This window comes from Microbacterium sp. R1, assembly GCF_015159725.1.
GTDB classification, from domain to species: domain Bacteria; phylum Actinomycetota; class Actinomycetes; order Actinomycetales; family Microbacteriaceae; genus Microbacterium; species Microbacterium oxydans.
In genome coordinates, this window is record NZ_JADDUD010000001.1 from 57,672 (window position 1) to 170,351 (window position 112,680).

A 112,680-nucleotide genomic window follows, 5' to 3' on the forward strand; every position below is an offset into this window, starting at 1 on the left:
CGCGGGCTGCGGCGCCGGCACCACCGCCACCCCCGACGAGAGCGCGGCCGCGAGCGAGATCGACCCGGACGCCATCATCGAGGCGGGGATCTCGTACACGCTGAACGGCAGCTTCGACCCGATGGTCGCCTCCGGCGCCGTCACGGTCTCGGCGAACTGGCACGTCTTCGAAGGTCTCGTCGACCTCGACCCGGTCACACAGAAGCCGGCCCCTGCGCTCGCCGCCGACCTCCCGACGAAGATCGACGACACGACCTACGAGATCGACATCCGCGAAGGCGCGACCTTCCAGAACGGCGACCCGGTCACGGCGGACGACGTCGTCTTCAGCTACGACCGCGTGCTCAATCCGGACAACAACTCGCTCTTCCTGTCGTTCGTCGACTTCATCGACACCGTCACCGCGGTCGACGAAGACACCGTGCGCATCACGACGGACTACCCCTTCTCGCTGATCAACGACCGCCTCGGCGTCGTCAAGATCGTCCCGAAGGCGGTCGTCGAGGCCGACCCCGAGGACTTCGCCGCCAACCCGGTCGGTTCCGGCCCGTACTCGTTGGTCTCCGCGGTCCCCGAGGACAAGCTCGTCTTCGAGCGCTACGACGACTACAACGGCCCGCGCCCCGCGCTCGCCGCCGGCATGAACTGGAACCTGCTCGCCGACGCCTCGGCCCGCGTCACCGCGATGTCCACCGGCACCGTGCAGGCGATCGAAGACGTGCCGTACATCGACGTCGACACCCTCGCCTCGTCGGCCGACGTCGAGAGCGTGCAGTCGTTCGGCCTGCTGTTCATGATGTTCAACACCAAGGCGGCGCCGTTCGACGACGTGCGCGTGCGGCAGGCACTGCACTACGCCCTCGACATGGACAAGATCATCGGCACGGGCATGCTCGGCAACGCCACGCCTGCGACCTCGTTCCTGCCCGAGACGTACCCGAACTACCACGAGGCCTCGACGGTCTACACCTACGACCCCGAGAAGGCGAAGGAGCTGCTGGCGGATGCCGGCGTCTCCGACCTGTCGATCACGCTGCTGACGACCGACACCGGATGGGTCAAGGAGGTCGCCCCGCTGATCAAGGAGTCGCTCGACGCGATCGGCATCGACACCACGCTCGACATCGGACAGTCCGCGTCGATGTACGAGAAGGTCGACTCCGGCGACTACACGGTGGCCGTCGCCCCCGGTGACCCCTCGGTCTTCGGCGTCGACCCCGACCTGCTCATGAACTGGTGGTACGGCGAGAACGTCTGGACCCAGACCCGCACCAACTGGGCTGACTCTCCCGAGTACGCCGAGCTGCGCACGCTCCTCGACACCGCCGTCCAGCAGGAAGGCGACGAGCAGCAGAAGACCTGGGACCAGGCGTTCGACCTGCTCTCCGATCAGGCCGTGCTCTACCCGCTGTTCCACCGCAAGCTGCCGACCGCCTGGAGCAGCCAGGAGCTCGTCGGGTTCCAGCCCGTCCCCACCACCGGACTGTCGTTCCTCGACGTCGGCGTGGCCGCGAAGTAGCACCCGCACGGAAGCAGCACCCGAACAGGGGGGCGCGCTCACCCGACGAGCGCGCCCCCTGCACCTCCCTCACCCTCGGAAGGAGCGGCACGTGTCCCACACGCTCCGCCTCATCGGCCGGCGACTGCTGCAGTTGCCGCTGATGATCCTCGGCATCACGTTCCTCGTGTTCTTCGTGATGTCCTTCTCGCCCGTCGACCCGGCCCGCACGGCGCTCGGCGAGACGGCGTCGCCCGCAGCCCTCGAGGCCTACCGTGAGGACCACGGCCTCAACCTCCCCCTGCTCGTCCGCTACGTGAACTTCCTGTTCGGACTCGTGCAGGGCGACCTCGGCACCTACTCCGCGCGCAGCCTTCCCGTGATCGATGAGGTCGCCCGTGCCTTCCCGGTCACCCTGGCGCTCACCTTCCTCGGGCTCATCATCGCCGTGATCGTGGCCTTCGTGATCGGCGTCCTCGCCGCCGTCTACCGCGACCGCTGGCCCGACCAGGTGATCCGCGTCTTCGGCGTCGCGGCGCTCTCCACCCCGTCGTTCTGGCTCGCCATCCTGCTCATCCAGGTCTTCACCCTCGGGCTCGGACTGCTCCCCGCCTCCGGCCCGCTCCCCGACTTCTGGACCGACCCCTCCGGATGGCTCGCCCGGATGACCCTCCCTGCGATCGCGCTCGCGGTGCCGGTGATCGGTCAGCTGTCGCGCGTCGTGCGCACCTCGATGGTCGAGGAGCTCGACCGCGACTACGTGCGCACCGCCCTCGGCGCCGGCATCCCGCGGGTGATCGTCGTCGGCCGCAACGTGCTGCGCAACGCACTCATCACCCCCGTCACGGTGCTGGGGCTGCGCATCGGCTACCTGCTCGGCGGCGCCGTGGTGATCGAGATCATCTTCGCCATCCCCGGGATGGGAACCCTCATCCTCAACGGCGTCACCAACAACGAACCCAACCTCGTGCAGGGAGTGACGCTCGCGGTGGCGCTCGCCTTCGTCGTGATCAACATCATCGTCGACCTCCTGTACGTGCTCATCAATCCTCGAATCCGGGCGGTGTGACATGCGACGCAAACTCACGGAACGGCTTTCCGTCCCGGGCCTCCGCTGGGGCCGCCTGTCCCTCGGGTCGATCATCTGCATCGCTGTGCTGGCGATCATCGCCCTGGCCGCGATCTTCGCGCCTCTCATCGCGCCGTTCGACCCGCTGGCCTCCGGGACTCCCGTGCAGCCGCCGGGAGCGGAGCACTGGTTCGGCACCGACCGTCAGGGCCGCGACATCTTCTCGCGCCTCGTCTACGGCGCCCGCTACTCGCTCGTGATCGGTATCGGGGCGACCCTCGTCGCCCTGGTCGCCGCATGCGTGCTCGGCACGATCGCCGCCACCGCCCCGAAGTGGATCTCCGAGACCCTCATGCGCGTCATGGACGTCGTGATGTCGTTCCCCGGCATCGCGCTCGCCGCGGTGTTCGTGGCGGTGTTCGGCAAGTCGCTGCCCGTGCTGGTGCTGACCATCGCGTTCCTCTACGTGCCGCAGCTCACCCGCATCGTCCGTGCGAACATCCTCGACCAGTACGGGGAGGACTACGTCTCGGCCGTGCGTGTGATGGGAGCGGGCACCCCGCGCATCATCGTGCGACACGTGGCGCGCAACGCGATGGCACCGGTCCTCGTCTTCGCGACCGTGCTCGTCGCCGACGCGATCGTGTTCGAGGCCTCGCTGTCGTTCCTGCAGGCCGGCGTGCCCGATCCCGAGCCGTCGTGGGGAAACGTCATCGCCGCGGGCCGCAACCTGCTCATGAGCGGAGCGTGGTGGGCGACCTTCTTCCCCGGCATCCTCATCATGATCACGGTGCTGTGCCTCAACATCCTCTCCGAGGGGATGACCGACGCCATGGTGTCGCCGCGGGCGCGCAAGATCACGGCCGACGCCGCGAACACCGAGGAGTCCACGCACGAGCTCGAGGTCGCAGCGATCCCGGACGACACGCACGTGATCCCCACCGTCGACACCGCGGTGAACCTCTCCGTGCCGAGCGGCGTCCCCGACACCCTGGTGCCGCGCGCGGAAGTCGTCCCCCTCGCCGAACGACTCGCCGAGCTGCGACGGCGCGAACTCTCCCGCACGGATCGCCTCGAGTACACGGGCGACGAGAAGCCGCTGCTCGAGGTGCAGGACCTGTGCATCTCGTTCCCCCGGCACGGCGACGTCGACGTGGTCGACCACGTCAGCTTCACGGTGCGCCCCGGCGAGACCATGTCGCTGGTGGGAGAGTCCGGATGCGGCAAGTCGATCACCTCGCTCGCGATCATGGGCCTGCTCGACCCGAAGGCCGACATCCGCGGACGCATCCTGTTCGACGGCAAGGACCTGCTGCAGATGGCGCCGAAGGAGCGCAACGCGCTGCGCGGACACGACATCGCGATGATCTATCAGGACGCGCTGAGCTCGCTCAACCCGGCGATGCTCATCCGCTCGCAGATGAAGCAGCTCACCTCGCGCGGCGGCGCCCGCACTGCCGAGGAGCTGCTGACGCTCGTCGGTCTCGATCCGAAGCGCACACTCTCCTCGTATCCGCACGAGCTCTCGGGAGGGCAGCGGCAGCGCGTGCTCATCGCGATGGCCCTGACCCGGGATCCGCGGCTGGTGATCGCCGACGAGCCGACCACCGCGCTCGATGTCACGGTGCAGGCCCAGGTCGTGGAGCTGCTCATGCGGCTGCAGCAGGAGCTCGGCTTCGCGCTCCTGTTCGTCTCGCACGACCTCGCCCTGGTGGCCGAGCTCACCCACCGGATCACGGTGATGTACGCGGGCCAGGTCGTGGAGCAGGGCACCACCCGCGAGGTGCTCACCCAACCTGTGCACGAGTACACCCAGGGCCTCCTGGGCGCGGTGCTCTCGATCGAGGCCGGCTCCGACCGTCTGCATCAGGTCTCGGGAGTCGTGCCCTCACCGCGCGACTTCCCGGCGGGCGACCGCTTCGCCCCGCGGTCCAGCGACCCCTCGCGGTATGCCGGCACCACCCCGGTGCGCCGACACATCGAGGGGACAGAGCACTACTACTCCGCGCATCCGGACGATGCGCCCGTCGAGGCGATCGGAGCAGGACGATGAGCGAATCCGTCATCGAGCTGAAGGACGTGCACGTCCGCTACAAGACCCGTGCGTCCTCACTCTTCCGTCCCGAGTACGTCGATGCGCTCGCGGGCGTCTCGCTCACGGTGAAGCGCGGGCAGACCCTCGGCATCGTCGGCGAGTCCGGTTCGGGCAAGTCGACCTCGGCCAAGGTGCTGATCGGCCTCGAGAAGCCCACGAGCGGGCAGGTCGTGTTCGGCGGCGAGCCGGTGCGATCGTTCACGCCCGCCGTGCGCAAGCGGCTCGGGCGCATCCTGTCCGTCGTCTTCCAGGACCCGGCGACCGCGCTGAACGCCCGGATGACGGTGCGCGATGCGCTCCTCGATCCGCTGCAGGTGCACCGCCTCGGCAGCGCGGCGACCCGGAGCCGCAAGGTGCGCGACCTGGTGGGTCTCGTCGGGCTGCCGCCCTCGGCCCTGGACGCGCTGCCCAGCCAGCTCTCCGGAGGGCAGCGCCAACGTGTCGCCATCGCCAGGGCGCTCGTGCTCGACCCGCAGGTGATCGTCGCCGACGAGCCCACCTCGGCGCTCGACGTCTCGGTGCGGGCGCAGATCCTGAACCTGCTGACCGACCTGAAGGAGCAGCTCGGCCTCGGCATGGTCTTCATCTCCCACGACATCCAGACCGTCCGCTACCTCTCCGACGAGATCGCCGTGATGAACAAGGGGCGGGTCGTCGAGTTCGGCGACGCGGCCCGTGTGTTCGACGCTCCCTCCGACGACTACACCAGAACGCTGCTGGGCGCTGCGCCCTCGCTGCTCGAATCCCACCACTGAAACGACCGGAACACACATGTCTGCTGCCCCCTCCGCCCCCGTCTTCGCGGGCGTCGTCCCGCCCGTCGCCACCCCGTTGCTCGAGGACGGCTCGATCGACCACGCCTCACTCTCCCGTCTCGTCGACCGTCTCGTCGACGAAGGTGTCTGCGGACTCTTCGCTCTCGGCTCCACGGGCGAGACCGCGTACTTCACCGACGACCAGCGCGTGGAGCTGCTCCGCACGATCGTCGCGGCGAATGCCGGCCGGGTGCCGATCATCGCCGGCGCGATCGAGCTCACGGCTCCCCGCATCATCGAGACCGCCCGCCGTCTGGTCGACGCCGGCGCGCAGGCGATCGTCACGACGGCTCCGCTGTACACGCTGAACTCCGCCGCCGAGGTCGCCGACCACTTCCGCACCATCGCCGCGGCCATCGACGCCCCGCTGTGGGCCTACGACGTCCCGGTGCGCGTGCACTCCAAGCTCGGCATCGACCTGCTCGTGCAGCTCGGCAGCGAGGGCGTGATCCAGGGCGTGAAGGACTCCTCGGGCGACGATGTCTCGTTCCGGCGTCTGATCGCGGCGAACCGGGCGGCGGGGAGTCCGCTGCAGCTGCTCACCGGTCACGAGGTCGTCGTCGACGCCATGGCGCTCGCGGGTGCCGACGGCGTGGTCCCCGGACTCGCGAATGTGGAGGCCGCGGGATACGTGCGGCTGTGGGGGGCGGCCAAGAGCGGCGACTGGGTGACCGCCCGGGCCGAACAGGAACGCATCAACCGTCTGTTCGACATCGTGTTCCAGCCGCAGGGGCTGTCGGGGGATGCGACCGGTGTCGGCGCGTTCAAGGCCGCCATGCACGCCCGCGGCATCATCGATCACGCCACCATGGCTCGCACCGTGCAGGCGCTCGACGACGATGCGGTCTCCAAGATCCGCGACATCCTCGACGAGCTGCACCTGCTCCCTGTCGCCGTCGCCTGATGGGCGAGGTCGTCCTCGCCGTCGACATCGGCGGCACCAAGACGGCCGCAGCGCTCGCCGACCGCCACGACACGCTGCTGCGCACCGAGGTTGCCACGACTCCCGCCGCGGAGGGGCCGACGGCCGTCGTGGCCACCGTCGTCGTCCTCGCCGAGCGGCTGCTCTCCGGCACCGGGCTGCGCCTGTCGGGAGTCGGCATCGGCGCCGCCGGGGTCGTCGATGCCGGGAGCGGGACGATCGTCTCGGCCACCGACACCTTCGCGGACTGGCCGGGCACCCCTCTTGCCGCCCTCGTGCGCGCCGGGCTGGGGGCGCACCTGATCACGGATGCTCCCGTGCGGGTGCAGAACGACGTCGATGCGCACGCGGCGGGGGAGTACCGGCACGGGGCGGCGGCCGGGGCGGCGAATGCGCTCATCGTCGCGGTCGGCACCGGTGTCGGCGCCGGACTGATCCTGGGCGACGATGCCGTGCGCGGAGCGCATCACGTCGCGGGGGAGATCGCGCACCTCCCGGTGCCGGGAGCCGCGCACCTGCGCTGCCCCTGCGGCAGACCCGGACACCTCGAGGCGATCGGCTCCGGCATCGGCATGCACCGGCACTTCCTCTCGCTCGGAGGAGACCCCGGGATCACCGATGCCCGGGGGATCGCGGCGGAATCCGTTGCCGGTGACCCCATCGCCCGCCGCGCCATCGGCGAGTCAGCCGCAGCGGTCGGACGCGCCATCGCGGGAGCGGCCACGATCCTCGATCCCGAGCGCATCGTGGTCACCGGCGGCGTGCCGAACATCGGTGAGGACTGGTGGCGCCCGATGCGCGACGCCTTCCACGCCGAGGCGATCGATGCGCTGCAGAGCACGCCCATCCTGCCGGGTACTCTCGGCGACGACGCCCCGCTGCGGGGAGCTGCGGCATCCGTCTGGAGGAGCCCATGAGACTCGCCGACCCCCTCGAGCAGCTGCGTGGCGGCCTGATCGTCTCGTGCCAGGCCTACCCCGGTGAGGCGATGCGCGACCCGCGGACGATGGCCCAGGTGGCCGCGGCTGCCCTCGTCGGGGGTGCCGCGGGCATCCGGGTGCAGGGGATCGGCGACATCCGTGCGACGGCCCACCTCCCCGTGCCCGTCGTGGGTCTGTGGAAGGACGGCGATCGCGACGTGTTCATCACTCCGACGCTCGACCATGCCAGGGCCGTCGCCGACGCGGGAGCCGACATCATCGCGGTCGACGGCACCCGTCGCGATCGTCCGGACGGGTTGACTCTCGGGGAGACGATCCAGGGTCTTCGCACGCACACCGACGCCCTGATCATGGCCGATTGCGGTTCGCTCGACGATGCGCTCGCCGCAGAAGAGGCGGGCGCCGACATCCTCGGCACCACCCTGTCCGGCTACACGGGCGAGCGCCCGAAGAGCACCGGCCCCGATCTCGAGCTCATCGAGCTGATGGCGGCCCGCTGCCGTCGTCCGATCGTCGCCGAGGGGCGCATCCACACGCCGGCGCAGGCCGCGGACGCGATCGCCACTGGTGCCTTCGCCGTCTGTGTCGGCACCGCCATCACGCATCCCTCGACGATCACGACGTGGTTCGCCGATGCGGTCGCGCGAGCGCGCGCATGACTGCGCCCGTCCTCGTCAGCGCCTATCCGGCCTCTCCGGCGCACGCGCGCTGGGACCCGGAGCTCGAAGGGGAGCTGCTGCCCGCGCTGTGTGCGCTTCCCGGGGTCGCCGGGCTCGAAGTGCCGTGGATGGGAGGCATCCACCCGCACGACGAGGCCTGGTTCCTCGCGAACGTGCCCGCCGTGCCGCTCGCCGTGACGCCGATCCCCTTCGTGATGGGGCGCCTGGGGAGCGACTCGCGATATGGTCTGGCGTCGACCGATGAAACGGGTCGCGCGGCAGCCGTCGACGACCTGCGCCGCGTCGCCGCCGACATCGCGCGCATCGACCGCGAGAGCGGCGCGACCGTGGCCGTGGTGACCCTGCACACCGCCCCGCGGGTGGCGGGAGCCGTGGAACCGTTCGTGCGTTCGCTGCAGGAAGCCGCCGCCCTCGACTGGTCGGGAGCGCGCCTGGTCGTCGAGCACTGCGATGCGTCGGTGCCAGGGCAGATCCCGGAGAAGGGTTTCCTCTCCCTCGACGACGAGATCGCCGCGATCCGGTCAGCGGGAGCGCCGGTCGGGCTCTGGCTCAACTGGGGTCGCTCGGCGATCGAGCTGCGCGATGCGGACGCCGTGACCGCGCAGATCGCCGCAGCCGCAGCCTCCGGGTTCCTCGTCGGCCTCGCCTTCTCCGGCGCTGCGGCCGTGCAGAGTCCGTACGGTCCTCCGTGGGTGGATGCGCATCTGCCGATCGCCTCGACGCATCCGGAATCGGCCTCGCTCCTCGATGATGCACACGTCGCTGCGGCACTCGCGGCAGCGGGCGACGTCGCCTGGCTGGGGCTGAAGACGGCCCGACGCCCTGACGACGCCAGTGCCCGGGACGCCCTGCGCACCGTCGCGCGGAACCTCGAGGTGCTGCGCCGACCCTTGTTCGACGTCTGACCTCTCGCTAGAGTGACTTGAAATCAGACATCAGACGTCTGATTTCCGCACGAACAGAAAGGTCTGTCCATGCACGTTCCTCTCCCGCCCGCCTCTCGGAATGGCCGTGGCCGCCGTCGCCCGCTGCTGCGATACGGCACTATCGCGGCGCTCGTCCTCGCCCTCACCCTCCCCGCCACCGCAGCTTCGGCGGCCCCCGCCCCCGGGTACCTGACCGATCCGAACGCCGATCCGGGCGACTACCTCGAGCTGAACATCGGTGCCGACCGTACCGCCGCGAACTACTTCTACCGCATCCCCGCGCTCGCCCACCTCGGCGACGGCGTGGTCCTCGCGTCGTGGGATGCCCGACCGGGGAGCGCGGCCGACGCCCCCAACCCGAACTCGATCATCCAGCGCCGTTCGACCGACAACGGTCGCACCTGGGGCCCGCTGCAGATCATCGCGGCAGGGAAGACCGGAAGCGGCCAGTACGGCTACTCCGACCCGAGCTACGTCGTCGACCGGGAGAGCGGCCGCGTCTTCGCGTTCTTCGTGCACTCCAAGGACCAGGGATTCCAGGGGAGCGCCTACGGAGACGACGACGCGAACCGGCAGGTCATGGGCGCCGCGGTGATCCACTCGGACGACGGCGGTGCGACATGGAGCGCCCCGCGGCTGATCACCGACGTCGCCAAGACCTCGAACGGCACCACCAGCGCAGGCGTGTACACGCCCGTGGCGGGGGACGTGAAGGGCACGTTCGCGACGTCGGGCGAGGGCATCCAACTGCGTTACGGCGCCCACGCGGGCCGACTCATCCAGCAGTACGCCGGCACGGTGCGGCAGTCGAACGGATCGACGGCGATCCAGGCGTACTCGGTGTACTCCGACGACGGCGGTGTCACCTGGGAGCGCGGCGAGTATGTCGGCACCGGCATGGACGAGAACAAGGTCGTCGAGCTCTCCGACGGCCGCGTCATGCTCAACTCGCGCGACAGCTCCAACGGCCGTCTGCGCAAGGTGGCGATCTCGACGGACGGCGGCCACAGCTACGGGCCGGTCACCCGTGACCCCGAGCTGCCCGACCCCACGAACAACGCCTCGATCACGCGCCTGCACCCGGACGCCCCTGCGGCCAGCGTCGACGCGAGGAAACTGGTCTTCACGAACGCCAACAACGGCGCCGACGGCAACCGCGTGAACGGGGCGGTGCGGCTCTCGTGCGACGACGGCGAGACCTGGCCGGGCCTGCGCACGCTCGAGACCGGCACGTTCGCCTACTCCAGCGCCACGGCGATCGACGACGGCAGGGTGGGGGTGCTGTGGGAGGCCGGATACACGAACACCATGCAGTTCTCCTCGTTCGACGAGGCGTGGATGAACGCGGTGTGCGCCCCGCTGTCGGTGCCGCAGACCGCTCTCACCGCCGGTGCGGCCACCACGGTTCCGGTCACCGTCACGAACCAGGAATCGACAGCGCTCAGCGGTGCCGTCACCTTCCACACTCCGACCGGCTGGACGGCGACCACGGCGCAGGTCACCGGCCTCGCACCGGGCGCGAGCGCCACCGTGAACGTGCAGGTCACCGCACCGCAGGGAGCCGCCGGCGCCCAGCGTCTGCAGGCCGCCTTCACCGCGGCCGACGGACGGCTGAGCCAGACGACCGCGACGCTCACGCTGCCGCAGTCGTCGGTGCTCGGCGCGACGCTCACAGCGACCCACACGTCGGCGGCGCGGAACGTTGTGACGAATCCGTACACCGTCGGCGAGCAGCTGAGCTTCCAGGTGCGGGTCGTGAGCACGGCGGGCATGAACACGGTCGTGACCCCGGCGGCGAACACCTTCACCACCGGCTTCGCCCCCACCGCGTGCCGGTGGCTGAACCTGCCGGCGTACGACGCCTACGACTGCAGCACCCCGCGGCGTACGCTCACGCAGGCCGACATCGACCGCGGCTGGTACACGCCGGAGTTCAGCTTCACCGTCGCGCCGGTCGACGGCTCGGCCCCCGCTGTCACCGTGACCCACGCGGCCGCGCCCGTGGTGCTGCGCGACGGCGTGCTCGCGGCGACGATCACGGGAGCGCGGGCGGATGCCGGGCGAGACCTGGCGGCGACCCCCTACGCGGTGGGTGAACAGGTGCCCTACGGCTTCCGGGTCGACAACCGCAGTCCGGTCACGGTCTCGGTGGTTCCCGCATCCGGCGACTTCTCGCCCTTCCTCCCGCCGGGGGCAGGAAACTGTCGGTATCGGGACCTGCCGGTCGGCGCGGGGTACGACTGCGGGACCGCGCGCCACACGGTGACCCAGGCCGACATCGACCGCGGCTTCTTCGTCGCCGACACGACGTGGACGGTCGAGGCGGCAGGGCAGTCGACGAAACGCATCGCCGTGGCGGGCGGCGAGGTCGATGTGATCGCGCGCACCCCCGGGGTGTCCGGCGCAGCAGTGGGTGAGTGGGCGGACGGGAACGGGAACGGCGTGGCCGATGCCTCCGACACCGTGACGTGGACCCGCATCGTCGAGAACACCGGCAACGTCGCGCTCGATGCCGTGACCGCTGCCGGAGCGGACGTGGGGGTGCTCGCCCCCGGTGAGAGGACGACCCTCGATCCGATCGTCGTCCGGCTCACGACCGACGACATCGCGCGCGGGTCGATCGATTCGGCCCCCTTCGATGCGGCGGCGGTGAACGGGGCGCTCGAGGTCTCCGCTTCGATCGACGCCTCGCCGCTCGTGCTTCCCATCGCCGCCGCATGGAGCACCGGGACCGTGTATGCCGAGGGGCAGCTCGTCTCGCTCGACGGGCGCCTGTGGCAGGCGTCGTGGTGGACGCGCGACCAGCGCCCAGGCGACCCCGTCGGTCCGTGGCAGGAGCTCGTATCCGACGCGGAGGGAGCGACCGTGTGGACGGCCACCCGCGTGTTCACCGCCGGCGATGCTGTCGTGCACGACGGCATGCGTTTCGAGGCGAAGTGGTGGACGCGCAACCAGCAGCCGGAAGCTGCGAGGACCGGCGGCCCGTGGCGGACGCTCGACTGACGCTCCTCCGCAGAGGGGGCAGCCGACGAGCGTCCTGAAAACTCACAGCCCGTTCCCAGGGCTGCGGGACCAAATCGGGCCGCTCGTCGGTTCTTCTCTGAGACGGCGCAGCCAGCGACGTCGGAGAAGGAGCCAGATCATGTCGAACGACTACGGCAAGACCCCCGAGGCCGTCAGCGGCCTCACCCACCTGCAGTACGAGGTGACGCAGCAGGACGCCACAGAGCCGCCGTTCCGCAACGCCTACTGGAACAACCACGACGACGGCATCTACGTCGATGTCGTGTCCGGCGAGCCCCTGTTCTCGTCGACCGACAAGTTCGACAGCGGTACCGGCTGGCCGAGCTTCACGAAGCCCATCGACGCCGACGCGGTGACCACGCGCACCGACCGGTCGCTGTGGATGAAGCGCACCGAGGCCCGTTCCGCCGGTGCGGACAGCCATCTCGGACACGTCTTCGACGACGGACCCCGCGCCGAGGGCGGTCTGCGCTACTGCATGAACTCCGCGGCCCTTCGCTTCATCCCGGCGGACAGCCTGGAGGAAGAGGGGTACGGTCGCTACAGCGTCCTCTTCGCACGCCCCACCACCACCGACACCCCCGACACCGCTGAGGAGCAGTCATGACCGACGACGGAAACATCACCCGCACCCCTGGAACCGAGACGGCCGTGCTCGCCGGCGGCTGTTTCTGGGGCATGGAAGACCTGATCCGCCGTCAGCCCGGCGTGCTCGACACCCGCGTCGGTTACACCGGCGGCTCGAACGACCACGCGACCTATCGCAACCACCCCGGCCATGCCGAGGCGGTCGAGATCGTGTTCGACCCGACGAAGACGACGTACCGCGACATCCTCGCGTTCTTCTTCCAGATCCATGACCCGTCGACCAAGGACCGTCAGGGCAACGACATCGGATCGAGCTATCGTTCCGCGATCTTCCCGCTCACACCGGAGCAGGAGACGGTCGCGCGCGACACGATCGCCGACGTCGACGCGTCCGGTCTCTGGCCCGCGAAGGCCGTCACCACGATCGAGCCGGCCGGTCCCTTCTGGCAGGCCGAGGAGGAGCACCAGGACTACCTGATCAAGTACCCGAACGGCTACACCTGCCACTTCCCGCGTGCGGGATGGGTGCTGCCGAAGCGCGACGAGGCCGCCGCCGTCTGAGCGCATCCCGACGTGTGGCCCGGTCGCCTGTCGACCGGGTCACACGTGTGTCGGATGGGTCTCTGCGGGCGAGGACTCTGCGGGCTAGGACTCGGCGGGCTGGGACTCTGCGAGGAACGCCACGGCCGCTTCCTTGAAGTCGCGGGAACCGGGGGCATTGAAGTGGTTCCGGTTCGGGATCTCGAAGAACCGACCGTCGGGGGCGGCCGCGGCCAGAGCCCGCGAGCCCTCGATGATCGCGTCCTTCGACCCGGTGGCGAAGAGGATCGGTCGAGTCGGCGCATCCGAGGGATCGGGGTCGATCATGCCCGATGCCCGCATGCCCTCGGCGAGTGCGACGAGCGCCTGCAGGTCGTTGCCGGGCACCCGCTCGGTCAGCGCGATGTAGTTCTGTGTCGTCCGGTCGGCCACCGGCGTGCCATCGGCGATGTAGGCCCGCACCTGATCGAGGTCGAGCCGCGCGAGAGGGATGCCGTCCGGCACGCCTCCGAGCACCGCCCGTCCGATGCGATGCGGCAGCTCGCGGACGACCTCCCAGCCCACCCGCGCGCCGAGGGAGTACCCGACGTAGAACGCGTCGTCGACGAGGTACGTGTCCATCACGGTCTCGACGTCGGTGACCAGGGTGCGGATGCGATAGCCGTCGGGGTCGTGCGGCTTCTCGCTGAGGCCGTGCCCCCGCTGGTCGAGCGCCAGCACCCGATAGCCCGCACGCGTGAGCTCACGCACCCAGCCCGTGAGCACCCAGTTGTCGCGCGCGTTCGATGCGAAGCCGTGCACGATGACCACGACCGGGGCGTCGAGCTCACCCCAGGTGTAGGTCGCCAGCCGGGTGCCGTCGGCGGCGTACACGTGTTGGGGTGCGGGCATGCTGGTCAGGTCGGAGAGAGGGACGGCCACCTCTCCATCTTGGCCCTGTTCGCGGACGCGGGGCTCAGACGCCTTCGCGGGTCTGGGCGATGGGGCGGGCATCACCGGGCCACGGGGCACTGCGAGAAACGGCCCCCGGGGACCGAAGTCCCCGGGGGCCGTTTCTCGTTCCGGCGATCGCGAGGATCAGACCCGATCGCGCAGGGCGGCACCGAGCTCGGCGTCGACGTTCGTCCAGTACTGGAAGAAGCGCTCGCGGATGGCGTCGACCGTGATCGAACGCCCCTGACCGGTCAGGGTCTCCAGGAAGCGCGCGCGCTGCTCACCGTCGAACACGTCGCGGTAGAGCGTGCCCGGCTGGCCGAAGTCGTCGTCCTCGGCGTGCAGGGTCGCGGCGGAGCGCTGGATCTCGCCGTCGGCTTCCCAGTTCACCTCGATGCCCTTCGACGGGTCGGCCTCCGGTCCGCCTGCCGCTCCGTAGGAGTTCGGCTGGTAGGTGCGGTGCGCGGCATCGTTGAACTGGTAGCGCATCGAGCCCTCGTGCTGGTAGTTGCGCGCCTCGCTCGCGTGCGGCTGGTTCACCGGCAGCTGGTTGTAGTTCGGGCCGATGCGGTGACGCTGGGCATCCGGGTAGGCGAAGATGCGCCCCATCAGCATCTTGTCCGGGGAGATGCCGGTGCCGGGCACCTGGTTCGATGGCGAGAAGGCGGCCTGCTCGATCTGCGCGAAGAAGTTCTCCGGGTTGCGGTTCAGGGTCAGGGTGCCGACCTTGATGCGCGGGTAGTCCTTCTTGGAGATGGTCTTGGTGAGGTCGAACGGGTTGAACCGGTAGTCCTTGGCCTCGTCGTACGGCATGATCTGCACGTAGAGGTCCCACTTCGGGAACTCGCCGTCGGCGATCGAGCGGAACAGGTCGCGACGGTAGTGGTCGGCGTCCGACCCGGCGAGCTGCTCGGCCTCTTCGTTGCTCATCGCCTCGACGCCCTGCTGCGAGATGAAGTGGTACTTCACCCAGAAGACCTCGCCCGCGGCGTTGATCCACGAGTAGGTGTGCGAGCCGTAGCCGTTCATGTGGCGCCAGCTGAGGGGGAGACCGCGGTCTCCCATGAGATACGTGACCTGGTGAGCGCTCTCCGGCGACAGGGTCCAGAAGTCCCACTGCATGTCGGGGTCGCGCAGGCCCGAGTCGGCCAGTCGCTTCTGCGAGTGGATGAAGTCCGGAAACTTGATCGCGTCGCGCAGGAAGAACGTCGGAGTGTTGTTGCCGACGATGTCGAGGTTGCCCTCCTCGGAGTACATGCGGAGCGAGAAGCCGCGCACATCGCGCCAGGTGTCGGGCGAACCCTGCTCGCCGGCGACCGAGGAGAAGCGGATCAGGGTCTCGCTCGTCGCTCCCGGCTGGAAGACGGCTGCCCGCGTGTAGGCGGACACGTCTTCGGTGACGACGAACTCGCCGAACGCGCCGCCTCCCTTCGCGTGCGGGTTGCGCTCCGGCACCCGCTCGCGGTTGAAGGCCGCGATCTTCTCGACCAGGTAGTGGTCGTGCAGGACGGTGGGGCCGTCGGCACCGACGGTGAGCGAATGCGTGTCGCTCGCGATCGGGGCTCCGGCCTGCGTGGTGGTGGCAGGTTTCGTCATGGTGTTCTCCTTCTCCGCGTGGGCGCGACGATCACCCCCATCCGGGGACGGGCGATCGGCGGCCCTGCTACTGCGCGGCGTTCTGGCAACTGGGGCACAGGCCCCAGAAGGTGACTTCGGCTGTCTGGACGGTGAATCCCCCCGTCGAGGACGGGGTGAGACACGGAGCTTCACCGACGACGCAGTCCACATCGCCGATCGCACCGCAGGAGGTGCAGACGACGTGGTGGTGGTTGTCATCGATGCGCCGCTCGTAGAGCGCTGCGGAACCTGCCGGTTCGATCCGGCGGATGAGACCCGCCGTCGTCAGGTCCGCGAGGATGTTGTGCACCGACTGGATCGACGTGGTCGGCAGCACTTCGGACACGGCGCGGTAGACCCGCTCCGCATCCGTATGGGCCATGGAGTCGAGAGCCTCGAGAACGGCGACGCGGCCCGCGGTCGCCCGAAGCCCAGCGCCGCGAAGCGCCGAGTCGAGTTCTGTCTCCATCCCCCGAGGCTACCTTGTTTTTTGAATAACTCAAAAGAAAGAATTCCGGCATGCCGCGTCCGGCTGCGGGGAGAACCGGAGATCTAACCCAGGTGAGGTCCCCAAAAAGACCTGGGATTCCGGCGAGCCCTCCGTTACTCTGGGCAAAATCACAGCTTGGGCGGCGTGGTGGTCGCGCGAGCGAAGCCGAGGGAGCCTCGATGCCGTCTCAGACCAGCCAGCCCGGTGTCCTGTCCTCTGCGCGAGAAAAGCAGCGCAGATCGTTTCTGGCTCGTCTTCCTGTCTCCCGTGCGCGTCGCAAGCCTTTCGCCGTCGTCGCACTGCTGACTCTCGTGCTGGCAGGGCTCGTCGTCCCTGCGACGACGGCGAGCGCCGCCCCCGGTGACGCCGCACAGCTGTACCTGGGCCCGTCCTACGAGGGCCCGATCGTCGGATCGGACAAAGACCTGACCGCGCCGACCGAGTGTCCGTCGAACTCCGTCCTCACCGGGGTGCAGACCGAGAACCGTCAGCAGACCTCTCCGGTCAGCCCCAATGCGAACTCGATCCTGGTGCGCTTCGCTCTTCAGTGCTCGACGATCACGGTGAGCAATGCCGGCGTCGTCACGGGCACCGTGAACCCCACCTGGATCAACGGACCGGTCTACGACCAGAGCCGTGGAAACCTGCAGACCGGCACCTGCCCGGCCAACACGTTCGTGCACCGCATCACGGGCACGACCTATGTCGGCGACAACGGGGCGCGCTGGCCGTCGTCGGTGCAGATCACCTGCCGACCGATGATCCTCACTGGGGCCGGGGAGCTCCGCGTCGACCTCGCCGCCACCCCGACGGTCCTGACCATCGGGCAGGACTTCAACACCAACGGCGGACTCCAGACACCGACCCCGCGCTGCGGCCCCGGAGACACGACCGGCACCAGCGACATCCTGGTCCGCGGCTACCGCGCGCAGAGCGGCGGGGAGGGCATCGACGGGTTCAACCCCTCGTGCGCCACGGTCCCCGACGACTTCGGCGACGCGCCAGCCAGCTACGGTTCCGTCTCCCATGAGCTGAACGCCGCGACCTACCTCGGCTGGTCGGCCGATGCCGAGACCGCGATGCAGTACAGCGCGAACGCCACCGGCGACAACCAGGTGGGCGGCACGGCCCCGAACCAGTTCATCAACGACGAGAACGGCGTCTCCACGTTCGGCCCCATCACGGCAGGCATCACCGGCAGCTACTCGGTCTCGGTGCTGGTCGCGAACAAGGCGCCCGGCACGACCGCCACTCTCGTCGGCTGGGTCGACTTCAACCGGAACGGCGTCTTCGACGCGAACGAAGGGGTCTCGGCGCCCGTGCCGGCGGGAACCCCGGACGGCTCGTCCGTGACGCTCACCTGGCCGGGGATCATCTCCCAGACGGTCGCGGGCCCCACTTTCGCCCGGTTCCGGATCGCCAACGGCACCGGCTTGACCACGTCTACGCCCACGGGTACCGGAGGCCCCGGTGAGGTGGAGGACTATGCCCTCACCATCGCTGCGGCGAACCCCGGAATCTCGCTGTTCAAGTCCGCGTCGCCGTCCGGTCCGGATGACTTCACGGTCGGACAGGTCATCGACTACACGTTCGTGGTCACGAACACGGGCGATGTGCCCCTCACCGACATCAGCGTCGACGAGACCGCCTTCACCGGCTCCGGCACTATGTCGACCCCGGTCTGCCCGACGACGCCTCTGGCGCCTGGGGCACAGGCGACCTGTACTGCGAGCTATACGCTCACACAGGCCGACATCGACAGCGGTTCCCTCTCCAACACCGCGACCGCGACGGGCGTCCCGCCGGGCATCCTCGTGCCCCCGGTCTCCCCACCCTCGACCGTGAACGTGCCGGCGACATCCACGGCCGCGCTCACCCTCGTGAAGAGCGCTGACACCGCAGAGATCACCGCAGCGGGGCAGGCCATCGCCTACTCGTTCCAGGTGGCCAACTCCGGCAACGTGACGCTCACGAACGTCACCGTGGATGAGACGGCGTTCTCCGGCACCGGAACGCCCCCGGTGATCACCTGCCCGGCGGGAGCCGCCTCGATGATCCCTGGCGCGCAGATCACGTGCACGGCGACCTATACGACGACCGTCGCCGACTACAACTCCGACTCCCTCGACAACACGGCCACCGCGACCGGCACCCCGCCCTCGGGCACGCCGCCGGTGTCGCCGCCGTCGAGCGTCGAGATCCCCGTCGCCTCGGCACCGGGGCTGACCGTGGCGAAGACGGCCGATCGCACGCAGCTCACGGCGGCGGGCGAGACGATCAACTATTCGTTCCTGGTGACGAACACCGGCAACGTCACGCTCACGGGCGTGACGGTGAACGAGACGGCGTTCTCCGGGACGGGGACGCCTCCGGTGGTCACGTGTCCCGCCGGCGCGGCGTCGCTCGCGGCAGGGGCGACCGTGACCTGCACGGCGTCGTACGTCGTGACACAGGCCGACATCGACTCGGGCGGCGTGACGAACACGGCGACGACCACCGGTACCCCGCCTACGGGTGAGCCTCCGGTGTCGCCGCCGTCGACCGTCGTCGTCCCCCCTAACCCCGTGCCCGGCATCAGCGTCGTCAAGTCGGCGAGCCCGAACACCCCTGACGCCTATCAGGTGGGACAGGAGATCACCTACTCGTTCGTCGTGACCAACACCGGCAACGTCACTCTCACCAACGTGACCGTGAACGAGGAGGACTTCTCCGGTTCGGGAACGCTGTCTCCTATCCAATGCCCGGCAGGCGCGGCTTCCCTCGCTCCGAGCGTTCAGATCGTCTGCACCGCCACGTACGTGCTGACCCAGGCGGATGTGAATGCGGGGCAGGTCACGAACAGCGCGACGGCGACAGGGGTTCCGCCCGGTGGTCTCGTTCCTCCGGTCTCGCCGCCTTCTGAGACCGAAGTCCCCATCGTCCCGGCTCCTGCGATCAGCATCGTGAAGTCGGCGACTCCTGCGACGATGACGGCCGTGGGCCAGACGCTCGCGTACTCGTTCGTGGTGACCAACACCGGAAACGTCACCCTCACCGACGTGACGGTCGACGAGACGGCGTTCTCCGGCTCCGGTTCACTGTCCGCGATCGTGTGCCCGGCGGAGGCTGCGAGCATGCTGCCCGGTCAGATCGTCACGTGCACGGCGGAGTATCAGACGACGCAGGCCGACGTGGACTCGGGGCTCCTGACGAACACCGCCATCGCCACGGGCACCCCGCCGTCGGGGCAGCCACCGGTCTCGCCGCCTTCGACGGTCGAGGTCCCGTTCGACGGGACCAACTCGCTCGCCCTCGAGAAGCGAGCGAACCCGGTCGACGTCAACGGCAACGGTGTCATAGACCCCGGCGACCGTATCGAGTGGACGATCATCGTCACGAACACCGGCGCGCAGACCATCGACGACATCGTCGTCAGCGACCCCACGGCTGGTCCGGTCACCTGTCCCGCCACGAGCCTCGGCTCGGGAGCGCAGATGACCTGCACGGTGCCTCCACACACCGTCACCACCGCCGACGTCGGCCGCGGCCAGGTGCGCAACGTCGCCACCGCGACGGGTGTCCCGCCCGGCGGCGGAACGATCGTGCCGCCGCCGTCGGAGACGACCACGCGGGTGTTCCCGCCGCCGCCGCCCACGCTGGCGGTCACGGGAGGCACTCTCTCGGCCGCTCTCATGGTCGGGGGACTGATGCTCTTCCTCGGGGCCGCTCTCCTGCGACGTCGGCGCACGACGTGACGTCGGCTCGTCGGTGCGGACGGTTCAGCGGCCGTCTGCACCGTCGAGCACGCGCGTGCCGATGAGGGTGAGCCATCGCGACGGCGCTCCCTCCTCGGCATCGACCGGGAACCAGGTGCGCCCGGGGAGCGCAGCGCCCTGCAGCCAGGTGCCGTCGTCCTGACGTGACCGCCTCACGAGATCGAGCGCATCGGTGATCCGCGGATCGGACGCGCCTCCCTCGTGCAAGCGGGCGTCGCGGAAGTGGTCGAGTGCGGTCAGCGCGCTGTACTGGTGCCGACTCGGGTAGACGAAGTGCGAGACGAACGGGCCCACGAGCTTGCCCGTCGACTCGCGGTACAGCAGTCGGCGGCGCAGCAGGTACTCCTCGCCCCGGTGCCTCGCCTCGCGCAGGGAATCGTCGCCGGTGAGACGTTCATACGACAGCATGCCGCGCAACGCATTGAGGGTCGAGTGGAACGAGGAGCGCACGGAATCGCCCTCCTCCGCCTCGCAGTTCCATCCGCCGTCGTCGAGCTGGTGCGCCGGGAACCAGCGGGCGAGTTCGGAGACATCGACTCCCAACCAGGCGCCGTTCGCCAGCGTGAAGGCGTTGATGCACACGTCGACCTCACCGCCCCAGAACGGCAGATCCTCGTACTCCCATCGGCAGTTGCGCGCAAGGCGCTCGGCGGTGTCTCCGAGCGCCGCGGCCTCGACGCCCCATTCCCGAAGCTGATTCAACGACCAGCTCGTGGCCGTCCAGGGCTGTATCGGCTGACGCGCCTCCTCGGTCTCGAAGTAGCCGCCGGGGAAGTGCGCTCCGCCGGCCCACTGCCCGTCGGCGTCCTGATGCGCGAGCAGTGCCGCACCCAGTCCCTCGGTCGCCACGCGTCGCCGGGTCGCCTGCCACACCCGTTCCGGTTCTCCCAGGAGGTCGCGTTCCACCTGCCAGCGGAGCGCCGGATCGGAATCGAGCAGCCAGTCCTTGGTCCGAGCCGTGATCGCCATGGGGGCACGCTACCCGTCGACCTGCGCCCCCCGGAAGGGGGGGTCTAGCTGCGCGTGACAGTGAACCCGGCTCCGCGGACGCGCACCCTTCCCCCACCGACAGCCTGCCCGCGCTGCGCGCCATCGGCCTCGTAGGCGCGTCCCGACCCCGCAGCCAGGGGAGCGACGCGCTGGTCCCGCCCCGTTCCGTCAGCGTAGAGCACGGCGGTCCCGCTCGTGGTCGCGTACACGGCGGAAGCGACGGCAGGCTGGACCACGAGCGCGTCAAGACGCACGTCTCCGCGGCTCGTGCAGCGCACGGTCACGGCCTCGCCCGGCAGATCTCCTCCCAGTCGCTCAGGCACGAGCATCCCGTCGGCCTCGGTCAACCCTCGCTCTCCCGTGCCGCCGGCGGGCGTGGTGGAGCGCCACAGCCGCTTCCGGCCACGGAACACCTCCCACACCGCGTCGCCGACCTCGGCGGACTGCCGCCAGATCAGGCCGTGCAGGATCCCGCCCGCCTCGGTCACGTCGAACTCGACCCACTCGCCGCGAGGGATGCGCACGTATGCGCCGCCGGAGAGGTTGCCTTCACCGATCCAGGCGCCGCCCTCCGGCCGCTCGACCGTTGAGCCGGGGGAGAGTCGTGCGGTCTCCGCCTCCAGCACCCGCAACCCCGAGAACGACCGCAGTCCGGTGATCGATGTCGCGAGGTCGGCCGCATCCCGGTTCGCGTCGAGCAGCTGCATCGTCAGCAGCCCGTGGATCGTCGACTCGGCACCCGAGTTGCGGTTCACCCGCCCGTCGGTCTCGACGCCATCGAAGGTGACCCCGGTCGCTGTGTCGTACACCGGAACGCCTGCCGTGTTCGCGCCGAAGAACCATCCGGCGGCGAGTCCTGCGAGCACGCGGAGTCCTTCCCCTCCGACCGCGGACGCCTGGAGCGCGCCGGCCACGCGACCGTGCGCGCCGTAGGCGATCTGCGCCTCGGCCGGAAGCGGTGCCCACGCATTGTGCGGCCCGCCCGATGCGAGCACCTGCGGGGTGAAGCGTCCGGCATCGGACAGCGCGGCCTCCGACCAGGCTCGTCGACGCAGCAGCGCCCCTCCTCGGGCCAGAGCCTCGGGGGCCGCGGCGCCCCACGCGTGCCAGAACCCGAGCGATCCGGTCCACGGCAGAACGGCGCCGAACGGCCAGCCCTGCGAAGGGTCGCTCGCCATCGCCGCGACACCGTCGCCGTAGGTCTGCAACGCAGCGCGACTGCGTGAGTCACCGGCCTCGGTCGCGGCGACCAGACCGAGCATGGCCTCGGCCGTGGCATCCGCTCCTCCGGCGATCAGCCACCCCGGCAGCCGGCGTCCGTCGCTGTGCACCCACTGCCCGGCGCGCGAGAGCGACTCCTGCCCGAGCGCGTCGAGGCACAGGTGCAGGCGGGCGAGGAGGAATGCTGCGAACTCCGGATCGTCGCGACGGAAGGCCGCGTAGCCCTCGCCGAAGGCCCAGACCGAACGGGCGAGCCAGTACGACTCCGCCGAGTCGGAGGGGTCGGGCAGTTCGACAGGGACGGCGCTGGGGGTCAGGGTGCCGTCCTCCTGCTGCCACAGCACCACACGCCCGGCATTCGGACCGGAGGCGGTCTGCAGGAAGGCGAGTGAGCGGAGCACGTCGCGGGCCTCGTCACGGCTCTGCGCGTCGCCCGCTGCCTTCCATTCGCGCAGGAACACGATGGCCGCGCGGGCGATGTCGTCGGCGTTGTACGCGCCCTGCGACCAGTGTCCCGTCACCGCATCCCGTGTGCCACCGCCGACCGGGCGATAGCCGCCTGCGCCGTCGGTGTCGGCGTAGGTCCAGGGCGCGCGGACCGCCGGTTGCGTCTCGATTCCGAACGTGGTGTGGGTCGCGCTCGCGACGACGGGAACATCGGCGAGGAGGAATCGCAGGTGGGCGAGGTTCGTCAGCCGTGGTCGACGCGCAGTCTCGGACGTCAGCACTGCCGTGCCGGTCGCAGTGTTCGTCGCGCCCCTGGCGGCGTCGACGGGGAGGAGGGCGAGCGCGGAGGCCGCCGCCGTGAACGTCAGGAAGGTGCGTCGAGAGGCATCCATGTCCTCACGCCTCTCCGCCGTCGCGCAGCGCGCGACCCCACGACTCGGCCGGATCGTGGATCGCGACCGCCAGAGTCGTGTCGGACTGCCCGTAGTACGCGAACCACTTTCCGTGGAACTTCACGAGCCCCTCCACGAAGGTCACGTTCGAGACGAGCCCGTGCATGTCCTCGAAGGTCTGCGGGCGCAGCCACGGTTCCTGCAGGCGGGCGATGACCTTCGTCGGCTCGTCCGGGTCGATGGCGATCTGCCCGCAGCGGTAGTCGACGTCGACGGTGCCGTCGTCGTGCACCACACGGGTGGCACCGTTGGTGAGGAACAGCAGCAGGCCGTTGTCGGTGACCACAGGGGAGGTGCCGATCTCGACGAGCGCCTCGTCCCAGGTGCCGGGCGTCGGCGAGTACATCGGCTCGGTGTCGGCGGTGCCGGGAGTCCAGTGGATCAGGTCGTCGCTGGTCGCCCAGTAGATCGCGCCCTCGCCGAAGTACATCCACCACTTGCCGTGCATCCGCTGCGGAACGATGACCCCGGCCTTGGACCAGTTGAAGCCGCGCGGGTCCATGGTCTTGAAGGTGTCGAAGTCGTCGAAGAGCGGGCCGTGCTTGGTCCAGGTGCGCAGGTCGGTCGAGGTCGCCAGGCACAGCTGTGCGCTCCGGCGGTCCCAGCCCGTGTAGGTGAGGTAGTACGTGCCGTCGATCAGCGCGATGCGCGGGTCTTCGCACCCGTAGGTCTCGTAGTCCTCGGAGGGGGAGAGGATCGGCGCATCCTCTCGGGTGAACGTCACCCCGTCCGTCGAGCGGGCGATACCGATGTGGGAGACGATGTCGTCGGCGTGCGTCCGGTAGAGCAGCACGACCTCGTCGCCGTCGACGATGGCCGCCGGGTTGTAGAGGTTGGCCGACTCCCAGCTGTCGCCGCGCGGACGCAGGATCGGGTTGCCCTCATAGGGCGTGAACGGACCGAGGGGGAAGGAGGCTCCGGAGAACATGGGGGCCCTTTCTTGCTGGGGGATGGAGGCTAGCCTTTGACGGCCGCGCCGAGATCAGTGGCCTTGAAGAAGCGCTGGAAGACGACGAACAGGATGACGACGGGGAACGCGAGCGCCGTGGCGCCGGCGAGGATCGCACCGTTCGGGTTGGCCGTGGACTGCGCCACGTTGGAGATGTAGTTCGCCAGTGACACGGCCAGCGGCTGCAGGCTCGCATCCTTCGTGATGAGGAATGGCCAGAGGAACTCGTTCCAGGGGCCGATGAAGGTGACCAGCACGACCGTGACCAGCACGGGGCGGATGAGCGGGATCGCGACGGATGTCAGCAGACGGATCTCGCCCGCACCGTCGATCCGCGCCGCTTCGAAGATCTCCACCGGCAGCGCCTTGAAGAACTGCACGAAGATGAACACCGCCGTGGTGTTGATCAGGAACGGCAGGATCATGCCCATGTACGAGTCGCCGAGGCCGTAATTGCGCGTGATCTGCACGTAGAGCGGGATCATCAGCAGCTGGAACGGCACCATCTGCACGAGCAGCATCAGCACCCAGATCACGCCGCGCCCACGGAAGTCGAGACGGGCGATCGCGTAGCCGGCGAGCAGGCCGAACACGACGGTCCCCAGCAGCACGCCGGCTGTGAAGATCAGCGAGTTCAGCAGCGAGCCGACCAGGTCGATGCGCGAGTCGATCGCGACGAAGTTGTCGACCGTCCACCCGCTCGTCGGGAACAGCTCGCTGGGGGAGTTCGTCGGACTCTCCTGGAACGCCCCCACGATCATGAAGTAGAACGGGAAGGCGAAGCCGATGGCCGCGATCGTGAGCAGGATGATGCTCAGGATGCGGGGGGCTGAACGCGTGCGTTTCATCATCGCTCCCTGGTCGCTCGGTTGGCCGCCAGCGAGAGCATGCCGACGAGGATCACGAGGATCATGCCGATGGCCGCTGCGGTGTCGGGGTTCTGCTGCTGGATGCCCAGCTGATAGATCAACAGCACCGGGGTGGTCGATGCGCCGTCAGGGCCGCCCCCGTTGGTGAGCAGATACGGCTCGGTGAAGAGGTTGGCTCCGGTGATGATCGACAGGATCAGCACGAGGGTCGTGGCGCTGCGCACCCCGGGGATCGTGACGTGTCGGAAGCGCGAGAGCACCCCGGCGCCATCGGTCTCCGCCGACTCGTACAGCTCCTTCGGCACGTTCTGCAGCGCCGCCAGATACAGCAGGATGTAGAACCCGAGCTGCTTCCAGGTCACGTAGAACGCGATCATCGGCATCGCGAGTCCGCTGTTGACGAGCCACGACGGGTCGGGGGCGAGCGGGCCGAGGATCGTGTTGATCAGCCCGTTGCCCGAGAACAGCAGCATCCACACGCCCACCAGCGAGACGCTCGCCGTGAGATACGGCACATAGAACGCGACTCGGTACGCCGCGACCCACCGGATGCCGGTGTTCAGGGCCGCGGCGAGCACCAGGGCGAGCACGGCCGTGAGGGGCACGTTGATGACCAGGAAGATCAGGGTGTTGCGGAACGAGCCGAGCACTCGCGGGTCGGTGAGCACCGTGACGAAGTTGTCGAAGCCCACGAACGGGCGGTCGACCTCGGTGCCGGGAGCGGTGAAGAAGTAGTCGTGGAAGGCGATGTAGACCGCGAACGCGAGGGGGTAGGCGAAGATCGCGATCACGAACACGAAGTACGGCAGCGCGAACAGTCCACCGATCGGTTGCGCACCCAGCCATCGGGTGCGCAACCTCTTCTTGTCGGTCACGGCGTCACTCGGCGACGAGCGCGTCGATCTTCTTCGCCGCGTTCCCGAGGAAGTCGTCGATCGACTCCTTGTCGAAGATCACGGCCGAGGAGTACTCGTCGCGGAATGCCTGCCACGCCTCGACGGAGTTCGGGATGCTGGGCACGTCGGCGGTCTTCTCTGCCTGCTCGGCGAACGCCACGTAGTTCGGGTTCGCGGCGAAGTAGTCGCCGTAGGTGTCGGTGAGGCCGGTGCGCATCGGCATCTGCCCCGTGGCCTCGAGCAGCTGGCCGTCGCTGTCCTCGCTGGTGGAGAACTTCAGGAACTCCCACGCCGTGCCCTGGTTCTTGCACGCCGTGAACATCGACACGCTCTTCGAGTCGGCGAACGTCGTGGGGGCCTCGCGGCCGTCGCTGGTCGGCACCGGCATGAAGCCGACGTCGACCGTGTCGGCGTAGGAGGGGATCGCCCAGGGGCCGGCGAGCTGCATGGCGGTGGTGCCGGCCGACATTGCGTCATCGGTCGAGGCCTCGTTCGGCGACAGCTTCTCGTCGTAGAAGGTCTTCCAGAACTCGGAGACGGTGCGCCCGGCATCCGAGTCGAAGGTGGACTTGCCGTCTTCGACGAGCATCGTGCCGTCGGTCTCGGCCAGGTACAGCGGATAGAAGTCGAACCACGGCTGGTAGAACTCACTCGTCGGTGCCGGCCAGATCGCACTCTGCACGCCCGAGGCGACGATCGCGCGCGACCCCTCGAGGAACGCGTCGTACGTGTTCATCTGCGGTTCTTCGGGGTCGATCCCCGCGGCCTGGAAGAGCGCCTTGTTGTACATGACCATCACGGGGTTCGACTTCCACGGGAGCTGGTAGAAGCTGCCATCGCTCGCGTAGGCGTCGACCTCTCCGCCGCGCTCGGTGATGTAGTCGCTGCCGCCGTCGATCTTGCTGAGGTCGACGAGTCCGCCCTGCTTGACCCAGCCCGAGACCGCGGCCGGCGCCACGTTGTAGACGAGGCAGGGAGCCGTGCCCGCGGTGATCGCGGCGGTGATCGCCTCTTCCGACGACGAGCCGGCGGGGATCTCCTGCGCCTTGACCTTCTCGTCGGGGTGCTCGGCGTTCCATGCCTCGACCACTGCGGTGCCCCAGGCGAGTTCCTGTTCGTTGTTGGAGAGCCAGATGCTGATGGGCCCGGTGCCGTCGGCGGATCCTTCGCCGCCGCCCCCTCCGGCCGAGCATCCGGTGGCGATGAGAGCGGTGGCGCCGATCAGGGCGATTGCGCGGAGCTTCTTCATGGTGTCCTCCTTGACACTGCGGGTGATGACGCTGCGGGTGGTGATGCTGTGGTGATGCGGATATCGACTAGCTCGTGCTCTCCCGGAAGTGCACGACGTTGCAGTCGACGATCTCGGTGCGCGGCTGCGCCCCGAGGATGTCTGCCCGCAGGAGGCGGGCGGCGGCGCGGCCCCGGGCCGCGGGGTCGGACGAGACGCTGGTCAGCGCCGGAGACAGGTGGGCGGAGAGGTGGTCGTCATCGAAGCCCGAGATCGCGAGGTCCTGCGGGATCGAGAGGCCCTGGGAGCGCGCGTAGGAGAGGCCGGCGATGGCCATGGTGTCGTTCGAGTAGAGGACCGCGGTCGGGCGGTCGGGCAGGGCGAGGAGCTCGGCGGTGCGGGTGCGCCCGCTCGCGGCGGTGAAATCGCCCTCGCGGAGCAGCTCGTCGTCGCCGATCGCCGCGACGTACGCGTCGGCGCGCGCCTTCGAGTGCACGTAGTCGAGCGGACCCGAGACGTGGGCGATGCGCTCGTGCCCGGCGGCCCGGAGGTGCGCGATGATCTCGCGGACCGGGGCGGTGTCGTCGGTGCGCACGCACGAGAACCCGGTCGGCTGGTCGTAGGCGCCCACCAGCACGGTGGGCAGTCCGAGGTCGTCGAGGAAGGGCACGCGCCAGTCGTCGGTGCGCAGGTCGAGCAGGAGGGCACCGTCGGCCCTGCCGTGGGTGAGCGTGCGGTAGGCGCGCTCTTCGGCATCGCGGCCGGAGACGACCTGGAGCAGGAGTGCCGTCTCGGTCTCGGCGAGCACCGACTCGACGCCGGCGATGAACGCGGGGAAGAAGGAGTCGTTCGCGATGACCTGGGGATCGCGAGCGAGCACCACGGCGACGGCGTTGGCCCGACGGGTGGCGAGGGCTCGCGCGCTCTGGCTCGGTGCCCAGTTCAGCTTCTCGGCCGCAGCGAGCACCTTCGCCTTCGTCTCGTCGGAGATCGGGCGGTTGCCGCTGAGGGCGTGCGAGACGGTGGCCTTCGTGACGCCTGCTTCGCGAGCGACATCGGCGATGGTCGTGCGGCTCATGCCACCTCCTCGTGGATTCCGGACGCTCCGATGCGCTCATCGGTGAACCGGTTTGACGAGTGTAAACCGGTTTGATCGCGGAAGTCAACGATGCCATCCGATTCCTCCGGAGGTATGGCGAGAGGCGGGATCAGACGAAGCGGACGGTCTGCTGCAGCCGCGTGCGCACGTCGAACAGCTCGTTGCCGCCGATCGCCCGCGCCTGCGGGACGCCCTGGCGCAGCACCATGGCGAGGGCGCTGCGTCGTACCACGACGACCGGAACTCCGCGGCTCGTGCCCAGCGGCGTGACGGCCTGGGCGAGGTCGTCATCAGGCAGCACGATGATCATGCCGCCGAAGCGCACGCGCGCAGCCTTGGCGATCGTGCGCATCCTGCTGAGCGCGGCGGTGACGGGCGCGCGGGTGCCGAGGCTCGGGCCGGTGATCTCGCCGCGGCGGAAGCCGACGACCCCTCCGAAGTCCTCCGACATCACGCCGTACAGGCCGGATGGGCCGAGCACCACGTGATCGAGCTTGTCGTCGGCATCCGCTCCCACCGCGACGTCGTGCCACACCGTGAAGCCCATGCCGAGGTCGGACACCGTGCGGGCCGTGGCCTCTTCTGCCAGGGCGTCGGCGAGGAGTCGACGCAGATCGCGCGGAGCCGAGCGCACGAGGGCGGGGTCGTAGGGATCGGGCACCTCGACGCCGCGGCCGGCCCATTCGCGGATGAGTGCGAGGTAGCGCTCACGACGCCATCCGCCGGGGTGGCCGTAGGAGCGGGCGCGGGGGCGGGTGTCGGTGCGGGCTGCGGGCGGGCGCCATCCGCTCCACTCCGCCGCGGGGTCGGCTGCTGCGCCGGGCGTCGTGGTCGGTACGCCGGTGCGGCGGTCGTAGGCGGCGCGGCTCTCGACGGTGCCGACCAGCTCCCACGCGCGCTGCACCTGGATGAAGACCGCGGCGTCGCCGCCGGTGTCCGGATGCGTCTGGCGCAACCTCAGACGATAGGCACGGCGCAGCTCGACGTCATCGACGGTGGGGTCGACTTCGAGGATCTCGTAGGCCGAAGCCGAGAGCGGACTGTCGAACATCGCTCTCCCTCCGCGACCGCGGCATCCAGGATATCCGCCGCTCCTTGTGGGTTGGCCGATCCGACAAGCCTCAGGCGGGCACGTCGACGATGCGCTCCACCCCGAGGACCGGGGTGATCGAGCCGGCGGATGCCGCGGCCAGGTCATCGGCCAGGCGGGGGAGCTCTTCTTCGGGCGCCCACAGTTCGAGCGTGGCCATCGCCGCGTATGCGGGGTCGCCGAGCGTCGCGCCGTGATGCGTCGCCCACTCGCGCAGCAGATTGTCGTAGCGCCCCGCCTCGGCGTGCGGCACCTCGAGCGTGACCTGGCGGAGGGCCGCTCGCCGCACGAGCGAGGCCAGATCGAGCGACTCGGACACGGCGGAGGAGTAGGCACGCACCAGACCGCCCGCGCCGAGTTTCACGCCGCCGAAGTAGCGGGTCACCACTGCGACCACATCGGTCAGGTCGCGCCGACGCAGCACTTCGAGCATCGGGATGCCCGCGGTCCCCGACGGCTCACCGTCATCAGAGGACCGCGCCTGATCGCCGAGCAGTCCGGTCACCATCGCGGTGCAGTTGTGGTTGGCGTCCCACGCCCGCTTGCGGATGCCGGCGATCACGGCCTCGGCCTGCTCGACAGAAGCCACGGGCTCGATGCGGGTCAGGAAGCGCGACTTGCGGATGACGATCTCGTGCTCGACAGCGGCCGCGATGGTCGCGGGGTAGCTGCGGGCCGAGGTCACCCGCCTCACGATACCGAGGCCGCACGTCGGTCAACGGTCGACGAACGCCATCTGCTGCGGGTTGTAGCGGTCGCCACTCACCCCGATGCGCGTCGCGAGGGTCGAGAGGTCGGCGACCTCGTCGGCCGAGAGCGCGACGGCCGTGCTCCCGGCGTTCTCCGCGATACGCGCGGTGCGCCGTGTGCCGGGGATCGGCACGATCCACGGCTGCTGGGCGAGCAGCCAGGCCAGCGCGATCTGCCCGGGGGTGGCCTCCTTCGCCGCGGCCAGCTCGGCCACGTGCGCCACGAGCGCCTGGTTCGCCGCCCGGTTCTCGGCCGTGAACCGCGGGATCGTGGCGCGGATGTCCCCGGCGGCGAAGTCGGCCGCGGTGTCGACGGTGCCGGTCAGGAATCCCTTGCCGAGCGGGCTGAAGGGTACGAAACCGATGCCCAGTTCGGCGAGCACCGGCAGGATCTCGGCCTCGGGGTCACGGGTCCACAGCGAGTATTCGCTCTGCAGCGCGGTGACCGGGTGCACGGCGTGCGCGCGACGGATGGTGTCGGCCGAGGCCTCTGAGAGCCCGAAGTGGTGCACCTTGCCTTCCGCGATCAGCTCGCCGACGGTCCCGGCCACGTCCTCGATCGGCACCTCGGGGTCGACGCGGTGCTGGTAGAACAGATCGATCACATCGGTGCGCAGACTCCGCAGCGAGGCCTCGGCCACCCGCCGTATCTGCTCAGGGCGGCTGTTCAGCCCCACGCTCCTGCCGTCTACGATGTCCCACCCGAACTTGGTCGCGAGCACGACCCGGTCGCGGAGGGGTTCGAGAGCCTCGCCGACGAGCTCCTCGTTCACGTACGGGCCGTACACCTCGGCCGTATCGAAGAAGTCGACGCCGTGATCGAGTGCCGACCGCAGCACGGCGATCATGTCGTCGCGGCTGCCCGGGTTGGGTCCGTAGCTCTGCGACATGCCCATGCAGCCGAGGCCGACCGCCGAGACCTGCAGGCCCTGTCCGAGAGTGCGTGTGTGCATGGGGTGGTCCTTTCCTCGTGGTCGCAGACGGATCGGCGGCGCTGGACCCGACGTTACGCGCGGGCACGATCACGAGGGAGTCCCTGACAGAACCCCGCTGACCGGAACCCCCTTCCAGGTGTGGGCGGATCCATCGAACGGTGGAGAGGGGTGTCAGCCCCCTGTCCGATCCCCGCGACGGGGGCGGCGGCTGGACTGGATGCATGCTCCGCACCCTCCGTTCCCTTCCCCTGTGGCTCACCTCGCGGCGCGGCGGGTGGATCTCCCTGCTCGTCGCGCTCGTCGCGTTCACCGCTCTGCTCGGCGCGCTGGGTCGGGCATCGCTCCCCGCGGGAAACGATGTGGCTCCGCCGGACTCCGAATCCGCGCGGGCGGCCGTGCTCGCCGCGGGCTTCGATGATGCGGACGAGGGCACGGTGCTCCTGGTCGCGACCAGAGACGACGGTGCGCAGCTCGGCGATGCCGACCTCGACGCTCTCTCCGATCTCGCGGCGGACGTCCGAGCCGAGACCGGGCGCGAGCCGCACGGACCGATCGTCAGCGACGACGGAGAGGCCGCGGCGATCCAGGCGACGCTGACCCTGGAAGACGACGATGCCGCCGCGGACGCCGTGCGCGATCTGCGCGGCACCGTGACGCAGCATCCGATCGACGGGGTGAGCGTACAGGTCACCGGCGGACCGGCGTTCGGTGTGGACGTCGCCTCGGCGTTCGACGGAGCCGACTTCACGCTGTTGATGGTGACCCTCGGGATCGTGGCGCTGCTGCTCATCGTCACGTACCGCTCGCCTGTGCTGTGGATGGTCCCCCTGGTGGTGGTCGCGCTCGCCGATCAGCTGGCGAACAAGGCGACGGCGGCGATCGGGGCGGGTCTCGGACTGCAGTTCGACTCCGGCATCGTGAGTGTTCTCGTCTTCGGCGCCGGCACGAACTACGCCCTCCTGCTGATCTCGCGCTATCGCGAGGAGCTCGCGCGCGAGACCGACCACCGCCGTGCCCTCGTGGGCGCATGGCGGGCCACTGCACCGGCGATCGTCGCCTCGAACGTGACCGTGGTCCTCGCTCTGTCGACCCTGACCCTTGCGGTGATCCCCGGTACACGCGGGCTCGGTATCGCGTCGGCCGTGGGACTCCTGATCGCGCTCGCCGCCGTGCTGCTGGTGCTGCCACCCGCGCTCGCCGTATGCGGGCGGCGCCTCTTCTGGCCGTTCGCGCCGCGGGTGGGCGACGCCGCCGTGACGGGTCGTGTGTGGGGTGCGGTGGCGCAGCGCGTCTCCCTGCGCCCGTGGGTGCCCCTGGTCGGTGCGCTCGCGTTGCTCGGCGCCTTCGCGGGTGGTCTCGCGGGGGCCTCGGTCGGGCTCACGCAAGTCGAGAAGTTCCGTGTTGCTTCCGAGTCGGCGGCGGGTCTCACAGCGCTCGGCGAGCACTTCCCCGCGGGAGAGGCCCAGCCGATGATCGTGATCGGCGATGTGTCGGACACCGATGCGCTGACCGCGGCGATCGGCGATGTGCCCGGGGTGCTCCGGGTGTCGACGACGGGGGAGAGCACCGACGGCGCGCTCGTCCGGCTGCTCGTCGTGGGACATCCCGCGCCGGGAACGCCCGAGAGCCTCGACCTGGTCGGGGCAGTGCGAGAGGCCGCGCACGCCGTGCCCGGTGACGCCGTGGTCGGTGGCCCGGTGGCGGCCGACCTCAACGCCCGCGAGGGCAACCAGCGCGACCTGCTCCTGATCGTTCCCCTCGTGCTCGCGGTCAGTCTGCTCGTGCTCATCGTGCTCCTGCGCTCCCTGGTGGCACCCGTGTTGCTGCTCGCGGTGAACATCCTCAGCGCGGTCGCCGCGATCGGTGCGGGCACCTGGCTGAGCCGAGTCTTGTTCGGATGGGAGGCGCTGGACCTGCAGGTGCCGCTGCTCTCGTTCCTGTTCCTCGTGGCGCTGGGGATCGACTACACGATCTTCCTCGTCCACAGGACTCGCGTGGAGGCACGGACCGTCGGCACCCGTCAGGGGATGGTGCGCGCACTCACGGCGACGGGTGGCGTCATCACCAGTGCGGGTGTCGTGCTCGCCGCGGTGTTCGCCGCGCTCGGATTGCTGCCCCTGGTCACGCTCGGGCAGATCGGGCTCATCGTCGGCATCGGAGTGCTGGTCGACACCTTCGTGGTGCGCACACTGGTGGTTCCGGCGATCTTCGCGATCGTCGGCGAGCGGATGTGGTGGCCGGGAACCGCAGGGCGGAGAAGATCCCGGGCGGATCGAGGCGGAGAACGGCCGGACGGGGGAGAATACGAGCATGCCGCCGTCCCCAGCACCCGAGATGCGAGCTGAGTCGTCGCGGCCGGAGTCGTCGCGACCGGAGTCGTCGCGGCCGGAGCGTGCGGCAGGCTTTCGCGCTCCGAGCACGTGGGCGAGCCTGGTGGGGTCTATCCGGATCGGCCAGGCCGTCATCACCGTGGTGCTGCTCGTGGTCGGAGCCTGGCGCGCGGCGGCGGACGGCGTCCCGCTGCCGTGGGTGCTCGCCCTCTCGCTCGTCTTCCTCGGCTGGTACGGAGGAGGGTTGCTGCTCAGCGAGCGCACCTCCGACCGCCGTCTGGCGACGTGGTGGCTGCTCGGACTCACACTCATCTGGCTCGGCGCGGTCGTGGTGTCGCCGGAGTTCGTCTGGCTCGCGTTCCCCCTGTGGTTGCTCGCCGGGTTCGTGATGCGCCTGCGCTGGGCGCTGCTGCTCAGCGCGGCCGTCCTCGTCGTCGTGGTGACCGCTCCGCTGCTGCACACCGGCACCACGACCTATGCGAACGTGATCGGGCCTCTCGTCGGCGGGGTCTTCGCTCTAGGGATCTCCCGCGGATACCTCGAGCTCGTCCGCGATGGACGGGAGCGACGCCGACTGATCGCCTCGCTCGTGGCCACCCAGGAGGAGATGGCCGCGCTGCAGGACGAGCTGGCTCGCACCCAGCGCGAGTCGGGGGCGAGCGAGGAGCGCACCAGGGTGTCGCGCGACATCCACGACACCGTGGCGCAGAGCCTGTCGTCGATCGGGATGCTCACGCGGTCCGCCCTGGAGGCGGACGACCCGGCGCAGCGTACCCGTGCCCTCGAACAGATCGGTGCGCTCGCTGCGGAGGGGATGGCCGATGCGCGGCGCATCGTGAACGCCCTGATGCCGGCCGAGCTCGAATCCACCGCGCTCGGCGACGCCCTGGCCCGCATGCTCGAGCGCCTCGCCGAGGAGACCGGGATCGAGGCGACGCTGCACGCCGACGACGACCTGCCGTCGCTCGGCATCGACGCCGAGGTCGCCCTGTTGCGCACGGCGCAGTCGGCCCTCGCGAACGTCCGCTCCCACGCATCCGCGACCAGGGTCGTGGTCACCCTCGCGGACGCCGGCGACGCGGTGCGGCTCGACATCGTCGATGACGGGATCGGTTTCGACGCGCGGCAGTGGGACCGGCAGCGGGACGCGCAGGGTGGCGTCGGCAGCACGGGTGGTGGGTACGGGTTGCGCTCGATGCGCGCGCGCCTGCGGGAGCTCGGCGGAGGGCTCGACGTGGAGAGCGCCCCGGGAGACGGCACCGCGCTCTCGGCGCACATCCCCCTCGGCGGCACCGCTCAGGGGCGACGGAACGGAGGGGAGGGATGACCGCGGTGCGCGTGCTGCTCGTCGACGACCACCCCATCGTGCGGGCCGGCGTGCGCTCGCTGTTCGACCATCGCGATGACGTCGAGGTGGTGGGGGAAGCGGCATCCGGTGAGGAGGCCGTGGCCCTTGCGCGGCACCTGCATCCGGACGTCGTGCTGTGCGACCTGCGGCTCGGCGAGGGCATGGACGGCGTGCAGACGACCGCCGCCCTCCGCGCGCAGGAACCGGCACCCGCGGTGCTGATCCTGACGACGTTCGACCGCGACGCCGAGATCCTGGGAGCCATCGAGGCGGGAGCCGCGGGCTACCTCCTCAAGGATGTGGCGCCGGACGACATCGCGCGCGCGATCCGCCAGGCGGCGTCGGGGGCGCTTGTGCTCACCCCCGAGCTCAGCGAGAGGGTGGTGCGGGTGATGCGTGCGCCGCGGGTGCGCCTGACCGACCGGGAGCTCGAGGTGCTGCGTCTGCTCGACACCGGAGCATCCAACCGCGAGATCGCGAAGACCCTGTTCGTCACGGAGGCCACCGTGAAGACCCACCTCGTGCACGTGTTCGAGAAGCTCGGCGCCGACAGCCGTGCACGCGCCATCGCCATCGCGCACGACACCGGTCTGCTCTGAGCCGTCTGTCTGCTCTGAACGGGCTGGGTCCTCTAAGCGGCTGGGTCTTTCGCGCGGCTGCGCCCTCGACGGGCCCGTTCTCAACCGTTCGATGGATCCCCGGAACGGTCACCCCGGCGAGGCTGGGATCAGACCGAAAGGATTCCGATGCGCCGCCTCTTCTCCGCCGCGTTCGCCTACATGCTCGTGGGCGTCGCCTCCGGACTCTTCTACCGAGAGTTCACCAAGATCAACGACTTCCCCGAGGGCGAGTCGACGCAGCTCGGCCTGGTGCACACGCACCTGCTCGTGCTCGGCTTCGTCGTCCTGCTGATCGTCCTGCTCCTCGAGAAAGCGTTCACGCTGTCCGAGAGCCGCCTGTTCGGCTGGTTCTTCTGGCTGTACAACGCGGGCCTCGTGCTCACGACGGCCATGATGATCTGGCACGGCAGCCTCACGGTGCTCGGCCAGGAGTCGAGCGGCATGATCGCCGGCATCGCAGGCCTCGGCCACATCCTCCTCAGCGCCGGCATGATCCTGCTGTTCCTCGCCCTCCGCAAGCGCCTGTTCGTCCCGAAGCCGGCCGTCGCCTGATTCGAAACGGGGAACCGTCAGTCCGCCTCCACCGAGTCGTCGCGCAGGTGGGCGATGTGTGCCGCATGCCGCGCCAGGTGGTTCGGTGAGCGGCGCACGAACAGCCACGCCACGAACAGCACCACGAACCAGATCGGTGTCACGAGCAGCGCGGTCAACGTATCGGGCTGGGTCGTGAGCGCCCACAGGATGAACACGAAGAACGCCAGCACGACGTAGACCATGAATACGCCGCCGGGCAGCCGGAACGTCGATGCGGCGACCTTGTCCTTGCGCGTGCGCCGGTACACGAGGTAGCTGCACAGGAAGATCGTCCACACGAACATGAAGCACAGCGCCGAGACCGTGGTCACCATGTCGAAGGCCGTGCCGATGTCCTTGCCCGCATACAGCAGCACCACACCGGAGAGCAGCAGGATGCACGACAGGAACAGCGCGTTCTGCGGCACGCGGCGGCGGGAGAGGCGGGCGAACATGCGCGGGGCGTCGCCGTCCTGTGCGAGTCCGAACACCATGCGCGAGGTCGAGTAGATGCCGGAGTTGGCGCTCGACATGGCCGAGGTCAGCACCACGAGGTTCACGACGGTCGCGGCGATGCCCAGACCCGCGAGGGCGAACATCGCGATGAAGGGGCTCTCGCCTGCCACGTACTCGGTCCACGGGGTGACCGCCATCAGCACGATGAGCGCGCCCACGTAGAACAGCAGCACGCGGATCGGGATCGCGTTGATCGCCTTGGGGAGGTTGCGCTTCGGGTCCTTGGTCTCGGCCGCGGCGGTTCCCACGAGCTCGATGCCGACGAAGGCGAACACGGCGATCTGGAACCCGGCGACGAAGCCCATGAATCCGTGCGGGAACATGCCGCCCTTGTCCCACAGGTTCGAGAAGCTCGCGGTGCCGGCGTCGTGCTGGAACCCGGTGAAGATCATCACGAGTCCGGTGACGATGAGCGCGACGATCGCGACGATCTTGATCAGCGCGAACCAGAACTCCATCTCGCCGAACGCGGCGACGGTGGGCAGGTTCAGGGCGAGCAGGATCACGATCACGAGGATGCCGGGGATCCACAGCGGGATGCCCGGGATCAGCGCGTCCGTGTAGCCGGCGATCGCGATCACGTCGGCGACTCCGGTGACCACCCAGCAGAACCAATAGGTCCAGCCGGTGAAGAACCCCGCCCACGGGCCGAGCAGATCGCTCGCGAAGTCGCTGAACGACTTGTACTTCAGGTTCGACAGCAGCAGCTCGCCCATCGCCCGCATCACGAAGAAGAGCATGAACCCGATGATCATGTAGACGAAGATCACGGATGGGCCCGCGACCGAGATGGTCTTGCCGCTGCCCATGAACAGTCCGGTGCCGATGGCGCCGCCGATCGCGAGCAGTTGGATGTGGCGGTTGCTCAGTGCGCGCCGCAGGTGCTGTTCCTCTCCGTCCGCGGCGACATCGCGCTCGCGTCCGGTTTCCCCCGTGTACTGCTCGGTCACTTTCTTCCTCCGGTCGTCGTCGACTGCGTCGATCCGAAGGTACCCGTCGACCGCGCGATGCTCGGAATCGAGATCCGCTATTCCGTCGCGCCGAATCGATTCGATAGGCTTGTCGCACCCCCGATCAACCCCCCCAGTTCTGCGAGCCGCTCCTTCATGGCCACCTCTCTCACCACGGGCCGCCCGTGGCGCGTCATCCTTGCCTTCTCCATCCCCCTTCTGCTCGGGAACGTGGTGCAGCAGCTGTACCAGTTCGCCGATGCCATCGTCGTCGGTCGGCACCTCGGCGTCACCTCCCTCGCGGCGGTCGGCGCGACCGGCAGCCTGCTGTTCCTGCTGCTCGGGTTCGCCTGGGGACTGACGAGCGGTTTCGCGATCCCGATCGCCCAGGCCTTCGGCGCGAGGGATGACGCGGCCGTGCGCCGTTCGGTCGCGACCGGTGTTCTGCTGAGCGTCATCACGAGTGTGATCCTGACGATCGGAGCGCCCCTCCTCGCCGGTCCGATCCTCGCGCTGCTGCAGACGCCGCCCGAGTTGATGGCCGAGGCCACGATCTTCACCCAGATCAGCTTCCTCGGCGCGAGCGCGACGATGTTCTTCAACTACCTCTCCGCGATCATCCGTGCGATCGGAGATTCCAAGACCCCGCTGGTGTTCCTCACCGTGTCGTGCGCCCTGAACGTCGGGCTCGTCGTCCTGATGGTCGGGCCGCTGGAGTGGGGTGTGGGCGGAGCCGCGCTCGCGACCGTGGTCGCCCAGGCGGTCTCGGTCGCCCTGTGCCTCGAGTTCGTGCGTCGTCGGCTGCCCATGCTCCACCTGCGCCGTGCGGACTGGCGGATCACCAGCGGTGACGTCGCTGAGCACCTGCGCCTCGGTCTGCCCATGGGATTCCAGGCGTCGATCATCGCGATCGGCACGCTGACCGTACAGGTCGCGCTCAACACCCTGGGGGCGGATGCGGTCGCGGCCTACACGACCGGATCCCGCGTCGACAGTCTCGCGGTGGCCCTGCTGTCATCGCTCGGACTCGCTGTCTCGATGTACGCCGCGCAGAACCACGGGGGTCGGCGTCCCGACCGCATCCGTCGCGGTGTGGTCGAGGCGACCTGGATGGCCGTCGTCGCCGGCTTGGTGCTCGGTGGACTGCTCATCGCCTTCGGTGCGCCGATGGTCCGTCTGTTCATCGGCGAGGGGTCGGACGACGTCGTCGACGAGGCGCATCGGATGCTCATCATCAACGGATGCGGGTACTGGGCGCTGGGCATGCTGTTCGTCCTGCGGGGAGCCCTGCAGGGACTCGGTCACACGCTCGTCCCCACGGTCACCGGCGTGATCGAGCTCGTGATGCGCGTGGGAGCGGCCATCGTGCTGGGCGCGTGGATCGGATTCGACGGAGTCGCCCTCAGCAACCCGCTCGCCTGGCTCGGCGCTATCGTCCTGCTCGTCCCCGCGTACGTCCGCGCGCACCGCGCCCTCGGTCGGCTGCCCATCGACCCGGCGGAGGCCACCGAGACCTCGGCCATCGCGATCGTCGGGCCGACCGACGGGTCGATGGTCGTGGACGCCGTGGTCACCCAGCCTGTCCGCGTCCTCCGCGCGCGCCGCCTGCGCTGGCCGCGCCGTCGCTGACGATCTCGTCGCTTTGTCCGCAGTGCACGGATATCCCTCTCCAGGATGATGCGGATCGCACTTGAGACGGATGCCCTCCCCGGGAGACACTTCTAATGTCGAATGAGTGGAGTAACCACTGACGGGGGGTCGTCATGACGACATTGAGAGTGGCCAGCGATCTGGCTGCGGTGATGGTGCCGATCGGTTACGTGGGTGCGGCGCTCGCCGCCATCTTCGCGATCGTCGCGGCGGTCGCCATCGTCCGGGGAGCCGGTGGGCTCGCCGGGGGCGCGGTGGGACTGTGGATCGTGGGAGCGCTGATGAGCTTCGCGGCGTCGTTCGCGCGCGACTGGACGCCGCTGATCCTGGCGGGCGGATCGCTCGTGGCGATGCTGATCGTCGGGAGCATCGTGCGTGCCATCGTCGACGCGGGCGGTGTCGGGCGCACCGACCGCACGGTCGAGGAGGCACTGCCGACCGCGATCCCGGCCTCGAAGGCTCCCCCCGCTCCGACGTCGAAGCCGGTGCTCACCAAGACCGGACCGGCGACGGCCTCGATCGCCATCGTCCGCTGAGCGCTCAGCGGTAGTCGCGGTCGCGGTGCTGTCCGCTCTCGTCGCCCGACTGCACCCGCTCCGCTTCGCGCGCCCTCAGCTCCACACGGCGGATCTTGCCCGAGATCGTCTTCGGCAGCTCGGGCACGAACTCGATGATCCGCACCCACAGATGCGATGACAGGCGCTCGTGCGCGTACGCGAAGATCGCACGCGCCGCCTCGGTCTCGGTGTTCGTGGAGTCCGGAGTAAGGCAGACGTAGGCCTTCGGCACGGCCAGGCGCGTGGGATCGGGGCTCGGGATCACGGCCGCCTCGACCACGAGCTCATGCTCGAGCAGCACCGACTCGAGCTCGAAGGGCGAGATCTTGTAGTCCGAGGCCTTGAACACGTCGTCGGAGCGACCCACGTAGGTGAGGTACCCCTCGTCGTCGCGCACGGCGATGTCGCCGGTGTGGTGGTAGCCGCCCGCCCGGGACTCCGCGGTCTTCTCAGGGTCGTCGTAGTACCCGGCCATGAGCCCGAGCGGCGGGTGCGCCAGGTCGAGCGCGATCTCGCCCTCTCCGTCGACGACCTCTCCTGTGACGGGGTCCAGCAGCACGACCGGGTACCCGGGCAGAGGTCGTCCCATGGAACCGACCTTGACGGTCTGCCCGGGGGAGTTCCCGATGCAGGCCGTCATCTCGGTCTGTCCGAAACCGTCGCGGATCGTTCCGCCCCAGGCTTCCCGCACCCTGTCGATGACTTCGGGGTTCAGGGGTTCTCCCGCGCCCACGAGCTCGCGTGGCGGGTGCGTCAGGCGGGCGAGGTCGGCCTGGATCAGCATGCGCCACACCGTCGGCGGCGCGCAGAAGGTCGACACGTGATGGGCGTCCATCACCTGCATGAGGGTGTTCGCGTCGAAGCGGGCGTAGTTGTAGACGAAGACGGTCGCCTCGGCGAGGAACGGCGAGTAGAAGCTCGACCAGGCATGCTTGGCCCATCCAGGCGACGAGATGTTCAGGTGCACGTCGTCGGGGCGCACGCCGAGCCACCACATGGTCGACAGGTGTCCGATCGGGTACGAGGCGTGCGTGTGCTGCACGAGCTTGGGCCGGTTGGTGGTGCCGGAGGTGAAGTAGAGCAGTGCCGTGTCGGATGACGGGGTGGGGCCGTCGGGTTCGAAGCTCGTGGGCGCCGCTGCGGCGTCGTCGAAGGGCGCCCATCCGGACGGCAGGTCAGCGCCCACGCCGATGCGCAGGATGCCGGGGTCGATGCCGGTGAGGCGGTCGGCGAGCGTTCCGAGCGTGACGACAGCTCGTGCGCGCCCGTGATCGACGCGGTAGGCGAGATCCGCCGCGGACAGGAGCGTGGATGTCGGGATCGAGACGGCTCCGACCTTCGTGATCGCCAGCATCACCTCCCACAGCTCGATCGTGTTGTTCAGCATGACGATCACGTGGTCGCCGCGGCGGATACCGATGCGGGTGAGCCAGGCGGCCACCTGGTCGGAGCGCGTCGAGAGCTCCCCGTAAGTCCAGGAGTGCAGGCTCAGATCGGCCTCCACGATCTGCACGGCCGGTCGGTCGGGTTTCTCGCCGGCGATGACGTCGAACCACTCGAGCGCGAAGTTGAACTCGTCGACCTCGGGCCAGACGAATCCCTCTCGCGCCGCGGCGTAGTCGGTCGCGTTCGTGAAGAGGAAGTCCCGCATCTCCCGGATGGTGTGCGTGGCGGCGGTGGCGCTGCGGCTCATGGTGCTCCCTTGCTCCTTGCTGGCGTGCACTCCATCCTGGCCCATGGGTCGGCGCCAGGAGAACGGTCAGCCAAGGAGAGCGGTCAGGGGGAGAGGACCCCCGGTCCGTCGCGGAGCTCGAAGACGAGCTGGGTCTCGGTGCCACGGACGACGGGGTGGATCGTGATGTGCTCGAGCACGATGTCGCGCAGTGCCGTCGCGTCCTGCACGGCGACGTGCACCAGGAAGTCGTCGACACCGGCGACGTGGAATACCTGCAGGACACGAGGGATGCCGGCGAGCGCGTCGAAGAGCGCTGTGACCTTGGCTCCGGTGTGGTTGGCGAGGCGCACCTTGATGATCGCCTGCAGGGGGAACCCGAGAGCCGCCCCGTCGACGCGGATACGGGTGTCGCGGATCACACCGCGCTCGCGCAGTGCCCGCACCCGATGCGCGCACGTGGATTCGGCGAGACCGAGCCGATGCGCGAGCGCCTTATTGGTGGTCTCGGCGTCGCGGGTCAGCACCGCGAGCAGCTCGAGGTCGATCTCGTCGAGTTGTGCTTTCGCCAACGTGAGGCCTCCTCGCCTGCGGGACATTGCACAGAATAGCGTTCCGGTTCCTTGATTCGGTGTCCTCTGTCGAATTCCTGCGCTTCTGCCGTGATTCCGGCAACGTGGAGTCATGACTGCACCGCTGCATCCCGATACCGTCGCCGTCCACAGCGGGCGCTCCGATCTGGAGGGTCTCGGGGTGCATGCGCTGCCGATCGACCTGTCGACGACCAATCCGCTGCCCGACATCGAGCGCGGTGGCGACTCGTACGAGGCCATGGCGACGGGCGGTCGTCCCCCGGTCGACGGCAGCATGGTCTACGCGCGGCTGTGGAACCCGACGGTGGCGCGGTTCGAAGAGGCGCTCGCCGAGCTCGAGCACGCCGACGCCTCCGTGGCCTTCGCCTCTGGCATGGCCGCGATGACGGCGGTGATCCTCGCTCACACCGGAGCCACCGGCGCGCGGCACGTCGTCGCGGTGCGTCCGCTCTACGGCGGCACCGACCATCTGCTCGGCTCCGGGCTGCTCGGTGTCGAGACCACCTATTGCCACCCCGACGAAGTGGCGGCGACCATGCGTCCCGACACCGGCCTGGTCGTGGTGGAGACGCCGGCGAATCCCACCCTCGACATCGCCGACATCGCCGACGTGGTGCGGCAGGCGGGCGCGGTCCCGGTCGTGGTCGACAACACGTTCGCGACCCCTGTGCTGCAGAACCCCATCGATCTGGGGGCCGCGATGTCACTGCACAGCGCCACGAAGTACCTCGGCGGCCACGGCGACGTGATCGCCGGCGTGGTCGCCTGCAGCGAGGAGACCGCGGAGGCGCTTCGCCGCGTGCGGGCCGTGACCGGCGGGCTGCTGCATCCGCTCGGTGCCTATCTGCTGCACCGCGGTCTCACCACGCTGCCGGTGCGGGTGCGGCACCAGCAGGAGAGCGCGCGTCGGATCGTGCAGTGGCTGAGCGACCGGCCCGAGGTGGCGGAGGTGTTCTATCCGGGACTCGACGGCGACCCGCGCGGCATCCTGCAGCGGCAGATGCGTGGCACCGGCGCGATGATCGCGATGCGCATGCGTGGCGGGTTCGCCGCGGCCTCCGCCGTCACGACGGCGACCGCATTGTTCACGCACGCGGTCTCGCTCGGCGGTGTGGACTCGCTGATCCAGCATCCGGCGGCACTCACCCATCGGCCGGTGCCGCCCGAGGCCCGTCCGGCAGCCGACGTGCTGCGGCTGTCGATCGGGTTGGAGGACGTCGACGACCTGATCTCCGATCTCGCCCAGGCCTTTGCGGCCGTACCGGCCTTCGACACCGAAGCGCCGCTCACCGACCGGGTCACCTCCTCGCGCGACGCACACCGGGGGGCAGTGCGCGCCTGAGGGGGTGACTCAGCGCCCGCGAGCCCGACGGCGCGGCGCCGCATCGGCTTGACTCACGGCGAGGGGAGGCGGATCGTCCCGGTCGCGAGGCGCTCCGTCGGCATCCGGTCGCGGTCGTAGGTGATCTCGTCGTACCCGTGCGGGGTCGGCACTCCGTCGTCGTCGAGGCTCACGAACACGATCTTGTCGATCGTGAGGATGCGCTTGCGCGTGATCATGTTCCTCGCCACCGCGCGCATGGTCAGCGACGTGGTGCCGAAATGCGTCGCCTGCAGGCCGATCTCGATCAGGTCGCCCTGCACGGCCGAGGCCTCGAAGTTGATCTCCGAGATGTGCTTGGTGACGGCGCGATAGTTGCCCAGCTGCACGATCGCGTAGATCGCCGCTTCCTCGTCTATCCACTTCAACAGACTCCCGCCGAACAGGGAGCCGTTCGCGTTCAGGTCCTCGGGGCGCACCCATTTGCGGGTGCGGAAGTTGAGTCCGTCCTCCGACCACTGCCACGCCGGTGCCTTCTTCTTCGCCATGCGCACGAGGCTAGGCGGCGCGTGAGTCGGAGATGTTACGGCCCGTTTTCGCGGAGGGCACGGCCGTCGGCCGCGTCCCTTTGTGCATACCTCACAAGAAACTCAGTGTCATGAGCGCTGGAACTTGGTTTCGAGCGGCAAATCCGTCACTCGCGCCTCGGCGCAGCCATACAGTCACCGGTGGCAACGACGCCACTGACCCCCGGGAGTCCTCGATGACGAGTACCACGCCCCATTCGCACGGAATCGGCATGCGCATCGCCGTCATCGTGCTCAGCCTGCTGCTGGCCGCCATGGTGGTCCTGTTCTTGGTGACCACCGGCAAGATCGCCGCCGGTGCCTCCGAACTCGCCGACGGCACGACATCGGCCAAGGACGGCTCGGCCGACCTGGCAGCCGGCGCTGCAGACCTCTCCACGGGCGCATCCCGCCTGGCCGAGGGCACCCAGGAGCTCGCAGCGGGAGCCGCCAGCGCGCAGGAAGGATCGCAGAAGCTGAGCGACGGTGCCACGACCGCAGCGACCGGCGCGACGACCCTGGCCGAGGGGGCGAACAGCCTCGCCGCCGGCGCATCGACCGCCGTGGTCGGTGCGGGCAAGGTCAGCGGGGGTGCGCAGACGGCGCTCGCCGGAGCGCAGGAACTCGCGACGAAGATGGCGCAGGCGGATGCCGGTGCGCAGACCCTCTCTTCCGGGATGTCCACCCTCGCCGCCGGTGTCAACGGCGCGCACGCGTATGCGAACGGCGTGCTCGTCGGCGCGACGCAGCTCAGCGACACCCTCGGAACCAAGGTGAACGCCGACGTGGTGGCTCTCGCGCAGCCGGGAGCGAAGACGCTTCTCCAGGGCGTCGCGGCCACGGCGCCCGGCCACTCGCAACAGCTCGCCGACGCCCTCGCGGGGATGCTCGCCGCCGACCCGGAGAACCCGCAGCTGAAGGCTCTCGCCGCTCTCGCCGCCGGAGTCGACCAGGAGGTCGATGCGATGGCTCCCGTCGCGGCCAAGGGCTCCGACCTCGCGCAGGGACTCGTCGCGGCCGCTGCCGGATCGGCTCAGGTGACGGGTGGCGTGAATGCGCTCATCAGCGGTGACGCCGCCCGCCAGTGGCCAGGCACCGCAGCACTCGTCGCTCCCCAGGGGGTGCCCGCTCTGGTCGCCGGCGCGCAGGCTCTGCACTCCGGCACGACGCAGCTCTCGGCAGGCGCATCGAGGCTCGCCGCGGGCCTGCAGACCCTCTCGACCGGGGCATCCGCCCTCTACTCGGGAACGGCGAACCTCAGCGCAGGCGCGACTCGCCTGAACGACGGCGCGACGACGCTCGCCACCGGCGTCGGGACGCTGCAGACCGGCGCGGGCGACCTGAACGTCGGGATCGAGAAGCTCTCCGCGGGCGCCACCACCGTCGCGAACGGCTCGGGCGAGCTCGCGGCCGGCGGCGACAAGCTCGAGGCCGGTGCTGCCGACCTCGCCGCGGGCAACGGCCTGATCGCGGACGGGTCCGGCACGCTCGCCACCGCGACGGCCGGGGCTGCCCCGTCCATGACGCCGTGGGGCCTCGGTATCGCCCTCGCCGGGCTGATCGCGATCGGCTTCTGGGTCGGTCACCGCGTCTCCCATCGACGCGCGCTGGCCCTGGCGGTCTGACTCCCCGACCCCGCCCGACGCCACCCCGCCCGGCCCACCCCCGCCCCGCCCGGCCCACCCCCGCCCCGCCCGGCCCACCCCAGCGCCCTGAGCGGATGTCTCCCACCGGCATCCGCTCAGGGCAGAGCCGCTCAGGGCGGATTCGCGCCGTCCGCGATGTGCTGCGGCCGATGCTGGGGGCATGAGCGAAGACAACCCCATCCCGCAGTTCGGTCCCGAAGCCCGGCGCGCGCTGTTCCACGAGCGGGTGCTCGTGCTCGACGGCGCCCTCGACGACGACAACGGCACGCTGCTGATGACGCAGCTGCTCGCGCTGTCGGCAGAGGACCCCACGGCAGACATCGCCTTGTGGATCCACTCGCCCGGCGGGTCAGTGCCCTCGATGCTCGCGATCCGCGACATCATGCGGCTGATCCCCAATGATGTCGCGACCTTGGCTCTCGGTCTCGCGTGCAGCGCCGGGCAGTTCCTGCTCTCCGCCGGCACCCCGGGCAAACGCCGGGCGCTTCCGCACGCTCGGATCCTCATGCATCAGGGGTCCGCGGGCATCGGCGGCTCCGCGGGAGAGCTCGAGACGCAGGCCGACGACCTGCGGCACATGCGCGACACCGTGCTCGGACTGATCGCCGACGACACCGGTCAGCCCGTCGCGCGCATCTTCGAGGACTCGCTGCACGACCGCTGGTACACCGCGACGCAGGCGCAGGACTACGGCTTCATCGACGCGATCGTGGTCTCGATCGGCGACGTGATGCCGCGACGACGCGCGCGCGTCGGTCTGGGGGTGGACGCATGAGCACCTACTCGATCCCCAACGTCATCGCGCAGCATCCCCGAGGCGAGCGCATCATGGACGTGTACTCGCATCTGCTCGCGGAGCGCGTCATCTACCTCGGCACCGGCATCGATGCGGGGGTCGCGAACGCCCTCATCGCACAGCTGCTGCACCTCGACGCGGACAGCCCGGAATCCGGCATCCAGTTCTACATCAACAGCGAGGGCGGCGATCCAGGGGCCGCGCTGGCGATCTACGACACCATGCAGCACATCCGTCCGCGCATCGCGACGACCTGCGTCGGCCAGGCCATCGGCCCCGCGGCGCTCCTGGTCGCTGCAGGAGACGTGGGGGAGCGGGCGGCCCTCGCCCACGCGCGCATCGTTCTGCATCAGCCCGCAGGGCAGTCGCGCGGTGCGATCCCCGACCTCATCCTTGCCGCCGACGAAGTGGTGCGGGTGCGTTCCGACATGGAGGAGATCCTGGCCAGGCACAGCGGTCGCACGGTCGCCGAACTCCGAGCCGACACAGACCGTGATCGGGTGTTCACGGCACCCGCCGCGCTCGACTACGGACTGATCGACACCGTGCTCGGCGCGCGGAGCTGAGGCGGCGTCCGGGCTGCCGGACGGATGCATGAGCGACGGGCGGCTGCATGACCGACGCGGGACCTGTGGTCATGCATCCGTCCGTCGCTCATGCAGATGACGGGTCAGGGACCAGATGACGGGTCAGCGACCAGGTGACGGGTCAGCGACCAGGTGACGGGTCAGGACCAGATGACGGGCCAGCGACCACGGGTTCGGGGTCAGGCGGCGAGGGCGAACGCGCCGCGCGAGGGGGCCGTCGATCGCAGACTGTCGGCCACGTCGCTGGTGAGCTCGATCAGACTCGTGTCGAGCGCACCGGCGATCGCGGCGATCATCTCGCTCGACGGCTCCTTCAACCCGCGTTCCACCTCGGAGAGGTACTGCGGCGAGACGCCGGCCTTCTCGGCGGTCTCGGTGAGCGTCTCCTCGCGGTCGTGGCGTCGACGACGCAGCTGGTCGCCGAGGAGGTGACGCCACAGCGGCTCGGGGTCGTTCGACTTCGGGCGGTCGGAGCGAGGAGTGTGCGGGAACGAGATCAGGTCGGCCATGCCTCACGATAGGCCGGGGTGTCCGGACGGTTCGAGCTGTTCTGCTCAGAGCAGAACAGCGGGTCCTCAGGCGTCCGCGTGACCAGGGGCGGAGTCTGTCGAAGCCGAGGAGCCGGCGCGTTCGGTCGAGGGGGATGCGGCGGCATCCGTCGCCGCCCAGCTGGCGAGCATCCTCAATTTGTCGGCCGATGCCGTCCCTGGCTCCGCGGTGTAGGTCGAGAGGTGCAGCCCGGGATCGGCCGGGAGTTCGAAGGCCTCGTAGGAGAGCTCGATCTCCCCGACCACGGGATGCGTGATGCGCTTGACCCCGGTGCGGTGGAAGCGCACGTTGTGGGCGGCCCACAGCGTGCGAAACCGCTCGCTCCGCGTCGAGAGCTCGCCCACCAGGTCGGTGAGCTTCCGGTCGAACGGATTGCGTCCGGCTTCCCCGCGCATCGCGGCCACGAGCTCCTGCGTGTTCCGATCCCATTCGGGGTAGAACTCCTGCGCGGCCGGATCGAGGAAGGCGAAGCGCGCGCTGTTCGGCTGCGGCTGCGCGAACACGGGCGCGTAGAGGGCGCGACCCAGGGCGTTCGCCGCCAGGTAGTCGAAGTAGTTGTTGCGCACGATCGCCGGAGCTTCGGTCATGGCGTCGAGGAGGCGCAGGATGCTCGGACGCAGCTCTGTCGTCTTCTTCCGTGGTGCGCGCGCGACCGGCGAGGTGTTCGCGGCGCGGGCGAGGTCGAACAGGTGCGCGGTCTCGGCCTCATCCAGCTGGAGCGCACGGGACAGCGCATCGAGCACGCTGTCCGATGCCCCGGACAGGTCTCCGCGTTCGAGACGCGTGTAGTAGTCGACGCTGACCCCCGCGAGCAGCGAGACCTCCTCGCGGCGCAGTCCGGGAACGCGGCGGTTGCCGCCGAATGCCGGGAGTCCGGCCTGATCGGGGGTGATGCGTGCGCGCCTCGTGGAGAGGAACTCGCGCACCTCGCTGCGGGTGTCCATGCATCCGACGCTACGCGCTCGACGACCGGACAGGGAGGTACTGGCGGTACCGGTGACCCGGGCCGTACGTCAGAGGGCCGCGGTCACGCCGGGGAGCAGCTTTCCGAGGATCGCCCCCAGCTGCTCGCGCTCCTCGCCGGTGAGGGGGTCGAGCACGAGCTCCCGCACCTGCTCGACGTGCACGGGGGCCGCCGTGCGGAGCATCTCCCGTCCGGCCGGCGTCAGCGTGGCCGAGAGGGTGCGCTTGTCGGAGCCGCAGGAGGTGCGCTCGACCCAGCCGCGCTCCTCGAGCGAGTCCAGCGCGTGACTCAGGCGCGAGCGGCTGAGGCCGGCGATGCGGGCGAGCTCGGTCATGGTCACGGCGCTCTCACCCCGGCCGGCCAGGGTGATGAGGATGGCGTAGCGGGCGTGGTTGAGACCGACCTCTTCCTTCAGCGTGCGGTCGAGCACCTGAGGGAGCAGCTGCACGAAGCGGATGACCGGCAGCCAGGTATCCATCTCGGTGTCGTCGAGCCGACGCGGATTCTGCTCCGCTGTCCCGTCCGCCTCCGAGGTCATGGTGCCGTCCCGTGCTGTCGCGCCTGCCGTCATGCCGCGGACAGGTCGAGGGTGTGCGCCGTGTGGTCGCGCTTGGCCTGCAGGTAGCGGGAGTTCGACTCCGACAGGTGCACCTGGGTGGGTACACGGTCGGTCACACGGACCCCGAGGGCTTCGAGCTGCACCGCTTTGTCGGGGTTGTTGCTCAGCAGGCGGATGCCGTCGACGCCGAGCGCGTGCAGCATCTGCGCCGCCACCGTGTAGTCGCGCTCGTCCTCACCCCGGCCCAGGGCGACGTTCGCCTCGTACGTGTCGAGGCCGGCATCCTGCAGGGCGTACGCGTCGAGCTTGGCGTACAGGCCGATGCCGCGCCCCTCCTGGCGCAGGTAGAGCAGGAAGCCGCCCTCCTCCGCGATGCGCTCCACGGCCTCGCGCAGCTGAGGGCCGCAGTCACAGCGTTCCGACCCGAACACGTCGCCCGTCAGGCACTCGCTGTGCGGGCGCACGAGCGGGGCCTCGCCGCCGTCCTCCGCGCGATCGATCGCCGCCCGCCAGTCGCCCAGCCCGAGCAGCAGGTGCTCGCGGCCGTCGGCCAGCCCGTCGAAGGTGACCACGTCGGCGGTCGTGGAGAAGCCGTCGCCGAATCGCAGCGGGACGCGGACGCGGGTGCGTTCCGTCGCGACCGGAGCGACGGTTGAACTTTCAATCATGCCGGGTGCAACGCGGCCTGCTGCGGAGTATTCCCCGTGGAGCGGATTCCGAGGGGTTCCCTCAGTACCTCCCATCCGCCGTGGAATCGGAGTTGACTGGGGGTCACGCGACAGAAGGAGCATCACGAATGCGCGGAGTAGTCATGCACGCCCCAGGCGACGTCCGGGTCGAGGACAGGGAGAAGCCCACCATCACGCGGCCGACCGATGCCGTGATCCGTATCACCGCGACCTGCATCTGCGGGTCCGACCTCTGGCCGTATCGCGGTGCGAACCCCGTGGACCACGATCCGATGGGACACGAGTACGTCGGCGTGGTCGAGGCCATCGGTGACGAGGTGCAGACGCTGGAGGTCGGCGACTTCGTGGTCGGCTCCTTCATGGCATCAGACAACACGTGCGAGATCTGCCGAGCGGGATACCAGTCCCGGTGCGTGCACGTCGTCCCGATGGGCAGGTACGGCACGCAGGCCGAGTACGCGCTCATCCCGCACGCCGACGGCACCCTGGTCGTCACTCCAGGACAGCCGGACGCCGACCTCATCCCGTCTCTGCTCGCCGCATCCGACGTCCTGGGAACCGGATGGTTCGCCGCGGTCGCCGCCGAGGTGGGGCCGGGCAAGACGGTCGCGGTCGTCGGCGACGGCGCGGTGGGTCTGCTGGGCGTCCTGGCCGCACGCGAGCTCGGCGCGGAGCGCATCATCGCGATGAGTCGCCATGCCGATCGGCAGGCTCTGGCGCGCGAGTTCGGTGCCACCGACATCGTCGAGGAGCGGGGGGACGAGGGGGTCGCCCGCATCAAGGAGCTCACGGACGGACTCGGCGCGCACTCCGTGATCGAGGCGGTCGGCACGCAGGAGTCGATGATGCAGGCGATCCGCTCCACCCGTCCCGGCGGCCACGTCGGCTACGTCGGTGTCTCCCACGATGTCGCCCTCCCCGGCGAAGAGCTCTTCTTCTCCGGAGTGCATCTGCACGGCGGCCCTGCTCCCGTGCGGCGCTTCCTCCCCGAGCTCATCCAGCTGATCTGGGACCGGAAGATCGATCCGGGCACGGTGTTCGACCTCACGCTGCCGCTCGAGGACGCGGCGGAGGGCTACCGCGCCATGGACGAGCGACGCGCCACGAAGGTGCTGCTCACGGTGTGACGTGCGGAGGCGTGGACTCCTGCGGGCGTCGTCGCTGTCGCTGTCGCACGAGCTTCACCTCGCTCGCGAGGATCCCGAGCACGACGAGTGCGCCGCCGATGAGCGCGGTCGCGGGCAGGCGCTCGCCGGCGAGGCGTCCGATGACCCCCGCCCACACCGGCTCTCCCGCGTAGATGATGGTCGCGCGCGTGGGGGAGACCGACTTCTGCGCCCAGTTCATCGTCAGCTGGATCAGACAGCTCGCCGCCCCCAGTCCCACCGCGCAGCCGACCCAGATCCAGGAGAAATCGGGAACCCCCTCACCGACCACCGGCATGGTGAGCAGTCCCAGCAGGCCGGCCGTGAGCAGCTGCACGATCGTGATGCGTCCGAGGTCGATCCTCCCGGCGAACAGGCTGATCAGGATGATCTCGGCTGCGATCGGCAGGGTGCTGATCATGGTCGCGATCTCACCGGTGCCGAGCGTCAGGGCGAAGGCATCCGGCCCCGCGATGAACAGCAGCCCCACGAACGCCAGTCCCGCACCCGCGAACGCCATGGCCGGGGGACGCTTGCGGAACACGGCCCACTGGGCCAGCGGCACCATCGGCACGTACATCGCGGTGATGAACGCCGAGGTGCTGCTGTCGATGGTCTGCAACCCCAGCGTCTGCAGGCCGTAGCCGAGGTAGATCATGACGCCGATCGCGATGCCGGCGCCGATGTCGCGCCAGCGGATGCCGCGCAGAGCGCGTCGGAAGATCACGACGCTGATGAGCCCGGCGATGAGGAAGCGGATGCCGACGAAGAACCATGGCCCGGAGTGCTCCATGGCCCAGTGCACGAGCAGGAAGGTGCCGCCCCAGACCGCGGTGATCGCGATGAGCGCGGCTTCCTGCGGACGCAGACGCATCCACCGGAGACGAGAGGGCATCGTTGCCCCTTTCTCGACGTTGCCGGATAGAGCCTAACGGGCCGCAGTCGTCGTTCGAATCGCGCGGATGGTGCCGAACAGCCGTCTGATCGAGTCAGTTGCGCGATGCGAAAGTGACGGGAGAAGACGGCCGGGCGCCGATGCCGCTGCGGACTCGGTAGCCTCGCAGCATGAGCGACTTCGTGAGTGCCGTCGAACTGAACGACCTGCTGACCGGGGGTGCGCCGGTGCGTGTGATCGACGTGCGCTGGCGCCTCGATCGTCCCGACGCCGGACACGACGACTACCTCTCGGGCCACATCCCCGGCGCGGTGTTCGCCGCTCTCGACACCGAGCTCGCCACGCACGGCGAGGCCGCGGAGGGGCGCCACCCGCTCCCGTCCACGGCCACGCTCCAGGACGCGGCCCGTCGCTGGGGGGTGCGATCCGGCGACACGGTCGTCGCCTACGACGACTTCAAAGGCATCGCCGCCGCCCGCGCCTGGTGGCTCCTGCGGCAGGCCGGCGTCGACGTGCGCGTGCTCGACGGCGGCATCAGGGCATGGCGGGCTGAGGGGTTCGACATCGCGACGGACGACGTGAGCCCGGAGCCCGGCGATGTCGTGCTCGACCCGATCGGAGACGATGCGTTGTCGATCGACGAGGCCGCGGCCTTCCCGGCGTCCGGGGTGCTGATCGACGCGCGGGCCGCGGATCGGTACCGAGGCGACTCGGAACCGTTCGATCCCGTGGGTGGTCACATCCCCGGTGCGCGCAATCTTCCCGAACCCGTGCACTTCGACGCGGACGGGAAGATCCTCGACAGGGAGACGATCCTGGCGACCTTCGCCGAGGTCGGCGTGACGCCGGGAACGCCCGTTGCCGCGTACTGCGGTTCGGGTGTGACGGCTGCCCACACCGCACTTGTACTGCACGAGGTCGGCATCGAGGCCAAGGTCTTCCCCGGGTCGTGGAGCCAGTGGTCGAACACCCCGGGGCGTCCGGTCGCGGTCGGCGATCAGCCCGGTTGATCCTCGCGGGGGCCGTATCCCCACTGCAGGCCCAGCGCGCCAGGCCCGAAAGCCCGACGCACCAGGTGGACCGAGTTCCCGCGAGGCGGCGGGAGGGGGGTGATCGTGACCCCGTCCGGCGTCTCGATGTGCTCCTCGCACCAGTCCGGGATCGCGTCGGGGTGGAAGCGCGTCCACACCAGCAGCTCCCTGGCCTTCTGCGCCAGCGCGTGGCCGGTGTCGTGGGTCTCCGGGTAGTCGGGCGGGTACTCGACCGACCACTCGACCATCGCGGTCTCCGGCGCTGTCAGGGGGACGTCGAGTTCGAACAGCACACCGTGCACCTCGCCGTCCGGGTGGGAGTAGCGCGCCGCGATCCTCCCCCCTGACACGGCCTTGAGCAACGGCGCCGGCGTGCGGACGCCCGGGGTGATCTCCAGGAACGGTATCGCCGTGATCGTGCCCACCGTCGACTGCACGATGCTGCGCGTGATGCTGTACGCGACGTTGCCGTCGGCCCCGACATCCGTCACCGAATGGGTGGTGAGCTCGCGGGAGGTGTCGGGGTAGGCCGCCCCCAGCGCTCGGAAGGCCTCGATCACGGCCACCTCGAGCTCCTCCTCGTCGATCGGGAACTGGTTCGGCCCGAGGGGGCCCGTGCGATTGGTCGAGCGGAGCATCCTGCTCAGCGCGCCGACGCGGAGTCCGAGGAGCTCCTCGATGTCGGCGAGGGCTGCCAGCGACTGCGCGCCCTCCGGTCGCCTTGCGCCCGACCGCCAGTAGCTCAGGGTCGCCATCGACACGCGGTTACCCCGCGCCTTGAGCTGCCGCTGCAGCCAGGACAGGGTCACCGGTTTGGCGTTTATCGCGTCGCGCAGGGCGCTCGCGAAATCACCGTGCTCGGCTCTGCGCGCGTCATCTTCGAGATTCATCACAGATCCCCTCCGGTATGTGAAGATCAGCGCTTTAGAGTGAGCATACGACCGCACGCGCGTACCTCAGGGGACCGGGTGGGCATGTGGGGTCACTTGGCCGTCTTCGCGGGCAGGGTGCCCGTGCCTGCGAACGACCGGCCTGACGCAGTGATGCCCCCCTTGCTGCGTATGTCGTGAAGCCCGGCAATCGATCTGGGGAGATCCGCCGGGCTTCACGAATCCTCCCCCCGCACGGCTCCCGGCGTCGCGGCCACGCAGCCTTGCGTAGACTGGGAGCAACACCCCGGAGGACTCAGGACCGTCATGTCTGCCCCTGCTCGCGCATTCACCATGCGCCACGTGCAATTGCTGCGCGCGCTGTTCGCCGCCGTCGCCGCGCTCATGATCACGTTCTCGTCTGATCACTCCGCACCCGTCGGTCTGTCCGTCTTCAGCGGTTTCGTGTTCCTCACGGCGCTCGTGCACGTGCTCGCCGCCTGGCTGGTGCTGCCGGCCGGATCGCGCTGGCCGTCCGTGCTGCTCGCCGCCGTCGGGGTGGTCGCCGGCCTCGTGAGCGGCATCCCCGTCTGGCGGTCTGACGATCTGTTCTTCGTCGTCGTCTCCTCCTGGGCGATCGTCAGCGGCGGCGTCGAGCTGCTCGCCGGCATCCGCTCCCGTCGTGCCGGCGGCATGCTGTCCCGCGACGCGATCTCCGTGGGGGCGCTGGGCGTGCTGCTCGGTATCGCTCTGCTGCTGATCCCGTCCGGGTTCCTCCAGGAGTACACGATCGACGAGGCCGGCACGTTCGTGCTCTCCGGCATCATCCTGGGCGTCGGCATGTTCGGCGGCTACGCGGCGATCGTCGCGGTGTTCCTCGGCATCGCCGGCCTCACACCGAAGCAGGCCGACGCGGTCACGACGGCGTCCGATTCGAACGACAGCACCGCTCCTGCGGGGCACGGAGGAGAGCGATGAGCGACGAGAAGCCCACCCGCCGGGACATTCTGCGACCCCTGCACCTGCTCCTCATCGCACTCGGCTGCGGTGTGTTCGCCATGGTCGTCACGCTGGTCTCCACCGGTGCCTTCACCGCGCGGGTGAACGCCTCCATCGCCAACGGCACCTACGAGGGGCTGACCCCGATCGCCCTCGGACTCGTCGTGGGCGGCGGCGCGTTCATCGTGACGCTGCTGATCCTCGCGATGCTGATCCTCGCCGTCGATCCCGCCGACGTGACGAAGACGATCGATCGTCCCGTGCTGTACGACCCGGAGCCCGAGGGCGAGAACCCCGATTCCGCGGCGCCCGGTCGCTCCGCCTCCTCCTGATCCGATAGCCCCTCGAGCAGGGTCACCCACTCGACCCCCGGCGGAACATCGGGTTAAAGCGCTCAGAAGAACGCGCTGAAGCCGACACTTTCGGCATACCTTCTGGACAATCGTCGCTATACATCCGATGTTTCATGGCGCACACTGGCTCCGACGCCTCGCATCCACGATCGGCTGCGAGGCCGCACGGCCCCAGTAGATCAACGATGCTCCGGAGGATTGCTGTGATGAAGGACCCCATTTCCCGTCGCCAGGCACTGCAGGTGGGCGGTCTCGCCCTTCTCGCCCCGCTCGTCCCCCAGTTCCTCGCCGCCCGCCCCGCCGCGGCGAGCACGTTCTCGGCGCAGGCTCCTCTCCGCGCCGTGCCGGCGGGGGCGATCCCGCGCCCACAGCTGTCGCCGTACGCGCTCTGGTACGCGACGCCGGCGACGGACTGGGAGACCCAGGCTCTCCCGATCGGCAACGCCCGTCTCGGCGCGAAGCTGTTCGGCAACCCGGACGCCGAGGTGATCCACTTCAGCGAGCAGAGCCTGTGGGGCGGGGTCAACGACTACGACAACGCTCTCGCCGGTCAGCCCGACGGTGCGTACGACACCAGCGTGACCGGCTTCGGATCCTTCCGCGACTTCGGCGAGGTGACGGTGGCGTTCGGTGCGCGCACGACCGTCAGCTCTCCCGGCGGCCCGTACCAGGTGTCCGGTGGCGAGAGCGTCGAGAAGACGTTCGACGGCAACCCCGCCACGAAATGGTGCCTGATCGCGCCGCCCGCAGAGGTGACGTGGCAGGCCGATCTCGCCGCCCCCGCCGTCGTCTCGTCGTATGTGCTCACGAGTGCCAACGACGTCCCTGCGCGGGACCCGCAGGACTGGCGCCTGGAAGGCTCGTCCGACGGAGCGGCGTGGGTCGTGCTCGACGTCCGCTCCGAGGCGCCGTTCCCCCAGCGACTCCAGTCCAAGAGCTTCTCGGTCGCCAACACCACCGCGTACGCCCACTATCGCTTCGTCTTCGCCCCGAAGGCGGGAGTCAGCCACTTCCAGGTGGGGGAGATCGCGCTCGGCGGCGTCGAACTGGCGCAGGGAAGCGCCGTCTACGTGTCATCGCCCAGCGGTCACGCGGACTCCCTCGTCGGCAGCATCGATACCGATCCCGCGACCGTCTGGGCTGTTCCCGCGACGGGCGGTGGCGCGGTGTGGCAGGTCGAGCTCTCCTCGAAGAACACCCTGAACGGCTACGTGCTCACCAGCGCACCGGACACGCCGGAGCAGGATCCACGCGACTGGATCGTCGCCGGCTCGGATGACGGGCTGACCTGGAAGACCCTCGACACCCGAGTAGGGGAGACGTTCCCCGAGCGCGGCGTGGGGCGGACGTTCACGTACGCGAACACCACCGCGTTCGCGATGTACCGCATCTCGTTCTCCGCGCCGGGTGCCATCCGTCTCGGCGGCATCGCCTTCACCGGCGGCGGTTTCAGCACGGCGGGCGCCAAGGCGGTCGTGGACTACCGGCGTGCACTCGACATCGCGGACGGCACCCACAGCACTCACTTCGCGACCGCACAGGGGACGGTGTTGCGCGAGGCCTTCGCGAGCCGGGAGGCCGACATCATCGCGGTGCGGTTCACCGCCGATCGGCCCGGTGCGCTGACGGCGCTGCTCACTCTGACGTCCAAGCAGGACGGCGTCGCCATCGTGGCCGACGCGGGCGGACGTCGGCTGAGTTTCGCCGGGACGATGGCCAACGACCTCACGCACGCGGCCGTCGTCCGCATCGCCGAGACCGACGGCCGGGTCGTCGCCGCCGAGGGCGGGCTGCGCGTCTCGGAGGCGTCGAGCATCACACTGCTGCTCGACGCGCGCACCGACTATCGTCTGAGCGCGGCGCACGGCTGGCGAGGCGCCGCACCGCAGCCCGCGATCGAGAAGGCGCTGAACGCCGCCGCCTCCCGGTCGTGGCAGAGTCTCCGCTCTGCGCACACCGCACAGGTCTCCGAGCTGATGCAGCGCGCGAAGGTGGAGTGGGGAGCGACCGACGGCACCGTGACGGCCATGCCCACGGACCGCCGGCTGCTCCGCTACGGGAAGGGGGAGGCGGACCCCACGCTCGAGCAGACGCTCTACGCGTACGGCCGGTATCTGCTCCTCAGCTCGTCGAAGCCCGGGGGGCTGCCGGCCAACCTGCAGGGGCTGTGGAACAACAGCAACCAGCCGGCGTGGGCCAGCGACTACCACACCAACATCAACGTGCAGATGAACTACTGGGGCGCGGAGACCGCCGACCTCCCGGAGTCCCATGAGGCGCTCGCGACGTTCATCCGCGAGGTGGCGGTCCCCAGCCGGGTGGCGACGCGCAACGCCTTCGGCGCCGACGTGCGCGGGTGGACCGCCCGCACCTCGCAGAGCATCTTCGGCGGCAACTCGTGGGAGTGGAACACGATCGCGAGCGCCTGGTACGCCCAGCACCTCTACGAGCACTGGGCGTTCACGCAGGACAAGAAGTACCTGCGCGACCTCGCCTACCCGCTGATCAAGGAGATCTGCCAGTTCTGGGAGGACCAGCTCAAAGAGCTTCCCGACGGCACGCTGGTCGCGCCGATGGGCTGGTCTCCGGAGCACGGTCCGCGCGAGGACGGCGTCATGCACGACCAGCAGATCATCTGGGATCTGTTCCAGAACTACCTCGAGTGCGCCGAGGCCCTCGGTGCCGACAAGACCTACCGGAAGACCGTCGCCGACATGCAGTCCCGTCTGGCTCCCAACAAGATCGGCCGCTGGGGGCAGTTGCAGGAGTGGCAGACCGACCGTGACGACCCGAACGACATCCACCGGCATACGTCGCACCTGTTCGCCGTGTACCCGGGGCGGCAGATCACCTCCGACACCCCGGAGCTCTCCGCGGCGGCCCTGGTCTCGCTGAAGGCCCGCTGCGGGGAGAAGGAGGGTGTGCCGTTCACCGCCGCCACGGTCTCGGGAGACAGTCGCCGTTCGTGGACCTGGCCGTGGCGGGCCGGTCTCTTCGCGCGCCTGGGTGATGCCGAGCGGGCGGGGATCATGGTGCGAGGACTGCTCACCTACAACATCCTGCAGAACCTCTGGGCGAACCATCCGCCGTTCCAGCTCGACGGCAACTACGGCATCGTCGGAGCGATCGCGGAGATGCTGGTGCAGAGCCATGGTGGGGTGATCCGTCTGCTCCCGGCCGTGCCGGCGGACTGGGCGGTGAGCGGATCGTTCGCCGGTCTCCGCGCGCGGGGCGGGTATCGCGTGGACTGCACCTGGCGGGACGGGAAGGTCGTGTCCTACGACGTGGTCGCCGACCGCGCACCGAACATGAGCAACGTGGTCGTGGTCGTCAACGGGGAGCGTCGCAAGGTGAAGCCGGGCAACCCGAAGAACGGCAAGCCCATGCGCGACCTCGGTCCGGCGCACTGAGCAGGGGCGGCGAGAGGGACGGCGACGATCCGGAATACCGGTGGGGTGGATCGGCTTGCACCTGAGGTGACTGCCTCCGTCGACCGCGCCTCCATCGGACTCCGGTCGGAGCGCGGACCCATCCTCGGCGCGCTCATGCTCGCCACCGGGCTCATCGCGATCGACGCCACGATCCTCGCGACCGCCGTCCCGAGCATCGTGCGCGACCTCGGCAGCTACCAGCAGTTCCCCTGGCTGTTCTCGGTGTACCTCCTGGCGCAGGCCGTGAGCGTGCCCATCTACTCCCGCTTCGCGGACACCGTGGGCCGCAAGCCGATCATCCTGCTCGGCATCGCCCTGTTCCTGCTCGGGTCCATCCTCTGCGGGTTCGCCTGGAGCATGCCGGCGCTGATCGTGTTCCGCATCATTCAGGGCATCGGAGCCGGTGCCGTCGCACCGATGTCGATGACCATCGTCGGTGACATCTACACGGTCGCCGAACGTGCCAAGGTGCAGGGATACGTCGCGAGCGTGTGGGCCATCTCCTCGGTGGTGGGTCCGGCGCTCGGCGGCATCTTCGCCCAGCTCGACGCCTGGCGATGGATCTTCTGGATCAACGTGCCCCTGTGTCTGATCGCCGGGTGGATGCTGCTGCGCAACTACAAGGAGCAGAAGCAGACCCAACGGCACAGCATCGACTACGGGGGAGCGGTGCTGCTCACCATCGGGCTCACGGCGCTCATCCTCGGCATGCTGGAGGGAGGAAACGCCTGGGCGTGGCTGTCCGTGCAGAGCGTCCTCTGCTTCGGGATCGGCGTGGTCGCGCTGCTGGCCTTCGGGGTCGTGGAGCGCCGTGTCGCCGAGCCGATCGTCGACCTGCGGCTGGTGACGCGTCGGCTCATCCTCACGACCACGTTGGTCTCGCTCGGCATCGGCGCGCTCATGCTCGGTGTGACGAGCTTCGCCCCCGCCTACCTCGAGGGATCCATCGGCATCGCTCCCCTGCTGTCGGGTCTCGCGGTGGCAGCTCTGACCCTCGGCTGGCCGCTCGCCGCCGCGAACGCCGGACGGCTGTACCTGCGCATCGGCTTCCGTCGCACCACGCTCATCGGCATGAGCATCACGACGCTCGCCGCCATCATGCTCGCTGCCGTCGCCTCCTGGCCGAACCCGTTCGTCATCGCCGGCATCGCGTTCCTCCTGGGCTTCGGGCTCGGGTGGAGTGCGGCCCCGACGCTGATCGCCGCCCAGGCCTCGGTCGGCTGGGGCGAGCGCGGCGCGGTGACGGGGATGAACGCCTTCGCGCGGTCGGCGGGAAGCGCTGTGGGCGTCGCCGTGTTCGGCGCGATCTCGAATGCGGCCATCGCGCAGGGTGCGGGCGCGGACGACCCCGACACGATCATCCACGCGTCGGTGTGGGTGTTCGTCGCCGTCGCGGTGACCGCGGTTCTCACTCTCCTGGCGGCGTCGTTCATGCCGAAGGACAGCGTCGAGGAGCACTCCGGCGAGTCGGGCTCCTAGCTCCTCCCGGGTTCAGCGCGCGAGGCGCGCCGCGATGCCCGTGTAGGTCGCCGGGGTCAGCGCGAGCAGGCGCTGCTTTGCGGCATCGCCGATCTCGAGGCCCTGCACGAACTCGGCGAGGTCGGCGGCACCGACCCGGTGACCACGGGTGAGCTCCTTGAGGAGCGCGTACGGGTCGGTGATCGAGGAGCGGCCTGCCACGACCTCGGCGCGGATGACCGTCTGGATCGCCTCGGCGAGCACCTCCCAGTTCACGTCGAGGTCGGCGAGCAGCACGTCGCGCGACAGCGAGATCGCGTTCAGGCCGCGGCGCAGGTTGTCGAGCGCGAGCAGCGAGTGCCCGAACGCGACGCCGATGTTGCGCTGCGTGGTGGAATCGGTGAGGTCACGCTGCAGGCGGCTCGTGACGAGCGTCTGGCCGAGCGATGCGAGCAGGGCTCCCGAGATCTCGAGGTTGGCCTCGGCGTTCTCGAAGCGGATCGGGTTGATCTTGTGCGGCATCGTCGACGAGCCGGTGGCACCCGCGACCGGGATCTGCGCGAAGTAGCCGAGCGAGATGTAGGTCCAGATGTCGGTGGCGAGGTTGTGCAGGATGCCGCCCGCGTGACGCACGCGGTCGTACAGCTCGACCTGCCAGTCGTGCGACTCGATCTGCGTCGTGAGGATGTTGAAGCCCAGGCCCAGTCCCTCGATGTACTCGCGGGCGATGGTCGGCCAGTCGGCGTCCGGGTCTGCCGCGAGGTGGGCGGACCAGGTGCCGGTCGCGCCGGAGAACTTCGCGAGATACTCGGAACCGGCGATCTGGCTGCGCACGCGCTCCAGGCGCCAGGCGAAGACCGCGAGCTCCTTGCCCATCGTCGAGGGCGTTGCGGGCTGGCCGTGCGTGCGCGAGAGCATCGCGGCGTCGGCGTGCTCGACCGCGAGCTCGCGCAGCTTCGCGATCACGGTGTCGAGGGCCGGGAGCCAGACCTCCTCGACCGCGCGCTTGACGGTGAGGGCGTAGGACGCGGAGTTGATGTCCTCGCTCGTCGCGGCGAAGTGCGTGAGCTCGGAGATGCGGTCGAGGCCGAGCGTCGAGAGCCGGTCGCGCACGAGGTACTCGATCGCCTTCACGTCGTGCTGGGTGACGGCTTCCTTCTCGGCGAGCCAGTCGATCTCGGCCTGACCGAAGTCGCGGTAGAGCGAACGCAGGCGCTCCTTGTCCTCGTCCGACAGCGGGCTCGTCGCGAACAGCGAACGGTCGGTGAGCGCGATCAGCCACTCGACCTCGACCTCGACGCGTGCCCGGTTCAGGCCCGCCTCGGACAGGAAGTCGGCGAGACCGGTGACGGCGCCACGGTAGCGGCCGTCGAGGGGGCTCAGGGGCTGGGGCGGGAGCGAAGGCTGGAAAGTCAGGGGAGTCCTCCTGATCGGGCCCCTCAGAGGCGGGGCGTGCGGGGGAGACGCAGAGCGGGTTCGAGCTGGCGGAACAGGCCCCGAGTCGCCGCCTCAATCATACCGAGCACGGAATCGAACATCTCCGCGCCCGCGTAGTACGGGTCGGGCACGTCGTGGGTGGTCGCCGTCGGGTCGAAGGCCAGCAGCAGGGTGACCTTCCCCTCCTCGTCCTCGTCGTGGGCCCATTCCCGCAGGATGCGCTCGTGCGTGCGGTCGAGCGCGACGACGAGATCGTTGTCGGCGAAGGCGGCCGCGGTGAACTGACGGGCGCGGTGCTGGGAGCCGTCGTAGCCGCGACGCGCCAGCGAGTCGATCGTACGGTGATCGGCACGCTCGCCCAGATGCCAGTCGCCTGTTCCGGCGCTGCGCGAGACGATGCGCGGGCCGAGTCCCTGCCGCTCGGCGAGGTCGCGGAAGACGACTTCGGCCATGGGAGAGCGGCAGATGTTCCCCGTGCAGACGAAGATCACGCGGAAGGGATCCGGGGATGTCACAGATACATTCTGCCCGCCCATGGCCGTCCTGCACAGCGCGAACCTGCTCGCGCGGCCCCTGCACACCATGGGCGGGCGACCACCTGTCCACGGGTTGCGTATTCCGGGCGACCCGCGTGGAGCGCGATCCCGAATGCTGGAGCCATGTACTCGTTCGCACCCGAGCAGTCCGGTGGATCCGCGCAGTCGTGGGGGCAGGCCTTCGCGCACCGGGGGATCGGTGATGCCATCACGACGCTGGAGGAGGCGGGAGCGGTGCTGGTCTCGCTCGTCGATGCGACGGACTGGAGCTCGGAGGGGTTCCGCGCGCTCCACGAACTCCTCGCGCGGGTACGCGATGACACCGGAACGCAGCTCGGGAGTCTTCGGATCCGGCAGTGGGAGCTGGAGGGATCGGAATGATGGGGGCCGCACGCGCGCACGACGCCTCCGTTGCCGGCGGCCTGGAGATCGACCACGGCGGCGCGATCGCGATCGACACCGAGCAGTTGCGCGAGGTCGGCGCGCACCTGCGGACGGTCGCGGCGCGATACGAAGAGGCTCGGGATTCGGTGGTCACCGCTGCGGAGGCGATCTCGTCATCCGATGCTCCCGCGCTGCGCGTCGACATCGGCGCTCTGCGACTCAGCGGCGAGCGGATCGGTGGACTCGCTGCGGAGATCGAGAACGCCTGCACGGGAACGCTGTTGATGGCCGACGCATTCGAGCTGGTGGAACTGCGGGCACAGGCTGAGGCGCTCGCCCTCACCGACGCCGCGGCGGCGAACGACGTGCGCGCACGGGCCGACGAGATGATCGCCGACGACGAGCGCCTGGGGCGGATGGCGGACTGGCTGGTCGCAGGCTGGGAGCGACGGAGGTTCGAAGGGCTCGGAGATCAGTACGACCTGGGTGGGATGCTGCCGCCGATGTTCCTGGTCGGGGCGCTGGTCGGGCTCGCCTCGGGGTATGGGAAGGTGCGGCCGGGGGTGGCGGGATCCGAGGTGCCGGGCATGAAGGCTCCGACCTCCGTGCCGGTGGATCCGGTGCAGGTGACACCGGTGAAGACGTCGACTCCGCGCGCGCCGGACGACCTCGCCGGAGCGTTCAGGAGGATCCCGGGCGGGGGAGCCCAGGTCGCCGTGGAGAAGTACACGATGGTCGGCGGCGCGACCCGCTATGTGGCCTACGTGGCCGGTACCCAGAATTCGCTGCTGTCCCTGAAGAAAGGCGCGGAGCCGTGGGACATGACCTCGAACATCGAGCTCTATCAGGGCGCTACGTCGGCGTCGTACCAGGCGACTCTCGATGCTCTGGCGGCCGCCGGTGTCGAACCGGGCGATCGCGTCGACGTGGTCGCGCACTCGCAGGGCGGGATGATCGCCACGCGACTCGCCGTGGAGAGCGAGTACGAGGTGTCGATGCAGATCACGGCGGGGAGCCCCACCGAACCGACACTCCGGGAGGAGCAGACGCTGATCCAGCTCCGTCACACCGACGATGTCGTATCGGCGCTCGCCGCGGGCGGGTCGGCAGAGGGGACGGGGTCGCCCGACAGCTTCACCGCCTCGCGGGTCGGTGATCCGGGGGACGGCGTCGAGGACCTGCGGTTGAAGACCCACGGTCTCGAGACGTACATCGAGACCGCCGAGATGGTGGATGCGTCGACCGACCCTCGCGCGGTGGCTCTCGACGGGTACTGGGATGAGCTCGGCCGGGCCGTCGAGGTCGAGCGCACCGAGTACCGCGCGGAGCGGAGCGGGTGACCGTGGTGGCTGTCACCGCGGTGTCAGCGGGTCAGTCGCGACGGCTCTTGTTCTGCGGGCGCAGGATGAATCCGAAGATGCCGTTGATCACCGAGATGATCAGTGCTGCGAGCACGCCCCACCAGAAGTCGCCGACCGTGAGACCCCAGCCGAATCCGCTCGTGATCCAGGCGGTCAGCCACAGCAGGAACCCGTTGATCAGGAAGCCGATCAGGCCGAAGGTGATGATGTAGAGCGGGAACGCGACGATCTTCACGACCGTTCCGATGATCGTGTTCACGAGTGCGAAGATCGCGGCCACCGCGAGCAGGGTCAGCACCAGCTGCAGCGTCTCGCCGGGCGGGAAGGCCCTGATGGTCACCTGCAGGGCAGGGATCAGCGTGACGACCCAGAGGGCGAAGGCGTTGACGACGACGCGGATGATGAAGCGCATAGTCCGACCAGTGTCCCACGGACTCTCGTGCGTGTCAGTGCGAAGTCCCTCGGGTGCTCAGCGGAAGTGAGCGCGCAGAAGCGCAGCGACCTCGTCCAGGGAGGACTTGCTCTGCGCCGTCCGGAGGATGAGGTCGAAGGCAACCTCCGTCTCCATGTCGATGATGACGTTGTTCATCTCGAGGAACGTCAGGGTGAGGACCCAGGAGAAGCGCTTGTTGCCATCAAACAGAGGGTGATTCTGGCTCAGGGACGACAGGAGAGCTGCTGCCTTGACTTCGAGATCCGGGTAGGCCTCGACTCCGAACATCGAACTCGACGGTCGGGCGAGAGCGGAGGAGAGAAGCCCGATGTCTCGGATGTGGAGCCCGAGCTCCTCTGTGATGCCTACTGCGTGCGGAAGCTCGACATATCGAGTCACGCGTCTTCGAGTTTCTTGAGGAGATCTGCGTATCGGTCAGCCACCCCGCGGGCGATCGACACGGCCTGCTCGGTCGTGACCTCCTCGCGGAGAAAGCGGTCCGTAGCCTCGATGAGCAGTGCGTGCTTGGACGTGTGTCGCCTCGATGCCAGCTCGCCGAGCTGGGCATCGAGTTCTTCCGGGAGTCGCACCGTCATCGCCATACCAGAATGGTACCACCGGGCATCGAGCCGCGACAGGGGGCGAACGAGCGCGATCCGTCCCCTCGGGCTGTGCTCGCCCGCCCTCGTAGACTCGACCTCGTGACCGAGCCGATCCTGCCCCGCATCCGTCCCGCCATCGCCGCTCTCGCTCCGTATCGCCAGGGAAAGCAGGCCGGCCCCGATGCGTTCAAGCTGTCGAGCAACGAGAACCCGTTCGACCCGCTGCCGTCGGTGCTCGACGCGCTGCAGAGCACCACTCCCATCAACCGCTACCCGGATGCCACCGCCGGTCGCCTGCGCGCGCGTCTCGGTGCGCGCTACGGGGTCGAGCCCGACCAGGTGCACGTGGCCTCGGGCAGCGTGTCGATCCTGCATCAGCTGATCCTGGCCACCGCCTCGGTCGGCGACGAGGTCATCTACGCGTGGCGCTCCTTCGAGGCGTACCCGAGCCTTCCGCTCGTCGCCGGAGCGACCGGTGTGCAGGTGCCGCTCACCGCCGACTCCCGCCATGACCTCGAAGCGATGGCGGATGCGGTGACCGAGCGCACCCGCGCGATCATCCTGTGCACGCCCAACAACCCGACCGGTCCGATCATCACCTCGGCCGAGTTCGCCGCCTTCGTCGCGCGGGTGCCCGGCGACATCCTGATCATCCTCGACGAGGCCTACGCCGAGTTCGTCACGGCGCCGGGTGCGGTCGACGGTCTGGCGGAGCGCGTGTTCGAGCAGCACCCGAACGTGGTGGTGCTGCGCACCTTCTCGAAGGCCTACGGTCTCGCCGGGCTGCGCGTCGGCTATGCGATCGGGCACGAGAAGGTGCTCGACGCCGCCCGCACGACCGGCATCCCGCTCTCGGTCACCTCCGCTGCCGAGAACGCCGCGATCGCCAGCCTCGACGCCGAATCGGAGCTCCTGGAGCGCGTCGCCGTCATCGTCGAACGCCGCGGCCGTCTCGTGGAGGGGCTTCGTGCACAGGGGTGGGAGGTGCCGGACTCCCAGTCGAACTTCGTCTGGCTGCCCGCGGGCGAACGCACCGACGAGGTGGCTGCCGCATTCGTCGAGAACGACCTCATCGTGCGTCCGTTCTCCGGCGACGGCATCCGCATCTCGGTGGGCGAGGAGGACTCCATCGCCCGCGTGCTCGAGGTCGCCGGCTCCCTCCGCTGAGTCGCCGCATTCCGCGCGTTCTCGCGGATTTCTCCGGTTTCCAGGCATTTACGAGGGCGTCCTAGGTATGCGTGACCTGGCATGCGGGCGCGGGTAGCGTGAGAGCGTGACCACCTCCGAGACACCCCTTGTGAGCGTTCTGGACGAGACCGGACGGTACGCTCCGTCCGCCGCCGCAGAACGGTACCTTCCTCTGATCGACGCGATCGGCGATGCGGAACTCGAGCAGTTCTACCGGGACATGGTCGTCATCCGCGCGATCGATACCCAGGCGACGAACCTGCAGCGTCAGGGCCAGCTCGCGCTGTGGCCGCCGAGTCGTGGACAGGAGGCGGCGCAGGTCGGATCCGGGCGCGCGCTCCGCGCCCAGGACACCGTCTTCCCCTCCTACCGCGAGCACGCCGTGACCCGCATCCGCGGCGTCGATCCGGTCGACATCATCAAGCTCATGCGGGGCGTCTCGCACGGCGGGTGGGACCCGACCGACCCCGAGAACGGCAACACCCGGCTGTACACGCTGGTGCTCGGATCGCAGGTGCTGCACGCCGCGGGCTACGGCATGGGCCTCGCCTTCGACGGACGCACCGGCTCCGGTGATCTCGACCGCGACGAGGCGGTCATCGTCTACTACGGCGACGGCGCATCCAGCCAGGGCGACGTGCACGAGGCGATGGTCTTCGCCGCGAGCTACCAGGCTCCGACGGTGTTCTTCCTGCAGAACAACCACTGGGCCATCTCGGTGCCCGTCTCCACCCAGTCACGCGTGCCGCTCGTGCAGCGCAGCGCGGGCTACGGCATCCCGAGCGTCCGTGTCGACGGCAACGACGTGCTCGCCAGCTACGCCGTCTCCCGTGTCGCGCTGGACGAGGCTCGCGAGGGCAAGGGGCCGCAGGCCATCGAGGCTGTGACATACCGGCTCGGCGCACACACGACGAGCGACGACCCGACCAAGTACCGGGGCAGCGACGAGGAGCAGTACTGGGCCGGTCGCGATCCCATCGTGCGGATGCGGGCCTTCCTCGAAGCGCGCGGAGCGTCGGAGCAGCTGTTCGCCGATGTGGAGGCCGAGGCGGCCGATGCCGCAGAGGATCTGCGCGCCCGCACGGTCGAGCTCGGGCCGCCCAGCGCCGACAAGATGTTCGACCACGTGTACAGCGAGCCGCATCCGCTGATCGACCAGCAGAAGGCCTGGCATGCGCAGTACGAGGCGTCCTTCGAAGGAGGAGCCCAGTGACTCTGGAGACGATGCCGCTCAGCAAGGCGCTGAATGCGGGTATGCGCAAGGCGATGGAGAACGACCCGAAGGTCCTGCTCATGGGCGAGGACATCGGCAAGCTCGGCGGCGTCTTCCGGGTGACGGAGCATCTGCAGCGCGACTTCGGCGATCGCCGGGTGCTCGACACCCCGCTGGCCGAGTCCGGGATCGTCGGCACGGCGATCGGCATGGCGATGGTCGGGTACCGCCCGGTGATCGAGATCCAGTTCGACGGATTCGTGTTCCCCGCGTTCGACCAGATCACCACGCAGCTCGCGAAGCTGACCAACCGGCATGAGGGCGCGATCAGCATGCCGATCGTGATCCGCATCCCGTACGGCGGACACATCGGCGCGGTCGAGCACCACCAGGAGAGCCCGGAGGCGTACTTCGCGCACACCCCCGGCCTGCGTGTGGTGTCGCCGTCGACGCCGAACGATGCGTACTGGATGATCCAGGAGGCGATCGCGTCGAACGACCCGGTGATCTTCATGGAGCCGAAGAGCCGGTACTGGCAGAAGGGCGAGGTCGAGCTCGACGCCTCGGCCGTTCCACTGCACTCCTCGCGCGTCGTGCGCACGGGCAGCGACGTGACTCTGGTCGGGCACGGTGCGATGGTCACCACTCTCCTGCAGGCCGCCGCGCTCGCCGAGGCCGAGGGCACGAGCTGCGAGGTCGTCGACGTGCGCTCGATCTCGCCGGTCGATTACGAACCCCTCCTCGACTCGGTGCGCAAGACCGGACGCATGGTCTATGCGCAGGAGGCCCAGGGCTTCGGCAGCATCGGCGGTGAGATCGCCGCGACCGTCATGGAGCGCGCGTTCTATGCGCTCGAGGCTCCGGTGCTGCGCGTCTCCGGCTACGACACCCCGTTCCCGCCCGCGAAGCTCGAAGGCGCATACCTCCCGGATGCCGACCGCATCCTCGAGGCCGTCGACCGCTCGCTGGCATACTGACACTTCCGCTCGGCCGAAAGGACTCGTCATGAGCACGCAGAACTTCACCCTTCCGGACGTCGGAGAAGGCCTGACCGAGGCCGAGATCGTGGCCTGGAAGGTCGCTCCTGGCGACACCGTCGCGATCAACGACGTGGTGTGCGAGATCGAGACGGCCAAGTCGCTCGTCGAGCTGCCGTCGCCGTACGCGGGCGTGGTGGGCGAGCTCCTCGCTGCCGAGGGCACGACCGTCGAGGTCGGCACCCCCATCATCACGTTCCTGACCGAGCCGGCGGCTGGCACTGCGGCCGCTCCGGCTCCTGCAGCGCCGGCGGCGGAAGAGGGCGGCGGCTCCGTGCTGGTGGGCTACGGCACGGGAGGCGGAGCCACCTCGCGGCGCAAGCGTCCGGCCGAGCGACCCGTCCGCTCCTCGGTGGGGGTGATCGCGAAGCCGCCGATCCGCAAGCTCGCGCGCGACCTCGGCGTCGACCTCACCGCGGTCGCCGCGACCGGTGCCGACGGGGAGGTCACTCGCGACGACGTGATGAAGCACGCCTCGCAGGCGAGCGTCTTCCGCAACATCGAGACCCCCGAGTGGGGGACCGTGCGCGAGGAGACGGTGCCCGCCCCGCAGGCCGCGCCGGCAGGACTCGCTCGCGGCCTCACCGCAACGCGTCCGTCGGCTGCAGGTGACGACCGCACCGAGTCGATCCCGGTCAAGGGTGTGCGCAAGGCCACGTCGTCGGCGATGGTGCAGAGCGCGTACTCGGCCCCGCACGTGACGGTGTGGAAGGAGATCGACGCCACCCGCACGATGGATCTCGTCAAGCGCCTCAAGGCCTCGCCCGACTACGCCGACATCAAGGTCTCGCCACTGCTCATCATGGCCCGCGCCGTGATCTGGGCCGCCCGTCGCACCCCGATGGTCAACGCCGCCTGGATCGAGACCGAGTCCGGAGCCGAGATCGCCGTCCGCCACTACGTGAACCTCGGTATCGCCGCCGCCACCCCGCGCGGCCTGCTCGTGCCCAACATCAAGGACGCGCAGGACCTGAGCATGAAGGAGCTGGCGCGGGCGCTGAACCGTCTCACGCTCACGGCCCGCGACGGCAAGACCCCGCCGGCCGATCAGCAGGGCGGCACGATCACGATCACGAACATCGGTGTGTTCGGGATGGATGCCGGAACCCCGATCATCAACCCCGGCGAGGCCGGCATCGTGGCGATGGGCACCATCAGTCAGAAGCCGTGGGTCGTCGACGGCGAGGTGCGCCCCCGTTGGGTGACCACGGTGGCCGGATCGTTCGACCACCGCGTGATCGACGGCGACGGCATGAGCCGCTTCATCGCCGACGTCGCCTCGATCCTCGAGGAGCCCGCGCTGCTGGTGGACTGACCCGTGTCACGCACGTGACCGCCCGATCACGCACTGTGGCGCAGACGTTCCTCCGCCAACCGCGGCACCGCGTGCTCCCTGGCCGCGCGTCGGGCGGTCGCCACGGCCCCGCGTGAGACGACCTCCGCGCCGAGTGTCGACGCGAGGATCTCCGGAGCGGGCAGGTGCAGCTCCTGGGGGAGGATGCGGCGGGCCGCGGTCAGCACGGGCTCGATGCTCTCGGCGACCGCTCCGCACACGATGACGCGAGCCGGGTCGTACATGCTGCCGAGCACACCGACGACGCGGGCCACGGTGGCCCCGACGCGGGAGGTGATCAGCACCGCGTCCCGGTCGCCCGACGCGGCGAGGGTCAGCACGAGTCGAGGGTCGATGCGACGTGTGCCGACGAGGCGTCCGACGGCGCTGTCGTGCGAGATCTCACCGGAGTCGACTGCCGCGCGCACCTGGTCCTGCACGGCATAGCGCAGGCCGAACGCCGAGCCGACACCCACGATGTGGTCGAACACGACGCCCTCGCCGACACCGCCGTGCGCGCCGTGCAGCACGTGCCCGTCGACCACCACGCCGCCGCCGAAGCGCTCGCTCGCGAGCAGGGCGACGTAGTCGCGGCATCCGATCGCGGCTCCCTCGGCCCCTTCGGCGATCGCGGCGAGCTGGGCGTCGTTCTTGATCTGCACGACGGGTGCCCAGTCCTCCAGTGCCTCGGCGAGCCCGGGGTTCGTGCGCTCCCAGAAGCCTTCCGGGTGCGGGGGCGAGATGCCGTCGCGGTTCACCGGTGCCGCAACCCCGACGCACACGGCGAGCACCTGCTCGCGCGCGACCCCGGCTTCGGTGAGCGCATCGCCGAGGCGCCCGAGGATCGTCGCGCGCCGCTCGGAGACCGTCTGCGTCGGATCGAACTCCACCCGGTGGTGCACGAGCGTCTCGTCGAGCAGGTCGGCCACGGTCACGGCGAGGTGGGTGTCGCCCGCATCGACGCCGATCACGACGCCCAGGTCGGCGGGCAGCACGAAGCGGCGAGAGGGTCGCCCTGCGCGGTAGGTGCCGGCGGCGCGGGCGTTGGGGAGTTCACGGAGGATCTCCGCGCCGACCAGGGTGTCGATCGCGTCGATGGCGGTCGAGCGGGTCAGCGAGGTGCCGGCCATGGCCTCGGACGCGGTGAACTCGCCAGCCGTCCAGGCGAAGTCGAGCACGGCGCTCACGCTCGCTCGCCCGGTGCCCAAGCCTGCGGAGACATCTGCCACGGCGCTTGACCTTCCTCTCGTCCAATGAGAGAGTACCGTTCGACAGAGTAAATTCGCTCACTAGATTTAGTGCACGGATCTACGGGATGGAAGGACGACGGTGTCTGGCACACGAACACGCGCGGCGCGAGCGGTGGCCGCGGCCCTGGGGGTCACCCTGGTCGGCACGGCGCTCGCGGGATGCGCCCCCGGCTCGGGAGCGGAGACCATCCGCTTCACCTTCAGCAAGCGCGAGGCGATCGAGTTCATGACCGCCCTCGTCGCCGAGTACAACTCCTCGCAGAGCGACGTGAAGGTCGAGATCGACACCTCGGGCGTCGACGTCGTCTCGGCGAGCTTCGTGCGGGGCAACCCGCCCGACGTCATGCTCGCCAACTACAACTACGAGATCGCCCGTTTCGTGCAGCGGTGCGCGCTCACCGATCTCTCCGAGACCGACGCCGCTGCGGGCATCCGCGATGACCTGCAGCCGCTCATGGACCAGTACGGCTCCTGCGAGGGCCGCACCAGCGCCCTGCCGTACTCGGTGATGGCCGCCTCCGTCATCTACAACAAGGAGATCTTCGACGCTCAGGGCCTCGAGGTGCCGACGACGTGGGACGAGCTGCTTGCGGTGTGCGAGCAGCTGAAGGCGGCGGGCATCGACCCGTTCTACGGCACGTTCAAGGACGACTGGACCGTGGGCCAGGGCTGGTACGACTACACCGCGGGCGGCTCGGTCGACGTGATCGACTTCTTCGATGCGCTCGCGGACGAGGGTGCCGACGTCGGTCCCGACTCCGAGGTCTCGTTCTCGAAGGACTTCGCCGAGCCGATGGACAGGATGCTGCAGCTCGCGAACGACTACACCAACGCGGATGCCCCGAGCCGTGGCTACGGCGACGGCAACCTGGCCTTCGGCAAGGGCGAGGCCGCGATGTACCTGCAGGGTCCGTGGGCGTTCAGCGAGATCGCGAAGACCGCACCCGACCTGCGGCTGGGCACCTTCCCGCTGCCGATGACGAACGACCCGGCCGACCTCGGGGTGCGCGTGAACATGGACCTCGCCGCGATGATCCCCGAGGGGTCGCGCCATCAGGAGGCCGCCCGCGACTTCCTCGAGTTCCTCTACGAGCCGCAGAACATCGAGGAGTACAACGCCTCGCAGCTCGGCTTCACGCCTACGAAGGGCGCTTCCGCCCCCGACGACCCCCGGGTCGAGGGGATGGTCGAGTACTACGACAACGGGCAGATCTATCAGGGCCCGTCCGTGCTCGTGCCCAAGACGCTTCCGATGATGAACTACGCGCAGGCGATGGTACTCGGGGCTTCTCCGACCTCGATCCTGCGCACCATGGACGCCGACTGGGCACGCATCGCCTTCCGGGCGCCGATCCCGTCGACCCAGGACAACGCCGCCGGCGAGGAGGGCGCATCATGAGCACCACGACAACTCCCTCTGCTTCCGACAGCACGACCGTCATCGTCACGGGTGGCGACCGGAAGCTCCGGCGGCACACGCGTCGCGTCGAGCCGATCTACTACCTGTTCCTGCTTCCGACGCTCGTGATCTTCACCCTCGCGATCACGGTTCCGGGCGTCATCGGCATCTTCTTCAGCTTCACCGACTCGATCGGCATCGGAGAGTGGAGCTTCAACGGGCTGACGAACTACATCGCCCTGTTCAGTGATCCGTCGATCCTGCAGAGCTACCTGTTCACGTTCGGTTTCTCGATCGCCACGGTGATCGTCGTGAACGTGATCGCCTTCCTGCTCGCGGTCGGACTCACCTCGCGCATCCGCTTCAAGACGGGCCTGCGCACCATCTTCGTGATCCCGATGGTGATCTCGGGCATCATCATCGCCTACGTCTTCAACTTCCTGTTCTCCAACTCGATCCCGGCGGCGGGAGCAGCAGCGGGCATCCCGTGGCTCGAGACCAGCCTGCTGGCCAACCCCGACCTCGCCTGGATCGCGATCGTCATCGTCACCGCTTGGCAGGCCGTGCCCGGCACCCTGCTCATCTACATCGCCGGCCTGCTCTCTGTCCCCGGCGAGGTGTACGAGGCGGCGAGCATCGACGGCGCCAGCAAGACGCAGCAGCTCACCCGCATCACGTTGCCGCTCGTCGCGGGATACGTGGTGATCAACGTGATCCTCGGGTTCAAGGGCTTCCTGAACGCCTACGACATCATCGTCGGTCTCACCAACGGCGGGCCGGGCACATCGACCCGCAGCGTCGCGATGACGATCATCGCGGGCTTCAACGGCGGCGACTACGCCTACCAGATGGCCAACGCGACCATCTTCTTCATCGTCGCCGTGCTCATCTCCCTCCTCCAGCTGTCGCTGACGCGCGGAAGGAACGCACTCTGATGTCGACGCAGACACTCACCACGATCCCCACCTCAGGAAAGAAGCCGCGCATCCGCATGGAGCGCGTGAACTGGTCGGGCACGATCATCCTGATCCTGTGCGCCGTCACCGTGCTCCTTCCGCTGTACGTGACCATCTCGATGGCGCTCAAGACCACGGGACAGGCGGTCGACGGCAACGCCTTCTCGCTGCCCGCTCCGTTCAGCATCGACGGCTTCGTCGAAGCCTGGACGCTCACGAAGTTCCCGGTCGGCGCGGGCATCTCCCTGCTCGTCACGGCGGGCACCGTGATCGCGACCATCGTGCTGGCGGCCTTCGCCTCCTACGCCATCGTGCGCAACTGGGACCGACGGCTGTTCCGCTACTCGTTCTTCTACCTGCTCGCGGCGATGTTCATCCCGTTCCCGGTCGTGGCCCTGCCGCAGATCCAGCTCACCGGACGCGTCGGACTCGACAACCCGTTCGGCGTGATCATCCTCGCCACCATGTTCCAGCTGAGCTTCAGCGTGCTGCTGTTCACGGCGTTCCTGCGGTCGATCCCGATCGAGCTGGAGGAGAGCGCGCGCATCGACGGAGCGACCACCTGGCAGACCTTCTGGAAGCTGATCTTCCCGCTGCTCGCCCCGATGAGCGCGACCGTCGGCATCTTCGCGTTCCTGTACGCCTGGAACGACTTCATGATGCCGTCGCTCATCATCGCCGACCCCGCGCTGCAGACGCTCCCCGTTCGGCAGAACCTCTTCCAGAACCAGTTCAGCAACAACTACAACGTCGCCTTCGCCTCGTACCTGATGGCGATGGCCCCCGCGATCGTGGCCTACCTGTTCACGCAGCGGTGGGTCATGGAGGGCGTCACGCAGGGCGCCGTCAAGGGCTGACACCGCACGACCACCGCAAGAGAGAAGGAGTTCTCCCCTCATGACCGACGCGCTTCTCGTCGAGACCCGCACCGCCGAAGACGCCGCCTGGTGGCGTCAGGCCGCCGTCTACCAGATCTACCCGCGCAGCTTCGCCGATGCGAACGGCGACGGCATCGGCGACATCCCCGGCATCGTCTCCCGGGCCGACTACCTCCAGGGCCTCGGCATCGATGCGGTATGGCTCAGCCCGTTCTACCCGTCCGCACTCGCCGACGGCGGATACGACGTGGCCGACTACCGCGACGTCGACCCGCGGCTCGGCACGCTCGACGACTTCGACGACATGGTCGAGGCGCTGCACTCCCGCGGCATCCGCGTGATCGTCGACATCGTCCCGAACCACTCCTCCGACCAGCACGAGTGGTTCCAGGAGGCGCTCGCCGCCGGACGCGGGTCGGCCGCGCGCGAGCGCTACATCTTCCGTCAGGGCACCGGTCCCGACGGCTCCGAGCCGCCGACCGACTGGGAATCCGTGTTCGGCGGCAGCGCGTGGGAGCGCGTGGCGGACGGGCAGTGGTACCTGCACAACTTCGCCGTGGAGCAGCCCGACCTGAACTGGGACCACCCCGAGGTGCGTGCCGACTTCCTGAAGACCCTGCGCTTCTGGTCGGACCGCGGCGTGGACGGGTTCCGCATCGACGTCGCCCACATGCTCACGAAGGACCTCAGCGAGCCGCTTCCCTGGCGGGCCGAGCTCGACGCGATGGACCGCACCTCGGGCACGCACCCGATGGTCGACCGCGACGACGTGCACGAGATCTATGCCGAGTGGCGCGCGGTCTTCAACGAGTACGACCCGCCGCGCACGGCGGTGGCGGAGGCGTGGGTGGACACCCCGGAGCGCCGTGCGAAGTACGCCTCGGCGGAAGGACTCGGCCAGGCGTTCAACTTCGACCTGCTCGTGGCCGACTTCGACGCGCGGCAGTTCCGGAGCATCATCGCCGACAACCTGCAGCAGGCGCAGGAGACCGGATCGTCGACCACCTGGGTGCTGTCGAACCACGACGTCACCCGTCATGCCACGCGCTACGGCCTCCCGGCCCTGAACGGACGACCGGTCAAGCAGGGCACGGAGTGGGTCAAGGCCGGCGGTCCGGCGGACGGCCTCGACCGCGAGGGCGGACTCCGCAGGGCACACGCCGCGACCCTGCTGCTGCTCGGCCTTCCCGGCAGCACGTACCTCTATCAGGGTGAAGAGCTCGGCCTGCACGAAGTGGCGCAGATCACGCCGGAACAGCGTCAGGACCCCGGGTTCTTCCGCGGTGCGGAGTTCGACGGGCTCGGCCGTGACGGATGCCGTGTGCCCCTTCCCTGGACGGCGGCCGGCTCCTCGTACGGCTTCGGCGCCGAGGGCGCGCACCTGCCGCAGCCCGAGTGGTTCGCGGAGTACGCGGTCGACGTGGAGGCCGCCGATCCGGCGTCGACGCTGTCGCTGTACCGCGAGGCCCTGCGCCTCCGGCACCTGCTGCAGACGGGGGAGACCCTGGAGTGGATCGACACCGGACGTGCCGACGTGCTGCGCTTCACCCGGCCGAACGGATGGAAGGTCGTGTCGAACTTCGGCACGGAGCCGTTCGACCTCGGGGATGCGGCCGCGGATGTCGTGCTCGCGAGCGCCCCGCTCGACGGCTCTGCACTCCCCGGGGAGGCCACGGCCTGGATCGCACCGGCCGGTCTGCTCGGCTGAGCTTCCGCCCCTTTGCCGAAACGGAGATGATCCGCGCCCCGCGCGGGGTGTCGAGCACTGACACGCCGCGCGCACGTCGGGTCGTCTCCGTTTCGGCGTGGGTGACCGAGCGGCCGAGCCGATTTGATAATGGTTCTCATTAGCGTTTAGAGTGAGAGCATGAAGAAGCCCGTCGTCGCCCTCGCCCTCGCATCCGTCGCCGCACTCACGCTGGCCGGATGCTCCACCCCCTCGGCGGGAGAGGGCGACGACGGCACCATCACGGTCGTGGCGAGCACGAACGTCTACGGCGACATCGCCTCGACCATCGGCGGGGACCGCGTCGACGTGCAGTCGATCATCACCTCGGCGTCGCAGGATCCCCACGCGTACGAGACGACCGCCCGCGACCGGCTGACGGTGCAGAAAGCCGACCTCGTGATCGAGAACGGTGGCGGCTATGACCCCTTCATCGACACGCTGCTGCAGGATGCGAAGGACCCGCACGTGGTGACGGCCGTCGAGTACTCGCACGACTTCCCCGGCAACGAGGGGCATGACGACGAGGCGGACGCAGCGGCCTCCGACGAGAGCGCTGCCCCCGAGGGAGACGCGCACGACCACGCCGACGCTGAAGACGGCCACGAGGGGCACGACCACATCGAGGGCTTCAACGAGCACGTGTGGTTCGACCCGCACACGATGATCCATGTCGTCGAGGCCATCGCCGATGATCTGAGTGAGCTCGACCCTGACGGGGCGAAGGAGTTCGCCGCCAACGCGGCAACCCTCACCGCAGAGCTCGAGGGCTTCGAGACCGAGCTCGCGACCCTCAAGGCGGAGGCACCGAACGTCAACGTCTTCATCACAGAACCGCTGCCCGGCTACCTCGCGGCCGCCGCCGGATTCACCGACGTCACCCCGGAGGGCTTCGCCGAGTCGGTCGAAGAGGGCACTGACGTCGCGCCCGCCGTGCTGCTCGAGGCGCTGAACGTGATCGACAGCGGACAGGTCACCGCGCTGCTGACGAACGCCCAGACCGGGGGGTCCGAGACCCAGCGCGTCGAGACCGCGGCGAAGGACGCCGGGGTTCCGGTCGTCGCCTTCACGGAGCTGCTCGAGGACGGATCGTCGTACTCTGAGTGGATGAGTGACGCGATCAAGAGCCTCGCCGCCGCCGTCCAGCCGTGAGCGGCGCCCTTCAGCGCGAGAAGCCGGTACTCCAGATATCCGACGCGTCCCTGCACCGTGGGGATCGCGAGCTGTGGTCCGGCCTCGATCTCACGGTCGAACCGGGGGAGTTCATCGCCGTGCTCGGTCCTTCCGGATCGGGCAAGACCACGCTCCTGCGCAGCATCCTCGGCCTGCAGCCGCTGTCATCCGGCACGATCCGCGTGGCGGGTGAACCCGTCCATCGGGGCAACTCCCGCATCGGGTACATCCCCCAGCAGCGGAATCTCGCCCCCGACACGAGCATGCGGGCCCGCGACCTGGTCGCCCTCGGGGTGCAGGGCAGCCGCTTCGGCTTTCCCATCCCGCACCGCGGCGACCGGGCGAAGGTCGACCGACTGCTCGACGCGGTCGGTGCCTCCCACTTCGCGGATCGCCGCGTCGGACTGCTCTCGGGCGGCGAACAGCAGCGGCTCCGGGTCGGCCAGGCCCTCGCCGACGAGCCCGCACTCCTGCTGTGCGACGAGCCGCTGTCGAACCTCGACCTCGCCAACCAGGTCGCCGTGACCGACATCATCGACCGTCAGCGCCGTGAGCGCGAGGCGGCGGTGCTGTTCGTCACCCACGACATCAACCCGATCCTGGGCCGGGTCGACCGCATCCTCTACATCGCCGGCGGGCGGTTCCTGCTGGGAACCCCCGACGAGGTGCTGCAGACCCGCGTGCTCACCGACCTCTACGGCACCCCGGTGTTCGTGCTCCGCGCCGGAGATCGTCTGGTCGTCGTGGGCGTGCCGGACGCCGAGCCTCACCACGATCACGGTGATCACGCGCACGGGGGAGCGGCATGAACGCGGCGGCAGCCATCGCGCCCATGGTCGGCTGGGATGACATCTTCTCCTTCCAGGACTACGGCGAGCTCGTCGCCCTGCTCGCGAACTCGATCATCGCGGGAGCCGTGCTCGGGATCGTGGGCGGCCTGATCGGCGTCTTCGTGATGCAGCGCGACCTGGCCTTCGCCGTGCACGGCGTGAGCGAGCTCTCCTTCGCGGGGGCGGCGGCGGCCCTGCTCTTCGGCGGCAGCGTGGTGGCCGGATCCCTCGGCGGTGCCCTCGTCGCCGCGATCCTGATCGGCGTGCTCGGGGCCAAGGCCAGGGACCGCAACTCGATCGTCGGTGTGCTCATGCCGTTCGGTCTCGGTCTCGGAATCCTGTTCCTGTCGCTCTACGACGGCCGCAGCGCCAACCGCTTCAGCCTGTTGACGGGGCAGATCGTCTCGGTCTCGAGCCCCGACCTCGGGTGGCTGATCGGCATCAGCATGGTCGTGCTCATCGGGCTGCTGGTGATGTGGAACCCGTTGCGCTTCGACTCGCTCGACCCGGAATCGGCTGCCGCCCGCGGGGTGCCGACCCGCGCCGTGAGTCTGCTGTTCATGGTGCTGCTCGGCCTGATCGTCGCCGTGAGCGTGCACATCATCGGCGCGCTCCTCGTGATGGCACTGCTGGTCACGCCGGCCGCCGCCGCGATGCGCGTCACGGCCGGCCCCATCGCGGTGCCGTTGCTGGCTGCGCTGTTCGGGTTCGTCTCCGCGGTCGGCGGCATCCTGCTCGCCCTCGCCGGAACGCTGCCCGTGAGTCCCTACATCACCACGCTGTCGTTCACGATCTACGTGATCTGCTGGATCGTGCAGCGCTCGCGTGCCAGGGTTCGCCGGGTCCAGGCCTGAGATCCACTCCCAGCCCCCGCTGATCGCCGCGGCCTAGACTCTTCTTATGGCTCAGCGGAACACCTGGCAGCGCGAACGCGTGCGCGAAGCACTCGCCGACGCGCGCGGATTCGTGAGCGCGCAGAGCCTGCACGCCTCGCTGCGCGATGACAACACCGGCATCGGCCTGGCCACGGTCTATCGCGCCCTCGCCGGGCTCGCCGCCTCCGGAGACGCCGACTCGCTGCAGAGCCCCGAGGGTGAGGCGCTCTACCGGGCATGCACCACGCAGGGCCACCACCACCACCTGATCTGCCGGTCCTGCGGTCTGACCGTCGAGATCGAGGCCAAGGACGTCGAGCAGTGGGCGCACCGCACGGCTGCCCTGCACGGATTCACCGAGGCCGCGCACGTGGTCGACATCTTCGGACTGTGCACTCCGTGCGCGAACAAGCGCGATGCCGAGAGGGCCGCGTCCGCGTGAGCTTCTCGGCAGCAACGGCGACCCGTCACGGCCACTCCCATCGCCCGTCACCCTCGCCACGATCGGCATGGATCGGCGTCGGCCTCGGCGCGGCCATCATCGCCGCCCTGTTCCTGATCGATGCCTTCCTGCCGAAGCTGTTCCCCGCCTCACTGCCCACCCGCGCGCAGGACGGCCTCACGCTCGCGCTGAGCGTGCTCATCGAAGCCCTGCCGTTCGTGATCCTCGGTGTGCTGCTGTCGATCGTGGTGCAGGTCTGGCTTCCTGCCGACGTCATCCACCGCTGGCTGCCGAAACGCGCGTGGGCCCGTCGTGCGGTGCTGTCGCTGCTCGGCATGCTGATCCCGGTGTGCGAGTGCGGCAACGTTCCTTTCGCCCGTGGACTCATGATGCGCGGCCTCGCGCCGGCGGAGGCGATGACATTCCTCATCGCCGCACCGATCGTGAACCCGATCGTGATCCTCACCACGCACGCGGCGTTCGGCTGGGACGGCGGCATCCTCGTCGCCCGCCTCGTCGGCGGCTACCTGATCGCCAACCTGATCGGCTGGATCTACAGCCGCCACCCCGACCCCGACGGCATGCTCACGCAGCGTTTCGTCGACACCTGCGACCGGGTGACCCACGAACCGGGCACCCCTGTGCGCCGCAGCCTCACGCAGTTCCTCATCGAGCTGCGCGCCGTGATGCCCGCGCTCGTGATCGGCTCGGCGCTCGCCGGAGCCGTGCAGGTGCTCATCCCGCGGGAGTGGCTGCTGGCGATCGGCTCCAACCCGGTGCTGTCGATCGTCGCGATGATGGCCCTCGCGATGACGGTGGCCATCTGCTCGAATGTCGACGCCTTCTTCGCGCTGTCGTTCGCGTCGACGTTCTCGTCCGGCGCGATCGTGGCCTTCCTGCTCGTCGGGCCGCTCGTCGACATCAAGATGCTCGCGCTCATGCGCACGACGTTCACGGGCCGCACGCTCGTCGGGATCGTCGGCATCGTGCTCGCCGCGGCCTTCGCCATCGGGATCGGGGTGAACGTCCTTGTCTGAGCACACGGCACTGTCTGAGCGCGTGGCGCCGTCTTCGCCCACCGCAGCGCGCGTTCGCGCTCTCGGCACCCGCTGGCTGGGTGTGGGGCTGGCCGCCGTGATCTCGGTCGTCACCCTCGGTCTCGGTCTCACCGGACGCCTCACCCTCTACATCAGCCCCGAGTCGGTGTGGTTCGCGTGCACAGCCGCCGTCGTCACCCTGGCCGGTGCGATCTGGTCGTGCACCCTCCCGCTCGGCGAGGAGAGCGACCATGGTCACGATCACGGGCATGCCCCTGCGCCCACGCGCCGCAAGTCACGCGCGGAGAGCGCCGCCCGGGATCACGCCGACCTGGATCACGCCGACCCGGAGGACGGCGACGGGCGCCCAGCCACTGCGCCCTCGTCGCGCCGCACGCTTGCCGGGGTCGCCGCCGTCACGGGTGGCGTCATCGCCTCCGGGGTGGTGGTGGCCGGCCTCGTGCTGCCGCCCGCCTCGCTGTCCGTCGAGCTCGCGATGTCGCGCGCGGGAGAGCAGAGTGCGTTGTTCGCCGGTGCCGACACGGTGGCCCTCGGCGTTGCCGACACCTCGACGTTCGGCGTCGGCGACTGGGCGAGCGTGTTCGCCGCAGCGACGAACACTGCCGCGTATGACGGTGCGCCGGTGAAGCTCACGGGGTTCGTGACCCCGGACGATGCCGACGACGGCGTCAATCTCACCCGCCTGGTCATCACGCACTGCGTGATCGACGCGCAGACCGCCATCCTCCCCGTCGACGTGAAGCCCGACGACTACGCGACCGGCCAATGGGTCGAGATCACCGGAACAGTGCGTGCGGATGCCGATGGGAAGCTCCGCATCGAACCGACCGACGTCGTCGCGATCGACGAGCCGGGGGACCCCTATGAGTACTGACGACGAGCGCCCAGAGGTGCCCGCCGTCCCGCGCACACGCGCGGAGATGCGTGCGGCGCGAGAAGCCGCCGAGGCAGCGGAGGCGGAGCGGATCGACCGCGTGATCGCCTCCGCCGAACACGTCGCCGCGGCGCCGGACCACGCTCCGCACACCGCGGATCCCTCGTCTGCCGCTACGGCGTCCGCGGATCCCTCGTCTGCCGACCAGCCGGATGCCGTCGCAGACGAGGCAGTCCTCCGTGAAGCTGCCGCCCGTGAAGCTGCGGTGCGCGAGGCGGGCGACCGTGAGGTCGCCGAGCAGGAGGCCGCAGCCCGGAAGATGGCAGCCTTCGAGGCTTCAGCCCGAGAAGACGCGGAGGCGACCACCCTTCCGCCCGTCCCGCTCGCGACTGAGCCCGTGTTCGTCGGCGCGGCCCCGGACGTCGAGAGGGAGCGCGCAGAGGCCGCGGAGCCGAACACGCCTCCGGCCCCTCGCGTCGCGGCAGAGCCGGAGCCCGGGCAGACTCCGGGGGGCCGTCGTCGCTTCGTCGTCACGCTCGCCGCCGTGCTGGGTGTCCTCGTCATCGTCGGAACGGGGCTGGGTGTCGCGAGCCTGCTCCAGGGACCGCGCATCAGCGATGTGCAGGTGAACGCCGCGCAGGCGATCGAGTCCTCAGGCAGCCGCGTCATCCTCACCGCGAACCAGGCGCTCGCCGACATCGACCCCGCGCAGGTGACGGTCGAGCCGGCGGTGCCGTTCACCGTCGATGCCTCCGGTCGCGGCGTGGGGGTGCGATTCACCGTCCCGCTCGACGATTCGACCGAGTACACGATCCGCGTGGCCGATGTCGTCGGTGCCGGAGGCGGCCCGACGACGACGCTGACCACGAGCTTCACGACGCCGCCGTCGAACATCTTCCTGCTGCGCCGCGACGTCGAGGGCAAGGACAAGATCTTCCTCACCGACCTCAGCGGAGAGAAGGCCGTCGCGGTGTTCGAGCACGACAAGATCAACGACTTCCGTGCGACATCGACGCAACTCGTGGTCTCGGTCGAGGAGGACGACGGATCCCGCCTGCTCGTGATGGACCGCGACGGCAAGAACCAGCGTGAGCTGAAGCTCCCCGGTGACGGCTACGTGGGAGCGATCCAGGTCTCCGAGCGCGGCGGCCTCGTCGGCTACAGCTACTCGGACAAGGAGCTCAGCGATACCGAAGGGCGCGCGAGCGTCCTCGTCACGCAGTCGCTGAGCGGCGACGACGACCCGCAGATCATCGAGGTCGCCGGTGCCGAGGCGAGCGTCTTCGTGTGGCAGTTCGTTCCCGACAGCGCGGCCGTGCTGTTCATCGACTTCGACGGAGCGCTCTCGCTCGTCGACCGCTCGACCGATGCCGGCGTGCAGTCGCTCGGTCTCGCGGCCACCATCCAGGGGATCTCCCGAGGCACGTACACCGCGATCGTGGAGCGGCTCGACGGAGCCGTGGTCGAACTCGATCTGGCCGACGGCTCGGAGCAGCCCCTCGCCGCTTCGGACCCCGACTACGGCACGGCGAGCTCCATCACGCCGTTCCCCGGCGGCACACTGCGTCACGTCGTCGCGCGTGACGAAGAGGGTCTCCCGATCGGGCAGGTGGTCGTGCGGGTGGACGACGACGGTGCGGCGACCCCGCTGGTCGAGGTCGGGTCGACGGACTCGATCCTCCAGGCCTGTGCATCGCCGAGCGGTCAGTATGCCGCCGTCGTCGTCGCGCCCGACCTGGCGAACAACGCCTACGATGGGATGCTGCTGCCGCTTCCCGAGAACGTCGAGACGCACCTGATCGACATGGACTCGGGCAAGGAGCTCGTGGCCCTCACCGGCTTCGACGCCTCGTGGTGCCAGACGGCCCCGAGATTCTGAGATGACCGGCGGCCCCGACCCCGTGCGCGGTGCAGGGCCGCAGGAGGCTCTGCGCCGCGCCGTCCGCACCGACCTGAGCGGCTCCGCCGTCGACGTCGCTCCGCGCCTGCTGGGTGGAGAGCTGCGCACGTTCATCTCCACAGCGACGGAGGCGGACCCGGTCGAGGTGCGGCTGCGCATCACCGAGGTCGAGGCCTATCACGGGCAGGGCACGGGGGAGATCCCCGACCCCGGCTCGCACGCCCGCATGGGACGGACGGCGCGCAATTCGACCATGTGGGGTGAGCCGGGGCGTCTCTACGTGTACCTGAGCCACGGCATCCACTCCTGCGTCAACGTCGTGTGCGGACCGGAGGGACAGGGCGACGGCGTGCTGCTCCGCGCCGGTGAGGTCGTGGCAGGGGTGGAGGCTGCAGCCCTGCGTCGTGGCGTCGCCCTTCCGCTCGGACGCATCGCGCTGCGGGACCTCGCCCGCGGGCCGGGCCGCCTCGGGCAGGCTGTGGGCCTGCGACATCCGCTGCACGACGGGATCGACGCCGTCACGGCAGGCCAGCAGCACGGGGCGCGGGCGGAACTCTGGCTGGGGCCGCAGCGCGACGACGTGGTGAGCGGCCCTCGGGTCGGAGTGGCAGGCGTCGCGGGGACCGCGGCATTCCCGTGGCGCTTCTGGATCGAAGCGGATCCCACGGTTTCCCCGTTCCGATGGGGACGCGGTGCGGCCGAGGCGTCGAGTCGCGCGAACGGCTCGATGTCGGCCTGAGATGGTGCCGTGTGCGCGATGCGAACCGCGGCGCCGGCCGTGCTAAACTGACTCTTTGTCTGCGCACACTCCTGTGCGCAGTTCGCATGCTTCCCCTTCTGCGGCCGAGAGATCGGCGGGTCGTGGTCGTGTGCAGACAAGGGATCTTGGGTGGGGCCGTCCGGCCTCACGGTATAGAAGGAGTCACATCATGGCAGCAGTGTGCCAGGTGACCGGAGCTGTTCCCGGCTTCGGACACAATGTCTCGCACTCGCACCGCCGGACGAAGCGCCGCTTCGACCCGAACGTGCAGAAGAAGACGTATTTCGTTCCCTCGCTCGGTCGTAAGATCACGCTCAACGTGTCCGCCAAGGGCATCAAGGTGATCGACGTCCGCGGCATCGAGAACGTGGTCAAGGACCTCCAGGCGAAGGGTGTGAAGCTCTAATGGCCAAGAAGGCTCAGGACGTCCGTCCGATCATCAAGCTGCGTTCGACGGCAGGTACGGGTTACACGTACGTGACGAAGAAGAACCGCCGCAACACCCCCGACCGCCTCGTGCTCAAGAAGTACGACCCGGTCATCCGTCAGCACGTCGAATTCCGAGAGGAGCGTTGATCAATGGCTAAGAAGAGCAAGATCGCTCGCAACGAGCAGCGCAAGGTCATCGTCGAGCGTTACGCCGAGCGTCGCGCCGAGCTGAAGAAGACCCTGATCGACCCGAACGCCACCGACGAGGCCCGCGAGGCCGCACGCGTCGGCCTGCAGAAGCTGCCGCGCAACGCGTCGCCGGCTCGCGTGCGTTCGCGCGACGTCATCGACGGCCGCCCCCGCGGTGTCCTCACGAAGTTCGGCATCTCGCGTGTCCGCTTCCGTGACATGGCACACCGTGGCGAGCTGCCCGGTGTCACCAAGTCGAGCTGGTAAGTCTCAGCAGACAGTCGAAAGGGGCGAGGATCTTCGGATCCTCGCCCCTTTCGCGTCCCTGCACCGCGAGCCGGGTCAGGTGATCACGCCGGATCAGGCCGTTTCCTGGACCTGCTCTCCCGCCCGCCGAGGCCCCCGAACATGTGACTGGAGTGACAAAAGTGACGCGACACGCCCAGTAATTGCCCAAAACCCGCGAAATGACGCGGAAATGAGGGTGGTCGTTGGTACATTCAAGGCGGTCGACAGACCAGGAGCATCCGCTCCGACACCCCACAACGATGCGACGGTCTTCGTCGCTGGAGGATGACATGGCTGACAAGTCCATCACCAAGACCGAGCTCGTCGCGAGCATCGCTTCCGCCACCGGCCAGAGCCAGGCCACCGTCTCCGGTGTCCTCGACTCGCTGTTCGCCACGGTCTCCGACGCTGTTGCCAAGGGCAGCAAGGTCTCCATCCCGGGCTGGATCTCCTTCGAGCAGGTCGACACCGCTGCTCGCACGGGCCGCAACCCGCAGACCGGTGCCGAGATCAAGATCCCGGCCGGCAAGCGCGTCAAGGTGACCGCTGGTTCCAAGCTCAAGGCTGCCGTCAAGTAATTCGACCGCACCTCTTCGAAGGCCGCTCCCGTTCCGACGGGAGCGGCCTTCGTGCTTTCTCATCGCCGGGCGCGCCTAGGCTGGAGGGGTGAGTTCCCGCAGCGAGTCGACGAGTCGGATTTCGGCGTATCGCGTCTCCGGCGTCGCCATCCTCCTCGTCGCCGCCCTCGTGGCCCTGGTGCTGGCGCTCCTCGTGGGCGGCGGGGCCAAGCCGCCCCTGCTGCAGAACCCCGGTCCGTTCGTGCTCTGGGGCACGCCCGTGGCCAAGCTCGTCATGAACGTCTCCGGTGCCGTCATGCTCGGCTCGCTCGTGCTCGCGCTCTTCGGTCTGCGCGCGGGGGAGCGGTCGTTCGATGCGGCTCTGAACATCGCCTCGGTCGGTGCCGCCGTGTTCACGGTGTCCGCGGGCCTCGCCGGGTTCCTGGCCTTCATGGCCGCCTTCAACCCGAAGCTCAGCATCGAGCGCGAGTTCGGCTCTCAGCTCGGCCGCTTCCTGCTGGAGCTGCCACTGGGTCAGTCCTGGCTCATCACCACCATCTTCGGTGCCATCATCACGGTGCTGGCGTTCGCCTGGCGCTCGTGGACGCCCACGCTCATCACAGCGCTGCTCGCCGCGGCGTCCTTCCTCCCCCTCGCGACGCAGGGGCACGCCGGAGACCTCGCCGGGCACAACATGGCGGTGAACTCGATCCTGCTCCACACGATCGGCGCCGCGGTCTGGCTCGGTGGCCTCCTGCTGCTCGTGCTGCTGCGGGGGCGGACCGACGTCGACTCCGTGCGCCTCGTCGGCCGCTACTCCTCCCTGGCGATCGCCGCGTTCGCCGTGGTGGCGTTCTCGGGGGTCACGCGGTCGGTCGTCGCGGTCGGGAGCTGGGAGGCCCTGTGGGCGACTCCGTACGGCTGGATCGTGCTCGCCAAGATCGCCCTCCTCGGGGGCATGGGACTGCTGGGCGCCTGGTACCGGGCCCGCCTCATCCCCAAGCTGACGGGTCAGCGCGCTGCGGGCTGGTTCTGGCTCCTGGTGCTGTGCGAGGTCGCGCTGATGGGCCTCGCCTCGGGTGCGGCAGCCGCTCTCGCACGCACGCCTCCGCCCACCGGTGAGGTCGCTGCCTTCGCCCAGACCCCCGCACAGATCCTCACCGGCTCGACGCTGCCTCCGGAGTTGACGCTGGAGCGCTGGTTCACCGCCTGGGACTTCGACGTGCTCTGGCTCGTCGCTGCCGGCTTCGGCCTGTTCCTGTACCTCGCCGGCGTGCGACGCCTGCGGCTGCGCGGCGACCGGTGGCCGATCCATCGCACCGTGTTCTGGGTGCTCGGCATGCTGTTGCTGGTCTGGGTGACCAGCGGCCCGCTCAACGCGTACCAGGAGTACCTGTTCAGCATCCACATGATGGGCCACATGATGCTGTCGATGGCCATCCCGCTGCTGATGGTCTCCGGCGCCCCCATCACGCTCGCCCTCCGCGCGATCCACAAGCGCGACGACGGCACGCGCGGTGGTCGCGAATGGATCATGTGGGCCGTGCACTCTCCGTTCGCGCGCGTCGTGACCCACCCGTTCGTCGCTGCCGCGATCTTCATCCTGTCGCTGTGGGCCTTCTACTTCACCGATCTGGTGCGGTGGTCGATGTACGAGCATCTCGGCCACGAGTGGATGGTGATCCACTTCCTGATCTCGGGCTATCTGTTCGTGATGAGCCTGATCGGCGTCGACCCCGTCCCGTACCGTCTGCCGTACCCTGGCCGTCTGATCACCCTGATCGCTGTGATGGCGATGCACGCCTTCTTCGGCATCGCCATCATGATGCAGGAAGGCCTCATGGTCGCCGACTGGTTCGGCTCGATGGGGCGCGACTGGGGTGTCGACCCGATGATGGACCAGTACGTGGGGGGCGGCATCGCATGGTCGATCGGCGAGATCCCCACCCTGATCCTCGCGATCACCGTCGCGATCCAGTGGAGCCGAAGCGACACGAAGCTGCAGAAGCGCCGCGACCGGCATGCCGACCGCACCGGGGACGCGGAGCTCGAGGAGTACAACGCCAAGCTGGCGGCCCTCGCCGAGCGCGACAGCCGCGAGGGGCGCTGACGCCGAAGCGGGGTCCGGTCAGTCGACCGGGGCTTCGCTGGGGGAGCCGACCCTGATCGATGCCGTGCCGTCCGGCAGGATCGTGATCGTCCCGTTGAGCTGGAACGGCACGTCTTCGGACAGCGGCTGGACCTTGCCGTCGAACAGCGACCTGATGTCGACGTCGACGTGGGCGACCGCGTCCGTCGACGGAATCTGCCACTGTCCGCCGTCGGGTGCGACCGTGACACGGGGCTGGGTGGCGATCGACCACTTCGGAGCGGACGCGAGACGATTCGTGACCCGCAGGCCGAACGGGCAGGCGGTCGGCTGGAGGACCTCCTGCGTCGTGCACTCGGCGAGGAAGGACTCGACGCGCTCCTGGACCACGTCGATGAACGCCTCCGTCGGCTCGGTCTGCACATCGAGCGGCGTGATGGCCAGCGGTGTGTCCGCGAGAACCCCGTGGCCCGAGGCGGTCGAGATCGGGGTGTCGACCGTCACCGCATACAGTCCCGGTGTGAAGACGAGCAGGGGCAGCGGGTCGAGCGAGGCGGCGTCGACCCCGTCGACCGAGATCTGGCGCCTGTCGACCTCGAACCCGTTCACGGCGAACCGGTCTGCGCCACGCAGCGTCAGATCCACCACGGCCAGCGGGCTGGTGGTGAAGCGCCAGTTCGGGGTGACGCCCGCCCATCCGTCCTGCTCGATCAGGAAGGTGCTGGTTCCCGGATGGCCGCTCGCCCGGTAGTCGACGGTGACGGCCGTACCGCCTTCCGCCGGCTCCTCGGAGGTGACCTTCACATCGGTCAGGGGGGCGAGCGCGGCGTGACGGAGCATGGCCTCGGACGCGGCGGGATCGATGCCGGCGGCGTCGAGGGTCTCGCGATCGACCGCGACACCCGGCACGCGCAGCGCGTCGGCGGCGCGGCCGGAGGAGAGCAGGTCGAGGTAGCGCACCACGAATGCCGACGGTCCGTAGAACTGCTGGTAGAGCGTGGCTCCGCCTGCCCCGAGAGCGGCGACGAGCACGAGGCCGACGACGGCGAGCATCGCCAGGTCGACCCCCAGGCGCGCGCGCCGGGGCGCGCTCGCACGTGCCCGGTCCATGGCGTCAGTCTAGGAGGGCGTCCTGGGGGGACGCCGAGCGTCGGCGGCCGTGCGCGGATGCCGGGACGTAGCATGGACGAGCGCCCTGTCCGTCCGCTGCCCCTGTGAGAACCGTGTCCCTTCCCGCCCTGTCCGAGGAGCAGCAAGAGCTGTTCCGGCTCATCGAGGACACCGGTGAACACGTCTTCATCACCGGACGAGCCGGGACGGGCAAATCGACCCTCCTTCAGCACTTCGCCTGGAACACGAAGAAGCAGATCGCGATCTGCGCGCCGACCGGCGTCGCGGCGCTCAACGTCGAAGGGCAGACGATCCATTCGCTGTTCCGACTTCCGATCGGCCTGATCGGAGATGCGGACATCGATCAGAACGATGCGACCCGCCGCATCCTGAACGCGATCGAGACGCTCGTGATCGACGAGATCTCCATGGTCAATGCAGACCTGATGGACGCCATCGACCGCTCGCTGCGGCAGGCACGGGGCCGCAGGGGTGAGCCGTTCGGCGGCGTGCAGGTGGTCATGTTCGGCGACCCGTATCAGCTCGCTCCCGTGCCGCCGCGCGGCGACGAGGCCCGCTACGTGCAGGACCACTACCGCTCGTTCTGGTTCTTCGACGCGAAGGTGTGGGCGGGAGGTGGCGGTGGGACCGGCGAGTCGGATCAGGACGGCCTGTTCGCTGTCGACACGCGGGCGGAGCTGCACGTGCGCGAGCTCGTGCAGATCCATCGCCAGTCCGACGACGGGTTCAAGGCCATGCTGAATGCCGTCCGCTACGGGCGCGTCACCGCCGAGATCGCCGGGGTGCTCAACACCCAGGGCGCGCGGACGCCGCCCGATCCCGAGCCGGGTGAAGTGCCGATGATCACGCTCGCCACGCGCAACGACATCGTGAACAGCATCAACAGTCGACACCTCGCTGCACTGCCGGGTAAGGAGCAGACCGCGCGCGCAGAGGTGAGCGGAGACTTCGGGAGGGGCGAGGCCGCGCTCCCCGCCGAGTCGGAGCTGAAGCTCAAGGTCGGCGCGCAGGTCATGTTCCTGCGCAACGACACCGCGATGTCTGGCGAGCCGCCGCGCTGGGTCAACGGCACGATCGGGACGGTGGTGCGCATCCTCGGAAGTGCCGTGCGGGTCGACATCGACGGCGAGGAGGTCGACGTCGAGCCCGCCGTATGGGAACGGTTCCGCTACGCGTACGACCAGAACACCAAGAAGCTCACCCGCGACGTGGTGGCCGAGTTCACGCAGTTCCCGCTGCGGCTGGCGTGGGCGGTCACGATCCACAAGTCGCAGGGCAAGACCTACGAGCGCGCGATCATCGACCTCGGCTCCGGAGCGTTCGCACCGGGACAGACGTACGTGGCTCTCAGCCGACTGACCTCGCTCGAGGGGCTCTACCTGTCGCGTCCGCTGCGCCCCCGCGACATCCGCGTGGACGAGGACGTGCGTCGGTTCATGCGCGACGCCTGGCTGGCCGCATCGACGCCGGAGCTGCCGAAGAGCTGAGCGCGGGTCAGGCGGCGGCGCGTGCGCGGTCGAGGTCTTCGAACAGCTCGGTGTTGAAGCGGTAGGCGAGCAGCACCTCGTCGATCACGCGCTCGCGCTCGGCATCGTCCCACGGCGCGGCGTCGAGCTGCTCGCGGTACACGTCCTTGAACGCGGCGGGGTCGGCGATGTCGTCGAACAGGTAGAAGCCGATGCCGTTGGTCTCGAAGCCGAAGCGGCGAGCCATCACGCGTCCGATGAAGATCCCGCCGGACAGGTCGCCGAGGTAGCGGGTGTAGTGGTGCGCGACGAAGCCGCCGGCCCAGGTGGCGCCGACCTGCCGGATGCGGTCGACGTAGCGCTGCGTCGTCGGCAGGGCGACGATCCGCTCGCGCCAGTCGGCTCCGAGCAGGAACTCGAGGTCGGCTTCGAGCGCCGGGAGCCGGGTGAGCTTGTCGGTGATGAAGACGGAGGCCACGGGATCCTGGCGCATGCGGTCACCCGCGGATTCGAGCGCCTCGTAGATGAAGTAGTGCTGAGCGACGAGCGAGATGTAGTCCTCGCGAGACCCTTCGCCCTTCAGGAGGTCGGACATGAAGCCGGCGGTCTCGCTGCGGGAGTGCGATCCGGACGAACGCTCGCGCAGGGCGGCGGAGAAGGAGAGGATCTCGGGCATGAGGCAAGTGTAAGGCTTGCCTTACCTCAGGGGAAGTCCGAGTCGGCAGGCGTGCGCAGTCGTCAGGCGTGCGCAGTCGTCAGGCGTGCGCAGTCGTCAGGCGTGCGGTCGGGGCTCGACGCCCAGGCGCGCGCACGCGGCGTCGTAGAGTGCCACGACCTCCCGGCGCACGGACGGGCGGTCGGCGATCGGACCGCCGGGCCACGGCACGCGCAGCTCGGTCACGATGCCGTCGCGGGTGATGTCCCATGTCCCCGCCTCGCCGTCGAATCCGGTCATGACGGAGTCCGTGATGTGCGCGTCCGAGGTGTCGGCGAAGGCTCGTGCGATGAGCAGGTTGTCGTCGGTGTGGTCGCCGTTCATGTGGCGGAGGACGGCGGTGATCACGTCTGCATCGAAGGTGTGGGGCACGCTCCCCACCCTATGTCGACCTCCGACCCCGTCGCGGGGCCGACTTTCAGCATCGGCGCTCTAGACTCGGGAGACACGTCTTCGGGGGTTCTATCCATGCAGCTTCTCTCGTCGCGCCGGTGGCGCGCCGCAACGGCGACGGCGGCCGTGCTCGCTCTCGTCCTCACCGGATGCTCTTCCGAGGAGTCCTTCTCCTACACGCCTCCCGCTCAGGTGGACGGTTCGCTCCCTGACGGCACCGTCGCCGCGATGCAGGCGGCCGTCGAGAACGCGATCACCGCGTCCGGCGCGTCGGGCGCCATCGTCGGCGTCTGGGCGCCCTGGAGCGGAAGCTGGGTGGCGGGCATCGGCACTCAGGATCGCGAGGGTGGAGCCGAGCTGTCGACGGACATGTCCTTCCGCATCGCGGACGTGACCCGTCTGATGACCTGCGACGTCCTCTACGCCCTCGCCGACCGGAAGGTGGTCGAGCTGGACGCGAACGTCGCCGACTACGTCTCCGGTGTCGCTGACATGCGCGAGGAGGGTGTCACCCTCCTCGACCTCTGCAACGGGACCAGCGGTGCCGGGTCCTCCGAGGAGACCGTGAAGTCGGCCTGGCTGAACACCCCCGACCGGGTGTGGTCCCCGCTGGAGCTTGCGGGCTTCGGCCTGGCACGCGACCGGGTCGCACCGCACACGACGTTCCGCGACTCCGACGCCGGCTACCTGCTGCTCGGCCTTGCTCTCGAACGCGCCTCGGGCATGACGGCCTCCGAACTGATCGCGGAGTACGTCACAGAGCCGCTCGGACTCTCGGACACCTCGCTGCCGGGACCGACCCCAGGGAAGCCGGGAAGCGGGGAGTCCCTGAACGGACACTTCCTGAACGCCGTCGAGGGCGGATACGACTGCGCGGCACCCGTCGACATCAGCACGCTGTCATCGAGCACGGGCTTCACCGATTCGGGCGTCGTGTCGACCATCACCGATCTCGGCCGGTATGCGCAGGCCGAAGCCCAGCAGGCGCTGCGCACGAAGGACAAGCCTGACCGCTTCGGCGACCCGTTGCCGGCCAGAGACGGCGCACCGTCTTGGTACCAGGCCACCGGTGGCGCCTACCTGGTCGGCTCGATGATCGGCCAGCACGGGTGGACCCCGGGTTACGCCACCGCGGCATACTCCGACCCGGCGACCGGATTCACCGTGGCCGTCGTGCTCAACGACTCCACGGGTGGAGCGCTGTTCGCCCAGCAGCTCTCGTGGGAGCTCGCCGCCATCGCGTCGAAGGCCCCGGCAGCGGCCGGTCAGACGGCACCGGAGTTCGGGCTGCCGTTCACGGCGGAGCAGTACCACCAGGGCACGGCCGAGGCCGCGCTCCCGTGCGTGGCCCCGCCCGCCGCCGAGTGAGCCGCTCCGACTGACAGTCGCGCGAAGGGGTGACGATGGCGATCATCGACAATGCGATCTACGTGGATGGCGTCCGCACCGAGAACCCGGTGACGCTCAGCGAGACCTTCGAGCGCATGCGCGAGCGCGGCGGCATGGGCTGGATCGGCCTCTACCGGCCGAGCGAGGAGGAGATCCGCGCGGTCGCCGACGAGTTCGGCATCCATGCGCTCGTCGTGGAGGATGCCCTCTCCGGTCATCAGCGCGCCAAGCTCGAGCGCTACGGTGACGTGCTGTTCATGGTGCTGCGGCCCGCCCGATACCTCGATGACGTCGAAGAGGTCGAGTTCGGCGAGGTGCACGTCCTCGTCGGGCCGGACTTCGTCGTGACGATCCGGCACGCGGAAGCCCCCGATCTCGGTCGTGTCCGACGGCGCCTCGAAGCCGACACCGCGCTCCTCTCCCACGGTCCGGAGGCCGTGCTCTACGCCATCCTCGACGAGGTCGTCGACGAGTACACGCCAGTGCTCGCCGGCCTCGAGAACGACATCGACGAGATCGAGAGCCAGCTGTTCGAGGAAGACACCGACGCCACGCAGCGCATCTACGACCTGGGCAGGGAGGTCATCGACTTCCAGCGTGCAACGCAGCCGCTCTCGGGAATGCTCGAGGCGCTCCTGCGCGGGTCCGACAAGTACGAGGTGGGCGAGGAGCTGCGTCGCTACCTTCGCGACGTGCTGGATCACACTCTGCGCGTGAGCGACCGCGCGACCACGTTCCGCACCGTGCTCGACAACGCGCTCACGGTGGAGTCGACCATCGTCGCGCGTCGCCAGAACGAGGAGATGCGGCGGATGACGGAGCTCAGCATCCGTCAGAACGACGAGGTCAAGAAGATCTCGGGGTGGGCGGCCATCCTGTTCGCCCCGACGCTCGTCGGCACGATCTACGGCATGAACTTCGACCACATGCCCGAACTGCACTGGCTGCTCGGCTACCCCATGGCGATCGCGATGATGGTCGCGCTGGGCTTCGGCCTCTACGCCGCGTTCAAGCGCAAGGGCTGGCTCTAGGCGCCGTCGCGGTGGCCGGAGCTGTCCGGAATCGTATGCTCGGCGACGGTTCCTCTCCTTGCCGACGAACCAGGCACCGGCGACGATGAGCGGATGAACGCTCACTCCGACACCGCCCTGCTCGTCGTCGATGCGCAGGAGTCGTTCCGTCAGCGCGCCGATGACTGGGCGACCACCGCGAACCCCGCCGTGCTCGAGAACATCGCACTCCTCGTCGCGCATGCCCGTCGCGTGGGGGACGAGGTCGTCTGGATCACCCACTCCGAGCCCGGGTCCGGCGGCGTGTTCGACCCGGTCAACGGGTTCGTGCGCGTGATCGACGCTCTCGAGCCTCTCGCCTCGGAGCCGGCGCTGACGAAGACCACCATCAACGCCTTCGCGTCGACCGACCTCGAGGAGAGGCTGCGCCGCGACGGCATCCGCCGGCTGGTGGTGTGCGGCATCCGCACCGAGCAGTGCTGCGAGACGACGACTCGGGTGGCGGCCGACCTCGGCTTCGAGGTCGAGTTCATCACGGACGCCACCACGACGTCGTCGATCCCGGCGGCGGGTGCTCTGGCGGCGGTGTCGGGGGAGGACATCATGCGACGCACCGAGAGCATCCTCGCCGCCCGCGGCTTCGCCACGATCGGCAGCACCCGGGAGCGGGTGGGCGCATCCGTGGATGAGGCGCCCGCCGCGCCGTGACCCTGAGCAGGGGGACTCAGTCCTCGGGGTCGGCCTCTGGCATGCCGGGCCCCGGGCCCGGACGCACCGGCGCCTCGGGGGCGATGTCGATGCGGGTGTTGCCGTCGTGCTCGGTGACCTCGACGCGGGGGGCGGCGTCGGCCTCGGTGGCGTCGGGGGCTGATGTCAGCTGATCGTGTCGCTTCTCCGCGCTCGTCATCTCGTCGTCCGACGTGTGTTCAGGCGTGTTCATGGTTCTCCTTCTGGTCGCCGGCGGGCTCTCCGCCGGAGGGGGCGTTCTTCTTCTCCGCATGTCTTCTGCTCCAGCGCGCCAGCGCGTAGAGCACGCCGCCGACCGCGAGCAGGATCGCCCCGAAGAGCCACACCGCAGGTCGCTGCTGGGTGAGCAGCAGGATGCAGGAGGCGATCCCGAGCACGGGCACGAAGGTCCAGACACGGAAGTGGTCGTGCTCGACGCGGTCGCGACGCAGCACCAGCACGGAGACGTTGACGCTCAGGAAGACGACGAGGAGCAGCAGCACCACGGTCTCGGCGAGGGTGGCCAGATCGCCGACGAGTGTCAGGCCCATCGCCACGAGGGTGGTGGTGAGGATCGCGACCCATGGGGTCTTGCGCTTCGGGAGCACGCGTCCGAGAGCGGAGGGAAGCAGCCCCTGCTCCGCCATGCCGTAGGTGAGACGGCTGACCATGATCATCGTGAGCAGGGCGCCGTTGGCCACGGCGACGAGCGCGATCAGGCTGAACAGCCACGACGGGATGCCTGCTCCCGTCGCCTCGACCACGGCCAGCAGCGGGCCGCTCGACTCCTGCAGCTCGGCTGGCGGCAGGGCGATCGAGCTCGCGAGACCCACCAGGATGTAGACGGCGCCGGCGGTGATGAGGGCTCCGAACAGGGCGCGGGGATACGTGCGACGCGGGTTCTTCACCTCTTCGATCATGTTGGCGGAGGTCTCGAAACCCACGAAGGAGTAGTAGGCGATGACCGCTCCGGACAGCACGGCGATGGCGACGCCGGTCCCCTCAGGGCCCTCGACGGTGCGGGAGGCATCGCCGCCACCGCCGAAGAAGAAGACCGCCACCACGGCGATCACGATCACCAGGCCGCTGAGCTCGATCGCGGTCATCACGAGGTTGGCGCCCATGGATTCGCGGATTCCGCGGGCGTTGAGGAGGGCGACGAGTGCGAGGAAGGCGATCGCGACAGGGATGGTGGGCAGGTCGAGGAAGGTGCCAAGGTAGTCGCCGGCGAACGCGATGGCGAGTCCGGCCGCGCTGGTCACGCCCGCCGCGAGCATGCTGAACCCCACCAGGTACGAGACGAGGGGGCTGTGGAACGCGCGCTCGGCGAACACGGCAGCGCCCCCAGCGCGAGGGTACTTGGTCACGAGCTCGGCATACGATCCGGCCGTGAGCATGGCGAGCAGCAATGCCAGGAGCAGCGGGGCCCACAGCATCCCCCCGACCTTCTCGGAGAGCACACCCATCAGCGCGTAGATGCCCGCACCCAGCACATCGCCGAGGATGAACGCGAACAGGAGGGGGCCGGTGATCGCTCTCCGCAGGCGGGTCGGGGATTCGGCCTGCGGCGCGGTCTCGGTGGTCATGCGAGCAGGCTAAACGGGCGCTCAACGGTCCGACCACGGGGTTGACATGGCCGGACCGGACGACGAGGCAGGCGGCCGTCTTCCGTGCCTCCGCCCCGGAGCACTCAGCGGATTCACAGAAAGTCCGCGCGGCTCCCGGAATCGCGGCCGGCGCGGCGATATCCTCGGTGCCGCACGAGGGGCGGACCGGCCCGATGCGCGGGCTTCCTCTCTCGAACTCCCAAGACAAGGGGCTCTCTCATGACCGGTACCGCACGCAAGGCGCTCGCAGAAGCGATCGCCACCTTCCTCTTCGTCCTCGCGATCATCGCGGCAGTGAACAGCGACAGCCCGCTGACTCCGCTCGCGATCGGTTTCACCCTGATGGTGCTCGTGTTCTCGACGGGCCACATCTCCGGTGCTCACCTCAACCCGGCCGTCTCGGTCGGTGTCTTCCTGCGCGGCGGCCTCAGCGTCGTCGACTTCATCAGCTACCTCATCGCCCAGTTCGTCGGTGGTGCGGTCGCTGCACTCGTCAGCATGTCCGTGTGGCCGGCGGGCGAGAAGGCCATGGTCATCGAGGTCGGCCCGGCGTTCCTGGTCGAGGCGCTCTTCACGCTGATCCTGGTGTGGGTCGTGCTCAACACGGCCACGTCGAAGGACACCGCCGGCAACTCGTTCTATGGGCTCGCGATCGGTGCGACCGTGTTCGTCGGTGCGGCGACCGTCGGATCGATCTCCGGTGGTGGCTTCAACCCCGCCGTCGCACTCGGCCTCTCGGTGAGCGGCCACTTCGCGTGGAGCTCGCTGTGGCTCTACATCGTCGCCCCGGTCGTCGGTGCCGTGATCGCGGCGATCCTGTTCCGCGTGCTCAACACGGACGACGCCAAGAAGATCGCCGCCGCGGAGTAACACCGCTGCATGCACGAAGCGCCGCATCCTCTCCGGGGGTGCGGCGCTTCTGCGTGGGGCGGCGAGCATCCGTCGTCAGAGTCCGCCGGGCGGGGGATGCTCGTGGGGGCGACGGCTCGTAGCAGTGGTGAGCACGATCTTCCCGGACGCGCGTCCGGCGATGGACCTCGTGTATGCCGCTCTGACCTCCTCGAGCGGGTGCACGGAGTCGATCGGCATCTCGACGCGACCGTCGGCGATCAGCTGCGCGATGATCCCGAGCTCTTCGGTGCCGGCAGCCGACCCTCCGACGCCCCGGACCGGATGCCGCGCGCGGGCGTCGTAGTCGGCGATCGTGTTGATGCGGTCGGCGGGAACGCCGAGTGCGAGAGCCAGCTCGACCGAGCCGTGGCCGACCGTGTCGAGGACGGCGCTGATGCCCTCCGGCGCGGCGGCGCGGAGCAGATCCGCGAGAGCAGGCCCGTAGGGGAAAGGCTCGATGCCGAGGCGGCGCAGCAGGGGGTGATTCCTCGGGCTGGCCGTTCCGAGCACGCGGGCCCCGCGCAGCACGCAGAGCTGGGCGGTGAGGATGCCGACACCACCGGCTGCACCGCTGACGAGGACGACATCACCCGCGGTGATCCCCAGTGACCGCACACTGGCGACGGCTGTGCGGCCGGTGACGTTGAGGGCGCCTGCTTCGACGAGACCGAGACCTGCGGGAACCTCGACCAGCACGGCGGGGTCGATCACGAGGTGGTCCGCCTGCGCGTGGTAGCGGAGCCCACCGAACACCGCATCGCCGATCCGCCAACCGCGCGCGTCGTGAGCCCGGGCTTCGCCCGCCCCATCGCCGAGCGCCTGGATCGTGCCGGAGAAGTCGTAGCCGTTGCCTGAAGGGAGGCTGCGCTCGTAGGGATCGTGCATCGGCCGTCCGCTGAACAGCTTCCAGTCCACCGGGTTCACTCCGGCGGCCGCTATGCGGACGAGCACTTCGCCGCGGGCCGGGCGCGGTACCGCTCGACGTTCGAGTTCGAGCACCTCGGGGCCGCCGAAACGGCGGAACACGACGCGTCGTGATGTCGTGTCCGCCGGTTCGGATGCCATGAGGCCAGCCTAGGAGCCGGTGAGGGTCCGGGCGCGGCTCAGTCGACGGGCACGGGTGTGGTCGCGGTGGGGGTCGCCTCGCGGGTCGCGGTGCTCCGCGCACGCGCGGCGGCGGCGACCATCACGATCAGGGCGATGGCGGTGAGGATCGCGCCCAGCCAGATCGGGGAGGTGTAGCCGAGTCCTGCGGAGATGCCGAGTCCGCCCGCCCAGGCGCCGAGTGCGTTGCCGACGTTGAACGCGCCGATGTTGGCCCCGGAGGCGAGGGTCGGAGCGCCTCCGGCGTACTTCATGACACGGCTCTGCAGCCCGGGAACGGTGCCGAATCCGAAGCCGCCCATCAGGAACAGGGCGATGATCGTCGCGATGCCGGACTGCGCTGACATCGCGAACACGGCGAGGACGACGACGAGTGCGGCGATGAAGATCAGGAGAGTACGGTCGATCGCGCGGTCGGCGAGACGCCCGCCCAGCCAGTTGCCGAGCACGAGGCCGGCGCCGAAGAGCACCAGCAGCCACGGCACGGCGGACGACGCGAATCCGCTCACCTCGGTCAGCGTGTAGGCGATGTAGGTGAAGGCGCCGAACATCCCGCCGAACGCGAGGATCGTGATGACGAGCGAGAACCAGACCTGTCCCGAACGGAACGCCGCCAGCTCCCCGCGGAGGCTCACCTGTTCGGTGGGGCGGGGGAGGCGCGGCACGAGCAGGGCGATACCGATGAACGCCAGCACGCCGATGCCCGATATCGCCCAGAAGGTCGAGCGCCATCCCAGCTCCTGGCCGAGGAAGGTGCCGAACGGCACTCCGAAGACGTTCGCGGCAGTGAGGCCGGTGAACATGATCGCGATCGCGCCGGCCTTCTTCTCGGGGGCGACCAGGCCGGCGGCGACCACGGAGCCGATGCCGAAGAACGCGCCGTGACAGAGGGCGGCGACGATGCGGCCGACCATCGCTGTGCCGTAGTCGTCCGCGAGCGCGGTGAGCACGTTGCCGATGATGAAGAGCACGATCAGACCGAGCAGCACGGGCTTGCGGGGCAACCGCGTGGCCGCTGCGGTGAGCACGAGTGCACCGACGACGACGGCGAGTGCGTAACCGGAGATGAGCCAGCCGGCAGCCGACTCGGTGACCCCGAAGTCTCGGGCGACGTCGGGGAGCAGGCCCATGATCACGAATTCGGTGAGCCCGATGCCGAACGCCCCGATGGCGAGGGCGATCAGTCCTAGAGGCATGACGACTCTCCTGATAGATTGGAGGGAATGTTTGCAGGCGCGGCATATTGCGCGTCGAAGGACAATGATTGCACACGCAAGTATATGGCGCAAGCAACTATCTCGGAGGGTGGCCATGGGAATCGGTGACGACGCCGTCGAGGTGCGCGCACAGGGGTGGCGCACGCTCGCCGCGCTGCACGGGCTGATCGAGACTGCTCTCGAGCGGCGCCTGGGTGAGACGGTCGAGCTCTCCGTGGTCGAGTACACCGTGCTCGATGCCCTCGATCGCCAGGACGGGTGGCACATGCGCATGCAGCAGCTCGCCCGTGCGGCAGCCCTGAGCCCCAGCGCCACCACGCGGCTGGTGAACCGGTTGGAGGATCGAGGCCTCCTCACGCGCATCCTCTGCGCCGACGACCGTCGCGGCATCTACACCGAACTCACTCCCGCCGGCCGCGAGCTGTACGAACGCGCGCACCCCATCCACGATGCGGCGCTCGAGCAGGTGCTGGAGGAAGCAGCGGCGCAGCCCGAGCTCGCTCCCGTAGTCGATGCGCTGCACGGCGTCGCACTCCCTGTGCTGACCGCCGGCTGAGCGGAGCTCCGTGAGCGCTCTCGATCCGGCACCCCGCCGCACCCTCCTCGTCGGCTACGGCAAGCTCGCCGCCCGCCTCGCGCCGCTGCTTCTCGCCCGCGGCGAGGAGGTGATCGCGCTCCGACGCACCGAGGGAGCACTTCCCGACGGGGTCCGGGGCATCGCCGCCGACCTGGCGCACCCGTTGCCGACTTCTCTCGAGCGGGTCGACGCGGTGCTCGTCACGCTGCCGCCCGGCGATACCGAGACCTCTTACCGCACTGCTCTGGGGCACCTCGCGTGCGCCCTCCCGGATCCTCCCGCCCGGACGGTCTTCGTCTCCTCGACGGGGGTGTTCGAGGGGGCGGATCCTGATCATCCTCTGACGGAGGAGGACGAGCCGACGCCGACGACACCGCGATCGCGCGGACTCGTCGACGGCGAGAGGGCCGCGGTGGAGCTCTTCGACGCCGTGGTCGTGCGCCCAGCTGGCATCTACGGGCCGGGGCGGGATTTCCTGGTGCGGAAGGTGCGCGAGGGCGCGGCCGTCGATCATTCCCGCCGCACGAACCGCATCCACGAGAGCGACCTCGTGCGCACCCTCGACCTGCTGCTGCGGATGGACGACCCGCCTCGCGTGCTGCATGCCGTCGACCAGGGCCCCGCTCCACTCGGAGACGTCGTGCGGTTCCTCGCCGCACGGCTGAATGCGCAGGTGCCGCCGGATTCGGGGCCGGCCGGACCGCGCGGCGTCGTGTACGACGGGACTCTGCTGCTCTCCCTCCTCGGTGGCCTGGAACACCCGACGTACGAGTCGGGCTACGCGCGGATGGTCGACACCGCGTGACGGGGGCCGCACCGGATCTCCGCGACGGCGTCTAGCCTGAGGGCATGACCAGCGCACCTGCACGCACCGCCCTCGAGGTCGTCGACTGGCGACGGCGGGTGTTCGCCCTGTACGACGCCGTGCGCGGCGCCGACTCCGCGGAGGAAGCGCACGAGCTCTGGTGGATCGAGCGCGACGATCTGATGCTCCACCACCCGGCGACGCCGCTGCTGCCCGAAGACCGAGCGCTGTTCGAGGGGCTGCCGATCGCCTCGTACGACGCGCAGTGGCGCTTCGAGCTGCCGATCCTCCCCGCCGACCCCGGGGGGTTCGACTTCGCGACCGGCACCGACGGCATCGTGCCCTTCGAGCGGATCGGGCGCGTGGAGGTGCCGGATGCGGGGTCGCTCGATGTCTGGCGACTGACCACTTACGGCGGCGGGCTCTTCGTGCCCGTGCGCGATGCGCTCGCCGGGGGCGTCGGCGGGACCTACGGCGGCGGACGCTATCTCGTCGACACGATCAAGGGCGCCGATCTCGGATCCGATGCGGCGCGTGGCACGATCGTGCTCGACTTCAACTTCGCCTACAACCCCTCGTGCGCCTATGACCCGGCTTGGGCGTGCCCGCTCGCGCAACCGGGCAATGTGCTCTCCGTTCCGGTCCCCGTCGGCGAGATGTACGGCGGCGCGGGCGTCTGAGTGCCCCGTCGGCGGGCGCTCCCGGGCGCTGCGGAAACGACTTTGTGACGAATCCGCCGGCACATCCGTCCTATCTCCGAGCGAGCGTTTCGCTCCCGGCGGGAGTTCCACACGGGACCCACGGCCGGTCTTCAGATCGAGATGGGACACCTCATGGCAAATCAGGACCAGACCACCCCCGCTCCGGCCGAGAAGGAGCTCGCACAGGCCGCTCCGAAGGCCGCCGGCGCTTCCGCGTCGCGCGTCGACCGGTCGAGCGGATTCTCCTCTTCGCGCGTCCCCGCCGACGAGAACGCCGCGGGCAAGACCACCATCGCCGACGGTGTCGTGGCCAAGGTCGCCGGCATCGCCGCGCGTGAGGTCGCCGGCGTCTACGCACTCGGTGGCGGAGGCGCACGCGCCTTCGGCGCCATCCGCGACGTGATCAACGCGACCGACCTCGCGCAGGGCGTGAAGGTCGAGGTCGGCGACACGCAGGCAGCGGCCGACCTGACCATCGTCGTCGAGTACCCGGCGCCCATCCAGGACGTCGCCAACAACGTCCGTGCCGCTGTCGCCGGTGCGATCAGCCGTCTGGTCGGTCTCGAGGTCGTCGAGGTCAACGTCGAGGTCAACGACGTGCACGTGCCCGGTGACGACAGCGACGACAACGAGGAGTCGCGCGTCTCATGAGCGCCACAACGGTCGGCGCCCTGATCGGCGCACTGCTGGCCCTCGCCGCCCTGCTGTTCGGGTTCTGGGGATTCCTCCTCATGGCTCTCTTCGCGGGCATCGGGGCGCTCGTCGGCCGGATCGCCTCCGGCAAGCTCGACGTCCGCGGACTCGCCGACGTCTTCACGGGGCGGCGTACCTCCTGATGGGTGCCGACCAGCACATCGCCGGCGGCGCGCTCTCCGGAGCCGCCGCCGGCGGGGCCGCCGTCCGCGGTCGCGTCGAGGTGAAGGACCGCGTCTACCGCACCGTCACCGAGAAGGCGTCCGCGACGTTGATCGGGGTGCCTCGCAGCGACGTGAAGGTCGATGTCGCGGAGCACCCGCGCGGGGTCACCGTGCGCATCGCCACGCCCCTTCCCGTCCCGAGCCTGGACGACACGGCAGCGATCGCTCGGGCCGTGCCCGTCCTGGAGCGGGCACGCGAACTGCAGGAACAGCTGCAGCAGAATCTGAGCACGATCCTCGGGCGCAACGTCATCCGCATCAACCTCACCGTCACCGGTGCCGTCATCCCGGAAAGGAGACGAGTGCAATGAGCACCCCGGTCCTGCGCCGCGTCATCCGACGCGAGACGCACTCGCCGCGAACCGTCGCGATGTTCGTCGCGGTCGTCCTGCTCATCCTCGCCCTCGCGTACATCGGACTCGAGATCGTGCTGAGCCTCGCCGCGCAGCCCGCCCTCCTGGTCGGTCCTGCCGCAGCGGCGGGCTGGCTGATCGGCTTGCCCACGGCACAGCCCGCCGGTCTCGTGATCGCCGGCAGCGTCGTGCTCGCCCTGATCGGGCTGGTCTTCATCGTGCTCGCCGTCACACCGGGACGCCTGTCGAGGCATGTCCTCGATGCGGGTGGACGCGCGGTCGTCGTCGACAACGGCGTGATCGCCAGCGCCCTGGCCCAGCACCTCGCCGAGGAGACGGGTCTCGCCCGCGACAGCATCACCGTCGGTGTCGGACACCGCACCGTCGACGTGACCGTGCGCCCCGGCATCGGAGTGCCGCTGGACAAGGCCGACGTGCAGGCGGCGGCCGAAGCGGAGCTGCAGACGTACCGGCTGACCGACAAGGTGCGCACCCGTGTGCGCATCGAGCGTCCCACCGAGAAGGAAGACGAGCTGTGAACAACACGAATCGTGCGTTGAACCGCATCCTGCTGCTGATCATCGGGCTGCTGTTCCTCGCCCTCGGTGCGGTGGGCATCGCCATCATGAGCTGGCCCACCCTGTCGGACATCTGGACCGCGGCAGGCAAGGACGCCCGGTCCTGGCTCGACCAGGCCATCGCCGCGACCGCGATCGCCGGTGGCGGCCTGTCGTGGATCGGCATCGGCGCGGTCGCAGCGATCGTGGTCGTGATCGTGCTGCTGATCCTCGCGCTCACGAGCATCGCGGGGCGTCGGTCGAAGACGGTGCTGCGTTCCAGCGGAGCGCAGAACCCGCTGGGTCGGGTGACCGTGAACGAGTCGTTCGTCTCCGACGCCGTGAAGAACTCCCTCACCACCCGCGATGAGGTTCTGTCCGCGCAGGTCACCGCCAATGACATCCGTCGCCGTCCTGTGCTGCACGTGGCTGTGACGCCGCGTCAGAACACCGATCCGCGAGAGCTCGTCGACCACGTCGATCGCCTCCTCGCCAACCTCGCCGTGCTGACGGGGCGCGACACCGACACCTTCGTCTCGGTGCACACGAGCCTGCGGGCTCGCCTCGCCCACGACCAGCGTCGGCTCTCCTGACCCGACGCTCCTCCGCAGCCCCCCAGAAAGCAGGCATCATGCGCAACAAGATCCTCCTCATCGTCGGCGTCGCCTTCGTCGCGTACGTGTTCGGGAGCAGGGCGGCGACGGTGCAGATCAACAAGGGTGAGTCGGTGAGGCATCAGCTGGTGCGGATGTGGAACGACCCGAAGGCCAGGAAGCAGCGCCGGAAGACGGCGGAGAGAGCGGCGAAGAAGGCGAAGAAGGCGCTCAAGCGCTGAAGCCCTCGAGCGCTGAAAGCCCGACGCGGCGACCGGCTCGCTCTCAGGCCGGTCGCGCGGTCGACTCCCGCACGACGAGCTCGGGCTGGAACACCACGCGTTCCCGCCCGGCGTGACCGCCGGCTTCTCGCAGCATCAGATCGACGGCCGTGTATCCGATGAGTTCGGCGGGCTGGCGGATCGACGAGAGCGGGACCACGGCGGCGGCCGCGAAGTCGATGTCGTCGTAGCCGATGAGGGCGATCTCGTCCGGGACCCGGATGCTGCTGCGCATCATGAGTGCTTGCAGTACCCCCATCGCGAGGAGGTCGTTCGCGGCGAAGACGGCATCGGGTCGATCTTCGGGTGCACGTGCGCTGAGGGTCTCGCCGGCGGCACGGCCCGAGAGCACGCTCAGCGAATCGGTCAGGATCACTTCGAGGGAGATGCCGGCCTCGTTCGCGGCTCTGCTGGCTCCCTCCAGGCGGTCGACCACCTGTCGGATGCCCATCGGACCCCCGACGAAGGCGATGCGTCGTCCTCCCTGCGCCGCGAGATGCTGCACGGCGAGGTAGCCACCGCCGACGTCGTCGACCGATACCGAGGAGAAGCTCTCGTCGGCGACTTCCCGGTCGACGAGCACCACGGTGGTGCCGCGATCGCGCAGACGTCGCAATCGCGGGAGGTCGTCGGCGAGCGGAGAGATGAGCAGACCGGCGATGCGCTGCTCCTCGAAGAGGTCGATGTAGGCGCGCTCGCGTTCGACCTTCTCGTCGCTGTTGCCGAGTGTGACCGTCATCCGCGCCTCGGCGGCTCGTTCCTCGGCGCCGCGGGCGATGTCGGTGAAGAACGGGTTGCGCACGTCGAGCACGACCAGGCCTATCGAGCGACTGTGTCCTGCGCGCAGCTGCCTGGCGGCGTCGTTGCGCACGAAGCCGAGCTTCTCGATCGCCGCTGTGACGCGTTCGACGGTGGCGGGAGACACCTTGTCCGGGTGGTTCAGGACGTTCGAGACGGTCCCGACCGAGACGGATGCGGCGAGTGCGACATCTCGAACACTGACGACCACGGCGTGATTCCTTTCCGCGCCATCCGCGAAACCTGTCCCTGAAACGTACCACCGAACAAACCGTGACTTGACAGGAAGCCAGCGAGAGTCATAAATTTCAGATGCTCCGCTCTTTAAAACGATTCAATCCGCAGGGATGATCCTGCAGCTTAGGTCCGATCGATGACGATTCCCTCTGACACCTCCGGTGCTCCGCCGGCGCTCGAACTCCGCGACATCCGCAAGTCGTTCGGCGCGGTGGTCGCCCTCCGTTCCGGGACGCTGTCGGTCGACGGCGGGTCCATCCACGCCCTGGTCGGCGAGAACGGCGCGGGCAAATCCACCCTCGTGAAAATCGTCGCCGGTCTCTACCAGCGCGACGACGGGGTGTTCCGGTTTCATGGAGAGGACGTGGACTTCTCCTCCACCGCGCAGTCCAAGAGCGCGGGCGTCGCGGTGATCTATCAGGAGCCGACGCTGTTCCCCGATCTGTCCGTCACCGAGAACATCTTCATGGGCCGACAGCCGACCGGGCGCTTCGGCCGTATCGACCGCAGGGGGATGCGCCACGAGGTCGAGCGCCTCTTCACCCGGCTCGGGGTCACCATCGATCCCGACCGTCCGGCGGAGGGGCTGTCCATCGCCGATCAGCAGGTCATCGAGATCGCGAAGGCCGTCTCGCTCGACGCGAGTCTGCTCGTCATGGACGAGCCGACGGCCGCGCTCTCCGGCGTCGAGGTCGAGCGGCTCTTCACGATCGCGCGGAGTCTGCGCGACGAGGGTCGTGCGCTCATCTTCATCTCGCACCGCTTCGACGAGGTGTTTTCACTCTGCGACACCGTCACGGTCATGCGGGACGGTGCGTACATCGCCACCAGTGCGATCGCCGACACCTCGGTCGAGGAGATCGTGCACCAGATGGTCGGTCGCGAGGTGACCGAGCTGTTCCCCAAGCAGCAGACGACCGTCGGCGCGCCGCTGCTGGTGGTCGAGAACCTCACCAGTCCCGGCGTCTTCCACGACATCTCCTTCACCGTGTGCGCGGGCGAGATCGTCGGTCTCGCCGGCCTCGTCGGAGCCGGACGCAGCGAAGTGGTGCGTGCCGTCTTCGGCGTCGACCCGTACCGCGAGGGCTCCGTCACGATGCAGGGCGCACGCATCCCCCGCAGCCGACCCACCGAGGCCATGCGTGCGGGCCTCGCCCTCGTGCCAGAGGACCGCCGCAAGCAGGGGCTCGTGATCGAATCGGGCGTCGGCGGCAACATCACCCTCTCCATCCGCCGCCAGCTCGCGAAGCTGGGGTTCCTCACCACCGGCATCGAGAACCGGGCTGCCCGGGAATGGGCGACCAGGCTCGAGGTCAAGACGCACGCCCTCGACACGGTCGCGGCGACACTCTCCGGCGGTAACCAGCAGAAGGTCGTCCTCGCCAAGTGGCTCGCCACGAAGCCGAAGGTGCTCATCATCGACGAACCGACCAGAGGGATCGACGTCGGCACCAAGTCGGAGGTGCACCGACTGCTCTCCGAGCTCGCGGGGCAGGGGATGGGGATCCTCATGATCTCGTCCGAGCTGCCGGAGGTGCTCGGCATGGCCGACCGCGTCCTCGTCATGCGCGAAGGGCGCATCACCGCGGAGATCGCCCGCGCGGAGGCGACTTCCGAGAACGTCATGTACGCCGCCACGCACGCATCGGAGCTCTCCTCGTGACCACCGCCATCCCCGTCTCGTCGATGACGAAGAAGCTCTCCGCGCTCGGTCGGGCGCGCGAATTCGGCATCCTCCTCGCCCTGGCACTCGTGATCGTCGCCGCCACGACGAACAACTCCAACTTCCTGTTCAGCCCCGACGGCTGGCGCGACCTGCTGCTCACGCCCTCGATCCTCGTGCTGGTCGCTGTCGGGCAGGCCATCGTCCTCATCACCCGCAACGTCGACCTCTCGGTCGGCTCGGTCATGGGGCTCACCGCCTACCTCACCGGCCGCCTGTTCATCGACGTGCCCGGCATCCCCATCGTGATCGTGGTCGTGGCCGCCGTCGTCTTCGGTGCCCTCCTCGGACTCGTCAACGGGGCACTGGTCGCCTTCGCCAAGGTGCCGGCCATGGTGATCACGCTCGGTACGCTCTACGCCTACCGCGGCATCAACGTGCTGTGGACCGGCAGCGACCGGGTGAACGCGTCCGACATGCCGAAGGACTTCCTGGCCCTCGGCACCGGGCAGCTCGTGGGCATCCCGATCCTCACGATCGTCGCCCTCATCGTGCTCGCCGCGGCCGCCTGGTACATGAAGAACACGCGCGGGGGTCGGGAGTACTACGCCATCGGATCCGATCCGGCGGCTGCGGAGCTCTACGGCCTGCGCGTCACCCGTCGCGTGCTGACCGCCTTCGTCGTCTCCGGGGCGCTCGCCGGTCTCGCCGGAGTGTTCTACGCGGCCCGCTACGGCACCATCAACTCGCAGGCCGGAGCCGGGTGGGAGCTCGACGCGGTGGGTGCCGCCGTGATCGGCGGCGTCGCCATCACCGGCGGAATCGGCTCCGTGTGGGGCGCGGCGATCGGTGCGGTGCTGCTGCTCACGATCAACCGGGCGCTCCCCATCCTCGGCATCCCCGACTTCTGGCAGCGTGCCGTCGTCGGCCTGCTGATCATCGGCGCGATCGTGCTCGACCGCGTGCTCGCCGTCCGCCAGAAACGACGGCTCATCGAAGCGAGGGACAAGTCATGACCGCCGCGACCACGACCGCGACCACCCGGGTCATCCGCGACTTCGACAAGCCGCTCTGGCGCCGCGTGCTCCTCACCAGGGAGATGGCGATCGTCGCCCTGCTGATCGTCGTCATCATCGTCTCCGCGAGCACCGTACGCGGGTTCGGGCAGCCGATCACGCTGACGTACCTGCTCCTCGACATCGCGCCGATCCTCCTGATCGCCCTGCCCATGACGCTGGTGATGATCACGGGCGAGATCGACCTGTCGGTCGGCAGTATGGTGGGCCTCTCCAGCGTCGTCACGGGGGCTCTCGTGCAGGGCGGGATCCCCTTCGAGGTCGCGGCTCTCGCGGCGCTGCTCGTCGGTCTGGTCGGCGGCGCCTTCAACGGATTCCTCGTGACCGTCGTCGGTCTGCCGTCGCTCGCCGTGACCATCGGAACGCTCGCGCTGTTTCGCGGCCTCGCGGTCGGCCTGCTCGGAACGACGGCGGTCACCGAGTTCCCGGAGTTCTGGACCGATCTCGCCAAGGCGAAGCTCGCCGGCACCACGATCCCCGTCATCATGATCCCGTTCCTGCTCCTCCTGGTCGCGTTCATCCTGCTGCTGCACTACACACCGTTCGGTCGTGGCGTGTTCGCGATCGGCCTCTCGAAGGACGCCGCACGGTTCTCGGGCGTGCACGTGGAGCGCACGAAGTTCATCCTCTTCGTGCTCTCCGGAGTGGTCGCCGCGTTCGCCGGGATCTTCTACACCCTCCGCTACGGCAGCGCGCGGGGCGACAACGCCACCGGCCTCGAACTGCAGGTGATCGCGGCGGTCGTGCTCGGCGGCGTCTCGGTCTTCGGCGGCCGGGGCAAGATCTACGGGGTCGTCGCGGCGGCGCTGCTCATCGGCTCGCTCGCCAGCGCACTGCGTCTGATGAACGTGACCTCCGACGTGATCAACATCATCACCGGCGCCCTCCTGGTCATCTCGGTGGTGGCCGCGAGCTTCCTCGCCTGGCTGCAGAAGGCTCGTCGCAGACCGGGACGATCGACCACCGGCGCCGCACCCACAGCTTCATGACGCCGACGCCGCGGTTGCGGCACACCCTCACGAAAGGAACAGAACAATGATGTTTGCACGTAAACGCGTGACCGCTGTCGCTGCGCTCGCGGTCGCCGCCGCGGTCGCCCTTTCCGGATGCACGAGCACCGGTGGCGACGGTGGCGGAGGCGACGGCGGTGACGGCAACCTCGCCGTCACCTTCCTGCCCAAGAACCTCGGAAACCCCTACTTCGACACCTCCAGCAAGGGCGGCAAGGCCGCCGTCGAGGAGTTCGGCGGCACGTTCGCCGAGGTCGGGCCGGCCGAGGCGACTCCCGACGCCCAGGTCAGCTACATCAACACCGCGACGCAGCAGGGCGTCGGGGCACTCGTCGTCTCGGCGAACGACCCGAAGGCCATCTGCGACGCGTTGAACGAGGCCCGCGACGCGGGAGTGAAGGTCGTCACCTTCGACTCCGACACCAACCCGGAGTGCCGCGACGTCTTCGTCAACCAGGCGGATTCGGAGGGCATCGCGAAGGCGCAGGTCGACCAGATCGCCGAGCAGATCGGCGGTGCGGGAGAGATCGCCGTCCTCTCGGCCTCGGCGAACGCGACCAACCAGAACGCCTGGATCGACCTGATGAAGGACTACCTCGCCAGCGACTACCCCGACATCACCCTGGTCGAGACGGTCTACGGCGATGACGACGACCAGACGTCGTTCGACAAGACCGCGGCCCTGCTGCAGACCCACCCGAACCTGAAGGGCATCATCTCGCCCACGACGGTCGGCATCGCCGCAGCCGCCCGCTACCTGTCCACCTCGGACTACAAGGGCAAGGTCGCGCTGACGGGCCTCGGCACGCCGAACCAGATGCGCGAATACGTCGAGGACGGCACCGTCACGTCGTTCGCCCTGTGGAACCCGGAGGACCTCGGCTACCTGGCGGCCTTCGCGGCGCAGGCGCTGATCGAGGGCGACATCACCGGCGAGAAGGGCGACACCTTCACCGCCGGCGACCTCGGTGAGTACACGGTCGGGGAGGACGGCGTCGTGGTGCTCGGCGATCCGTTCGTGTTCAACGCCGACAACATCGGCGAGTTCGACTTCTGATCACCTTCGGGCGTCCGGCCGGCACGAGTGTCGGCCGGACGCTCCCGGAAAGGTCCCCATGATCCGCGTATGCGTGAAGCTCCAGGTGCGTCCGGAGCTTCTGGACGAGTACCGCGAGCGTCACGCGCCGGTGTGGCCGGAGATGCTCGCCGAGATCGCCGCGGCCGGTCGCCGCAACTACTCGCTGTTCCTCGCTCCCGACGGTGAGCTCATCGGCTACTACGAGACCGACGACGATGTCGCGGCGCAGGCATACCTGGCCGCGTCGCCGGTCGCCGCCCGCTGGGAAGCCGAGATGGCCCGCTTCTTCGTCGGCCTCGACGGCCGCCCTGACCAGGCGGCACCCACACTTCCCGAGGTGTTCCACCTCGAAGACCAGCTCTCCACCTCCGGTCTCCCCAACGAAAGCAGCGCATCGTGAGCATCCTCAGTCCCTCGAACCTCGCCATCCTCGCCCAGCAGGGCATCGAGCTTCCCAGCTGGGCCTTCGGCAACTCCGGCACGCGTTTCAAGGTGTTCGGCACTCCCGGCACCCCGCGGGACCCGTGGGAGAAGATCGCCGACGCCGCACAGGTGAACCGCTACACGGCACTCGCGCCGGCGGTGGCGCTGCACATCCCGTGGGACGTGGTGGATTCGTACTCCGACCTGCGCACGCACGCCGAAGACCACGGGGTGACCCTCGGCACCGTGAACTCCAACACGTTCCAGGACGACGATTACAAGTTCGGTGCCCTCACGCACGAGGACGCGGCCATCCGGCAGAAGGCGATCGACCACCACCTCGCCTGCATCGACGTGATGGATGCGACCGGCAGCCGCGACCTCAAGATCTGGCTGGCCGAGGGGTCGAACTATCCCGGGCAGGCCGACATGCGGGGGCGTCAGGATCGACTGCAGGACTCGCTGCAGAGGATCTACGACCGCCTCGGCGACGACCAGCGCCTGGTGCTCGAGTACAAGTTCTTCGAGCCGGCGTTCTATCACACCGACGTTCCGGACTGGGGAACCTCCTACGCGCAGGTCAGCTCCCTCGGTGACAAGGCGATGGTCTGCCTCGACACGGGCCACCACGCGCCAGGCACGAACATCGAGTTCATCGTGATGCAGCTGCTGCGCCTCGGCAAGCTCGGCTCGTTCGACTTCAACTCGCGTTTCTACGCCGATGACGACCTGATCGTCGGAGCCGCCGACCCGTTCCAGCTGTTCCGCATCCTGTTCGAGGTCATCCGCGGCGGCGGGCTGAACAACCCCGACGTCGCGTTCATGCTCGACCAGTGCCACAACGTCGAGGACAAGATCCCCGGCCAGATCCGCTCGGTGCTGAACGTGCAGGAGATGACCGCCCGTGCGTTGCTCGTCGACCGCGACGCCCTCACCGACGCGCAGAAGTCCGGGGACGTGCTCGGAGCGAACGCCGTCTTCATGGATGCGTTCTACACCGACGTGCGTCCGGCCCTCGCCGAGTGGCGCGAGACGCGCGGTCTTCCCGCAGATCCCATGGCCGCGTACCTCGCATCCGGATACCAGGAGAAGATCGCCGCCGAGCGTGTGGGCGGTGTGCAGGCCGGCTGGGGCGCCTGAGCTCAGCTCCGCGCGGCGTACTGCTCGCGGATGATCGGCCGATGGTCGACCGCGAATGCACGTGCCTCGCCGTCGTGCCACGACGGACGCTCGCCGGTGAGCGCCCACGCCGCCTGCACGGCAGCACCGCGGGCGACCGCCTCGTCGATTCCCGGCACCACGATCGGCACGTCGAAGACCTGCGCCGCGATCCGCGAGACCGCCGGGTTGCGTGCGGCGCCACCGATGAGCAGGATGCGCGAGGCCGGCACCCCGCACCGGCGGATGGCGTCGAGGCCGTCGGCGAGCCCGCACAGCAGTCCTTCCACCGCGGCACGCGCCAGCGTCTCCCTGCGCGTGGAGGCGAGCGACATGCCGAACAGCGTGGCCGTGGCATCGGGACGATTCGGGGTGCGCTCTCCCTCGAAGTAGGGCTGCAGCACCAGTCCGCCCGCACCCGGCTCTGACTCCAGCGCCAGGCGTGCGAGTTCGGCGTGGTCGACGCCGAGCAGAACCGCGACGGCATCGAGCACCCGTGCCGCGTTGAGCGTGGCGACGAGGGGAAGATGGTTCCCGCTCCCGTCAGCGAAGCCGGCGACCGCTCCGGTGGCGTCGGCGATCGGGTGTTCGGACACGGCGAAGACTGTGCCGCTCGTGCCGATCGAGATCACGGCGTCGCCCGGTCGGGCATCGAGTCCGAGCGCGCCCCCGGCGTTGTCCCCCAGACCCGCGCCGACCACCGTGCCCGTGCGGGTGACGCCCATCCTCTCGGCAGGTCCGAGCACCTTGGGGAGGCGCGGGACGCGACCGAACGCCCGCGCGAGCAGATCGAGATCGTAGGCACCGGTCGAGGCGCTCCAGTACGCAGTGCCGCTGGCATCGGAGCGGTCCGTCGCGAGCGCCTCGAGGTCGGGGCCGAGGTCGCTGGCGCCGGTCGGCCCGAAGCCGCGCAGCCGCCAGGAGAGCCAGTCGTGGGGCAGGGCGACGGCAGCGACCCTGGCCGCATTGGCCGGCTCGTGCTTGCGCAACCACCGCAGCTTCGCGCCCGTGAACGACGCCACGGGCACGACTCCGACCCGGCGCGCGTATTCCTCGGCACCGACTTCGGTCACGAGCGCCGCCGCGGCCTCGGCGCTGCGGACGTCGTTCCAGAGCAGGGCGTCACGCACCACGCGCCCCTGCACGTCGAGCGCCACGAGCCCGTGCTGCTGGGCGGCGACCGAGATCGCGGCGACGTCGTGCAGTCCGCCGGCATCGACGATCGCGCTCTGGAGTGCCGACCACCAGGCCTCGGGGTCCACCTCCGTGCCGGACGGATGCGCCGCCCGGCCGGAGCGCACGATCTCTCCCGTCTCCAGGTCGTGCACACTCACCTTGCAGCTCTGCGTGGACGAATCCACCCCGGCGACGTATGTCGGCATCCGCTTCTCCCTCATCCGTGAACGACCAGTCCGTGGAACACCAGTGCGTGAGGCACCAGTCCGTCGAACACCAGGGCCGCGAAGACACCGAAGCATCTCCGCGGCCCTGGCGCTGCTGTCACTCGGACTGGCCGGTGAGACCCTCGTAGGCGATGTTGCCGCTCTTGAGGTTCTTGTTGGTCATCTCGCTCAGGTTCTTCAGGAACGCGTCGCGCTCCGTGACCACGTGACCGATCGCCTCGTCGACGTTGTCCTTGGTGATCGCGGGCATCAGGTAGACGGGGTTCTCCTTGACGTCCTCGCCCCGCACGATGGCGGCGGCGTAGGCGACACCGGCCGACAGCTCGACCGTGCCGTTCTGCAGCGAGGTTCCGATGAAGTCACCGTTCTTGACGGCCTCGAGGCCGTCGGCGATCCCGTCGATGCCCACGATCGGCACGTCGGTCATGCCGGCTTCCTTGAGCGCCTGCAGTGCACCGAGGCCCATGTCGTCGTTCTGGGCGATCACGCCGTCGATGTCATCGCCGAAGGCCGAGATCCAGTTGCTGACCTTGTTGACGGCCTCATCGCGCTTCCAGTTCGCGGTGTCCTTGGCGAGCACCTTCACGTCGGGGTTCTCGGCGAGCACGTTGTCGATGCCCTTCCCGCGGTTGATCTCGCCCGAGCCTCCGAGCGGTCCCTGCAGGATGATGACGTTTCCCTTCCCGTCGAGGGCGTCCATCATCATCTGCGCCTCCTGT

The 112,680-nt window shown here is 69.2% G+C and carries 110 protein-coding genes (2 of these 110 running past the window's edge); 71 read left to right on the plus strand and 39 right to left on the minus strand.

What is annotated here, in order from left to right:
• The 11 genes from ILP86_RS00210 to msrA form a co-directional block, all read left to right on the plus strand.
• Window positions 1-1,519: the 3' portion of an ABC transporter substrate-binding protein gene (locus ILP86_RS00210; protein WP_193761112.1), read on the plus strand. The gene continues 80 nt to the left of window position 1, outside the view; only the last 1,519 of its 1,599 coding nucleotides appear in the window; its start codon lies beyond the left edge, outside the window; the stop codon is at window positions 1,517-1,519.
• Window positions 1,520-1,610: 91 nt separating this feature from the next.
• A complete protein-coding gene (locus tag ILP86_RS00215; RefSeq protein WP_045262486.1) occupies window positions 1,611-2,567 on the plus strand; it encodes an ABC transporter permease in 957 nt (318 codons plus the stop codon).
• A gap of 1 nt (window position 2,568) precedes the next feature.
• Window positions 2,569-4,620, plus strand: a complete 2,052-nt coding sequence (locus tag ILP86_RS00220; protein ID WP_193761113.1) for a dipeptide/oligopeptide/nickel ABC transporter permease/ATP-binding protein — start codon at window positions 2,569-2,571, stop codon at window positions 4,618-4,620.
• A complete protein-coding gene (locus tag ILP86_RS00225; RefSeq protein WP_046748582.1) occupies window positions 4,617-5,417 on the plus strand; it encodes an ABC transporter ATP-binding protein in 801 nt (266 codons plus the stop codon). Before ILP86_RS00220 ends, ILP86_RS00225 begins: the two co-directional genes overlap by 4 nt.
• Before the next feature lie 16 nt (window positions 5,418-5,433).
• Window positions 5,434-6,381, plus strand: coding sequence for a dihydrodipicolinate synthase family protein (locus tag ILP86_RS00230; protein ID WP_193761114.1), 948 nt, complete (start codon window positions 5,434-5,436; stop codon window positions 6,379-6,381).
• Window positions 6,381-7,316, plus strand: a complete 936-nt coding sequence (locus ILP86_RS00235; RefSeq protein WP_193761115.1) for an ROK family protein — start codon at window positions 6,381-6,383, stop codon at window positions 7,314-7,316. Before ILP86_RS00230 ends, ILP86_RS00235 begins: the two co-directional genes overlap by 1 nt.
• A complete protein-coding gene (locus ILP86_RS00240) occupies window positions 7,313-7,999 on the plus strand; it encodes an N-acetylmannosamine-6-phosphate 2-epimerase (RefSeq protein ID WP_193761116.1) in 687 nt (228 codons plus the stop codon). Before ILP86_RS00235 ends, ILP86_RS00240 begins: the two co-directional genes overlap by 4 nt.
• The gene (locus tag ILP86_RS00245; RefSeq protein WP_193761117.1) at window positions 7,996-8,925 is read left to right on the plus strand and encodes a DUF4862 family protein; all 930 of its coding nucleotides are present in this window, start codon (window positions 7,996-7,998) and stop codon (window positions 8,923-8,925) included. The genes ILP86_RS00240 and ILP86_RS00245 overlap by 4 nt, the downstream gene beginning before the upstream one ends.
• 69 nt (window positions 8,926-8,994) lie before the next feature.
• Window positions 8,995-11,949 (plus strand): exo-alpha-sialidase, encoded by a 2,955-nt coding sequence (locus ILP86_RS00250; protein WP_193761118.1) that lies wholly within the window; start codon window positions 8,995-8,997, stop codon window positions 11,947-11,949.
• Window positions 11,950-12,088: 139 nt separating this feature from the next.
• On the plus strand, window positions 12,089-12,577 hold the full coding sequence (gene msrB / locus ILP86_RS00255; protein ID WP_113680086.1) for a peptide-methionine (R)-S-oxide reductase MsrB: 489 nt from the start codon (window positions 12,089-12,091) through the stop codon (window positions 12,575-12,577).
• Window positions 12,574-13,119, plus strand: coding sequence for a peptide-methionine (S)-S-oxide reductase MsrA (msrA, locus tag ILP86_RS00260; protein ID WP_058632294.1), 546 nt, complete (start codon window positions 12,574-12,576; stop codon window positions 13,117-13,119). Before msrB ends, msrA begins: the two co-directional genes overlap by 4 nt.
• A gap of 84 nt (window positions 13,120-13,203) precedes the next feature.
• On the opposite strand, the gene ILP86_RS00265 is transcribed toward msrA, so the two are convergent.
• The 3 genes from ILP86_RS00265 to ILP86_RS00275 form a co-directional block, all read right to left on the minus strand.
• Entirely contained in the window at window positions 13,204-14,019 is an 816-nt protein-coding gene (locus ILP86_RS00265; RefSeq protein WP_174799745.1) for an alpha/beta fold hydrolase, read from the minus strand.
• A gap of 156 nt (window positions 14,020-14,175) precedes the next feature.
• Window positions 14,176-15,627 (minus strand): catalase, encoded by a 1,452-nt coding sequence (locus ILP86_RS00270; protein ID WP_113680087.1) that lies wholly within the window; start codon window positions 15,625-15,627, stop codon window positions 14,176-14,178.
• Window positions 15,628-15,694: 67 nt separating this feature from the next.
• Window positions 15,695-16,117 (minus strand): Fur family transcriptional regulator, encoded by a 423-nt coding sequence (locus ILP86_RS00275; RefSeq protein ID WP_058632292.1) that lies wholly within the window; start codon window positions 16,115-16,117, stop codon window positions 15,695-15,697.
• Between the two features lie 200 nt (window positions 16,118-16,317).
• Between ILP86_RS00275 and ILP86_RS00280 the strand changes: the two genes are divergently transcribed.
• The gene (locus tag ILP86_RS00280; protein ID WP_193761119.1) at window positions 16,318-19,872 is read left to right on the plus strand and encodes a GEVED domain-containing protein; all 3,555 of its coding nucleotides are present in this window, start codon (window positions 16,318-16,320) and stop codon (window positions 19,870-19,872) included.
• A gap of 24 nt (window positions 19,873-19,896) precedes the next feature.
• Here the strand turns inward: ILP86_RS00280 and ILP86_RS00285 are convergent, their stop codons facing one another.
• The 10 genes from ILP86_RS00285 to ILP86_RS00330 form a co-directional block, all read right to left on the minus strand.
• Entirely contained in the window at window positions 19,897-20,862 is a 966-nt protein-coding gene (locus tag ILP86_RS00285; RefSeq protein ID WP_113680089.1) for a squalene cyclase, read from the minus strand.
• Window positions 20,863-20,906: 44 nt separating this feature from the next.
• The gene (locus ILP86_RS00290) at window positions 20,907-22,943 is read right to left on the minus strand and encodes a hypothetical protein (RefSeq protein WP_193761120.1); all 2,037 of its coding nucleotides are present in this window, start codon (window positions 22,941-22,943) and stop codon (window positions 20,907-20,909) included.
• 4 nt (window positions 22,944-22,947) lie between these two features.
• Window positions 22,948-23,931, minus strand: coding sequence for a glycoside hydrolase family 130 protein (locus ILP86_RS00295; RefSeq protein ID WP_193761121.1), 984 nt, complete (start codon window positions 23,929-23,931; stop codon window positions 22,948-22,950).
• A gap of 29 nt (window positions 23,932-23,960) precedes the next feature.
• Window positions 23,961-24,803 carry a carbohydrate ABC transporter permease gene (locus ILP86_RS00300; protein ID WP_113681482.1) on the minus strand — a complete coding sequence of 281 codons (843 nt, stop codon included), beginning with the start codon at window positions 24,801-24,803 and terminating at the stop codon, window positions 23,961-23,963.
• Window positions 24,800-25,696 (minus strand): carbohydrate ABC transporter permease, encoded by an 897-nt coding sequence (locus tag ILP86_RS00305; RefSeq protein ID WP_113681483.1) that lies wholly within the window; start codon window positions 25,694-25,696, stop codon window positions 24,800-24,802. Before ILP86_RS00305 ends, ILP86_RS00300 begins: the two co-directional genes overlap by 4 nt.
• A gap of 4 nt (window positions 25,697-25,700) precedes the next feature.
• Window positions 25,701-26,966, minus strand: coding sequence for an extracellular solute-binding protein (locus ILP86_RS00310; RefSeq protein ID WP_113681484.1), 1,266 nt, complete (start codon window positions 26,964-26,966; stop codon window positions 25,701-25,703).
• Window positions 26,967-27,033: 67 nt separating this feature from the next.
• Complete coding sequence (locus tag ILP86_RS00315; protein ID WP_179515709.1) at window positions 27,034-28,023, minus strand: LacI family DNA-binding transcriptional regulator; 990 nt, start codon at window positions 28,021-28,023, stop codon at window positions 27,034-27,036.
• Window positions 28,024-28,153: 130 nt separating this feature from the next.
• On the minus strand, window positions 28,154-29,095 hold the full coding sequence (locus ILP86_RS00320) for a J domain-containing protein (RefSeq protein ID WP_179515710.1): 942 nt from the start codon (window positions 29,093-29,095) through the stop codon (window positions 28,154-28,156).
• Window positions 29,096-29,165: 70 nt separating this feature from the next.
• Window positions 29,166-29,819: a YigZ family protein gene (locus ILP86_RS00325; protein WP_113681717.1), complete on the minus strand. Its 654-nt coding sequence runs from the start codon at window positions 29,817-29,819 to the stop codon at window positions 29,166-29,168.
• 30 nt (window positions 29,820-29,849) lie between these two features.
• Window positions 29,850-30,836 (minus strand): aldo/keto reductase, encoded by a 987-nt coding sequence (locus ILP86_RS00330; RefSeq protein ID WP_193761122.1) that lies wholly within the window; start codon window positions 30,834-30,836, stop codon window positions 29,850-29,852.
• Between the two features lie 203 nt (window positions 30,837-31,039).
• Here ILP86_RS00330 and ILP86_RS00335 point away from each other — a divergent pair, with 203 nt between their 5' ends.
• From ILP86_RS00335 to ILP86_RS00350, 4 genes are all read left to right on the plus strand, one after another.
• Entirely contained in the window at window positions 31,040-33,163 is a 2,124-nt protein-coding gene (locus ILP86_RS00335; protein WP_193761123.1) for an MMPL family transporter, read from the plus strand.
• 88 nt (window positions 33,164-33,251) lie between these two features.
• A complete protein-coding gene (locus ILP86_RS00340) occupies window positions 33,252-34,475 on the plus strand; it encodes a sensor histidine kinase (protein WP_308431867.1) in 1,224 nt (407 codons plus the stop codon).
• Complete coding sequence (locus tag ILP86_RS00345; protein WP_046748595.1) at window positions 34,472-35,095, plus strand: response regulator transcription factor; 624 nt, start codon at window positions 34,472-34,474, stop codon at window positions 35,093-35,095. Before ILP86_RS00340 ends, ILP86_RS00345 begins: the two co-directional genes overlap by 4 nt.
• Before the next feature lie 147 nt (window positions 35,096-35,242).
• Entirely contained in the window at window positions 35,243-35,668 is a 426-nt protein-coding gene (locus ILP86_RS00350) for a DUF2871 domain-containing protein (protein WP_046748596.1), read from the plus strand.
• A 17-nt stretch (window positions 35,669-35,685) separates the two neighbouring features.
• On the opposite strand, the gene cycA is transcribed toward ILP86_RS00350, so the two are convergent.
• Complete coding sequence (cycA, locus tag ILP86_RS00355) at window positions 35,686-37,155, minus strand: D-serine/D-alanine/glycine transporter (protein ID WP_046748597.1); 1,470 nt, start codon at window positions 37,153-37,155, stop codon at window positions 35,686-35,688.
• A gap of 156 nt (window positions 37,156-37,311) precedes the next feature.
• Here cycA and ILP86_RS00360 point away from each other — a divergent pair, with 156 nt between their 5' ends.
• Together ILP86_RS00360 and ILP86_RS00365 are read left to right on the plus strand one after the other, a co-directional pair.
• Window positions 37,312-38,784 carry an MATE family efflux transporter gene (locus ILP86_RS00360; RefSeq protein WP_061015887.1) on the plus strand — a complete coding sequence of 491 codons (1,473 nt, stop codon included), beginning with the start codon at window positions 37,312-37,314 and terminating at the stop codon, window positions 38,782-38,784.
• Between the two features lie 134 nt (window positions 38,785-38,918).
• Entirely contained in the window at window positions 38,919-39,341 is a 423-nt protein-coding gene (locus ILP86_RS00365) for a hypothetical protein (RefSeq protein ID WP_127012806.1), read from the plus strand.
• Between the two features lie 4 nt (window positions 39,342-39,345).
• On the opposite strand, the gene ILP86_RS00370 is transcribed toward ILP86_RS00365, so the two are convergent.
• Both ILP86_RS00370 and ILP86_RS00375 read right to left on the minus strand, forming a co-directional pair.
• On the minus strand, window positions 39,346-41,055 hold the full coding sequence (locus tag ILP86_RS00370) for an AMP-binding protein (RefSeq protein WP_193761125.1): 1,710 nt from the start codon (window positions 41,053-41,055) through the stop codon (window positions 39,346-39,348).
• 83 nt (window positions 41,056-41,138) lie between these two features.
• On the minus strand, window positions 41,139-41,606 hold the full coding sequence (locus ILP86_RS00375) for an Lrp/AsnC family transcriptional regulator (RefSeq protein ID WP_052748772.1): 468 nt from the start codon (window positions 41,604-41,606) through the stop codon (window positions 41,139-41,141).
• Between the two features lie 112 nt (window positions 41,607-41,718).
• Here ILP86_RS00375 and ILP86_RS00380 point away from each other — a divergent pair, with 112 nt between their 5' ends.
• Entirely contained in the window at window positions 41,719-42,969 is a 1,251-nt protein-coding gene (locus tag ILP86_RS00380; protein ID WP_193761126.1) for a PLP-dependent aspartate aminotransferase family protein, read from the plus strand.
• 53 nt (window positions 42,970-43,022) lie between these two features.
• Here the strand turns inward: ILP86_RS00380 and ILP86_RS00385 are convergent, their stop codons facing one another.
• Window positions 43,023-43,496, minus strand: coding sequence for an acyl-CoA thioesterase (locus tag ILP86_RS00385; protein ID WP_046748603.1), 474 nt, complete (start codon window positions 43,494-43,496; stop codon window positions 43,023-43,025).
• Between the two features lie 215 nt (window positions 43,497-43,711).
• Here ILP86_RS00385 and ILP86_RS00390 point away from each other — a divergent pair, with 215 nt between their 5' ends.
• From ILP86_RS00390 to ILP86_RS00400, 3 genes are all read left to right on the plus strand, one after another.
• Window positions 43,712-45,139, plus strand: coding sequence for a hypothetical protein (locus ILP86_RS00390; RefSeq protein WP_170224090.1), 1,428 nt, complete (start codon window positions 43,712-43,714; stop codon window positions 45,137-45,139).
• Between the two features lie 181 nt (window positions 45,140-45,320).
• Window positions 45,321-45,935: a ClpP family protease gene (locus ILP86_RS00395; RefSeq protein WP_046748605.1), complete on the plus strand. Its 615-nt coding sequence runs from the start codon at window positions 45,321-45,323 to the stop codon at window positions 45,933-45,935.
• Window positions 45,932-46,522 carry a ClpP family protease gene (locus ILP86_RS00400; RefSeq protein WP_046748606.1) on the plus strand — a complete coding sequence of 197 codons (591 nt, stop codon included), beginning with the start codon at window positions 45,932-45,934 and terminating at the stop codon, window positions 46,520-46,522. Before ILP86_RS00395 ends, ILP86_RS00400 begins: the two co-directional genes overlap by 4 nt.
• A 200-nt stretch (window positions 46,523-46,722) precedes the next feature.
• On the opposite strand, the gene ILP86_RS00405 is transcribed toward ILP86_RS00400, so the two are convergent.
• From ILP86_RS00405 to ribA, 4 genes are all read right to left on the minus strand, one after another.
• The gene (locus tag ILP86_RS00405; RefSeq protein ID WP_046748607.1) at window positions 46,723-47,052 is read right to left on the minus strand and encodes a helix-turn-helix domain-containing protein; all 330 of its coding nucleotides are present in this window, start codon (window positions 47,050-47,052) and stop codon (window positions 46,723-46,725) included.
• Window positions 47,053-47,118: 66 nt separating this feature from the next.
• Entirely contained in the window at window positions 47,119-48,036 is a 918-nt protein-coding gene (locus ILP86_RS00410) for a helix-turn-helix domain-containing protein (RefSeq protein WP_193761127.1), read from the minus strand.
• Window positions 48,037-48,105: 69 nt separating this feature from the next.
• Complete coding sequence (locus tag ILP86_RS00415) at window positions 48,106-48,594, minus strand: MarR family winged helix-turn-helix transcriptional regulator (protein ID WP_193761128.1); 489 nt, start codon at window positions 48,592-48,594, stop codon at window positions 48,106-48,108.
• 29 nt (window positions 48,595-48,623) lie between these two features.
• Window positions 48,624-49,283 carry a GTP cyclohydrolase II gene (gene ribA / locus ILP86_RS00420; protein ID WP_061016920.1) on the minus strand — a complete coding sequence of 220 codons (660 nt, stop codon included), beginning with the start codon at window positions 49,281-49,283 and terminating at the stop codon, window positions 48,624-48,626.
• 128 nt (window positions 49,284-49,411) lie between these two features.
• Here ribA and ILP86_RS00425 point away from each other — a divergent pair, with 128 nt between their 5' ends.
• The gene (locus ILP86_RS00425) at window positions 49,412-50,431 is read left to right on the plus strand and encodes a zinc-dependent alcohol dehydrogenase family protein (RefSeq protein WP_193761129.1); all 1,020 of its coding nucleotides are present in this window, start codon (window positions 49,412-49,414) and stop codon (window positions 50,429-50,431) included.
• On the opposite strand, the gene ILP86_RS00430 is transcribed toward ILP86_RS00425, so the two are convergent.
• Complete coding sequence (locus ILP86_RS00430; RefSeq protein WP_227750876.1) at window positions 50,421-51,344, minus strand: DMT family transporter; 924 nt, start codon at window positions 51,342-51,344, stop codon at window positions 50,421-50,423. The genes ILP86_RS00425 and ILP86_RS00430 overlap by 11 nt on opposite strands.
• Window positions 51,345-51,514: 170 nt before the next feature.
• Here ILP86_RS00430 and ILP86_RS00435 point away from each other — a divergent pair, with 170 nt between their 5' ends.
• Entirely contained in the window at window positions 51,515-52,354 is an 840-nt protein-coding gene (locus ILP86_RS00435) for a sulfurtransferase (RefSeq protein ID WP_058632828.1), read from the plus strand.
• Here ILP86_RS00435 and ILP86_RS00440 read toward each other — a convergent pair.
• Window positions 52,342-53,265, minus strand: coding sequence for a hypothetical protein (locus ILP86_RS00440; protein WP_193761130.1), 924 nt, complete (start codon window positions 53,263-53,265; stop codon window positions 52,342-52,344). The genes ILP86_RS00435 and ILP86_RS00440 overlap by 13 nt on opposite strands.
• Window positions 53,266-53,571: 306 nt before the next feature.
• Here ILP86_RS00440 and ILP86_RS00445 point away from each other — a divergent pair, with 306 nt between their 5' ends.
• From ILP86_RS00445 to ILP86_RS00460, 4 genes are all read left to right on the plus strand, one after another.
• A complete protein-coding gene (locus ILP86_RS00445; protein ID WP_141368224.1) occupies window positions 53,572-54,222 on the plus strand; it encodes an acyl-CoA synthetase in 651 nt (216 codons plus the stop codon).
• On the plus strand, window positions 54,219-54,575 hold the full coding sequence (locus ILP86_RS00450) for a hypothetical protein (protein WP_046748615.1): 357 nt from the start codon (window positions 54,219-54,221) through the stop codon (window positions 54,573-54,575). The genes ILP86_RS00445 and ILP86_RS00450 overlap by 4 nt, the downstream gene beginning before the upstream one ends.
• A gap of 227 nt (window positions 54,576-54,802) precedes the next feature.
• A complete protein-coding gene (locus tag ILP86_RS00455) occupies window positions 54,803-58,006 on the plus strand; it encodes a glycoside hydrolase N-terminal domain-containing protein (RefSeq protein ID WP_193761131.1) in 3,204 nt (1,067 codons plus the stop codon).
• A gap of 66 nt (window positions 58,007-58,072) precedes the next feature.
• On the plus strand, window positions 58,073-59,506 hold the full coding sequence (locus ILP86_RS00460) for an MFS transporter (RefSeq protein WP_193761132.1): 1,434 nt from the start codon (window positions 58,073-58,075) through the stop codon (window positions 59,504-59,506).
• A 12-nt stretch (window positions 59,507-59,518) separates the two neighbouring features.
• Here ILP86_RS00460 and purB read toward each other — a convergent pair whose 3' ends face one another.
• Together purB and ILP86_RS00470 are read right to left on the minus strand one after the other, a co-directional pair.
• Window positions 59,519-60,901, minus strand: a complete 1,383-nt coding sequence (gene purB / locus ILP86_RS00465; protein ID WP_193761968.1) for an adenylosuccinate lyase — start codon at window positions 60,899-60,901, stop codon at window positions 59,519-59,521.
• A 23-nt stretch (window positions 60,902-60,924) separates the two neighbouring features.
• Complete coding sequence (locus tag ILP86_RS00470) at window positions 60,925-61,374, minus strand: low molecular weight protein-tyrosine-phosphatase (protein ID WP_230977858.1); 450 nt, start codon at window positions 61,372-61,374, stop codon at window positions 60,925-60,927.
• A gap of 207 nt (window positions 61,375-61,581) precedes the next feature.
• Between ILP86_RS00470 and ILP86_RS00475 the strand changes: the two genes are divergently transcribed.
• Both ILP86_RS00475 and ILP86_RS00480 read left to right on the plus strand, forming a co-directional pair.
• Window positions 61,582-61,839 carry a hypothetical protein gene (locus tag ILP86_RS00475; RefSeq protein ID WP_193761133.1) on the plus strand — a complete coding sequence of 86 codons (258 nt, stop codon included), beginning with the start codon at window positions 61,582-61,584 and terminating at the stop codon, window positions 61,837-61,839.
• Window positions 61,839-63,182, plus strand: a complete 1,344-nt coding sequence (locus tag ILP86_RS00480) for a hypothetical protein (protein ID WP_227750877.1) — start codon at window positions 61,839-61,841, stop codon at window positions 63,180-63,182. Before ILP86_RS00475 ends, ILP86_RS00480 begins: the two co-directional genes overlap by 1 nt.
• Window positions 63,183-63,213: 31 nt before the next feature.
• Here ILP86_RS00480 and ILP86_RS00485 read toward each other — a convergent pair whose 3' ends face one another.
• The 3 genes from ILP86_RS00485 to ILP86_RS00495 are packed head-to-tail and all read right to left on the minus strand — an operon-like array spanning window position 63,214 to window position 64,238.
• Window positions 63,214-63,615: a phage holin family protein gene (locus ILP86_RS00485; RefSeq protein WP_193761135.1), complete on the minus strand. Its 402-nt coding sequence runs from the start codon at window positions 63,613-63,615 to the stop codon at window positions 63,214-63,216.
• A gap of 57 nt (window positions 63,616-63,672) precedes the next feature.
• Window positions 63,673-64,035 (minus strand): type II toxin-antitoxin system death-on-curing family toxin, encoded by a 363-nt coding sequence (locus ILP86_RS00490; RefSeq protein WP_061016345.1) that lies wholly within the window; start codon window positions 64,033-64,035, stop codon window positions 63,673-63,675.
• Window positions 64,032-64,238 (minus strand): ribbon-helix-helix protein, CopG family, encoded by a 207-nt coding sequence (locus ILP86_RS00495; protein WP_061016347.1) that lies wholly within the window; start codon window positions 64,236-64,238, stop codon window positions 64,032-64,034. Before ILP86_RS00495 ends, ILP86_RS00490 begins: the two co-directional genes overlap by 4 nt.
• 99 nt (window positions 64,239-64,337) lie before the next feature.
• Between ILP86_RS00495 and ILP86_RS00500 the strand changes: the two genes are divergently transcribed.
• The 4 genes from ILP86_RS00500 to ILP86_RS00515 all read left to right on the plus strand — a co-directional run bounded on the left by ILP86_RS00500 (window position 64,338) and on the right by ILP86_RS00515 (window position 68,991).
• Window positions 64,338-65,405, plus strand: coding sequence for a histidinol-phosphate transaminase (locus ILP86_RS00500; RefSeq protein WP_061016369.1), 1,068 nt, complete (start codon window positions 64,338-64,340; stop codon window positions 65,403-65,405).
• Window positions 65,406-65,511: 106 nt separating this feature from the next.
• Window positions 65,512-66,639 carry a pyruvate dehydrogenase (acetyl-transferring) E1 component subunit alpha gene (pdhA, locus tag ILP86_RS00505; RefSeq protein WP_046748623.1) on the plus strand — a complete coding sequence of 376 codons (1,128 nt, stop codon included), beginning with the start codon at window positions 65,512-65,514 and terminating at the stop codon, window positions 66,637-66,639.
• Between the two features lie 11 nt (window positions 66,640-66,650).
• Window positions 66,651-67,616 (plus strand): alpha-ketoacid dehydrogenase subunit beta, encoded by a 966-nt coding sequence (locus ILP86_RS00510; RefSeq protein ID WP_058633009.1) that lies wholly within the window; start codon window positions 66,651-66,653, stop codon window positions 67,614-67,616.
• Window positions 67,617-67,644: 28 nt separating this feature from the next.
• Window positions 67,645-68,991 (plus strand): dihydrolipoamide acetyltransferase family protein, encoded by a 1,347-nt coding sequence (locus ILP86_RS00515; protein ID WP_058632980.1) that lies wholly within the window; start codon window positions 67,645-67,647, stop codon window positions 68,989-68,991.
• 26 nt (window positions 68,992-69,017) lie between these two features.
• Here the strand turns inward: ILP86_RS00515 and ILP86_RS00520 are convergent, their stop codons facing one another.
• A complete protein-coding gene (locus ILP86_RS00520; RefSeq protein ID WP_193761136.1) occupies window positions 69,018-70,238 on the minus strand; it encodes an ROK family protein in 1,221 nt (406 codons plus the stop codon).
• Window positions 70,239-70,338: 100 nt separating this feature from the next.
• Here ILP86_RS00520 and ILP86_RS00525 point away from each other — a divergent pair, with 100 nt between their 5' ends.
• The 17 genes from ILP86_RS00525 to ILP86_RS00605 all read left to right on the plus strand — a co-directional run bounded on the left by ILP86_RS00525 (window position 70,339) and on the right by ILP86_RS00605 (window position 86,703).
• On the plus strand, window positions 70,339-71,658 hold the full coding sequence (locus ILP86_RS00525) for an ABC transporter substrate-binding protein (protein ID WP_046748626.1): 1,320 nt from the start codon (window positions 70,339-70,341) through the stop codon (window positions 71,656-71,658).
• Window positions 71,655-72,593, plus strand: coding sequence for a carbohydrate ABC transporter permease (locus ILP86_RS00530; protein WP_058632982.1), 939 nt, complete (start codon window positions 71,655-71,657; stop codon window positions 72,591-72,593). Before ILP86_RS00525 ends, ILP86_RS00530 begins: the two co-directional genes overlap by 4 nt.
• Complete coding sequence (locus tag ILP86_RS00535) at window positions 72,593-73,471, plus strand: carbohydrate ABC transporter permease (RefSeq protein ID WP_193761137.1); 879 nt, start codon at window positions 72,593-72,595, stop codon at window positions 73,469-73,471. The genes ILP86_RS00530 and ILP86_RS00535 overlap by 1 nt, the downstream gene beginning before the upstream one ends.
• Window positions 73,472-73,511: 40 nt before the next feature.
• Window positions 73,512-75,200 carry a glycoside hydrolase family 13 protein gene (locus tag ILP86_RS00540; RefSeq protein ID WP_193761138.1) on the plus strand — a complete coding sequence of 563 codons (1,689 nt, stop codon included), beginning with the start codon at window positions 73,512-73,514 and terminating at the stop codon, window positions 75,198-75,200.
• 159 nt (window positions 75,201-75,359) lie between these two features.
• Window positions 75,360-76,370 (plus strand): metal ABC transporter solute-binding protein, Zn/Mn family, encoded by a 1,011-nt coding sequence (locus ILP86_RS00545; RefSeq protein ID WP_193761139.1) that lies wholly within the window; start codon window positions 75,360-75,362, stop codon window positions 76,368-76,370.
• Window positions 76,367-77,200, plus strand: coding sequence for a metal ABC transporter ATP-binding protein (locus ILP86_RS00550; RefSeq protein WP_058632986.1), 834 nt, complete (start codon window positions 76,367-76,369; stop codon window positions 77,198-77,200). Before ILP86_RS00545 ends, ILP86_RS00550 begins: the two co-directional genes overlap by 4 nt.
• On the plus strand, window positions 77,197-78,075 hold the full coding sequence (locus tag ILP86_RS00555; RefSeq protein ID WP_371861830.1) for a metal ABC transporter permease: 879 nt from the start codon (window positions 77,197-77,199) through the stop codon (window positions 78,073-78,075). Before ILP86_RS00550 ends, ILP86_RS00555 begins: the two co-directional genes overlap by 4 nt.
• A 46-nt stretch (window positions 78,076-78,121) precedes the next feature.
• The gene (locus ILP86_RS00560; protein WP_045263847.1) at window positions 78,122-78,538 is read left to right on the plus strand and encodes a Fur family transcriptional regulator; all 417 of its coding nucleotides are present in this window, start codon (window positions 78,122-78,124) and stop codon (window positions 78,536-78,538) included.
• Complete coding sequence (locus tag ILP86_RS00565; protein WP_193761140.1) at window positions 78,535-79,575, plus strand: permease; 1,041 nt, start codon at window positions 78,535-78,537, stop codon at window positions 79,573-79,575. The genes ILP86_RS00560 and ILP86_RS00565 overlap by 4 nt, the downstream gene beginning before the upstream one ends.
• Before the next feature lie 22 nt (window positions 79,576-79,597).
• On the plus strand, window positions 79,598-80,470 hold the full coding sequence (locus ILP86_RS00570; protein WP_193761969.1) for a DUF1980 domain-containing protein: 873 nt from the start codon (window positions 79,598-79,600) through the stop codon (window positions 80,468-80,470).
• Window positions 80,460-82,349, plus strand: coding sequence for a hypothetical protein (locus ILP86_RS00575; protein WP_227750879.1), 1,890 nt, complete (start codon window positions 80,460-80,462; stop codon window positions 82,347-82,349). Before ILP86_RS00570 ends, ILP86_RS00575 begins: the two co-directional genes overlap by 11 nt.
• Before the next feature lies 1 nt (window position 82,350).
• A complete protein-coding gene (locus ILP86_RS00580) occupies window positions 82,351-83,109 on the plus strand; it encodes a DNA-3-methyladenine glycosylase (RefSeq protein ID WP_193761141.1) in 759 nt (252 codons plus the stop codon).
• A 190-nt stretch (window positions 83,110-83,299) separates the two neighbouring features.
• Window positions 83,300-83,536, plus strand: coding sequence for a 50S ribosomal protein L28 (rpmB, locus tag ILP86_RS00585; RefSeq protein ID WP_017203559.1), 237 nt, complete (start codon window positions 83,300-83,302; stop codon window positions 83,534-83,536).
• Entirely contained in the window at window positions 83,536-83,706 is a 171-nt protein-coding gene (rpmG, locus tag ILP86_RS00590; RefSeq protein WP_017203558.1) for a 50S ribosomal protein L33, read from the plus strand. Before rpmB ends, rpmG begins: the two co-directional genes overlap by 1 nt.
• 3 nt (window positions 83,707-83,709) lie before the next feature.
• The gene (rpsN, locus tag ILP86_RS00595) at window positions 83,710-84,015 is read left to right on the plus strand and encodes a 30S ribosomal protein S14 (RefSeq protein WP_017203557.1); all 306 of its coding nucleotides are present in this window, start codon (window positions 83,710-83,712) and stop codon (window positions 84,013-84,015) included.
• Between the two features lie 311 nt (window positions 84,016-84,326).
• Window positions 84,327-84,614, plus strand: a complete 288-nt coding sequence (locus ILP86_RS00600; RefSeq protein ID WP_017203554.1) for an HU family DNA-binding protein — start codon at window positions 84,327-84,329, stop codon at window positions 84,612-84,614.
• An 88-nt stretch (window positions 84,615-84,702) separates the two neighbouring features.
• The gene (locus ILP86_RS00605; RefSeq protein ID WP_308431868.1) at window positions 84,703-86,703 is read left to right on the plus strand and encodes a cytochrome c oxidase assembly protein; all 2,001 of its coding nucleotides are present in this window, start codon (window positions 84,703-84,705) and stop codon (window positions 86,701-86,703) included.
• 18 nt (window positions 86,704-86,721) lie between these two features.
• Here ILP86_RS00605 and ILP86_RS00610 read toward each other — a convergent pair whose 3' ends face one another.
• A complete protein-coding gene (locus ILP86_RS00610) occupies window positions 86,722-87,792 on the minus strand; it encodes a hypothetical protein (RefSeq protein ID WP_046748633.1) in 1,071 nt (356 codons plus the stop codon).
• A gap of 113 nt (window positions 87,793-87,905) precedes the next feature.
• Between ILP86_RS00610 and ILP86_RS00615 the strand changes: the two genes are divergently transcribed.
• Window positions 87,906-89,300 carry an ATP-dependent RecD-like DNA helicase gene (locus tag ILP86_RS00615; protein WP_046748634.1) on the plus strand — a complete coding sequence of 465 codons (1,395 nt, stop codon included), beginning with the start codon at window positions 87,906-87,908 and terminating at the stop codon, window positions 89,298-89,300.
• Window positions 89,301-89,307: 7 nt separating this feature from the next.
• On the opposite strand, the gene ILP86_RS00620 is transcribed toward ILP86_RS00615, so the two are convergent.
• Both ILP86_RS00620 and ILP86_RS00625 read right to left on the minus strand, forming a co-directional pair.
• A complete protein-coding gene (locus ILP86_RS00620) occupies window positions 89,308-89,955 on the minus strand; it encodes a heme oxygenase (biliverdin-producing) (RefSeq protein WP_046748635.1) in 648 nt (215 codons plus the stop codon).
• Window positions 89,956-90,051: 96 nt separating this feature from the next.
• Window positions 90,052-90,366: a DUF2470 domain-containing protein gene (locus ILP86_RS00625; RefSeq protein ID WP_113680122.1), complete on the minus strand. Its 315-nt coding sequence runs from the start codon at window positions 90,364-90,366 to the stop codon at window positions 90,052-90,054.
• A 96-nt stretch (window positions 90,367-90,462) separates the two neighbouring features.
• Here ILP86_RS00625 and ILP86_RS00630 point away from each other — a divergent pair, with 96 nt between their 5' ends.
• From ILP86_RS00630 to ILP86_RS00640, 3 genes are all read left to right on the plus strand, one after another.
• The gene (locus ILP86_RS00630; RefSeq protein WP_193761142.1) at window positions 90,463-91,755 is read left to right on the plus strand and encodes a serine hydrolase; all 1,293 of its coding nucleotides are present in this window, start codon (window positions 90,463-90,465) and stop codon (window positions 91,753-91,755) included.
• A 35-nt stretch (window positions 91,756-91,790) separates the two neighbouring features.
• Entirely contained in the window at window positions 91,791-92,807 is a 1,017-nt protein-coding gene (corA, locus tag ILP86_RS00635) for a magnesium/cobalt transporter CorA (RefSeq protein ID WP_113680123.1), read from the plus strand.
• A gap of 93 nt (window positions 92,808-92,900) precedes the next feature.
• Entirely contained in the window at window positions 92,901-93,494 is a 594-nt protein-coding gene (locus tag ILP86_RS00640; RefSeq protein ID WP_061015135.1) for an isochorismatase family protein, read from the plus strand.
• A 16-nt stretch (window positions 93,495-93,510) separates the two neighbouring features.
• Here ILP86_RS00640 and ILP86_RS00645 read toward each other — a convergent pair whose 3' ends face one another.
• A complete protein-coding gene (locus tag ILP86_RS00645) occupies window positions 93,511-93,726 on the minus strand; it encodes a hypothetical protein (RefSeq protein WP_061015134.1) in 216 nt (71 codons plus the stop codon).
• Complete coding sequence (locus tag ILP86_RS00650) at window positions 93,713-95,098, minus strand: APC family permease (protein ID WP_193761143.1); 1,386 nt, start codon at window positions 95,096-95,098, stop codon at window positions 93,713-93,715. Before ILP86_RS00650 ends, ILP86_RS00645 begins: the two co-directional genes overlap by 14 nt.
• A 240-nt stretch (window positions 95,099-95,338) precedes the next feature.
• Here ILP86_RS00650 and ILP86_RS00655 point away from each other — a divergent pair, with 240 nt between their 5' ends.
• Window positions 95,339-95,989 (plus strand): MIP/aquaporin family protein, encoded by a 651-nt coding sequence (locus tag ILP86_RS00655; RefSeq protein WP_046748641.1) that lies wholly within the window; start codon window positions 95,339-95,341, stop codon window positions 95,987-95,989.
• A gap of 75 nt (window positions 95,990-96,064) precedes the next feature.
• Here the strand turns inward: ILP86_RS00655 and ILP86_RS00660 are convergent, their stop codons facing one another.
• Both ILP86_RS00660 and ILP86_RS00665 read right to left on the minus strand, forming a co-directional pair.
• Entirely contained in the window at window positions 96,065-97,075 is a 1,011-nt protein-coding gene (locus ILP86_RS00660; RefSeq protein ID WP_193761144.1) for an NADP-dependent oxidoreductase, read from the minus strand.
• A 38-nt stretch (window positions 97,076-97,113) separates the two neighbouring features.
• Window positions 97,114-98,310 (minus strand): MFS transporter, encoded by a 1,197-nt coding sequence (locus ILP86_RS00665; RefSeq protein ID WP_061015131.1) that lies wholly within the window; start codon window positions 98,308-98,310, stop codon window positions 97,114-97,116.
• A gap of 115 nt (window positions 98,311-98,425) precedes the next feature.
• Here ILP86_RS00665 and ILP86_RS00670 point away from each other — a divergent pair, with 115 nt between their 5' ends.
• From ILP86_RS00670 to ILP86_RS00710, 9 genes are all read left to right on the plus strand, one after another.
• Window positions 98,426-98,887: a MarR family winged helix-turn-helix transcriptional regulator gene (locus ILP86_RS00670; RefSeq protein WP_046748644.1), complete on the plus strand. Its 462-nt coding sequence runs from the start codon at window positions 98,426-98,428 to the stop codon at window positions 98,885-98,887.
• 10 nt (window positions 98,888-98,897) lie between these two features.
• On the plus strand, window positions 98,898-99,713 hold the full coding sequence (locus ILP86_RS00675; RefSeq protein WP_058632998.1) for a sugar nucleotide-binding protein: 816 nt from the start codon (window positions 98,898-98,900) through the stop codon (window positions 99,711-99,713).
• 44 nt (window positions 99,714-99,757) lie between these two features.
• Window positions 99,758-100,393 carry a DUF1684 domain-containing protein gene (locus ILP86_RS00680; protein ID WP_193761145.1) on the plus strand — a complete coding sequence of 212 codons (636 nt, stop codon included), beginning with the start codon at window positions 99,758-99,760 and terminating at the stop codon, window positions 100,391-100,393.
• A 153-nt stretch (window positions 100,394-100,546) separates the two neighbouring features.
• Window positions 100,547-101,065: an Asp23/Gls24 family envelope stress response protein gene (locus tag ILP86_RS00685; RefSeq protein WP_046748647.1), complete on the plus strand. Its 519-nt coding sequence runs from the start codon at window positions 100,547-100,549 to the stop codon at window positions 101,063-101,065.
• Window positions 101,062-101,250, plus strand: a complete 189-nt coding sequence (locus ILP86_RS00690; protein ID WP_046748648.1) for a DUF2273 domain-containing protein — start codon at window positions 101,062-101,064, stop codon at window positions 101,248-101,250. Before ILP86_RS00685 ends, ILP86_RS00690 begins: the two co-directional genes overlap by 4 nt.
• A complete protein-coding gene (locus tag ILP86_RS00695) occupies window positions 101,250-101,642 on the plus strand; it encodes a hypothetical protein (RefSeq protein ID WP_058632999.1) in 393 nt (130 codons plus the stop codon). The genes ILP86_RS00690 and ILP86_RS00695 overlap by 1 nt, the downstream gene beginning before the upstream one ends.
• Window positions 101,639-102,223 (plus strand): DUF6286 domain-containing protein, encoded by a 585-nt coding sequence (locus ILP86_RS00700; protein WP_058633000.1) that lies wholly within the window; start codon window positions 101,639-101,641, stop codon window positions 102,221-102,223. Before ILP86_RS00695 ends, ILP86_RS00700 begins: the two co-directional genes overlap by 4 nt.
• On the plus strand, window positions 102,220-102,834 hold the full coding sequence (locus ILP86_RS00705; RefSeq protein WP_046748651.1) for a hypothetical protein: 615 nt from the start codon (window positions 102,220-102,222) through the stop codon (window positions 102,832-102,834). Before ILP86_RS00700 ends, ILP86_RS00705 begins: the two co-directional genes overlap by 4 nt.
• 38 nt (window positions 102,835-102,872) lie before the next feature.
• Window positions 102,873-103,076, plus strand: coding sequence for a hypothetical protein (locus tag ILP86_RS00710; RefSeq protein WP_141368244.1), 204 nt, complete (start codon window positions 102,873-102,875; stop codon window positions 103,074-103,076).
• Window positions 103,077-103,119: 43 nt separating this feature from the next.
• Here the strand turns inward: ILP86_RS00710 and ILP86_RS00715 are convergent, their stop codons facing one another.
• Complete coding sequence (locus ILP86_RS00715) at window positions 103,120-104,124, minus strand: LacI family DNA-binding transcriptional regulator (protein ID WP_193761146.1); 1,005 nt, start codon at window positions 104,122-104,124, stop codon at window positions 103,120-103,122.
• A gap of 162 nt (window positions 104,125-104,286) precedes the next feature.
• On the opposite strand from ILP86_RS00715, the gene ILP86_RS00720 reads away from it, so the two are divergent.
• From ILP86_RS00720 to rhaI, 6 genes are read left to right on the plus strand one after another with little or no spacing between them, the layout of a single operon-like run.
• On the plus strand, window positions 104,287-105,813 hold the full coding sequence (locus tag ILP86_RS00720) for a sugar ABC transporter ATP-binding protein (protein ID WP_046748654.1): 1,527 nt from the start codon (window positions 104,287-104,289) through the stop codon (window positions 105,811-105,813).
• Between the two features lie 23 nt (window positions 105,814-105,836).
• Window positions 105,837-106,829, plus strand: a complete 993-nt coding sequence (locus ILP86_RS00725; RefSeq protein ID WP_113680124.1) for an ABC transporter permease — start codon at window positions 105,837-105,839, stop codon at window positions 106,827-106,829.
• Complete coding sequence (locus tag ILP86_RS00730) at window positions 106,826-107,878, plus strand: ABC transporter permease (protein ID WP_193761147.1); 1,053 nt, start codon at window positions 106,826-106,828, stop codon at window positions 107,876-107,878. Before ILP86_RS00725 ends, ILP86_RS00730 begins: the two co-directional genes overlap by 4 nt.
• 46 nt (window positions 107,879-107,924) lie before the next feature.
• Window positions 107,925-108,956 carry a rhamnose ABC transporter substrate-binding protein gene (gene rhaS, locus ILP86_RS00735; RefSeq protein ID WP_046748657.1) on the plus strand — a complete coding sequence of 344 codons (1,032 nt, stop codon included), beginning with the start codon at window positions 107,925-107,927 and terminating at the stop codon, window positions 108,954-108,956.
• A gap of 58 nt (window positions 108,957-109,014) precedes the next feature.
• Window positions 109,015-109,377, plus strand: a complete 363-nt coding sequence (locus ILP86_RS00740; protein ID WP_058633004.1) for an L-rhamnose mutarotase — start codon at window positions 109,015-109,017, stop codon at window positions 109,375-109,377.
• Window positions 109,374-110,540, plus strand: a complete 1,167-nt coding sequence (gene rhaI, locus ILP86_RS00745) for an L-rhamnose isomerase (RefSeq protein WP_193761148.1) — start codon at window positions 109,374-109,376, stop codon at window positions 110,538-110,540. The genes ILP86_RS00740 and rhaI overlap by 4 nt, the downstream gene beginning before the upstream one ends.
• 2 nt (window positions 110,541-110,542) lie before the next feature.
• On the opposite strand, the gene xylB is transcribed toward rhaI, so the two are convergent.
• Complete coding sequence (gene xylB / locus ILP86_RS00750; protein ID WP_193761149.1) at window positions 110,543-111,940, minus strand: xylulokinase; 1,398 nt, start codon at window positions 111,938-111,940, stop codon at window positions 110,543-110,545.
• A gap of 118 nt (window positions 111,941-112,058) precedes the next feature.
• A protein-coding gene (locus ILP86_RS00755; RefSeq protein WP_171011038.1) for a substrate-binding domain-containing protein crosses the window boundary here: on the minus strand, window positions 112,059-112,680 show its 3' portion. It continues 395 nt past the right edge of the window; 622 of the gene's 1,017 nt are visible here — the last part of the coding sequence; the start codon falls outside the window, past its right edge; it ends in the stop codon at window positions 112,059-112,061.

What these genes read in the sequence shown, in the direction of transcription:
- ILP86_RS00220 (WP_193761113.1), top strand. Translation starts at nt 2,569, where the DNA reads ATGCGACGCAAACTCACGGAACGGCTTTCCGTCCCGGGCCTCCGCTGG.
- ILP86_RS00225 (WP_046748582.1), top strand. Translation starts at nt 4,617, where the DNA reads ATGAGCGAATCCGTCATCGAGCTGAAGGACGTGCACGTCCGCTACAAG.
- ILP86_RS00230 (WP_193761114.1), top strand. Translation starts at nt 5,434, where the DNA reads ATGTCTGCTGCCCCCTCCGCCCCCGTCTTCGCGGGCGTCGTCCCGCCC.
- ILP86_RS00235 (WP_193761115.1), top strand. Translation starts at nt 6,381, where the DNA reads ATGGGCGAGGTCGTCCTCGCCGTCGACATCGGCGGCACCAAGACGGCC.
- ILP86_RS00240 (WP_193761116.1), top strand. Translation starts at nt 7,313, where the DNA reads ATGAGACTCGCCGACCCCCTCGAGCAGCTGCGTGGCGGCCTGATCGTC.
- ILP86_RS00245 (WP_193761117.1), top strand. Translation starts at nt 7,996, where the DNA reads ATGACTGCGCCCGTCCTCGTCAGCGCCTATCCGGCCTCTCCGGCGCAC.
- ILP86_RS00250 (WP_193761118.1), top strand. Translation starts at nt 8,995, where the DNA reads ATGCACGTTCCTCTCCCGCCCGCCTCTCGGAATGGCCGTGGCCGCCGT.
- msrB (WP_113680086.1), top strand. Translation starts at nt 12,089, where the DNA reads ATGTCGAACGACTACGGCAAGACCCCCGAGGCCGTCAGCGGCCTCACC.
- msrA (WP_058632294.1), top strand. Translation starts at nt 12,574, where the DNA reads ATGACCGACGACGGAAACATCACCCGCACCCCTGGAACCGAGACGGCC.
- ILP86_RS00270 (WP_113680087.1), bottom strand. Translation starts at nt 15,627, where the DNA reads ATGACGAAACCTGCCACCACCACGCAGGCCGGAGCCCCGATCGCGAGC.
- ILP86_RS00275 (WP_058632292.1), bottom strand. Translation starts at nt 16,117, where the DNA reads ATGGAGACAGAACTCGACTCGGCGCTTCGCGGCGCTGGGCTTCGGGCG.
- ILP86_RS00280 (WP_193761119.1), top strand. Translation starts at nt 16,318, where the DNA reads ATGCCGTCTCAGACCAGCCAGCCCGGTGTCCTGTCCTCTGCGCGAGAA.
- ILP86_RS00285 (WP_113680089.1), bottom strand. Translation starts at nt 20,862, where the DNA reads ATGGCGATCACGGCTCGGACCAAGGACTGGCTGCTCGATTCCGATCCG.
- ILP86_RS00290 (WP_193761120.1), bottom strand. Translation starts at nt 22,943, where the DNA reads ATGGATGCCTCTCGACGCACCTTCCTGACGTTCACGGCGGCGGCCTCC.
- ILP86_RS00295 (WP_193761121.1), bottom strand. Translation starts at nt 23,931, where the DNA reads ATGTTCTCCGGAGCCTCCTTCCCCCTCGGTCCGTTCACGCCCTATGAG.
- ILP86_RS00300 (WP_113681482.1), bottom strand. Translation starts at nt 24,803, where the DNA reads ATGATGAAACGCACGCGTTCAGCCCCCCGCATCCTGAGCATCATCCTG.
- ILP86_RS00310 (WP_113681484.1), bottom strand. Translation starts at nt 26,966, where the DNA reads ATGAAGAAGCTCCGCGCAATCGCCCTGATCGGCGCCACCGCTCTCATC.
- ILP86_RS00315 (WP_179515709.1), bottom strand. Translation starts at nt 28,023, where the DNA reads ATGAGCCGCACGACCATCGCCGATGTCGCTCGCGAAGCAGGCGTCACG.
- ILP86_RS00320 (WP_179515710.1), bottom strand. Translation starts at nt 29,095, where the DNA reads ATGTTCGACAGTCCGCTCTCGGCTTCGGCCTACGAGATCCTCGAAGTC.
- ILP86_RS00330 (WP_193761122.1), bottom strand. Translation starts at nt 30,836, where the DNA reads ATGCACACACGCACTCTCGGACAGGGCCTGCAGGTCTCGGCGGTCGGC.
- ILP86_RS00335 (WP_193761123.1), top strand. Translation starts at nt 31,040, where the DNA reads ATGCTCCGCACCCTCCGTTCCCTTCCCCTGTGGCTCACCTCGCGGCGC.
- ILP86_RS00345 (WP_046748595.1), top strand. Translation starts at nt 34,472, where the DNA reads ATGACCGCGGTGCGCGTGCTGCTCGTCGACGACCACCCCATCGTGCGG.
- ILP86_RS00350 (WP_046748596.1), top strand. Translation starts at nt 35,243, where the DNA reads ATGCGCCGCCTCTTCTCCGCCGCGTTCGCCTACATGCTCGTGGGCGTC.
- ILP86_RS00360 (WP_061015887.1), top strand. Translation starts at nt 37,312, where the DNA reads ATGGCCACCTCTCTCACCACGGGCCGCCCGTGGCGCGTCATCCTTGCC.
- ILP86_RS00365 (WP_127012806.1), top strand. Translation starts at nt 38,919, where the DNA reads ATGACGACATTGAGAGTGGCCAGCGATCTGGCTGCGGTGATGGTGCCG.
- ILP86_RS00370 (WP_193761125.1), bottom strand. Translation starts at nt 41,055, where the DNA reads ATGAGCCGCAGCGCCACCGCCGCCACGCACACCATCCGGGAGATGCGG.
- ILP86_RS00380 (WP_193761126.1), top strand. Translation starts at nt 41,719, where the DNA reads ATGACTGCACCGCTGCATCCCGATACCGTCGCCGTCCACAGCGGGCGC.
- ILP86_RS00385 (WP_046748603.1), bottom strand. Translation starts at nt 43,496, where the DNA reads ATGGCGAAGAAGAAGGCACCGGCGTGGCAGTGGTCGGAGGACGGACTC.
- ILP86_RS00390 (WP_170224090.1), top strand. Translation starts at nt 43,712, where the DNA reads ATGACGAGTACCACGCCCCATTCGCACGGAATCGGCATGCGCATCGCC.
- ILP86_RS00395 (WP_046748605.1), top strand. Translation starts at nt 45,321, where the DNA reads ATGAGCGAAGACAACCCCATCCCGCAGTTCGGTCCCGAAGCCCGGCGC.
- ILP86_RS00400 (WP_046748606.1), top strand. Translation starts at nt 45,932, where the DNA reads ATGAGCACCTACTCGATCCCCAACGTCATCGCGCAGCATCCCCGAGGC.
- ILP86_RS00405 (WP_046748607.1), bottom strand. Translation starts at nt 47,052, where the DNA reads ATGGCCGACCTGATCTCGTTCCCGCACACTCCTCGCTCCGACCGCCCG.
- ILP86_RS00410 (WP_193761127.1), bottom strand. Translation starts at nt 48,036, where the DNA reads ATGGACACCCGCAGCGAGGTGCGCGAGTTCCTCTCCACGAGGCGCGCA.
- ILP86_RS00415 (WP_193761128.1), bottom strand. Translation starts at nt 48,594, where the DNA reads ATGACCTCGGAGGCGGACGGGACAGCGGAGCAGAATCCGCGTCGGCTC.
- ribA (WP_061016920.1), bottom strand. Translation starts at nt 49,283, where the DNA reads ATGATTGAAAGTTCAACCGTCGCTCCGGTCGCGACGGAACGCACCCGC.
- ILP86_RS00425 (WP_193761129.1), top strand. Translation starts at nt 49,412, where the DNA reads ATGCGCGGAGTAGTCATGCACGCCCCAGGCGACGTCCGGGTCGAGGAC.
- ILP86_RS00430 (WP_227750876.1), bottom strand. Translation starts at nt 51,344, where the DNA reads ATGCCCTCTCGTCTCCGGTGGATGCGTCTGCGTCCGCAGGAAGCCGCG.
- ILP86_RS00435 (WP_058632828.1), top strand. Translation starts at nt 51,515, where the DNA reads ATGAGCGACTTCGTGAGTGCCGTCGAACTGAACGACCTGCTGACCGGG.
- ILP86_RS00440 (WP_193761130.1), bottom strand. Translation starts at nt 53,265, where the DNA reads ATGAATCTCGAAGATGACGCGCGCAGAGCCGAGCACGGTGATTTCGCG.
- ILP86_RS00445 (WP_141368224.1), top strand. Translation starts at nt 53,572, where the DNA reads ATGTCTGCCCCTGCTCGCGCATTCACCATGCGCCACGTGCAATTGCTG.
- ILP86_RS00450 (WP_046748615.1), top strand. Translation starts at nt 54,219, where the DNA reads ATGAGCGACGAGAAGCCCACCCGCCGGGACATTCTGCGACCCCTGCAC.
- ILP86_RS00455 (WP_193761131.1), top strand. Translation starts at nt 54,803, where the DNA reads ATGAAGGACCCCATTTCCCGTCGCCAGGCACTGCAGGTGGGCGGTCTC.
- ILP86_RS00470 (WP_230977858.1), bottom strand. Translation starts at nt 61,374, where the DNA reads ATGGCCGAAGTCGTCTTCCGCGACCTCGCCGAGCGGCAGGGACTCGGC.
- ILP86_RS00475 (WP_193761133.1), top strand. Translation starts at nt 61,582, where the DNA reads ATGTACTCGTTCGCACCCGAGCAGTCCGGTGGATCCGCGCAGTCGTGG.
- ILP86_RS00480 (WP_227750877.1), top strand. Translation starts at nt 61,839, where the DNA reads ATGGGGGCCGCACGCGCGCACGACGCCTCCGTTGCCGGCGGCCTGGAG.
- ILP86_RS00485 (WP_193761135.1), bottom strand. Translation starts at nt 63,615, where the DNA reads ATGCGCTTCATCATCCGCGTCGTCGTCAACGCCTTCGCCCTCTGGGTC.
- ILP86_RS00495 (WP_061016347.1), bottom strand. Translation starts at nt 64,238, where the DNA reads ATGGCGATGACGGTGCGACTCCCGGAAGAACTCGATGCCCAGCTCGGC.
- ILP86_RS00510 (WP_058633009.1), top strand. Translation starts at nt 66,651, where the DNA reads ATGCCGCTCAGCAAGGCGCTGAATGCGGGTATGCGCAAGGCGATGGAG.
- ILP86_RS00515 (WP_058632980.1), top strand. Translation starts at nt 67,645, where the DNA reads ATGAGCACGCAGAACTTCACCCTTCCGGACGTCGGAGAAGGCCTGACC.
- ILP86_RS00530 (WP_058632982.1), top strand. Translation starts at nt 71,655, where the DNA reads ATGAGCACCACGACAACTCCCTCTGCTTCCGACAGCACGACCGTCATC.
- ILP86_RS00535 (WP_193761137.1), top strand. Translation starts at nt 72,593, where the DNA reads ATGTCGACGCAGACACTCACCACGATCCCCACCTCAGGAAAGAAGCCG.
- ILP86_RS00540 (WP_193761138.1), top strand. Translation starts at nt 73,512, where the DNA reads ATGACCGACGCGCTTCTCGTCGAGACCCGCACCGCCGAAGACGCCGCC.
- ILP86_RS00545 (WP_193761139.1), top strand. Translation starts at nt 75,360, where the DNA reads ATGAAGAAGCCCGTCGTCGCCCTCGCCCTCGCATCCGTCGCCGCACTC.
- ILP86_RS00555 (WP_371861830.1), top strand. Translation starts at nt 77,197, where the DNA reads ATGAACGCGGCGGCAGCCATCGCGCCCATGGTCGGCTGGGATGACATC.
- ILP86_RS00560 (WP_045263847.1), top strand. Translation starts at nt 78,122, where the DNA reads ATGGCTCAGCGGAACACCTGGCAGCGCGAACGCGTGCGCGAAGCACTC.
- ILP86_RS00575 (WP_227750879.1), top strand. Translation starts at nt 80,460, where the DNA reads ATGAGTACTGACGACGAGCGCCCAGAGGTGCCCGCCGTCCCGCGCACA.
- ILP86_RS00580 (WP_193761141.1), top strand. Translation starts at nt 82,351, where the DNA reads ATGACCGGCGGCCCCGACCCCGTGCGCGGTGCAGGGCCGCAGGAGGCT.
- rpmB (WP_017203559.1), top strand. Translation starts at nt 83,300, where the DNA reads ATGGCAGCAGTGTGCCAGGTGACCGGAGCTGTTCCCGGCTTCGGACAC.
- rpmG (WP_017203558.1), top strand. Translation starts at nt 83,536, where the DNA reads ATGGCCAAGAAGGCTCAGGACGTCCGTCCGATCATCAAGCTGCGTTCG.
- rpsN (WP_017203557.1), top strand. Translation starts at nt 83,710, where the DNA reads ATGGCTAAGAAGAGCAAGATCGCTCGCAACGAGCAGCGCAAGGTCATC.
- ILP86_RS00600 (WP_017203554.1), top strand. Translation starts at nt 84,327, where the DNA reads ATGGCTGACAAGTCCATCACCAAGACCGAGCTCGTCGCGAGCATCGCT.
- ILP86_RS00610 (WP_046748633.1), bottom strand. Translation starts at nt 87,792, where the DNA reads ATGGACCGGGCACGTGCGAGCGCGCCCCGGCGCGCGCGCCTGGGGGTC.
- ILP86_RS00620 (WP_046748635.1), bottom strand. Translation starts at nt 89,955, where the DNA reads ATGCCCGAGATCCTCTCCTTCTCCGCCGCCCTGCGCGAGCGTTCGTCC.
- ILP86_RS00630 (WP_193761142.1), top strand. Translation starts at nt 90,463, where the DNA reads ATGCAGCTTCTCTCGTCGCGCCGGTGGCGCGCCGCAACGGCGACGGCG.
- corA (WP_113680123.1), top strand. Translation starts at nt 91,791, where the DNA reads ATGGCGATCATCGACAATGCGATCTACGTGGATGGCGTCCGCACCGAG.
- ILP86_RS00640 (WP_061015135.1), top strand. Translation starts at nt 92,901, where the DNA reads ATGAACGCTCACTCCGACACCGCCCTGCTCGTCGTCGATGCGCAGGAG.
- ILP86_RS00645 (WP_061015134.1), bottom strand. Translation starts at nt 93,726, where the DNA reads ATGAACACGCCTGAACACACGTCGGACGACGAGATGACGAGCGCGGAG.
- ILP86_RS00650 (WP_193761143.1), bottom strand. Translation starts at nt 95,098, where the DNA reads ATGACCACCGAGACCGCGCCGCAGGCCGAATCCCCGACCCGCCTGCGG.
- ILP86_RS00655 (WP_046748641.1), top strand. Translation starts at nt 95,339, where the DNA reads ATGACCGGTACCGCACGCAAGGCGCTCGCAGAAGCGATCGCCACCTTC.
- ILP86_RS00660 (WP_193761144.1), bottom strand. Translation starts at nt 97,075, where the DNA reads ATGGCATCCGAACCGGCGGACACGACATCACGACGCGTCGTGTTCCGC.
- ILP86_RS00665 (WP_061015131.1), bottom strand. Translation starts at nt 98,310, where the DNA reads ATGCCTCTAGGACTGATCGCCCTCGCCATCGGGGCGTTCGGCATCGGG.
- ILP86_RS00670 (WP_046748644.1), top strand. Translation starts at nt 98,426, where the DNA reads ATGGGAATCGGTGACGACGCCGTCGAGGTGCGCGCACAGGGGTGGCGC.
- ILP86_RS00680 (WP_193761145.1), top strand. Translation starts at nt 99,758, where the DNA reads ATGACCAGCGCACCTGCACGCACCGCCCTCGAGGTCGTCGACTGGCGA.
- ILP86_RS00685 (WP_046748647.1), top strand. Translation starts at nt 100,547, where the DNA reads ATGGCAAATCAGGACCAGACCACCCCCGCTCCGGCCGAGAAGGAGCTC.
- ILP86_RS00690 (WP_046748648.1), top strand. Translation starts at nt 101,062, where the DNA reads ATGAGCGCCACAACGGTCGGCGCCCTGATCGGCGCACTGCTGGCCCTC.
- ILP86_RS00695 (WP_058632999.1), top strand. Translation starts at nt 101,250, where the DNA reads ATGGGTGCCGACCAGCACATCGCCGGCGGCGCGCTCTCCGGAGCCGCC.
- ILP86_RS00700 (WP_058633000.1), top strand. Translation starts at nt 101,639, where the DNA reads ATGAGCACCCCGGTCCTGCGCCGCGTCATCCGACGCGAGACGCACTCG.
- ILP86_RS00710 (WP_141368244.1), top strand. Translation starts at nt 102,873, where the DNA reads ATGCGCAACAAGATCCTCCTCATCGTCGGCGTCGCCTTCGTCGCGTAC.
- ILP86_RS00720 (WP_046748654.1), top strand. Translation starts at nt 104,287, where the DNA reads ATGACGATTCCCTCTGACACCTCCGGTGCTCCGCCGGCGCTCGAACTC.
- ILP86_RS00725 (WP_113680124.1), top strand. Translation starts at nt 105,837, where the DNA reads ATGACGAAGAAGCTCTCCGCGCTCGGTCGGGCGCGCGAATTCGGCATC.
- ILP86_RS00730 (WP_193761147.1), top strand. Translation starts at nt 106,826, where the DNA reads ATGACCGCCGCGACCACGACCGCGACCACCCGGGTCATCCGCGACTTC.
- rhaS (WP_046748657.1), top strand. Translation starts at nt 107,925, where the DNA reads ATGATGTTTGCACGTAAACGCGTGACCGCTGTCGCTGCGCTCGCGGTC.
- ILP86_RS00740 (WP_058633004.1), top strand. Translation starts at nt 109,015, where the DNA reads ATGATCCGCGTATGCGTGAAGCTCCAGGTGCGTCCGGAGCTTCTGGAC.
- xylB (WP_193761149.1), bottom strand. Translation starts at nt 111,940, where the DNA reads ATGCCGACATACGTCGCCGGGGTGGATTCGTCCACGCAGAGCTGCAAG.